Below are 102,528 nucleotides of genomic sequence, written 5' to 3'. Positions count from 1 at the left end.
CTTTGCTCCTACAGAGGATCTTCATTGGTCGAAAATCCCGATCACACCGGGATCCACTGTGGGAGCTGGCTTGCCAGCGATGGCGGCCTGTCAACCAACGGGAACCATTCGGGTGTACAAAAAACTGTTCTCTGGAGATCCCCTAAATGACAGGCCACCTCACAAAATGGCTTTGATCTCCCGGCCAAACCGCTCCCGATACACCGACGGTGGCACCCCGACCACGCTGCGAAACGCCACCCGAAAGCTTTCCACCGAACGATAACCACAGCGCAGTGCAATCTGCTCGGTGTTGTGGTCGGTACTCTCCAGCAACTCCCGCGCACGGCCCAGACGTTCATGTTGCAGCCAGGTTTTCGGTGACTGACCGCTGGCCTCGGTGAAGCGCCGCAGGAATGTGCGTTCACTCATGGCTGCTTCGCTGGCCAGGTCGCGGACCTCCAGCGGTTCATGCAAACGCTCGCGTGCCCACTGCATGACGCGGGAAAGATCGCTGCGCGGGGTGGGGCTGACCGGTGTCGGAATGAACTGCGCCTGGCCACCGGTGCGTTGCGGAGACATCACCAAGCGTCGGGCCACCGCGTTGGCCACCTGCGTACCGAAATCCCGCGCCACCAGATGCAGGCAAGCATCGATGCCGGCCGCGCTGCCGGCAGAGGTGATCAACTGGCCCGAGTCGACGTACAACACGTCCGGGTCCACCAGGATATTTGGAAAACGTTCCGCCAGTTCGCGGGTGTAACGCCAGTGCGTGGTGGCGCTTCGGCCGTCGAGCAGGCCGGTGGCCGCCAGTACGAATACGCCTGAACAGATCGACAGCAAGCGAGCGCCCCGGGCGTGGGCCTGGCGCAGGGCGGTGAGCAGTGCATCGGGCACGGTTGCGTTGCGGTCACGCCAGCCCGGAATGATGATGGTCCGTGCCTGCTCCAGCAGTTCCAGGCCGCCATCGGCCAGTACTTGTATGCCCCCCATGGCGCGCATGGGGCCTTGATCGACGGCGGCGATCTGGTGGCTGTACCAAGGAAAATCGAATTCCGGGCGCGCGAGGCCGAATATCTCCACGGCGATACCAAACTCGAATGTGCAGAGGCCATCGTAGGCCAGGATCGCGACCAATCCAGGGGTGGGCTGCATTTGGCGGAAAGTTCCCGGTGAGTGTCTTGTGCGCCACTTTAGCCGCAAGTGGCCGGCAGATAAAGTCTGCTCACACCCACGACACTCAGGAGCAAACCCATGACCAGCCTGGTCCGCGCAATACCCGCCGCCCCTTCGGCCATTGCCTTCATGCATTTCAGTAACCGCCTGACCTTTGAAACCGATTGCTCTGACGTTCACGGCAGCCAAGCGGCTGGCGAGGTGGATTTTGTGTTGGTCGACGTGAGGGGGCCGCTGGCGTTCGAACGGGGCCACTTGCCTGGGGCGATCAATATTCCGGGGCGACTCCTCAACGCCGAGCACCTTGCGGCCTATCCGAAAACCAGCCTGTTCGTGGTCTATTGCGCAGGCCCGCACTGCAACGGCGCGAACAAGGCAGCAGTGAAGCTGGCGGCGCTGGGCTATCCGGTCAAGGAGATGATTGGCGGCGTGACCGGATGGCTGGATGAAGGGTTTGCGTTGAGTGTTGCGACGTCGCAACCAGTGAACCATGTGCTCGGTTGCGAGTGTTGATCCAGTCCAGGAGATCGCAAACCGCGCCAGCGCTTGCAACGCAAAGCTGGCGCGGTCTTTTTCTATATTTATTTGTCGCTTCAAAATAACTGAAGTGGCGGAAGCCGCCATAGACTGCCGGCCACTTCGGTATTTGTCAGTTACAAACTGCGACCGAACGCTGCCAATAAAAGCCTCCGCACACAGGAGTTATAAATGAAGAAGCTAGTGATGTTCGGTGCCCTGGCACTGTCGATGTTGTCCCTGACCGCCGTGGCTGCAGATGCCAAGCCGATCCGCATCGGTATCGAAGCCGGTTACCCGCCATTCTCGATGAAAACCCCTGACGGCAAGCTCACTGGCTTTGACGTGGACATCGGCGACGCGCTGTGCGAGCAGATGAAAGTGAAGTGCACCTGGGTCGAGCAAGAGTTCGACGGCCTGATCCCGGCGCTGAAGGTCAAGAAAATCGACGCAATCCTGTCGTCCATGACCATCACTGACGATCGCAAGAAGAACGTCGATTTCACCATCAAGTACTACCACACCCCGGCGCGCTTCGTGATGAAGGCAGGCACCGACATCAAGGACCCGCTGACCGAACTCAAAGGCAAGAAAGTTGGTGTACTGCGCGCCAGTACCCACGACCGCTTCGCCACCGAAGTGCTGGTGCCGGCCGGCATTGAACTGGTGCGTTACGGCTCCCAGCAGGAAGCCAACCTGGACATGGTTTCCGGTCGCGTTGATGCGCTGCTGGCCGACTCGGTCAACCTGGACGACGGTTTCCTGAAGACCGACGCCGGTAAAGGTTTTGCTTTCGTAGGCCCGACCTATGAAGACGCCAAGTACTTCGGCGGCGGCGCCGGTATCGCTGTGCGCAAGGGTGATAAGGAACTGGCCGACAAATTCAACACCGCCATCGCTGAAATTCGCGCCAATGGCAAGTACAAGCAAGTGCAGGACAAGTACTTCGATTTTGACGTTTATGGCCATTGATACGCTGTAGAAAAAAGTGGCCTCGTTGTCGCGCGGGCCACTTTTTTTATGCTTTCTTTCCATCGAAACGAGAAACCTGTGGGGGCGGGCTTGCTCCCACAGTGATCTGGTTGTTTCTGACAGCGGAGTTCTCCCATGCAACGCATCGACCACCCACTGCCCTGGAGCCATCTCGGTACCGAGCGCACCCTCAGTGTGTTTCGTTATGGCACGGGTACGCGCAAGGTCTACATCCAGGCCAGCCTGCACGCAGACGAATTGCCGGGCATGCGCACGGCCTGGGAGCTGAAAAAGCGCCTGGCCGATCTTGAAAGCCAGGGGCAACTGCAAGGCGTGATCGAACTGGTGCCGGTGGCCAACCCCATCGGTCTCGACCAGCACCTGCAAGGCAGTCACATGGGCCGCTTCGAACTGGGCAGCGGCAAGAATTTCAACCGTTCCTTCGTCGAACTCAGTGCCCCCGTGGCGCAGTTGATCGGCGACCGTCTGGGCAGTGATGCCCAAGCGAACATCACGCTGATCCGCCAGACCATGGGTCAGGTAATCGATGGCTTGCCGGCGCCGGCGTCACAGCTGCAAGCCATGCATCGTTTGTTGCTGCGCCATGCCTGCGACGCGGACATCACCCTCGATCTGCACTGCGATTTCGAGGCGGCGATTCATCTGTATGCGCTGCCGCAACACTGGCCGCAATGGCGATCCCTGGCCGCGCGTTTGAAGGCGGGCGTGGCGTTGCTGTGCGAAGACTCCGGCGGCAGTTCGTTCGACGAGTCCTGTTCTTCGCCGTGGTTACGCCTGGCCCGGGCATTCCCCGAGGCGGCGATTCCACCGGCCAATCTGGCGACCACCCTGGAGCTGGGCAGCATGGGCGACACCCGGGTTGAGCAGGCACAAGCCAATTGTGAAGCGATTCTGGGCTTTCTCGCCGAACAGGGTTTTATCAAGGGACAATGGCCGCAAGCGCCGAGCGAATGCTGCGAGGGCATGCCGTTCGAGGGCACACAGTACCTGTTCGCACCGCACCACGGCGTGGTGAGTTTCCTGCGCGAAGCCGGGGAGTGGGTCGAGAAGGGCGATGCGCTTTTTGAAGTGGTCGACCCGTTGAGCGACAAACTCACAACGGTGTGCGCCGGTACCAGCGGCGTGTTGTTTGCGATCGATCGTGGACGTTATACGCAGCCGGGCACGTGGCAGGCGAAGGTGGCGGGGCGAGAGGCCATTCGGGCGGGCAAGTTGATCAACGATTAAAGCGAATGTCATCGCCAGCCACACCCGGGATGCCTCGGTCTGCTTCACAGTGTTAGGCTCTTCCCCGAATCCTGCGCACTGTGAAGGAAGGCTTATGTTGAAGATTCTCGCTCTGCTCACGCTGCTGGCGTCCGCCACTGTCCACGCTCAAACCCCGTTGCAAACCGATCTGCCGCTCAAATACCTGGAACAGTCCACCGTCGATTCCCGCGATCAACCGCTGGTGATTTTTCTCCACGGTTACGGCAGTAACGAGCACGATCTGTTCGACATCAAGGATCAATTGCCCACGCAATACACCTACCTGTCGGTGCGGGCGCCGATGGTGATGCAGGAAGGCAGTTACCAGTGGTTTCGCAAGAAAGGCGAAGGTGCCTACAACGGCGAGACCGATGATCTGAAGTCCAGCGGCCAGTTGCTGCTGGATTTCGTCGCACAGGCGACGAAGAAATATCAAACAGATCCGGACAAGGTGTTCCTGTTGGGATTCAGCCAGGGCGCGATCATGTCCTATGAGGTTGCCCTGCGCCATCCCGACGCGGTGGGTGGGATTGCCGCGTTGAGTGGGCGAATTCTGCCGGTGTTGCGGTCGGAATTGATACCGGATGAAAAACGCCAGTCGCTGGCGATTTTCATCGGTCATGGCACGGCCGACAAGCGTCTGCCCTACAGCGACGGCACCGAAGCCAACAGCTTGTTGCAGAGCATTTCACTCGAACCGGAGTTTCACGCCTACCAAGGGGTTGGTCACACCATCAGCGCCGAAGAGATCGCGGATTTGAGCGCCTGGTTGCAGCGCCTCAACCCCTGAGGTTTATTTGCCGCTGACGATTTGCTTGATCAGCGTCTCGTGGGCGGCCATGTCGCCAGGGCGGGAAATGACCTGAACTACGGTCATGCGCCCGCCGGATGCAGCCATCAGTGTGGTGTTGAGGGTTTGGCCGCCGCCCTGGGTGGCGGTGCTGTCGACCTGACGAAGGCCCAGGCCGGTACTCTTAAGGGTCAGGCTTTTCTCACTGAGCTTGTTGTAATCCGGCAACGCCTTGCGCTGTGCCGAGTCGAAATCGGCGGCCGTGCCATCCAGAAATTCGCCGTCGTTGTCCTTGACCTTGACGCCTTCCGGCAGGTTGTTTTCTGCGGCGATCACTACCGTCTTGGTGGCTTCGTTGGCGTACATGGTGCCGCTCGCACCGGTAGGGCTGGCCGGTAGCGGATTGGCGACGAAACCCTTGGGCAAGGTGAACGTGAACTTGCCGCCGAGCATCGAGACCTTTTGCACCTGTGCCGCTTCCTTGGCAGGTGCCTTGGCAGCCTGTGCACTCAAAGCCCCCAGGCTGGCAGCTGCTGCCAGCAACAGGACAACGGCTTTTTTACTCAACAGTGACATTCGCAAATCTCCAGGGATGGTCGCGCGGTGGGGGGCGATCATCCCATGGAGGTTGCCAGGTATTCCAGTGCGGGGTAACAGACGGTCGCAGGCCAGGTACCTGGAACTTCTACTCGTTCGAAAGGGTTGACGGTGTCGCACTGGGCGGCGTTTTGCCCAGCAGGCGTCTGGTGACGCCGAGCATGGCCACCGATACGGCAACACCGACGACGAAGCCCATCAGGCCCATGGTGGGCAAGGTCAGCGTCACGACCAGGCAAAACGCCGAAAACGAATACATACCGGTGGCCGTCGCCTGCAGCAACACCGCAGTAAATGCCGGGCCGCGGGTTTGTTGGGAGAACACCGCCATGACACTGCCGAGTACGGGGAACACGGCGAGCAGTCCGCTCCAGCGATCACCGACCGTACTGGCCAGCCACGTAACGGCCAAGGTGAGCAAGGCACCGGCAACCATGCGCAACAGCAGTTTGTCGGACTTCGGTGCCGGGCCCGTCAGGATCGGCTGCACCGATGGAAACAGGTAAGGCGCAACCAAAAGAGCGGTCGCGGCGGCGAGCACCGATAACAACAGCGACGGCGGAATCAGCGAAAGCACCACGGCGATCACCGCCCACACCATCAATGAAACCGTCAATGCCAGCGGCCACCCCGTCCGTTGACAGACCTGCGCATAGGTCACGCAAAAGGCGATCATGGCGAACATGGCCGACAAGGCTGCCATGGCCGACTGAGCGGCAAACGCTTCGCCTTGTTCAAGGGCGAGGAAAAACAGGATCGGCCCAACCACCACCGGCAACCCGGACAACCAACCCGCCACGCTTGGCCCCCAGCGTTTACCGGCCAGGGATATCAGCAGCAGGAAACCAGGGATCACCAGCAGTTTGAGCATCAACACGCGCACATCTCCGACCTGTGTGAGACAGCAACGGTAACATCGCACTGGGCGGATTGCTCTATAGATGTTTGGTTTTTGTATACAAAGCACAGGCCAGCCAGAGCGTTTTGTCTACATGTCCACGGGTTATCGGCAAAAAAACGGGATAAAAAAACCCGGTGCGACGTGAATCGCACCGGGTGTGTTGCCAGGCTGCGACGGATCTTCGTGGGTCCCCGTGCAGTCTGATGAACGCTTTAAGCTCGCTCGAGCGCCAAGGCCACGCCCTGACCACCACCGATGCACAGGGTGGCGAGGCCTTTCTTGGCGTCACGCTTGAGCATTTCGTGCAACAGGGTCACCAACACCCGGCAACCCGAGGCACCGATAGGGTGGCCGAGGGCAATGGCGCCGCCGTTGACGTTGACCTTGTTCAAGTCCCATTCCAGGTCCTTGGCCACGGCCAGCGATTGCGCGGCGAAGGCTTCGTTGGCTTCGATCAGGTCCAGTTGCTCGATGGACCATCCGGCCTTGTCCAGGCAACGGCGAGTGGCCGACACCGGGCCGATGCCCATGATCGCCGGGTCGACACCTGCGTTGGCGTAAGCAGCGATTTTCGCCAGTACCGGCAGGCCCAATGCCTTGGCTTTGGCCGCGCTCATCAGGATCACGGCCGCAGCGCCATCGTTCAACGACGAAGCATTACCGGCGGTCACCGAACCGTCCTTCTTGAAGGCCGCCTTGAGTTTGCCCAGGGATTCGGCGGTGGTGCCGGCCCGTGGCTGCTCGTCGGTGGCGAAGGACAGTGGATCACCCTTGCGCTGCGGAATCAGGATCGGCGTGATTTCATCGACGAAGCGCCCGGCTTCGATGGCGGCCACGGCTTTCTGTTGCGAGGCGGCGGCGAACGCGTCCTGCTGCTCACGGCTCAGGCTGTACTTCTCGGCCAGGTTCTCGGCAGTGATGCCCATGTGGTAATCGTTGAACGCATCCCACAGGCCGTCGCTGATCATGGTGTCGACGATTTGTGCGTGACCCATGCGCAGGCCGGTGCGCGCACCGGGCATCACGTAGTTGGCCAGGCTCATGTTTTCCTGGCCGCCGGCGATGATCACCTCGGCGTCGCCGCAGCGAATCGCCTGGGCGCCCAGGTGCAGGGCTTTAAGGCCCGAGCCGCAGACCTTGTTCAGGGTCATGGCGGGTACGGCGAAGGGCAGGCCGGCCTTGATCGAGGCCTGGCGCGCAGGGTTCTGGCCGGCGCCGGCGGTCAATACCTGGCCCATGATCACTTCATCGACTTGCGCAGGGTCCAGGCCGGTTTGTGCCAGCAACTGACGGATCACCGCAGCGCCCAGGTCGACCGCGGACACATTGGCCAGCGAACCCTGGAAACTGCCGATCGCGGTACGCGTGGCGGCAACAATGACGACTTCTTGCATGGAATGATTCCTCACTGGGCAGCGAACTGCATTTCCGGTACGTGATCCGGGACGATCAGTTTACCAGCGGTTTTGGCGACGATTTCCTCGACGCTGACGCCAGGTGCGCGTTCCTTGAGGACAAATGCGCCATTTTCGATTTCCAGATAGGCGAGGTCGGTCAACACGCGCTTGATGCAACCGGCACCGGTCAGCGGCAGGCTGCATTTGGACAACAGCTTGGACTCACCGTCCTTGGACGCATGGGTCATGATGACGATGATGTTGTCTGCGCCAGCCACCAGGTCCATGGCGCCGCCCATGCCCTTGACCAGTTTGCCCGGGATCATCCACGAGGCAATGTTGCCTTCGACGTCTACTTCGAAGGCGCCGAGTACGGTCAGGTCGACATGACCACCGCGGATCATCGCGAACGATTCGGCCGAGGAAAAGATCGAAGCGCCGATACGCGCGGTCACGGTTTGCTTGCCGGCATTGATCATGTCGGCATCGATGGTTTCTTCAGTGGGGAAAGGCCCCATGCCCAGCAGCCCGTTTTCCGACTGCAGCATGACTTCCATGCCTTCGGGAATGTAGTTGGCGACCAGGGTCGGAATGCCGATGCCCAGGTTCACATAGAAGCCGTCCTGCATTTCGCGGGCGACGCGTTGAGCCATTTGTTCGCGGGAAAGTGCCATTGTCGTTATTCCTTCATTCGGTCCGGGGGCTGGGGATCACTTACGCACGGTGCGCTGTTCGATGCGCTTCTCGAACGTGCCGCAGATGATCCGGTCGACGTAGATGCCAGGGGTGTGGATCTGTGCCGGGTCCAGCTCGCCGGGTTCGACGATTTCTTCGACTTCGACCACGGTGATCTTGCCGGCGGTAGCGGCCAGCGGGTTGAAGTTCTGGGCGGTGTGACGATAGATCACGTTACCGAAATGGTCGGCTTTCCAGCCTTTGACGATGGCGAAGTCACCGGTGATGGACTCTTCCATCAGGTACTTGCGGCCATGGAATTCGCGCACTTCCTTGCCTTCGGCGACCGGGGTGCCGACGCCGGTGGCGGTGAAGAATGCCGGGATGCCAGCGCCGCCTGCACGCATTTTCTCGGCGAGGGTGCCTTGCGGAGTCAGGATGACTTCGATTTCGCCTTTGAGCAGTTGTTCTTCGAACAGCTTGTTTTCGCCGACGTAGGACGCCACCACCTTGCTGATCTGGCGGTCGGTCAACAGCACGCCAAGACCGAAACCATCGACGCCGCAATTGTTGGACACCACGGTGAGGTTGCGTGTGCCCTTGCGCTTGATCTCGGCGATCAGGTTTTCAGGGATCCCGCACAGGCCAAAGCCGCCGGCGATCACGGTCATGCCGTCTTCAAGACCTGCCAACGCTTCCTCGTAGGAACTCACACGCTTGTCGAAACCTGCCATATGCACCTCTTTTATTCTTTGTGGGCGGCTGGCTAGCCGAATGGGAAGAGTGTCTCGCTGAAGTATTCATTTGTTAAGTTGATTTTTGCGGTTGATTGATAGATAAAACTCACCAATCAATCCTGTAGGCGCAGGGCTTGCCGGTGATGGCGAACTCCAGGAGGCCATCGCGCGCAAGCCAAGCGCCTACAGAAAGCACTTGCGCTCATCACTGGAGCACTCAGCCTATGACAGTCAAGCAGATCCGCGCTTTCCTGGCGGTAGCCCAGAGCCTCAGTTTCGCCGTGGCCTGTGAACGCCTGCACCTGTCGCAGTCTGCACTGAGCCTCACCATCAAGGCCTTGGAGGAAGGCCTGGGTGGCCGCCTGTTTACGCGCAACACGCGTAATGTCGCGCTGACTGCCGAGGGCGAATCGCTGGTGCCGCTGGCACGCCGCCTGATTGCCGATTGGGACAATGCCGAAGATGAATTGCGCCAGCGATTCACCCTTCAGCGCGGTCGCGTGACCCTGGCAGCCATGCCGTCGTTTGCCGGCAATCTGTTGCCACCGATCCTCAAGACATTCCGCGCCCGTTATCCGAAAGTCAACGTCACGGTCAACGACGTGATCAACGAGCAAGTGCTGGAAATGGTCCGCGACCGCCAGGTGGAACTGGGGGTCGCATTCGAGCCGCCGCAGAATTCGTCGCTGCAATTCACCCCGTTATACATCGACCGCTTTGTCGCGGTGGTACCCCGTGATTCACCGTTGGTCGAGTTGGACGAAATCGATTGGCAAACGTTGCTCAAGGAACCGTTCATCACCTTGCAACGACCATCGACTGTGCGGGTGATGCTTGAAGAACACTTGCAGGCGCGGGGCATGAAGTTGCCGGTGGAATTTGAGAGCCATCAACTGGCAACGGTCGGGCGGATGGTTGCCAGCGGCTTGGGCGTCAGCGCGGTGCCGGCGTTGTGTGCAGGGCAGATGCGCGAGCTGGGTGCGCGTTGCATCACCTTGCGTGATCCGGTGGTGGAACGGGCGCTTGGCGTGCTGACGTTGCCCGGCGGCGAGTTGTCGGCGGCGGCGCAGGCGTTGTTTGATGTGCTCAAGGCACAGGATTATGTGTAGGAGCAAAGCTTGCTCGCGATAGCGTCGTCCCGGTCGATATCGAAGGCGCATGTGCAGGCGCTATCGCGAGCAAGCTTTGCTCCTACAGAGGGGCGGGGTGTTTCGGGGACAGACGTTGGGCCAGAAGGGGTAGAAGCTGTTCGCATGAAGCTTCTATTTTCAAGTCGAGGATGTCATCCGCCCGAGTCTTGCCCAGGTTGATCGCAATCAGCGGTTTGCCTTGATCCGCCACCGCCCGGCACAAGCGAAACGCCGAGTACGCCATCAACGACGAGCCGATCACCAGCAATCCCGCTGCCTTTTCCACCGCGGCCATGGCCTTGGCTGCCGTGGCCTGGGCGACATTCTCACCGAAAAACACCACGTCGGGTTTCATCCGTTCGCCTGCGCAAAAGGGGCAACGCGGCACCTGAAAGCGTGCTTCGAAGGCGGCGTCCAGCAGGGTATCGCCGTCCGGCGCCTGCACCGCGTCCACGCCCGCCAGGTAGGGGTTCTGCGTTTCCATCAGATTCTGGATCGAATCCCGTTCGCTGCGCATTCCACAGTCCAGGCACAACACCCGGTGCAGGCTGCCATGCAGTTCGATGACGTCGTGGCTGCCGGCCTGATCGTGCAAGGTATCGACATTCTGCGTGATCAAGCCGCTGATCCGCTGTGTGCTCTGCAAGCGGGCGAGTGTCTCGTGGGCCACATTCGGCTGCGCCTGACGCACCCGCGGCCAGCCGAGCATCGCCCGTGCCCAATAGCGCCGACGGGACTCGGGGGCGGAGAGAAACTCCTGATACATCATCGGCTGGCGGCCACGCCGCACACCCTGGTTGTCGCGATAGTCCGGAATGCCTGAGGGGGTGCTGATGCCGGCACCCGTCAGGACGGCGAACGGCTGATCGGCCATCAGTTGCTGGAGTCGGTCAAGTTGTTCGCGGGTCAGGCTGTCGAGCATGTCGGGAGAACCTGTAGGAGCGAGCATGCTCGCGAAGGTGTGTCAGCTGAGATCAATGTACCTGACGCACTCTCATGAGCAAGCTCACTCCTGCAAAGATTACTTGCGGGCCTCCAGAATCAGGTTGAACGGCGTTTGCGTAGCCCGACGGAAACTCGAGAACCCGGCCTCGGTGAAGACCTTGCGCAACCGTGCTTCACCCGCTTGCGCACCGAGCCCGAGCCCGACCTCCTGGGACAATGAGTTGGGAGTGCAGATAAAGGTCGAGGCTGCATAGAACAACCGGCCGACCGGGTTGATGTTGTCATCGAGCGCGTCATTGGCGAACGGCTCTACCAGCAGCACCGTGCCGTCCGGTTTCAATGACTGATAGGCGTGCTTCGCCGCGCCTACGGGGTCACCCATGTCATGCAGGCAGTCGAAGTAGCAGATCAGGTCGTAGTCGTCGCCGGGGTAGCTTTTCGCCGTGCCCTGGAAGAACCGCGTGCGGCCGGACACGCCGCCTTCTTCGGCGCGCTGGGTGGCCACGGTCACGGAGGGCGCGTGGTAGTCGAAGCCGACGAATCGCGAATTCGGAAACGCCTGAGCCATGATCACCGTCGACGCGCCATGGCCGCAACCGACGTCCGCGACTTTGGCGCCTTGCTCCAGTTTGGCCACAACGCCTTCAAGGGCCGGCAGCCATTCGGCGATCAGGTGAGCTTTATAGCCGGGACGGAAGAACCGTTCGGTGCCGCTGAACATGCACGGATGGTGATCGCCCCAGGGCAGGGCGCCGTCACCGCGCATCGCTTTGATCAATTTGTCCTTGTCATGAAAAAACGACGCGACCACGCCGATGCCGCCAGCGATGTACACCGGCGAGTCTTCAATGGCCAGGGCCAAAGCCTGTTCCTCAGGCAGGCGGAATTGGCCGTCGCTGTGTTCCATATAGCCGGAGGCGGCATGGGCGCTGAGCCATTCGCGCACCAGGCGGGGGTTGCAGCCGGTCTTGTCGGCGAGGGTTTCGGGGCTGATCGGCTGGCTGTCGGCCATGGCCCGGTACAGGCCCAGCTCTTCGCCGAGAATGACGTTGGCGAGCATCGCCGCGCCACCCATGTCATTCACCAGTTTGCCCATGAAATCGTTGAGTCTGGCCTCGTCCATCACGTGTGCTCCTTTGACAGGATCACAGTCCGGAAGCGTTGTTGGTCCGGGCGGTGGTCGTGGGAATGAACAGGACATCAAGCAGGTCCTGTGGTGCATTAAGTTTAGTTCGCAGGCCGTATACCGCGGGTTGGAGCGACGAAAGTGCTCTATGGCTTTGCACTGAGCCCTGTGGGAGCGGGCTTGCCCGCGATTGCGGTGTGTCAGCCGCCGAAAATGCAATAGGTGCCGGCCTCATCGCGGGCAAGCCCGCTCCCACAGGGTTTTGCGGCGATCTCATGTATCCCACTGTATCCAAACGGCCTCTCGATACAGTCCCGCGCAATTGCAGACCCCCACCGAACACAGACCAGATACAAACCTGCGCTGAACTGTTGAGCCACTTCCCTGGCCGCATTCACCGGCGGCCGTTCGCTCCTGACTCTGTTCCGCGCCTGATGCGGTCAAGGGGACCACAATGACAACACGTGTGCCTGAATCCAATCTCAACGCCACACCGGTCGATCGCCTGCGGGTCGATCACTACACCAACGGCATCATCGGCCCGAGCCAGCCGATGCTCGGGCCGCTGGCTGACGGTGGCACCCTGATCACCGGCACGCCGCCGGGCTGTTGGGGACCGATGATCACGCCGGCCTTCGAGGGTGGCCATGAAGTGACACAACCGGTCGCCATCGTCGGTGCACAGATCGGCGATGCCGTGGCGATCAAGATCAAAAGCATGCGCGTGACGTCGCTGGCTACATCCTCCGGCGTGATGAAGTTCGTTGAGGGGCGCTACAACGGCGATCCGTTCGTCGCCAAATTCTGCTCCAAATGCGGCACCGAACATCCGGCCAGCCATGTCGATGGCATTGGCGAAGACGCGATTCGTTGCAACAACTGCGGCGCTGAAGTCAGCGCGTTTCGCTTCAGCCACGGCTATGTGATCGTGTTCGATGCGCAGAACCAGGTCAGCCTCACGGTCAATCAGGACATCGCCAATCAACTGGCCGGCAACGCCAGCGAAATGTCGGCACTGCCGGAGTTCGCTGCGCAGCACTCGATCCTGTCCCTGGCCCGTGCCAATATTCCGGGCGTCGCGGCGCACATGCGGCCGTTCCTCGGCAACATCGGCACGATGCCGTCCCGTGACATTCCCGATTCGCACAACTGCGCGGATTTCGGCCAATACCTGATCAATGCACCGCACCGTTTCGGCATGACCCGCGAAGAACTGCACGCGGCCAAGACCGACGGCCACATGGACACCAATTCGATCCGCGAAGGCTGCGTGTTGATCTGCCCGGTGAAAGTGCCGGGTGCCGGGGTGTACATGGGGGACATGCACGCTCAGCAGGGCAATGGCGAGATCGCCGGGCATGCCACCGATTGCTCCGGGGAAACCGAAGTGGTGGTGCAGGTGGTGAAGAACCTGACCCTGGATGGGCCGATCCTTCTGCAAAACCTCGATGACCTGCCGCCGATGGCGCGCCCGATGAACGCCGAACAGCAGGCAAAAGTCCGGGCGTTAGGTGAACGTTGGGGCCAGCAGGAGATCGAGCAGAGCGGTCCGATCACCTTCATCGGTAGCGGCGAAAACCTCAACCTTGCGGTGGAGAACGGTTTGCAGCGCGCCGCTTCCGTCACCGGCCTGCCTTATGACGAAGTGCTCAACCGCGCCACCATTACCGGTTCCATCGATATCAGTCGCTTGCCGGGCACCGTGCGCGTGACGTTCCTGTGCCCGATGGACGTGCTGGATCGCATCGGCATCGGTCATCTGGTGCGCGAGAAGTACGACCTGGCGTAATGCCGGGCGGCGGGCCTGTACCACAGTGTGTACAGGCCTGCTGACGATACAAGTCCTGCCGTTTTCCGTCGGCACGCAACACAGTTCCGATACACCGCTTCGATTAACTGTGCTTACGTTCTGACAATCTTGAGATCGACACCATGCAGACCCCCCTCACTTCCGCCAAGGCCAGCGCCGGGCTCGGCTTGCGTCGCGGTTTAATGAAAGACCTTCAGGCTGCCCCAGCCGGTCATTTCGACTTTCTTGAAGTCGCTCCGGAAAACTGGATCGGTATCGGCGGCGCCCATGGCGCGGCGTTGCGAGGCCTGGCCGAGCGTTATCCGTTGTCCTGTCACGGCTTGTCGCTGTCGCTGGGTGGGCCGTCGCCGCTGGATGTCGGGTTTCTGCAAGAGGTGCGGGTTTTTCTCGATCACTACAACGTGCCGCTGTACAGCGAGCACCTGAGTTACTGCAGCGATGACGGTCATCTTTATGACCTGTTGCCGCTGCCGTTTACCGAAGAGGCGGTGCATCACGTCGCTGCGCGTATCCGCCAGGCCCAGGACATTCTCGGTCGACGCCTGGCTGTGGAAAACGTCTCGTACTACGCCGCGCCGCAGCAGGACATGGATGAAGTCACGTTCACCAACGCCGTGCTGCGCGAAGCCGATTGCGACCTGTTGCTGGACGTCAACAACGTCTACGTCAATTCGATCAACCACGGCTTCGATCCGCGTACCTTCCTGGCCGGCATCGATGCCAATCGCGTGGTGGCCATGCACATCGCCGGGCACTTCGATGAGTCCGACACCTTGAAAATCGACACCCATGGCGCCTCGGTCAAACCTGCGGTCTGGTCGCTGCTGGCCGAGGCCTATGCACGTTTCGGTGCGCAACCGACGCTGCTGGAACGGGACTTCAACTTCCCGGCGTTTTCCGAACTGGTTGCCGAACTGGACACCATCCGCCGTTTACAGGCCGAGGAGGTGAACCGTGGCTAAGCGTTCGCTGCACCAACAGCAAAACAGCATGGGCCTGTACCTGCGCGACCCCGACCACTGCGCGCCCCCCCCCGAGATGGACCCGGCACGGGCGCAGGTTTATCGCGATCTGGTGTTCGCCAACCTGTCGTCGCTGATCAGCGGTACTTTCCCGGTGCTGGTGAAGATCCTCGGTGACCAGTGGCGGGCGCTGGTGCGAATCTTCCTGCGCGACTACCGTGCCCACACGCCGAAATTCGGTGAGATCGCGCAAGAGTTCGTCGAGTTTCTCGCGTCAGAGCCTGAGGCATTGGCCAGTGGGGCGTGGCCGCCGTTCATGGTGGAACTTGCGCACTACGAGTGGGTTGAGATGGCGCTGCAGCAGTCAGAGGCTGAGCCACTGTCATCCGGCGATAGCGAGTCGTTGCTGGATCGTCCGTTGCAGGTTTCACCCTTGGCGTGGCCACTGGCGTATGCCTGGCCGGTGCAGAGGGTGGGACCGGATTTCCAGCCCGATGTGGCGCCGGATCAGCCGACGTTGCTGTTGGTTCGTCGAGACCCGGATTTCAGCGTGAAATTCTCCGGGTTGAGCCCGTTGGCGTTTCGACTGTTGCAGCGCATCGAGGAATTTCCCGGGCTGACCGGACGGGCGCAGTTGCTGGCATTGGCGGACGAGGCGGGAATGACCGGCTCATCAGAGTTCTTTGATAACGGCTTGGCGTTGTTGCAGCAGTTGCATGAACAATCTGTGGTGGGTGTGAACCTCTGACCGGCGGCAATCTCCAAACCACCACACATCCCCTGTAGGAGCGAGCCTGCTCGCGATGGCGGTCTTTCAATCAGAAATGATGTGACTGACTCACCGCTATCGCGAGCAGGCTCGCTCTTGCAGGGGGGGTGGTGCTGCGTGAAAATGGGTACTTTCGTGCCAGGTGTCTCACCGCTGAAACAGTACTGACTCTTGAAATTTATTTGCTGAACCCCCCGCAATAATCCTCAAGCCTGGCCGATACAACCAACAGGCGTACATGAATTCATTACAACAATGGCGCCTGTCTGAAGAAGCGTGCGCCCATGCCCGCCATTTCAGTGATCACGCAAGGATGCTCGCCGCCACACTTTCCCGAGAGTCGTCCTATGTCCTTGCGTCAGCTGAATATCGCGCCTCGCGCTTTCCTGGGTTTTGCCTTCATTGCCTTGCTGGTCATCGTGCTCGGTGTGTTCGCGGTGAACCGCATGACGGTTATCCGCCAGGCCTCCGTCGACATGGAGGCGACGCAACTGCCCAGCGTCGGTTTTCTCGGCAACATGACCGAAAACGTCCTGCGCATGCGCATTCTGTCGTTCCGGATTTTGGTCAACCGCGATCCAGCGGCGTTGCAGGAAGCCCAGACGCGCATCAACGTGCTGATCGACAAGTTGCGCAGTGCGCAAGCCAGTTACGCCGCGCTGCCGGCCGGTGCCGAAGAAGCGCAGCTGTACAAGACGTTCGAGGCCACGCTTAACAACTACATGCAAGCCCAGAACCAGATGATGGAGCTGTCGCGGCAGAACAAACTCGATGAAATGCGCGCGCTGATCAATACGCGGATCAAGGACGGTACCGATCAGATGGGCGAGCAGTTGAACAAATTGGTGGCGCTCAATAACGCCGATGCCAAGCAGGCGTCGACCGTTGCCGGGGACAATTACGACAGTGCCATTACCGGCATCGTCGCAGTAGCGGTAATCGCGTCGTTACTGACCGTGCTGTTGGCCTGGCTGTTGACCCGCAGCATCGTCACGCCGTTGAACCGCGCCGTACTGGCCGCACAGACCATTGCCGAAGGTAACCTGACGAAGACCATCGAGGTCGATGGCAAGGACGAACCGGCGCGGTTGCTCGGCGCCCTGGCCACGATGCAGGCCAGCCTGCGCAAAACCATCGAACAGATTGCCGGTTCCGCCACACAACTGGGCACGGCCGCCGAAGAACTCAGCGCGGTGACTCAAGACGCATCCCGTGGTTTGCAACAACAGAACAATGAAATCGAACAGGCCGCCACCGCCGTCAACGAAATGACCGCCGCCGTGGAAGAAGTGGCGCGTAACGCGGTGTCGACCTCCGAAGCATCGAATCAATCGACCCAGGCCGCCCGTGAAGGCCGTGACCGTGTGGTGGAAACCGTCGATGCCATCCAGACCATGACCCACGACGTGCACAACACCTCGCTGATGATTGAAGGTCTGGCGGCCCAGGGGCGTGATATCGGCAAGGTGCTGGATGTGATCCGTGCCATCGCCGAGCAAACCAATCTGTTGGCGCTCAACGCGGCCATCGAAGCGGCCCGTGCCGGCGAAGCAGGGCGGGGGTTTGCTGTCGTGGCGGACGAAGTTCGGGCGCTGGCCCATCGCACGGCGCAATCGACCCAGGAGATCGAGAAGATGGTCGCCGGCATCCAGAACGGCACCGGCGAAGCCGTGGCATCGATGCAGCAAAGCAATCATCGCACCCAAAGCACTCTGGAATTGGCTCGCGCCGCCGGTGTGGCGCTGGAGCAGATCACCCAGTCGATCCACCTGATCAATGAGCGCAATCTGGTCATCGCCAGTGCCTCGGAGGAGCAGGCGCAGGTGTCCCGCGAAGTCGATCGCAACCTGGTGAACATTCGCGATCTGGCTTCGCAGTCCGCCGCCGGTGCCAACCAGACCAGCACCGCGACCCATGAGCTGTCGCGATTGGCGGTGGATCTGAATGCGCTGGTGGCGCGGTTTGTCATCTGACCGACAAGCCGTGGTTGTCATCGGTTTACAGCACGGAAAAGAAGTACCGGGTCAGGTGAAAGAAGATCGGCGCGGCGAAGCAGATCGAGTCCATGCGATCGAGCATGCCGCCGTGCCCCTTGATCATGGTGCCCCAGTCCTTGGCGCTGAGGCTGCGTTTGATCGCTGACATGACCAGGCCGCCGAGAAAACCCATGACCACGATCACCAGCGACATCAACAGCGACTGCCAGAAGTTGAACGGCGTCATCCAGAACATGCAGCCGCCGATCAGCGTGGCGGACAGCCCGCCACCTACCAGCCCTTCCACGGTTTTCGAAGGGCTGACCAACGGCGCGACTTTGTGCTTGCCCAACAGCTTGCCGAAGACGTACTGCAGCACATCACTCAACTGCACGACGAACACCAGATAGAACAACAGCAGCGCGTTCTGGCCGGTGAACCCTTGCAGGTCCAGCAACAAAAGGGCCGGCGCGTGGCTGATGCAGTAAACGCAGATCATCACGCCCCACTGGATCTTGGCTGTTCTTTCCAGAAACGCCTCGGTGTCCTGGCTCAACACCGCGATCGCCGGCAACAACAGAAAGGCATACACCGGAATCAACAGCGTGAACATCGAGTACCAGTGGCTGCCGATCAGCAGGTATTGCAGGGGTATCAAGATAAAAAACGCCGAGAACAGCGCGTTGTGGTCGCCCAGTGTCGTCGGGGTCAGGGTGATGAACTCCCTGAGGGCGAATAGGGAAATGAAGCCGAACAGCACCACCGTCGCATTCGGCCCCAATAACCAGGAAACGAAGAAGATGATCACCATCCCCCACCAGGCGTTCACGCGCTGGTTGAGGTTTTCGATGGTGGAGATTGCGCCTTCGCTCGTGGCACGCCTGGCCAGCACTCGACCGATCACCGAAGCGAGCGCCAACAAGCAGGCGATCGCGAAAAAGAACCACAGGAATTTTTGCTCAAGACTCATTTCGACAGCCTCACGATGGCGTCACGCGCCCGCTCCAGAAACAGCTGTTTGTCTTCGCCAGCAATCCTTGGAAGCGGATTGCCGATACGGATGGTGCAGATGATCGGCAGGGGCACATGCTTGCCCTTGGGCATGGAGCGATGCAGGTTTTCCAGGTAAATGGGCACCAGGTCGACATCGGGGAAGGTTTCGCTGAGCCGGTAGATTCCTGATTTGAATGGCCCCGGCAAGGCCTGGCTGGAGCGGGTGCCTTCGGGAAAAATGATGATCGAGTGACCGGCCCGTACGACATCGAAAATCGGCTCCAGCACATTGGTGCCGGGCGCAGGGTTGCGCTCGATCAGGACCGCATTCAAGCCTTGTTGGGAGATGTAGGAAAGAAACCGGTTTTTGCCCCAGTAATCCGCCGCAGCGACCGGTTTCACATTGACCCGCGCTTCGGGGGGCAGGGCGGCCATGATTGCCAGGGTGTCCATGTGGCTGCTGTGGTTGGCGAAGTAGATGCGCTGGCGGGTGAGGTCCGGCGGGCCTTCCCAGCGGGCGGTGACGCCGATCAGCAGTCTGAGTACCGCGATCAGGGCATTACTGATCCACATGGCCGGCCTCCTTCAGTTGTCTGGAGATTGCCAGGGTGCGGGTGATGCAGGTGGCAGCGGAGCCGATGGCAATGATGATCAGTGTCAGCAGCAGCACGTAGTGGCTGGCGTAGAGGTGGAATTCGACAGCATTGAGCACAAGGCCGACCGTCATCACAGCCATTCGGTGCTGCTTGGCCAGCGGTCCCATGAAATTCTGCTGCAGGCCGATGGCACCACCGAATACCCGGACATACGCCGTCAACGCGGCGGCGAGGGCGGCGAACCAGCCGAGTTCCGGCTGCCAGATTGCGTAACCCAGCCCGACGATCAGCAGACTGTCGGCGATACGGTCGGGAAACTCGTTGTACAGGCTGCCAATCGGGGATTGCTTGCCGCCTTCGATGGCCACCATCCCGTCGAACAGATTGCACAGCAGGCGCAATTGAATGGCGATGGCGCAGCAGATTGATCCGGCTACACCGTTATCGATGTTCAGCGCAATGGCGCCGATGAGTGCAAAGACGATGCTGGTGACGGAGATCTGGTTCGGTGAGATGTCTCTTTTCACCAGCGCGTTGGTGATGTGCTTGGCCCAACCGGTGGAGCGCGCGCTGATCGGCCTTCTGTTGTCATCCATCACTCGGTATCCCTGTCGCTGAGGTTTTACTAAGCGTATATGCATTCAGCGGCTTTACAGGGTTTTCATCGGTGTTGGGCAATCAACCCCGCAACTTGAGCTCGGCACACAAGCCGCCACCCTCGCGATTGCTCAAGGTCAGCGATCCTCCGATCGCCAACGCCAATTGCTGGGCGATCGCCAGACCCAGCCCGGTACCGCCGGTGCTGCGGTTGCGTGAGTTTTCCACGCGGTAGAACGGTTCCATGACCTGGGCCAGTTCTGCTTCAGCGATGCCTGGGCCGCGGTCCATGACTTTCACCGAGACGCTGCCGTCGGCGTTTTTTTCGACCAGCAATTCGGCGGCGCCGGCGAACTTCAGGGCGTTGTCGGTGAGGTTCACCAGTACCCGGCGCAAGGCGTGGGGGCGGGTGTCGATGACCGTTGTGCTCTTGCCGTGCAACTGCACTTGCTTGCCCACGTCCTGATAGTCGAACACCAGGCTGTCGAGGAACGAGTCCAGGTCGGTGCGACGACTCTCTTCGGTGGCGCCATGAACGCTGCGGGCATAGGCCACGCCTTCGCGCACCAGATGCTCCATTTCGCTGAGGTCGTTCCACAGTTTGTCTTTTTCGACGCAGTCATCCATGAACTCGGCGCGCAGTTTCATCCGGGTGATCGGCGTTTGCAGGTCATGGGAAATCGCGGCCAACAGCTGCATGCGCTCCTTCAGGTAGGCGGCGATGCGCGCCTGCATGGCGTTGAAAGCCCTGGCGGCATGGGCCACTTCGGTCGGGCCTTTCTCGTCCAGCAGCACCGGATGGGTGTTGGGATCGAGGGTGTCCACGGCCTCGGCAAGGCGGGTAAGGGGGCGGATGGCGATGCGCACGGCCAGCCAGGTGCAGGCGAGCATCAATGCCAGTTGGCCGAGCAGCACGATGGGCAGCCAGGGCGACAGCGGCACCATTGAAGGCCGCACGTCGATGGTCAGCGGGCTGCCATCCGACAGTTTCAGGTGGACCTGAAAGCGTTTCTGCGGGCCGGGAATGTCGGTTACGGTCATGGGATACTCCATGCCGATGGCATCCTTGATCGAAGTCATCGCGATGGGCGCCTCGGGCATGTTCATGTCCATGGAGGTACCGGGCGAGCCTTCATCCAGCAGATAGCGGTAATTGCGTCGATCCAGTTGCTTGAGCCATCCGGCGCGCTCATGGGCGGGCAAACGGTCGAGGATGGCGACGGAAGTCGAGACGTCGGTTTCCAGGTTGCCGAGCATGGTGTTTTTTGCGCTTTCGTAGCGCTCGTAATACTGCGCACCAAAGGACAGCGCCTGGGCGAGGATCAGGCCGATCAGGAAGATCAGCGACAGCCGCGAAGCCAGGGTGCGAGGCCAGCCCATCGACAGCTTCATGCTGGCGCACCGACGATTTCCACCGGCAGCGAAAATACATAGCCCTCGCTGCGCACGGTCTTGATGTAGGCCGGTTCGCGGGCATCGTCCAGCAAGCGTTGGCGCAGGCGGCTCACCAGCAGGTCGATGGAACGATCGAACAGATCGGCGTCACGGCCCTGGGTCAGGTTGAGCAACTGGTCGCGGTTGAGTACCCGCTGCGGATGATCGAGGAACACCCGCAGCAGGCGGTATTCGGCGCCGCTCAAGGCGACCATGGTGCCGTCGCCGTCCAGCAGATGACGGGCCGAGGTGTCCAGCTGCCAGCGCCCGAAGGCCAGCAGGCGACTGCTTTCGGTGACCACCAGGTTGGGTGGCAGCATCCGTGTGCGGCGCAACACCGCGTTGATCCGCGCCAGCAATTCGCGGGCGGCGAACGGCTTGACCAGATAGTCGTCGGCGCCCATCTCAAGGCCGATGATGCGGTCGGTTTCATCGTTGCGGGCGGTGAGCATCAACACCGGCGTGGCCTTGTGTTTTCCCGAGCGCAGTTCGCGGCAGAGCATCAGGCCATCGTCGCCCGGCATCATGATGTCGAGCACGATCAGGTCCACCGGTGTGGACTCGAGAAAAGTCCGCATCTGCCGGCCATCGGCGACGACGGTGGTACGCAGGCCATTCTTCTTCAGGTAGTTGCCCACCAGTTCGCGGATCTCGCGGTCATCATCAACGATGAGAATGTGATCGACGTGCTCCATGGGGACTTGCCTCTGTAAGGGGTGAATGCCGCACAGTCTACCGAGCCTTTTGCTGCTCGCCCGCAGGGGTTTGTATTGCAGTGTATCTGGCTTGTCGGTGGATACACACAGACGTAAAAAAGCGATTTTCCGGGAGTTTGTATCGCTCTGTATCCCGCGCCGGTTCAGATACTTACCGATTTATCCGCGCCTGTTCCCGACACATACGGGATACCTCGCGAGCTTTTAATAGGTTCCATCGAGGCAAGCCTAACGGCCTCTAGCCAACAAACGATTGACCCTATCGAAACCTTGAGGAAAACCGCCATGAACACCAAAGCCGTCTACGCCGCTTGCCTGTTTGCCGCCCTGAACATCTGCACCTTGTCGGCCCGTGCCGAATCCGATGTCAGCGCTAAACCCTACACCTACGGTACACACCTGGACATTCAGAAAGTCGTATCGCTGAAACAGGACGCCACGCCTTCTTGCGGTGTGGTGGATGCGCAACTGACCTACCTCGATTCCCAGAGCAAAACCCACGTCGTGGACTACCGCAAGATTTCCGATAACTGCGGCTCGGATAACTGAGTCCTGCGATCAGCCATTGCCCAGCCCATTTGAAACGAGGAACAACACCATGAACAACGTCAGCCGATTCTTGACCGCCATTGCCTTCTCCGTCGCCGGCGCCGCTGCCCACGCCAATGCCGCTGTTGAACAAAGTGCCTGCGGCAGCAGCACCTGCTTTCAGCTGACGCCGGTGGCGCAGAAGGGCGGTGAGGGGTTCCTCGCCGAGGATGGATATAACCGCACGCCGCAAGCTCAGGTGGTTGCCGAAAACGGTTATAGCCACACGCCACAGGGCAAGCAACAGGAAAGCCAGAACAGCTGAAGCCCGAACACCACCGATCCACTGTGGGAGCTGGCAACCAGCTTCCACAGGGGATGTATGTCGCCCTCTGATTCGTAATAGGTGATCCCATGTTTCTCATCGCTTTCCTGGGCGGCATATTGACCGTCCTCAGCCCGTGCATTCTGCCAGTCGTGCCGTTCCTGTTCGCGGGCGCCGACCGCACCCGCTCCTCGATCCTGCTGACGCTCGGCGGCATGGCCGTGACATTTGCCCTGGTCGCCAGCTTGGCAGTGGTCAGTAGCGAGTGGGTCATTCAGGCCAGTAATGCCGGCCGCCATGTGGCCCTGATCGTGATGGTGCTGTTTGCCCTGTCGCTGATTTCCGCCCGGGTCGGCGACTGGCTGGCGCGTCCGTTCGTGATGCTGGGCAATCGCCTGGACCCCGACAGCCGAAAGGTTTCCGGTCCGCTGGGCTCGCTGATGATCGGGGTCGCCACCGGTCTGCTGTGGGCACCGTGCGCCGGGCCGATCCTCGGGGTCATCCTGACCGGTGCCATGTTGCAGGGTGCGAACGCCGGGACCAGCCTGTTGCTGGTGGCTTACGGTTTGGGCAGTGCGTTGTCGCTGGGCATCCTGATCTTCGCCGGTCGCGGCCTGGTCAATCGCCTGAAACCATCGATCCCGGTCACTGGCTGGTTGCGTCGTGGTGCCGGTGTCGCCGTGTTGGCCGGGGCGGCGGTGATCTCCACTGGCGCTGATAGCGTGCTGTTGGCCAATACCTCGTCGGAAGGTGTCAGCCGCGTCGAAAAAGGCGTGCTCGAAACCGTGCCCAAGGTCGTCGACTACTTCGTCAGCAAGGTCAAGGCCGATTCCTTGGATAATGCCCAGGGCCCCATGCCCTCGCTGAACGGCGCTGTGCAATGGCTCAATTCGCCAGCCCTGACCAACGAATCGCTCAAAGGCAAAGTGGTATTGGTGGACTTCTGGACCTTCGACTGCATCAACTGCAAGCACACCCTGCCGTACGTCAAAGACTGGGCGAAGAAGTACGAAAAGGACGGACTGGTGGTGATCGGCGTGCACACGCCTGAGTACGGCTTCGAACGGATCATCGACAACGTCAAGGACAAGGTGAAGGAGTACGGCATCACCTACCCGGTGGCAATCGACAACAACTACGCGATCTGGCGCAACTTCGACAACCAGTACTGGCCTGCCCACTACTTGATCGATGCCAAGGGCCAGGTGCGTTTCACCCACTTCGGTGAAGGTCGGTATGACACCCAGGAGCAGATGATCCAGCAGCTGCTGGAAGAGGCCAAGGCCGACGCCAAGGCTAGCGCTCCAGCCGTTTGATCCTGCCGTTCAATGGCTCACATGCATTGTGCCGTGGGTCACCGAGCGATTCTCCTGACTGCGCCGCCACGCCGCTGGCGGCGCTCCATACTCTCGACGAAATGCCCGACTGAACGCCGTGTCGGTCTGGTAACCCACTTCTTCGGCGATGCGCATCAAGGAACTGTTACTGCTGCGTAACAGGTTGGCAGCGAGCAACATGCGCCATTGCGTCAGGTACTGCATCGGCGACACCCCGACCAATTGTTGAAAGCGCTCCGCCAGCACGGATCGGGAGGTGCCGGCCGTTCGTGCCAGTTCCTCCAGGGTCCAGGTGTGGCAGGGCTTTTTGTGCAAGGCATTGAGTGCGGCGCCGACGATCCGGTCGCTGACCCCGGCCAGCCACCCGGTGCGGGCCTTGCCGTGCTCATGCATGTACAGGCGCAGGACTTCGATGAACAACACTTCGGCCAGTTTGGCCAATACGCCTTCACCGCCAGGCCGCGGCGAGCGGGCTTCGGCCAAGGCATAGCGCACCGAAGATTCCAGCCAGACCCCGGCATTCGAACCGCGCACATTGACCCGCACCACGGATGGCAATCCAGTGAGCAACATGCCCGCCAACCGCGTATCGCACGCCAGATAACCACAGACCAGACGCGTGACCGCGCCGCCGCCACCGTAGCTCAGTTGCCGTGGCCGTCGCGCCAGCACCTTGTCCAGCCGCGTCCCGCTGGCCGGCGTCAATCCTGGTTGCGAGCTCATGCGATGGGCATCGCCCTGGGGGAACACCACGACATCGCCAGCGCTCAGCTGCAGGGGCGGATCATCCCCCAGTTCGACATAACACTCGCCCTCGGTGATCAGATGGAAGATCACCACCCGTTCGGCGTTCGGCTCCAGAAACGGTGCCGCCGTATCGGCCCTCGGTGATTGATAGCACCACGGTGCAGTGAACCTGGCATTGATGAAAATGGCGCCGACCAGACGGACGACGCGCAGGGTCTGTGACAGGGCATCCATGATGACCTTCCCGTGCGGACCGATGTTCTCGATTGTGAGCCTGCCGCAGCGACTTGTGAAACCGCCGGACGATCGGCCAAGGTTGGCCGACGATCGGACAGGACGCCGGAGGCCGGCAGCGCGATAGTTGACGCACAGGGTCAGCCCGGCTCTGTCATCAATAACAAGAATGAGAGGTTGCCATGCCTAAGTTCGTCATAGAACGCGAGATTCCAGGTGCTGGAACACTGTCAGAAAGGGATTTGAAAGCCGCTTCGCAAAAGTCCTGCAGGGCCTTGCGCGATCTGCCGCAGGTGCAGTGGCTGCAGAGTTATGTCACCGGTGACAAGCTCTACTGCGTGTACATCGCGCCAAGCGAAGAACAGATCCAGGAGCATGCACGGCTGAGTGGTTTCCCGGCCAATCGCGTTTCCCAGGTCATGAACATCATCGATCCCACCACGGCGGAATAACGCGCCGGTAGTTGATCTGTGTTCCAACCCAGAGATCGTCTCCATGAGTACACCCATTGATCTAACTGCCTTGAAAAACCGCCAGATGGCCGCCTGGGCCAGTGGTGACTACGCCGTCATCGGCACGACTTTGCAGATCGTCGGCGAGCAATTGGCCGAAGCCTGTGACCTGCTGTGCGATGAGCAAGTGCTCGATGTCGCGGCCGGTAACGGCAACGCGACGCTGGCTGCCGCGCGGCGCGGTTGTCAGGTCACCTCCACTGACTATGTGGCCGCATTGCTCGAACGCGGCGAAGATCGCGCCCGGGCGGAACGCCTGAACGTCACCTTCCAGGTGGCCGATGCCGAAGCGCTGCCGTTTGACGATGGCAGTTTCGATGCCGTGCTTTCAACCTTCGGCGTGATGTTTACCCCGGATCAGGCCAAAGCCGCCTCGGAGCTGGCGCGGGTCTGTCGGCCCGGTGGCCGGATCGGTCTGGCCAACTGGACGCCGGAAGGTTTCGTCGGCCAGATGTTCAAGACCCTCGGCCGGCACATGCCTCCACCACCGGGCGCGCAACCGCCTTCGCAGTGGGGCACCGAAGCCTGGCTGCACACACACTTCGACGAGCGTAACTTCCTGGTTCAGGTGACGCGCAAGACCTTCAATTTCCGCTATCGCAGCGCGGCGCATTTCATCGACACCTTCCGTATGTGGTACGGCCCGGTGCACAAGGCATTCGCAGCATTGCCACCGGACGGTGCCAAGGGGCTGGAAAACGACCTGACGGAACTGATCAATCGTTCGAATCGGGCGGGGGACAGGTCTTTGGTGGTGCCGAGTGAATATCTGGAGGTGGTGATTACCCGGCGTTGAATTTGCTTTGGTCCCTGTGGGGGCTTGCTCTCACAGGGGCTGGAGTTGAGCGGGTGAAGGTGAGTGGTGATTGGTTGAAATATCTGTCGCTGCGGCAACGGCGGCTCATGGTTGCGCTTTTACAGCCATCCCTATACCAAACCTGTGGGAGCTGGCTTGCCAGCGATAGCGGCCTGACAGCCAATCAATCTCTAACAGATGTGCCCGATCCCTGTGGGAGCGAGCCTGCTCGCGAAAAACGATTGGGCGATACGGACATTCAGATAGCCCGCGTCATCGTTAACGACCATCGCGAGCAGGCTCACTCCTACAAAGGTTGGTCTCGTTTGCTGAAATCCCATAGACCACAAAACCTGTGGGAGCTTGGCTTGCCAGCGATAGCGGCCTGACAGCCAACCAATCCCTACGGCTTGTTTAAAAGCGTTCAAGATTGCTTCCTGAAAGCTACGTTGCCTTGCGTCGTTACCTACAACTACGCCAGAATCCGCCGGCTTGTGCGCCTTGGCCCTTGTCTCTATCGTTCTCGTGTCGCTACTTTTCCAGCGATCGGGTTTAGCAGCTCGGTAAATTTCAAGGCTCGCCAGTGTCACCCTTTGATCAGTCTGCACACTCGGAGTGCAGGCAAGTCTGCGTCATGGTGGCTGTGCGTGGGGCACTTCGGTGCGCCGGGTTCCTTGATCCCTGGTCTGCTAACCCGCGTACAGCCGCCACCTTTTCGTTTAGCAGCGATGTGTGGCGGCTCCATTGATCAAGGAGTTTTACCATGTTCAAACCCACCCCCAATCCCCCTGAAACCGACACCGTTTCGCCCTACGATTCCCCCAACTCCAAAAAACTCCATGAAGCGGCCGACCGGGCGTTGGACTACCACCTCAACCCACCGAAAGCCCCGTCCCCCACTCATCAACCCAGCACCATGTTCACCATCGTCCCGGATATCAACACCGAAACGCTGTTGGCCCACGCCTGTGAGTCCCTGGCCTCGGCCAGTGTCATGGCCAGTGACCTTGCCGGGTTCGTCGAAGGCCCGCAGCGCAATGCCCTGCTGGGTATCGCGCAGATCATCATGCTGGGAGAACTGGCGGTAAATCGGGCACTGGATAACCTTGATCCGCAGGTTTGACCTTATAAGTACGCCACCAAAAAAAACCGCGACTCTCCCCCGAGAGCCGCGGTTTTTTCACGCCGCGCGATTATTGCTGCAACACAGTTGCCTGGTTGGCCGAGCCAAACTGTTGCACGGTGGCCGTTTGCGTCATGCCGCTCTGATCGACACTGGCGATGTTGCCGGTGCCGCCCTGGGTGACGTAAGCCACGTTCAGGGTGTCGGCCTGTTTGATGGTGATCATGTTGTCGTCGCCGTACAGCTGGGCGGTGTATGCCTGGTTGCCGGTGCCTTCCTGGTTGAACTCGGTGCTGTTGCCGGTGCCGTTGGTGCTGCCCTGGGCCAGGTTAGTGGTGCCGCGCTGGTCGGAGATCAGGATGTTGTCGCTGCCGTTTTGATCGAAGTACAACTCGTTGTAGGAGTCGGCCTGGCTGACCGTGGTTTTGTTGCCGGTCCCGGTCTGGTTGGTGGTCATGACGTGGCCGACGCCGTCCTGGGTGAAGTTGGCGACGTTGCCGCTGCCGGCCTGGTTGACGGTGGCGCGCTGGTTGCTGCCGAACTGGCCGCCCGATTGCGGGCCTTTCCAGTTGCTGGCATAGACCTTGTTGTCGCTGCCCACCGACGTGGCATTGAGCACATGGCTGTCGCCGCTCTGGTAGGTGAAGTGCACGTTGCCGGTGCCCTGTTGATAGAGCGCGACCGTGGAACCGAGTGACTCGAACTGATCGGCGTAGATGGCGTTGAGGTCGCCGACCTGTAGCACGGTGGCGACGTTGTTTTCGCCAAAGCTCTGATCGACGATGGTTTCGTTGGCGCCGCCATATTGGTTGATGGTGGCCTGGGCGTTGACCTGAGTGTCTTGCCAGACTTCGGAGCCGTTGCCGTCGCCGTACTGGTTGATGGTCAGATTGCCACCTTCACCATAGCGCTGATCGCCATAGGCATAGTTGGAGCTGCCGGCCTGATTGATGTTGATCTGGCCGTTCATGTGGCCGATCTGTTCGGCAGTCGCGTAGTTGGTGGTGCCGTACTGGATGATGACCGCGTTGTTGGCCATGCCTAACTGGATCTGCTCGATGTTGGCTTCGTTGCCGTCGCCGTACTGGTAGGTTTGCCCGGAGGTGTTTTCCTGACTGTCCTGATAGACGAACGAGAAGTTGCCGGAGCCTTCCTGCTGTTGCAGTGCTTCGCCATTGCCGACCCCGATCGACTGGCTGGCATGGCTGATGTTGAAGCTGCCGGTCTGGGTTTGTGTGATGGTGCTGTTGTTCTCGAACAGTTGTTCTGCGTACCCGGCGTTGTAGTCGCCGACCTGGGTTTGGGTAATGGTGCTGGTGGCCGTGTCTTGCACGGCGGCCGCATCGTTGCCCTGGCCAACTTGCTGTTGGGTGACGGTACTGAACGGAGCATTGCTCTGTTTCACATCGGCGATGTTGGCGGTACCGGCCTGGTCTTGTATCGACAGGCTGTCATCGGCCATTGCCTGGGCACTGACAATGACCAGTATGGCGGCTGTGAGGGGCGTCAGTTTGAACATTTTGAAACCTCCAAGTGGTGCAGTGCTTTAGCGAAATTGAGTGACCGATACGCTCATGCCATTGCCTGCCTGGGTCACAGCGCTTTGCTGACCCGTGCCGGCCTGGACGATGTTGGCGTCGTTGTTGTTGCCGTTCTGGGAAATCTGCGCACGGTTGTGGCTGCCGGTCTGGGTAATCGATGCGGCGTTGCCGGAACCTTGCTGGTTGATCAATGCCATCAGGTCGCTGCCTTGTTGCAGGATGAACGCCTCCTGATTGCTGCCTGACTGCACGATCTGGCCGAGCAGCGACTGGCCGTGCTGTTGCAGCAATGCGACGTTGGCCTGGCCGTTCTGGTCGATCAACGCTTGCTGGCCCACCGGGGGCGGCAGCTCGCCGAGATCGGCAGCGGGTGCCAGGTCGTCGTTTTCGAGCAAATCGTCGGCGCGCACGCCCGCGCTGCTGCAGAGCAGAAGCAGGCAGAGCAGGGCGGCGGTCGGCGTTTTCATGATGCAGTCCTTTGGTTGAGGGCTTGCCCCACCCGCCGCAGCGGCCGGTGGGGCGAGCGCTTACTGCACAGTGACGTTGACGGTTCGCACGGTGCCTTGGGACGAGGTGATGGTGGCTGTCGGGCTCGCCGACGGAATCACCGTGGTCGAGTTGCTGACGGTCAGGCGCCAGCGTCCGGTCAGCGGCACCGTGGTGCTACCCAGGGTTACCAGCCCGGTCGGCGTGGTCACCTGGATGGTGATGGTGTTGCCAGTGGTCACCGACGAAGTCCCCGTGAAGTCCCAGTTGAAGCGATTGTTGGAACGGGCTGTCACCGTGGCTGCCGTGACCGCGAAAGTTTCCGCGGCAGGACGTGGCGAGACCTGCACCGTGACCGTTGCCGGTGACGTCGACTGGGCACCGAAGCTGTCCCGGGCGATGTAGCTGAAGGTCGTAGTGAACGCCGTGGTGACCGTCGCCGGTGGGTTATAGGTCAGGACGGTACCGTTGCTGGTCACCGAGCCGCGATCCGCCGGTGGTTGGGTGAAACTGGCGATTGCGAGCGGCACGTTGCCTTCCGGATCGGTGTCGTTGGCCAGCACGTTGATCGGAATCGACACACCCAGGGTCGCGATGCTGTCGGCGACGGCCACCGGAGGCTGGTTCGGCGCCACGGTGATGGTCACGGTCGCCGCAGCGGTCGAGGCCAGGCCCTTGGCATCTTGAGCCTTGTAGGTGAACGTTGTGGTCAACGGTGCATTGACCACGGCTGGCGGGGTGTAGACCACCGCGGTGGAACCGTTCAACACCACGCTGCCCTGGCCGGCAGCCGGTTGGGTCAACGCGGTGATGCTCAGCGGTGTGTTGCCATCCGGGTCGCTGTCGTTGGTCAGCAGGCTGAGGGTGATCGGCACGCCGAAACTGGTGCTGCCACTGTCGGCGACAGAAAGCGGTGCCTGGTTTTCACCGGTGTCCGGCGCGGTGCCGACCACGACGACCGGCTCGACATCGCTGCCACCTGAGGCCGATTTGATGGTCACGCTGGCCGGAGGCTGAGGCAGGTCGGCGACGGTCAGGCGTTGCAGGGTGCCTGACTTGGTTAACCGTCCGTAGCCCTGGGCAACCATGTCCGGTACCACCACTTCGTCCGACGAGATGGCTTCGATCAGCAGGCTGTGGTCGCTCCAGTTATAGCGAGCGGTTTGTACTTTCACCACGTCAGTGACTTTGCTCGAGACCGCTGTCGGCCGGGTGGTGCCGGTCGGGTCGGTCGCGGTGAGCACGACCACTGGCGGTACGGTGCTGCCGGTCAGGCGGTGGCCAAAGAACTGGCCGGTATTGTCGCCAAGCATGCTGGTGAGGCACGGCGATGGTGGTGGTCCGGGAACCAGGGCAACGGTTTCGCGGAAGCACAGGCTCGAATTGTTCGCCGATTTGCCGAACACCTCGACCCGGGTACTGCTGGTGCCCGGTCCTGTAGAAGTGCGGCGGTAAGTCGCGCGTCCGATTTCCGCAAGGGTCTGCGCACGGCTGTCGAGGACTTTGCCGGACACGGTAAAAAGCGTGGTCTGAATGGTCCCGGGCGGGCCCTGGACGCGCAGGAAGTTGGTGTTGTTGGGGCTGCCGGTGACCGCTTCGGTAAGGTTCGGGTCACCGACGAACGTCTCGATGGCGCCCGTGTCCGGGTTCACTTCGGTATAGGGACCGTTGACGCTGCGCAGGAACGGGCCGACCTCACCGTTCAGAGCACCACTGAAATTGCCTGGTGCGCCGATGCCGATGTCGCGGGTGATGTTGATGGCACGACGGCCGGGCGTGGTGACGTTGACCGTTTCCACGCCGTACGGGTGGGTGATGGTGTAGGTGCCTGCCACCGGTACGTTTATCCGCAGGCGAATGCGGGCGAAGCTTGCCTGGTCACCGTCGACAGGGTTTTCCGCGGCGAATGCCGCTTCGATCCCGGCCACGTAGGCGTCGACGCCATAGCCGCCGACATCGGGGATGGTGGTTTCGGCGAGGAACCAGAAGGTTTCCGGTGGCCAGTTGTCGGGGAATACCATCGGCAAGGTATCGTCATAAACCCCGGGTTCCGGATTCAGGATGCACATGTAGGAAGGTGCGCCAGGAACGCCCGGCGAGCGCGAGCTGGTGGCCCGCGACTGGCACAGTTCCAGCGACAGTGAATTGTTGTCCTGATACCACATGGGGAATTTCCCCGTGGCAAAGGTGTAGGGACCGGGATCGACCGCAGCGAGTTGCGCGAACGCACTGCCGGTCAGCGAAAGAGTCAGCCCGAGCGCGTTGAGCGCAAAGCGTGGCCACTTGTTCATGATGCCTCCTGATGCGGGTCTGGGCATGAGAGCGTTCATTGCACGATGACCACTTCTTCGGTGTCGCTGCCGCCATTGGATGACGCCACGTGAACCTTGGCCGGTGGAATCGGCGAGATGCCGGTCGACAGGGATTTCTCTGCGCCATCGCCACTGAGGGCGCCGATGGCGACCCCGGTACCGGTAGTGACGGTGAGGACCGGAGGCGAGGTTTCATCGCTGGTCGAGGCCACGACAGTGATCTGTCCGCTGTTCAGGCTGTACTCGGCCCGTGAGATCACCACCAGGTCGGTCAGCGGCATGGAGATGGAGGTTGGGGTGCTGGTGGGAATGGCCAGATGGTTGTCAGCCGTCACCACCAGGTTGCTCGGCAACGTCGGGTTGGCGGCGGACTGGGCGTACCAGTGGCCGGTGGTGTCAGCCTCGGTGAGGTTCAGTACCGGGCTGTTGCTGTCCAGCTTCACGGTGGCCGGTGGCGGCGGTGCCAACACGAAAACGTCTTGTTGCGCCACGGGTGCGCTTTCACCTGCCTTGCGAGAGTAGGTACTGCGCTCGGCGATCAGCGGAGTGGGGCGGGTCACCGTCGACAGTTTGCCGGAAATGGCCATCACCGTTGTCCGCAAGTCCAGGCCGTTCGGGCCCTCGATGCGAATGTAGTTGGTGTTGAACGGACTGCCGGTAAAGGCTTCTGCGAGGTTTGGATCGCCAACGAACTGCTCGGCAGCACCGGTGACCGGGTTGGTCTCGGTGTAGGGGCCATTGACGCTGCGCAGGAACGGGCCAATGTCACTTTTGAGCGCGCCGTCATAGGTTTTCGGTGTACCGATACCGATGTCCCGGGTCATGTTGATGGCGCGGGTCCCGCCCGCGGGAACGTCGAAGATGTCGACGCCGTAGGGGTGGGTGATGGTGTAGACGCCCGCGGTGGGCACGTCGACCCGAATACGGATACGACCGAAACTGACCTGATCACCTTCCTTCGGTTCTTCGGCGGCGAAGGCTGCTTCGACGGCGCTGACGTAGGTCAGGTCGATGCCGCGGGCAGCATCGACGATGGCGCCGTCGCCGGTGAACCAGAACGTTTCATCGGGAAAGTTGCTCGGGAAAACGATGGGTTGGGTGTCGTCGAAAACCCCGGGAGTTGGATTCAAAACACACATGTAGGACGGCGCACCGGGTGCGCTGGGAACCCTGGAACTGACAGCCTTTGACAGGCAAAGGTCGAGGGTTCGACCGTGACTGTCTTGGTACCAGGAGGCGAAACCTCCGGTGGCGGGTGTGTAGGGGCCAGGGTCTACAGCGAACAGTGCAGCCTGGGCGACGCCTTGGGCCATAGCACTGACGATCAGAGCGATCGCGGTTTTGGACAGTAAAGGGTGCATGTGTAATCCCTCTATCAGAGTACCTGCCCCTTGGATATGGGTCAGTTGGGAGGGCTTCGGCAACTCCCATGCCAATCGCGAAAAACGGCTATGAGAGGCCCGGTGCACAGGCGTTCGCCTGGCGACAAGCTGCATTTGCCTGCGGAGGGGAACGGGCCTCTTTCCCCAGGATTGGGGGTAGATGGGGGCAACGGAGCAGGGGGAGAACAGGTTGCAGCCGGGCAATCTGCCAGCAGTGGGCTATAAACCTATAGGGGCTTTTGCGGGAACAATATTGATGACCACGCTTGCCAAGACACTGACCACCGACCAGGCCGACATGCGCTTGAGCTCGCGCAAACAGCCGTTCAACCTGCTGCGTTGGTTTTCGCTCATCAGCATGGCGGTGATCGGCACAGTGGCGGTGGCGTTGGGCTCGGTGTCCACCAAGTTCGTGATTACCGAAAGCGTGCAGCGCGATGCGTTGCTGACATCTCAGTTCATTCAGGCGATCGCCGCCGCCGAAGTCCGCCACGTTTCAATCCCCAACGTGCGGACCATGGGCGAGTTGCTCGACCCGCGCAAAGATCGGGATTTCCCTGACGTCGATCCGATGGCCCGTGCCAATGCCCGGGGCGAGTTCCTCGACCACATCGAGCATTTGCCGGACGTGATCCTGGCGAACATCTATGCGCCTGACCGGATGATTATCTGGTCGACCAACCCGGCGCTGATGGGCACCACGATTCATGTCGATGAGGATCTGGATCAGGCCTTCGCCTCGAAGACACCGGTATCGGCCAGTTACCATGATGTCGACCATGGCCGCATGGAACAGAAGTTCGTCACACCGCCGGAATACATCTTCATCGAAAACTACATTCCGCTGTTTGACGCCGAAGGCAAAAACGTCACTGCGATGGTCGAGATCTACAAGGAGCCCAAGGATCTGATCAGCCGCATGGAACGTGGCCTGGTCTTGATCTGGCTGGCGACGGCGTTGGGCGGTGGGTTGATCTACCTGGGTCTTTACTGGATCGTGCGGCGGGCGGCGATTTTGCTGGCGACGCAACAAAAGCAACTGATCACCAACGAAACCTACGTGGCCTTGGGCGAAATGTCCTCGGCAGTGGCCCACAGTCTGCGCAACCCTTTGGCGACCATTCGTTCAAGCGCCGAGTTGGCGCTGGAGTTCGACAGCGGTCCGGCGCACAAGAACATCAACGACATCATCGGCCAGGTCGATCGCATGTCGAAGTGGGTCCGGGAGTTGCTGCAATCCTTGCGACCGCTCAACGACGAAGCCGAACCGGTCAACCTGGTCGCGGTGCTGCACGACAGCCTGAACGCGTTCGAGCAGCAGATCGCCAGGGGCCGGGTCACGGTGGTGTTTACCCCCAAAGAGACGCCGATGGTCTTGAGTCAACACGTGCAGCTGACCCAGATTCTCAACAGTTTGCTGGCCAATGCGCTGGAGGCCATGGACGAAGGCGGTACGCTGACGATCAGCCTGGAACCGAGTGCTTCCCAAGGTGTGTGCGTGACCATCGGCGACACCGGCAAAGGTATGAACGAAGAGCAACGGCGCTTGGCTTTCCGACCTTTTTTCACCACCAAGCAAGGTGGGCTGGGGGTCGGGCTGGTGTTGGTCAAGCGAATCATGGAGCGCTTTGGCGGTACGGTGGCGCTCGATAGCCGTGAAGGCGAAGGCACGCGCGTGCGTCTTTCGTTCAAGTTAATCTCCTGAAAACGGGGGGCAACTTTCCCCGTTAGCGGGTGCCATTCCCCAATTTTTCCCCCGAACATGGCAGATTGATGTTGATAAGCCATTGTTTTGTCGCTGGTTAATGCTTTTGTATAAATCAGTTACAAGATGGCGAGCTCCTTGCACATGCTCCATCACCCCCTTCACATATTTCGAGGTGGTTGGTGATGGACAAAAAAGAGCGCCTCCCCACCGGTGACGGCTTCGGTCTGAAAGTGACGGCCCAGCCATGAACCGGGAGGGTGTCGACGTGAGACGCCATACACCACGCTCGCGCGCCTTGGGCATGCACCTTGTGCTGCTGTTGTCGGCCTGTTTGCTGGCCAGCCAGTTGCTGGTCGCCAAACCGGTGCCACCGACACCCGCACCGGCAACAGAAACCGCAGTCGCCGATAGCGCCACTCCGTGGGGTGGCGACTATTTCCCCAACACCCTGCTGACCAATCAGGACGGTCGGCAGGTGCGGTTTTTCGATGACCTGATCAAGGGCAAAGTGGTGGTGATCAATTTCATCTTCACTTCGTGCAGCGACTCCTGCCCACTGGAAACCGCCAGGCTGCGTCAAGTGCAGAAGTTGCTCGGCGACCGGGTCGGCAAAGACGTTTTTTTCTACTCCATCAGCATTGATCCCTTGAGCGATACGCCCGCAGTGCTCAAGGCCTATGCGCAACGCTTCCAGGTCGGTCCGGGCTGGCAGTTTCTCACCGGTGAGTTCGCCGACGTCACCGAGCTGCGGCAGAAACTCGGGTTGTTCATCGAAGGCGTCGACAACGGGCGCAGCAAGGACCACAACCTGAGCCTGATTGTCGGCAACCAGTCCACGGGGCGCTGGATGAAGGCGTCGCCATTCGAAAACCCGTGGATTCTGGCCGATCAATTGGCCAATACCCTGCAGAACTGGAAGCAACCGAGCGTTGAGCAAAATTACGCCAACGCTCCCGAGATCCGCCCACCGAGCAGCGGCGAGGAATTGTTCCGCACCCGCTGCGCGTCTTGCCACAGCCTGGGGCCAATGGACGGTCAGGGCATCGGCTTGCGCAGCATCGGTCCGGATCTGATCGGCGTGACCCGTCAGCGTGATCCTGCCTGGCTCAGTCGCTGGATCCGCGAACCGGACCGCATGCTGGCGGAAAAGGACCCGATTGCCATGGAGCTGTTCGAGCGCTTCGACCAAATCCCGATGCCCAACCTGCGCATGGACGAACGTGCCGCGCAGTCGATCATCACGTTTTTGCAGGAAGAAACCGATCGCCAGCATCCGCCGTCCAGCGCGTTGGCTGCTGGTAACGAAGCACCCGAACATCAACATTCCATCGCGGTTCCAGACAAAGCGCAGGTGCAATAGTGGCGAAATAGATTCATTGCCCGGGCATTGCGATCAATGCCACCTACACTGATTCGAAACACGGCTGAAAAGGCTTGTAACCCGCGACCAGGACAGTCCCATGCAGACACTGGAAGAACAAAATGCAGCTGTCCCGACAGTACCGGCAGCGGCAGAGGGTAAGGATTGGCGTCCGCCCTTCAATCTGGTGCGCTGGTTTTCCCTGGCGAGCTTTCTCATTATTGCCGCCGTGGCATTGGGGCTCGGTTACGTCTCTACGCGCTTCGTGGTTGAGGAGAGTATCGAGCGCGATTCGATGCTGACTGCGCAGTTCATTCAGGCGATTGGCGATGCGGAAATTCGCCATGCTTCAATTTCTCCCAACCGGACCATGGGCGAGATGCTCGACCCACGGCAAGAAAACGCCTACCCCGATGTCGATCCTGTAACCCGTGCCGCTGCGCGCATTGAGTTTCTCGATCATGTGGAACACCTGCCGGGCATACTGCTGGCGACGGTGTATGCGCTGGATCGCACCGTGGTCTGGTCAACCAACCCGGAGCTGATCGGTGTGCGCATCGAAGATGACGAGGAACTGGACGAGTCCTTCGAAATGAAAGAAGCAGTGTCCACCAGCTACCACGAAATCGATGAGGAACGTCCCGAACAGCGTCTGTTGCGTGAACCCCAATACCTGTTCATCGAAAATTACATTCCGATGTTCAATGCCGACAAAAGCAAAGTGATCGCCATGGTGGAGATCTACAAGGAACCGGTGGATCTGGTTGAACGCATCCAGCGCGGGTTCAAGGCGATCTGGCTGGCGACATTGCTCGGCGGGGCGGTCATTTATCTGGGCCTGTTCTGGATCGTGCGCCGTGCAGCGATGTTGTTGCAGAGTCAGCAAAAGCAATTGGTGGCCAATGAAACCTTTGTCGCCCTCGGCGAAATGTCTTCGGCAGTGGCGCACAGTCTGCGCAATCCCTTGGCGAATATTCGTTCCAGTGCCGAACTGGCCCAGGAAATCGCCAGCCAGACTGCGCAGAAGAATATCGGCGACATTATCAACCAGGTCGACCGCATGTCGCGCTGGGTGCGCGAATTGCTGGTGTCGTTGCGACCGGTCAACGACGACTTTGAAAACGTGGACCTGTTGTTGGCCATCGATGACACCTTGAATGCGTTCGAACCGCAGATCAAACGCTCGAACGTCGAGGTGCGTTTCATTCCGACGACAGTCCCCCCGGTCCTCAGCCAACAGGTGCTGCTTACACAGATTCTCAATAGCCTGTTCGCCAACGCCCTGGAAGCCATGCCCAAGGGCGGCGTGTTGAGCATTGAGATTGAGCAACCGTCGGCCGATCAGGTGAGCATGATCCTCAATGACACCGGCAAGGGCATGAGCAAACAACAGCAGCAAATGGTCTTCAAGCCATTCTTCACCACCAAACAAGGGGGGCTGGGCGTGGGCCTGGCCCTGGTCAAAAGAATAATGGAGCGTTTCCAAGGCTCGGTCGAACTGACTAGCCAGGAGCAGGAAGGAACCCGCGTTTGTCTCAATTTCAAAGTGGCAACGGGAGGGGAATATGGAACACAGCATACTGCTGGTCGAGGATGATGAGCTGCTTGCCGAGAATATTCAGACCTACCTGGAGCGCAAGGACTTCGAGGTAACGGTCTGCCACTCGGCCGAAGACGCACTTGAGCAATTGAAGACGTTCGCACCGGACGTGGTGCTCACCGACAATTCGTTGCCAGGCATGAGCGGTCACGGCTTGATCCAGAAGCTGCGCATCAGCGCGCCGGATATGAAAGTGATCATGATGACGGGCTACGGCAATGTCGAAGACGCCGTGGTGGCGATGAAAGAGGGGGCTTTCCACTACGTCACCAAACCGGTGGCTTTGCCCGAACTCAAGCTGTTGCTGGACAAGGCCCTGGCCACCGACCGGATGGAACGCACGCTGTCGTTCTATCAGGAGCGCGAGGCGCAGAAATCCGGGGTTCAGGCGCTGATCGGTGAGTCCGCGCCCATGGTCTACCTCAAGGGCACCATCGCCCAGTTGCTCGACGCCGAGCGACGCATGGCCAACAGCGACCTGCCGCCGGTCCTGGTGGAAGGCGAAACCGGTACCGGCAAAGAGTTGGTCGCCCGGGCACTGCATTTCGACGGCCCACGCAACAAAGGCCCGTTCATTGAATTCAACTGCGCGTCGATCCCCTCCAACCTGGTGGAGTCCGAGCTGTTCGGGCACGAGAAAGGCGCCTTTACCGATGCCAAGGATCGTCGGCTGGGGCTGGTGGAAGCGGCCGATGGCGGGACATTGTTTCTCGATGAAATCGGCGAGATGGACCTGATCCTGCAGGCCAAGCTGTTGAAGCTGCTCGAAGACCGGACCATCCGCCGGGTCGGTTCGGTGAAGGAGCGCAAGGTCGATCTGCGGGTGATCAGCGCCACAAACTGCAACCTCGAACAAATGGTTCAACAGGGCAAATTCCGCCGCGACCTGTTTTTCCGCCTGCGCATCATTTCGATCAAGGTGCCGCGCCTGTACGCCCGTGGCGAAGATATCCTGTTGCTGGCCCGACACTTTCTGGCTGCCCATGGCAAGCGCTACGGCAAGCCGAACCTGCATTTCAGCGACCAGGCCGAAGAGCTGCTGCTCAATTACACCTGGCCGGGCAATGTGCGTGAGCTGCGCAACATGCTGGAACAAACCGTGTTGCTGGCGCAAAGCGACACCATCGCCGCGCATCAATTGAACGTCTGCATGAGCCTGGTGGACGAGCCGGCGATGTTTCAGCATGAACTGCCGCCCAGCGAACCACGCCCGACCTACAACGGCACCGAATCGATGAACCTGCCGGAGGTCGAGCGTGACATGGTGCGCAAGATGCTCGACAAGACCGACTGGAACGTCACCAAGTCCGCGCGACTGCTGGGCCTGAGCCGCGACATGTTGCGCTACCGGATCGAAAAGCTCGGCCTCGCGCGTCCGGACAAACGGCAGTGGTAGGCAGAAGCCGCCGGGTTACAAGGACGGACCCGGAGCGCTCAGGCAAGCCAGCATGCAGGTCGGGTCGATCACTTCATGATTGACGTAGACACCGCGAGCCGCATCGTAGGTGCGGATGAACACGCGCACGGTGGCGTCCGCTACCGTCGGCAACTGCGAGTCGGAAAACACGTGCTCGCTGGACACCGGAATGAAGGTCTGGGGGGAAGTCGGGATGTACGCGCCTGGCGGCACGGTGCTCAGTGAAGGTGGGGCGGGGTGGGCGAAAGGCTGGTCAGCCCCGTAATAGTGGAATTCAGTGTTCGATTGGTCAGTTTGCATCAGGCTGTCGTCCGCCAGCGCGACGCCGGTGGCAGTCAGGCAAAGGGCAAGCAACAGCGTGTGTCCGGTCTTGTTCATGGCAGCACCTGCGAAATCGGTTAATCCGCATTTCCCCCGAGGTCATTAACTATAGCGCTCCCGTGGGCGGGCGTCGGCGTTGCCTGTTTACAAGATCGCAACAAAGCCACGAAGAGGCTTTAAACCGAGATGATCTAGACTCGGGCCGTCAATCATTGACCCGATTCTGGAGTGTGCAATGGAAATGCCGACAAAAGAACAAGCCATCGCCAGCAACCGCGATGCCTGGAATGACTCCGCTCGCCATCACAAGGAATCTGCCGAATGGCAGCAACATTGGATCGCCGTGGCGCACGCGGACTTTACCTGCCTTGATGAGACCCTGACCGGTGTGCTGACGGAAGTCGGTATCGATGGCAAGGAAGTGGTGCAACTGGGCTGCAACAACGGCCGCGAAAGCCTTTCCCTGTTCGCCTTGGGGGCGAGGCATGTGACGGGGGTCGATCAGTCCGCAGCGTTTCTCGGCCAGGCGCGAGAACTGGCGTCACGCTCGCCCCACGAGCCTGAGTTCATCAAAGCCGACATTCATCATTTGCCGCTGCAACTGAAGGGGCGCTTCGACGTAGCCCTGATCACCATCGGCGTCTTGAACTGGATGCCGGACATAGCCGAATTCTTCCAACATGCGGCGCAAACCCTCAAGCCGGGCGGGGCCTTGATAATCTACGAAACCCATCCGTTTCTGGAAATGTTCGATCCCTACTCAGCCGATCCCTTTGCCTTGAGTTCCTCGTATTTTCGCCGGGAGCCTTTCGTGCAAAACGAGCCGATCGTCTATGAAGGCAAAGTCGAGCAACCGGCATCCCCGTCCTACTGGTTCGTTCACACCCTGGGCGACATCCTCAAGGGTGCCATTGCTGCCGGACTGCAGATCAACCACTTCAAGGAATACCCGCATTCCAACCGCGAAGAGCTTTATGACCTCTATCAGCAACAAGAAGCGCAGTTGCCGATGTGTTTTACGATGGTTGCGGTGAAACGCTGAAGGGCGGGGCACCTGGACTGACGCCATCGCCGGCAAGCCGCGCTCCTACGGATTTTGAGGTGGCCGCAGTTTTTGTGCTGGACGCAAAGCCCCTGTAGGAGCACAGCTTGCTGGCGATGGCGGAATGTCAGTCACCGATCATGTTGAAGGTGCCGCCGTCATCGCCGGCAAGCCGTGCTCCTACAGGTTTTGAGGTGGCCGCATGCTCGCGAATGAAGCGACGCCGTTGGCGCAAGGCTTCAGGTCAAGCCTGAGCCGCCGTGGTCACGGCGACATGCCCCGGTTGCGCGCAAAGCTCAATGCCCAGCGCATGAATGACTTTTAACACCGTATCGAAACGTGGTTTCGCCCCTGGCGCGAAAGCCTTGTACAGGCTTTCGCGCCCCATCCCGGCGTCTTTGGCTATTTGTGTCATGCCGCGGGCTTTTACCACGTAGCCAATTGCTCGAAGAAACTCCTCGTTGTCACCTTCAGCCAGCACTTGGGAGAGGTACTCACTGATGGCTTCATCGCTGTCGAGCAGTGTGGTCATATCGAAGTCAGTCAAAGTCTGGCTCATGGTTAAACCTCCTTTGCCAATTTTTTTGCGTGTCTTATATCAGCGGTTTGAGTTGATTTGTCACCCCCAGCCAACAGGATGATGACGACACCGTTTCTCATCGTGAAGTAAATGCGGTACCCGGCACCAACGTCCACGCGCATTTCGGAGATGCCATTACCCACTGCCTTGATATCGCCAAGGTTGCCCGCGGCGGCTCGATCAATGCGACGGGCTATTGCAACCTTTGCCCGCATATCGCGAACGGAGGTATGCCATGCGGCGAAAATGCCGGTTTGCTGGACAAGATAATTCATCGCTCGAATGTATCCAAATGGATACGGATGAGCAGTCAGACATTTCCGCGCTTGCCTGAGTTTTTTCGGTAATTCGTGTGGGCGGGCCTAACCGCCGATGGAGCCGTAGCGGCCCCATCGGGTCATTCGGTCAAGCCTGAGCCGCTGCCGTTACCACTGGCCGGCCCGGTTTGCGCAACGGGTCGAGGCGCGAGCCGCTGTAGCGGGTTTCGCGGAAGAAGCGCCAGCGGCCAAAGAGGCCGTAGACGTGGGTGACTCGCCCCTGTTCCTGATAGCCCATGCGGATGTGCAGTTTCAGCGCGGGGATGTTGTGGGTTTCGCACACATCCACCACCTTGTTGCAGCCTTGCGCCGCCATCGCTTCCCACAGCGCGATCTGGACGTCCACGGACAGGCTGCTGCCGAAATAGGCGCGGATCATTTCCCCGCCAAACTCGAAGAACTCACCGGGTTTGACCGGAAACCAGCAACCGTAATAGTGGCGGTCGTGGTAATCACGCGTGCTGCCCCAGATAAAGCCTATGGCATGACCGTCTTCGTCCACGTACATGTGCCCGGTGTGACCTTCGGCGGCGAGTTCGGCCATGGTTTGTACGCGGTCACCGAAATGCTTGGCAAACGCCGTGGCGTTTTCCGGGGTGATGATGACCTGGCGCACCCCGGAGTAAGGACGCAACTTGTGCGGCGGTACGGGGCTGACCAGGTCGCGCTCCATCCACAACAACTCCCAGTGGAAAAACACATAGCGTTTCCACAGAGTGCTGAACGTGCGGCTCAAGCCTTTTTGTTTGATTCGTTCGCGCAGTTGCTGGATCAGGCTCATGAAGCCCTCCTTGGCCAGGTTGGCCGTGTGTTGGATGAAGGTATTGACGGACAGTTGCAAGCTTCGCTGTAAGCCACCCTGGGTACCCCGGGCAGGCGTTGTTCGAGCAGGACGCTCAATGACTCCCCCTGATCCAGATAGGCATCGCCGAAATCGGCGCCGAGCTGATTGGGGTGGGCGACAATTTCCAGCAAGCCTTCGCTGGGTGGCGCAGCGTTGCGCAGATCCACCGGGGTGCAGACGTAGTCGGCGGTTGCACCGGCCAGGCTGTTCAAGCGGTGGTTGAGCAATTGTTTGAACAGGCGTTTGGGCAGGCTGAGGTTTTGCCCCAGGTTGCGCGCCAGCCGCACGGGCACGCCTTGCCGGGCCGCGAAACGCGCAACGATCTCGCCGATGGGCCAGATGTTGTGCACGTGTTGATGGGAGTCCAGGTGACTGGGGCGCACGTCGTTATCCAGGCAACGTTGCCATTGGGCCTCGAGCTCTTCCTCGACCGCCAGGCGATCCTGACGCCCTAGCCACAGGCGCGTGCGCGACAGGTTGAGGTCGAACACGCCGGCACTGTCACAGAAGGTCCTGCGCGAGAGAATGCGTCGGCTCAATGGGTGGCCGTAGGTCAGGTTGAAGTGCAGGCCGATGCGCCCTGCCAGCAACGGATGCTGGGCCAGGACACACGCCGCTTCGAAGGCCGGCATGTTGGCCATGGCGGTCGCGGAACTGATGACCCCGGCCTGGAATGCGCCCAGGATCACTGCGTTTTCGCAGGCGCTGAGGCCGAAGTCGTCAGCGTTGACTATGACTTGCTGTGGCATGTTCGCCCTCCATGAGTTTTTCGGTGCAAGCCGGCGCCTTGACCACCGGTGCGGTGACCGGGGCAGGGCTGCTGGCCGCGGTCCTTCGTTTCGCCCGCCACTGCTGCATCAGGGGTTTGACTTGCTGCCAGACACGCAACCCCAGGCCCAGCACCAACCCGCTCGGGCGCCAGGAGTAAAAGCTCCAGCGCCAGTGTTCCATGTGCCCGGTCATGCGTTCATGCAGTTGATGACTGGAATTTTCCAGGCTGACCCGCGACGCATCGATCCAGTACCAGTTATCGTCCAGGCCCCAGCGGATCCATTCTTCGAGCAGCACCCGACCGCTGCCCAGATCGGCATATTGCGGCAGGAACGCGAGGTTGTAGTCGTACAACCGACCCTGTTCCAGCAAACCGAGGCGATAGCTGATGCAACGCCCGTCCAGTTCCAGTGTCACCACGCGCACCAGACCTTGGGCGGCGAGGGCGGTGAAGGCTTTTTCCATCCATTGGCGGCGACGTTCATCGGCAAAAATGCCCACGCCTTCATCACCTTTCCAGCTCACCGCTTCCACCTCGGCGATGGCCTTGAGCAGCGGCCCCATGGTCGTTGCATCGGGGGTAATACGGCGGACCTGTGCGCCACAGGCGGCAATACGCTTGCGTGCCCGGCGCAGTTTGTAGCGCGGGTCGCCGGAAACTTCCTGGCGATCGGCATCGGTGATCAAATGCACTGGCACCCGACAACCGAGGCGGCGCTCGGCGGTCGAGCTGCGCGCGAACCATGACCTCAGTGCATGGTCTTCGCCGGCCAGTTCATTGAGTTGCAGCAGGGCATGGGGCAAGCACCGACGAATCTCGGTCAACGCCTTGCGCAGGCCTTCGGCATCCACGGTCGCCAACAGCGCAAGGCGATCGGCCAGGGGAAAGCCCAAGTGATGCAATACCCGAAACGGCAAGCCGCCGAACCGTTCGACGGATGCGACCAAGGGTAGACACAGCACCAGTTCATCGGCCTGCCAGCCGAGCAAAACATGCAGCCGTTCGCCCGCCGTCAGGGCCTGTTGCGACGCAGCCATCCAGGCCAGTGCGTTGAACGGTGTGTGGTCCATCACTCGCAGGCGCAGCGCTTCATAGGCCGCAGCGGGAAAGTCTGCGGCGCACAGCGAAGTACGCCATTCAAATCGCACGGTCATAGGCTCAGGCCACCGAAGCAGGGGAAGGTGAACGTTCCGGTTTGCGCAAGGCATCCAGGCGCGAGCCGGTGTAGCGGGTTTCACGGTAAAAACGCCAGCGACCAAACAGTTTATAAATGTTCATGATGCGCCCCTGTTCCTGGTAGCCGGTGCGAATGTGCAGCTTCAGGGCCGGGACGTTGCTCCACTCGCACACGTCCACCACCTTGTAGCAGCCTTGGGCATGCATGGCTTTCCACAGCTCGGTTTGCAGGTCCATCGACAGCGACGTACCCCAGTAGCCCCGGCTCAGTTCACCACCAAATTCGAAGAACTCGCCCTCTTTGACCGGAAACCAGCATCCGTAGTAGTGGCGGTCGTGGTAGTTGCGTACGGCACCCCAGATAAACGCCACGGCGTCACCCTTTTCATCCAGATGCATCTGCCCGGTGTGACCTTCGCGGGCCAGCTCGGCCATGGTTTCCACGCGGTCGCCGAAATAGCGGGTGAAAGCCACGGCGTTTTCCGGGGTAATGCTGACCACTTGCAGCGGCGGATAGGATTTGAGTTTGTAAGGTGGAATGGGGCTGACCAGGTCGCGTTCCATCCACAGCAGTTCCTGATGGGAAAACACAAACAGTCTCCACACTTTTTTAACAGTGGCACGCAGGCCTTTTTGTCTGATGTGTTGGCTGAGCTTCTGCAATGCACTCATGTTATTGGCTCCTGGCGGACAGTCCCGCAAGTGGAGTAAACCAGCGCACGGCAAAATGCCGGCGCGGCCAGGCAATCGAGCGACAGTCATGAAGCGTTCCAGCTCAAGGTGAAAAGGGTTTGCCCTGGCAGCTCGAAGCTCACGCGACCGTCGGTGCATTTGAACGGTGCGTCGCGGCTGCGGTTGTCCGCGCCGAAGTAGCGCAATGAGCCAGCGGCTAGTGGGCATGCCGCGCCATTGAGGCTGACATGCTGCAAGCGCGAGCCTTTGTTGACCCCCAGCAAGCTGCGTTTGAGGTCGTCGGCCATGGCCAGCACATCGACCTCGAACGCGTTGTTTTCCAGGCGCACCACACGCTGCAGCCAATGCTGGCCGATGAACTGCTGGGCGAGGGCGACCGGTTTGAGTTCGAAATGGTCGTCGCCCAGCATGCGCAACATGCCCTTGGGGTATTCAGGCTCGTCGGCGGCCTGGAACCAGTTGAGCATCTCCAGCAAACCGTCCTGGGACGCGTTGATCACCACTGAAGTCCACCACAACGAGGTGAAGTGGGTTTCCTGATCATAAGGGCTCAGGCTTGATCCGCTGGACAGGTTGGTCTGGTCCAGCAGCAAGGCCTTGCGGGGCCGGCCGTCGGCATCGAGCCCGACAAGGTCGGCGGCGCGACGCACGCTGTCGCGATAAACCCGGGTGGCCAGCAGATCGCGAATCATCCACTCGTGCCAGGCCAGGGCATCGATCTGATCGCCGGACTCCTTCAGCAGGCGTCTGGCCCAGTCGATACCACGCTTTTCGGCGGCGTTGTCGGCGAACGGGCCGTTGACCAGCCGCGAACTGGCCGGCATGGCAATGCGCACGCCAGCCTTGGCGTTGTCCGGATTGCTGCGCACCTGGCGGGCCATGCTGGTGAAAATGCTTTGATAGCTGGCGTAGTCCGGGTAGTTGAGGTTCGGCTCATCGGCAAAACCGATGTAATGGGTGCCTTTGCCGCCGAGTGCGCGGGTCGCGGCGAGCCAGGCGTCGAGGCCGGCGTTGCTGGTGGTGTCGGCGCGCAGATCGGCCTGGCGCTGACTGCCGGCGAGCAGGGTGATGTCCTGGGTAATGCCGAAGCGATCCTGATACAGCCGGCGGAAGGCGTCTTCGTAATGCGGCTGTTTGGCCGTGATGTCGACGAAACTGTAGTAAGCGCCGGCCTGGGGCTTGATGGCGTCGAGCACCGCATAACTGGATGGCGGCGGCATCACGTAGGGCAGGGCGATACCCAGGTTCGGTGTGTTGCCGAGCACGTCCTTGTGCACGGTCAGCCGGGTTTCACCGTCGTCCTCACGCACCGGTTTGAGCTGCTGCGAATTCTGCGCGAACAGGTTGGCCGTACCATCGAGCCAGAACGCTGCCTTACCGCTGCCTTGCAGGCGCAGTCGCCAGACCTGTTCGGTGTCGGCCACGGGCAAGGCGACCTGATCGAATTGCCAGTAGGCACGGTAGGGTTTGAGTGCCAGCGACAATTGTTTGCCGTCGCCGACACGTTGCGCTTGCAGAGCGCCGACGCCACCGTGGAACTTGCCTGCCAGCACGGCTTGCTCGCCAGCCGCCACCTTGAAAAACAGCTCGTCGCCATCGCGGGTTTCGGCGCTGAAATGCACTTTGGCCGGGGCGAACAATGCCACCGTGCGCTCGTCATGTTCGACTTTGTAGCGACGGAAGCTGTAGCCGGGGATCTCCAGTCGATAACTGCTGGCGCCGGGCAACAGCGGCCAGCTCTGGGTGCCGCGGGTTTCAGTGGCGGCAATCAGTCGCTCGCCCGCCAGACGACCTTTGCCATCGAGCAGGTAAAGGCGTTCTTCGTTGGCATCCGCCTGCCACGCCGGGACCCAGCGCACGGTCACGTTATCGGGACGATCTGCTTGCAGGTACAGGCTGCCGTCACGAATGTCGGCCCAGCGCATCGGCCCGGCATAAGCGTCGAGCGACAGACCCAGACTCACCGCCAGGGCAAAATATCTCATGCCGACTTCCGTTGCAGGATTTGCAGCATCGGGGCGACGTCGCTGGGCAGGATGATCAGAACTTGCCACAACGGCACATGGCTCAGGCGGCAATACATCACCAGCAAGGCGATGGTCACCGCCAGGTAGGCGATGGACGACGCCGCGGCCGCGCCAACGATGCCGTAGGCGGGGATCAGCACCAGGTTCAACGCCAGGTTGAGCAATGCCCCGAGGCCCATCAGCAGTGAAATCGAACCGGGACGATCCTTGCCCAGCAAATCCAGGCGCAGGATGCTCGCGTAGCACAAGCCCAGCAGCCCCGGCAGCAGCGCGAGCAAGGCGGGATAAGCCGGCTGATAGGCAACGCCGAACAGGGTGACGATCAGCCATTCGCCGATCACCGCCATGGTCAGGCATGCGCCGAGCATCACCGTGGCCGTCAGGCGCAGGGCCAAGGGCGTGACTTTCTCAATGCCTTCTTCCTGTTGCAGCAGGCGTTTCATCAACGGCGTGGTCACCGCTTCCGGGACGATCAGCAGCAACTCGGCGGCGGCGCTGGCCATGGCGTAATGACCGAGCGCGGTGCTGCCGAGCAAGGCGCCGATGAACAAATAGTCAGAGCGCAAAATCACTTGCTGGAACAGCAGGTCCGGATGGCTGCGGGCGCTGAAGCGCAGCAGTTCGTTCTGGCTGGCGCGGTCCCATTGCAGGGTCAGCGGTTGATTGCGCTTGAGCCACAGCCAGCCCACCAGCACCACCAGGCTGATGCCCGCCAGCCAACTGATCAGTGCCGCTTCCAGTGCGGCGCTTTTCCACATCCAGAACAACCCCAGAAACAGCAGCAGCGGTGCCAGCGACTCGATCAGGCGCAGGACGTTGAACGCCACCACGCCGCCCGAGGCGTTGTGCAACGTCAGCAGCCCGCTCTTGAGCACGGTCAGCGGCACCGCGAGCAGCAACAGCCAGGCCAGCAGGCCGAGTTGCGTGGTGATGTCCAGTTCGCTGCCGAACTCACGGGTCAGCGCCACCACCAGCAAGGTCAACAAACCGGCGAGCAGACAACCGAACACCAATACCTGGCTGAGCAACAAGCCCATCGGCCGTTGCTTGGCCGCCTGGTAACCCACCGCCGAATTCAGCCCACCACTGGTGGCGGCGCTGATCAGGTCCGGCAGGGTGCTGAGCAAGGCGAACAGGCCGCGTTCGCTCGGCCCGAGAATTCGCGCCAGCAACACGTTGCGCAGCAAGCGCAAACCGATCATCGCCAGTTTGGTGCCCATGCTCAGCGCCAGGTGCTTGAGATAATGGCTGCGACTCATGGGCGAGCCCCACGGTAAATGCGCCAGGACAACAAATCCGGGTTGCGCGCGGTGCGCTGACTGACGCCGAAACGCGGCAGGGCCAGCGGATCGCTGACGCCCCGGTAGATTCCGGTGCCGGTGCCCAGGGCAAACGGGAAGTCATGGTCGGCCACGTGTTGCCGCACCCGTTCGTCATTGTCGCCATTGGGATAGCAGTAGACCGGCAACGGCCGGTTGCAGCCGTTGAGCAATGCCTGGCGACTGCGGGTCAGTTCTTCGTCCAGGGTTTGGTCGTCGAGACCGGTGAGGATCGCGTGACTGGCGCCATGGGGACCGAAACGGATCAGGCCGCTGGCCTCCAGCGAACGCACCTGTTGCCAGTCGAGCGCTTGCGGCAACGACTCTTGCGGGCACTCGTCGGTCAGGCGATTGAGGTCGCGAGGAGACAGGGTTTTCAGGTTCTGCAGAAAGTGCAGCAATGCCAGGCTGCGCCGTTGCACGTCCGGGTCATCACACAGCCCCGGCAGTGGCCGACCCAGTTGCTGCAAACATTCGATCAGGTGCATGCGGGCTTTTTCACCGTGGCTGTTCCACAGGGTTTCGCCGATGCTTTCCCACCAGAAACGCTGGCGGCTGCCGATGAAGTCCGTGGACAGGAAGATACTCGCTGGCACTTGGTATTTGTGCAGCAGCGGGAACGCGTTCACCGCGTTGTCGCGCCAGCCGTCATCGAAGGTCAGCGCCACTCTCGGCCGCTCGGACCGCAGGCTGCCCGGTTGCAGGATTTCCATCAACGGCACGCAATCGAAGTGTTTTTTCAGCCAGGCCAGCAGGTGCTCGAAAGCCTGCGGCCCGACGCACAGTTCATTGCGGTGGGGCAGGTTGGCGGCGCTGTCGTTGGCCAGCACCCGATGCAGCATCAGGATCACGCCGGCACCCTGCAATTGCTGGCGCCCCACCGAGGAGTTGAGGTAGAGCCAGCCGCTGGTGCGTTTTAGTAATTGTTTGATCGCCATGGCACGTGCCTCTCATCGATTTTGCTCGGGGTTCCATTGCGCATAACGCTGACCGCGCAGGAACTGCCACAGACCGATGCTCATCCCGGCAAGGGTCACCAGGAGGAATGCGGCGAGGCGAAAGGGTTTGGGCAAGCGATGCTGCGAGTCGAGCAAGCCGATGATGGCCGCGGTGTATCCGAGCAATTGCGCAACCAGGGTCCAACGATAGAAAACGTGGTCGTCCCACAGCCAGAAATTGCTCAACAGCAGTGGCAACAACAGGATCGGCGCCAGGCGGCGGATCAATTTGTGGCTGATCAGGGCAATCGCATACAAGCCATGCTTCAGCGGGTTGAGCAGTTCGCGACGCTGGGCCAGGCTCTGCAATCCACCCACGGTGACCCGCTGGCGACGGCGGAATTGCTTGTCCGCCTCATCGACGCCGGTGTCGATCACCCGGGCTTCGGGCACGTAGATGATCCGCTTGAACGCCACCGGCGCGCAGGTGCTGATAAAGAAGTCGTCATTGACCTCCGCCGGCACGTTCTGGAACAACTCACGACGCAGCGCGAGCAGGGCGCCGTCAGCGGAGACCATGCAACCGGTACGGTTTTCCACGTAGCGCAGCCAGCCTTCGTAATGACGATACAGACTATCGCCGATGCTCAGGCCTTTGCCGGTCACGGGGATCAGCATGTGCCCGGCACACGCGCCTACCTGAGGGTCGGCCAGTGGTGCGAGCAAGTGGCCCAGCGTGTCGTGGGACCATTGATTGTCGGCATCGGTGAACACCAGAATCTCGCCACGGCTCAGCGCTGCGCCGGCATTGAGCGTCGCGGCCTTGCCCTGGCGGGGCAGGTCGAGCACGGTAATGCGCGGATCGGCGACCTTGCGCGCGCAGGCCACGGTGTCGTCGGTGGAACCATCGCTGGCCAGAATGATTTGCAGCGAACGCGCCTGATAATCCTGGGCCAGCACGGTGCGCAGTTTTTCTTCGATGTGCCGCGCCTCGTTGTGCGCGGCAATCACGATGCTCACGTCCATTGGCGCCGCCGGACCATGCCGGCGTGCGGCGAAGAGCGGCGCGAGCAGGGTCAGCAGCAATGGGTAACCGAGGTAGGCGTAGACCGGCAACAACAGGCACAACCAGAAAATGAATTCAGCCACGGGCGGGCCTCCTGGCATTCCAATGACAAAGACTGAGAATGAACGCGGCGCCGGCCAGGTGCAGGCGCACCCAGTGCAGGCCCCACAGTTGCACCGTCAGGCACGGATTACGGTGTTTCACGGTCTGACGCACACTCAGTACCAGCGCGGGTACTGTGGTCAGCAGCACCATGATCAATGCATGGTGAGGAAAGCCGTCGAGCAAGGCGGATATCGCCAAAAAGTCCAGTAGCCAGGCACCCAGCGACAGCAGTGGGAAGCGCAGCAGTCGCAGGCTCAGGCCATGGGTGCGCAGCAGTTGCAGATGGCTGCCCTGGCGCCACATTTCCTTGCCCATCCATTCGCGCCAGTTCATTTCGTAACCCCAGTGCAGCGCGACGTTTTCGTTGATCGATATCAGCCGCGCGCCCTTGGCGGCCTGACGCAAGGTGAAGTCCTTGTCCTCGCCCGTGCGCAGGGTCTCGTTGAAGCCGCCGACCTTGTCGAACCACTCGCGGCGCATCAGCAGGTTGGCGCTGGTCAGCCAGTCCACCGATTGCACGGTATGGCGCGAAGGACGCAGGGTGCGCCGTTGCCAGGCGGTGGCGTACCAGGGCGCTTGCGCCGGGGTGTGCAAGTCCAGGCTAAACACATCGGCGACACCGGCGTCCTCGAGTCTCAGCAAATGGGTGAGCCAGTCTTCAGGCATTTCGATATCGGCATCAAGGAAGGCCAGCCATTCCCCCGTGGCAACCTCGGTGCCGCGGTTGCGCAGGGCACCGATCAGCACACCGGGAACGACCAGCACGTGTGCGCCGAACTGCCGGGCGATCTCCGGACCCTGATCCTGTGAGCCGTTGTCGACCACGATCAACTCGCATTCCAGGTCTGCAACGTTGGCGGCACGTTGCGCTGCCAGCAGGGTCCGGGCGATGTGCCGTGCTTCGTTGTACATCGGGATGACGATACTGATGCGGCTCATGCCTTGGCCTCCAGGATTGGACTTTCTTCGGCTTTCAGACGCAGGACGCTGGTCAGGGCAAGCATGATCCAGACGTACTTTTGATTCGGGGCACTGAGGAACATCAAGAACAGCGTCAATGACAGGAAACTCATGCCCAGGTGGGTCATCAGGTCGGCCTGCTGCCAGTTGCGCCGCTGCATCCAGGCGCGACGGGCGCGCATCAAGTTGTAGAACCCGAGGGCGAGCATGCCGACGAACAACAGGCCGGCGGGAATCCCCAATTCGCTGAAGATCTCCAGATAGGTGTTGTGGGCACGGCGGTACAGATCGCCGACTTTGCGGTTGGCGGAGAACGCCTTGGCGTAACCGGTGGTGGCGTAGTGCAGCGGAAAGGTTCCGGGGCCGGTACCCAGCAACGGATTTTCGCGGATCATCTGGCTGCCGACGACGATGTACGAGGCGCGGCGCCCGAGAGATTCGTCCTGCGCCTTGGCCCCGGAACTGAGGATGCTCAGAGACTGGATGCGCGCGACATAACCGGCGGGCATCGCGTAGATGGCCAACGGAATCACAATGGCCAGCCCCAGCATGGCAAAACCCAGGTGACGCGGGCGAATACGTGGCAGCTGCGCACGATAGTGCCATGCACCGATCATCAGGCTGAGAAACAACACCACCAGGCCTGAACGGGACTCGGTCTTGGTCATGCCGCCCAGCAGCAGGATGAAGCAGCCCAGCCAGAACAGGCGTTGCAACATTTGCGGGCTGCGGATCATCAGCAACAAGGCCAGCGGCACGGCAAACGCGATCAACATCGCAAAGGCGTTCGGGTCTTCCAGCAGACCGGCGGCGCGGCCCTGATCCTGATACTTGCTGGAAAACATCGCCAGTGCGCAGGTGAGGGTGACACTGAGGGTCACCAGCCTGGCGAACAGATCCAGATTCAATTCACGGCCGATCAACAGCGTGATCACGAACAGAATGAGCCCGACGCTGATTTCCCGCAGGTGCCCCAGCGACATGCCCAGGTCATCGGTGGTCAGCATACTCAGCAGATACAGCGCCATGAAGCCGATCAGCAAGCGCCAGATGTTGCTGCGCAAGCGCTCGGATGGAATGTGGTGCAAGGCCAGTTGCAACATCAGGATCAGCGCCAGCGACGCGCCGATCAGCTTGGTGCCGGACAGCGCGCTGTCCTTGAAGAACCCTTCGAGCGGCACCAGCGCCGCAATGCCCAACAGGCCCCAGGCGGGCTTGCGGAACAGCACGGCAACGCCCACCAGGCCCAACACCGCTCCCGGCGCCAGAAATGGATAAGGGCTGGCCAGCAAAGCGAGGCAGACCAGACCGAAAAAACTGACGATCGAGAGTGGAAAAATCACGCGCGTGCCTCCCGTGCAGTACGGATATAAAGCTGCGACCAGCGTTCGGCCAAGGCCTTGAGGTCGTAGCGATCCAATTGTGTGCGTCGTGCGTTGTCGAGCAGCTTGCGGGCCAGTGCCGGGTCACGCAGCAGGGTACCGATCTGCCGGGCGAGGGCGGCACTGTCGGCGGGTGTTGCCAGCAGGCCGTTGTGCCGGTCTTCCAGCACATCGGGAATCCCGCCGACACCAAACGCAACCACCGGCACCCCGGCTTGCATGGCTTCGAGCAGAATCATCGGCGTGCCCTCGGTGCGCGAGCTGATGACCAGCGCATCGAGTTGTCGCCACCACGCACGCATGTCGTTCTGGTACCCCGGCAGCGTGATGCGCTCCTGCAAACCCGCCTCGTTGATGCGCGCCAACAGGCTGTCCCGTTCCGGGCCGTCGCCGAGCATCACGGCGTCCAGTTGCGGGTACTGCTGGCACAGCGGAATCAGCGCATCGAGGAACAGGTCCGGGCCTTTTTCACTGCTCAGCCGACCGACGTAACCGGCCAGCCAGCGTGGCCGTTGAGCGTTGTGCGGTTGCAGATCCTTGGCGGCGGGCAAGCCGTTGGGGATCACTTGCAGCTTCTCGGCACAGACACTGGCCTGACGGTGCAGTGCGGCAATGCTTTCGGCGACACAGACCACGCGATTGACCGACGCGGTCCGGCACAGTTGCAGGCTCAGCCAGGTGTAGAACTTCTGCTTGCGACTGCGCGGGGTGAAGCCGTGCTGAGTGATCACCAGCGGCAGGCGCAACAAGGTTGCGCCCACCCACCCGTACAACAGACCCTTGAAATTGTGCGTGTTGATCAGCGGCCGCTCGGCCCGTCGCTCACGCAAATGCGCAAGCAACGCCCCAAGACCGGTGCAACCGCGGCAGTCGACCCCCGCCTCGCGAAACCGGGCAAGCAACTCGTACGGTGCATCGAGAAACAGCACCTGGTGTTGCCCCGGCGTCGCCAGGCAATGATCGAGCAGCATGCGCTCGGCCCCATAGAAGCCGCCACTGCTGAGCAAATGAATGATCGGCAATGATGGCTTGCTGTGGTCAGAGGGCAGGGACATGTTCAATTGCGCACCCAATGGACGAAGCTCGGTACGCTCCAGTTTCTGTGCGGATTGCCTGGCTCCACGTTCTGATCGTTGATCACCAGCAGTACCGGCAGGCCCAGTTCGTGGGTGATCTGCGCTGGATGCTTGAAGCGATGATCGAAGAACTCACGTACGTAGACGAAGGCAATCGCCAGCAACAGCCCGGTGAACAAGCCGAACGGAATGATCAGCAGCGGCTTGGGGAATGCCGCCTCGGTCGGTTCGAACGGTGGGCTGAGCACTCGGGCGTTGGACAGGTCGTTGTCCAGCGAACGGGCAGTGCTGCTCTCGGCAAAGCGCTGGGCGTAGGTGGAGAAGGCCGCGTGCAGAGCGTCGATCTCGGTGTCCTTCTGCCGCAACTTGCTCTGGGTTTCCTGCAACTGGCGGATGCGGTTCTTGAACTCGGCAATGCGTGCGGTTTTCTGGTCGATCACTGAGCTGACAATCGCCAGGTCGTTGGTACGTTCCTGAATCCGGTTGCTCACCACTTTGAGGAACTGCTGGCGGGTGCGGGCGATTTGCTCGCGGGTCAGCAGCATCGGTTCACTGCCGGGCTGGAAGATCGCCAGGTCGTTCATGTAGCGGCTGACCTGGCTGGTCAGCGCCTCACCCATCTGCTTGATCTCGCGATCCTCGAACGCCACGTTGTCCACGGTGGTGGTGAAGGTGTAGGGGAAGGTGTAGTCGTTGAGCTTGGAGTCCTTGGCGGCGGCCAGGCTGGTTTTCAGGTAGTCGAGCCAGCGTTGGCTTTGCAGCAGGCGATCGCGGTACAGGTTGAGCGCTTGCTCTTCGGTGTTGATAGCGTTGAGGCGGAAGGTGATCTCTTCCTTGGGATCGGACGAGCCGACCGCGCCGAGCAAGGTCTGCCGCTCGTCTTCCAAACCGTTGAGGCGCACCTGGTATTGGGTCTTCTTGGTTTCGTAGAAGCTCTGTGGCAGGTCGATCGATTGCAAGGCCTGACGGCTCACCAGGTAGTTCTGCAGCAGCGTCGCGACAAACTTGGTGCCCTGGGTCGGGTCAGGAAAGCTGTAGATGATCGAGATCACGTTGGAGCCCGGCAGGGTTTCGATCTTCAGACTATCGATAGCCTCTTGGGTCAGGGAATCGAGCGCGGTGTCGCGCACCGGATCGGTTTCCATGCCCAGCGCCGACTTCAGCGGGTTGACCACGTTTTCACGCAGCGGCGTGCTGACATATTTCTTGAACGGTTGCGCCAACAGTTTATTGAGCATGCCCGGAGGCGGGGTGTATTCACCCTTGTCGCGCAACTCGCTGATGGTCTGACGGATCAGGGCCGGCGAGCGCAGGATATTGCTCTCGGTTTCCATGTCGGCCAGTGACGGTGGGATGAATTGCGCGTTTTCCTGGGTCAGCGACGTAGTGGCGTCACCCTGGGAAAGTTTTTTCGACTGCACGATCACCTGGGCGGTGATATCGAAGCTCTGTTTGAGCAACAGCGGCAGTACCAGTGCGATCACTGCAAAGACCAGGAATACGCGCTTCACCAGTTGTTTGTTGGCGAAGAAGATCCTGAAGAACTCGTGCAGGTAGTTTTCCTTTGGATTCATGTCGGGTCACCTGAGAGTAAGTTAGTCATCACTGTCTTTGTTGTCGACGCGGTAGCCGAAGCTGAAGCCCACACCCTGGAACAGCACCACGTCCGCCAGTTGCCGTGCGAGCTCACCGGCGCTCGCCAGTTTGGTCTTGGGCACATAGAGCATGTCGTCCGGTTGCAGGTAGGCGATCTGTGAGGCATCGCCGGACAGGGCTTTTTCCACGTCGTAACGGCGGGCCTGGACCTGATTGCCGTTGCGACGCATGATCACCACCGAATCGAGGCGCGCCTTGACGTTCGAACCACGGGCCAGGGTCAGGGCTTCAAGCACCGAGACCGGACGGCGGATCGGGTAGGAACCTGGCTGGCCGACTTCACCGAGCACATAGATTTCGTTACCTGCGGTGGACTTGAGCAGCACGTCGACCGTCATCCGGCCCGGCAGTTGTGCGTACCTCTTGTTGAGGAAGTCTTCCAGTTGGTTGACGGTCATGCCTTGCAGTGGCACCGCGCCGATTTCCGGGAAACTCGCATAACCGTCGGTACCCACGGTGATCTCGCGGCTCATGCCGGTGGCCGGGTGGTTCAGCGCGCTCTTGAGGTTCGACTCGTTGCTCAGCGGGCTGATGACCTGCACGGTCAGTTGGTTGCGGTTGGGCTGGAACAGTTGTTTGCGCTGGTAGGCACGCTGGATTTCCTGGCGTGCTTCTTCGGACGAAAGCCCGGCGATTTTCACCGAGGTGTTGGCGCCCGGCAGTTCGATGGTGCCATCGGGCAGCACCAGTTGATTGCCGTTGAGCTGACTGGCAGCGGTGAAGTTAAGACCGATCTGGTCACCGGACTGAATGCGGTAGGCATCCGAGCCGCTGGTGCTGATGTGGAAGATCACGTCCAGCACGTCCTGTGGGCGCAAGGTCTGTTCGATCTTGGGCATGTCGGTGGCCTGGGCGTTGGCCGGTGAGGCGGTAAGAATATTGACCGGCATGTTCTGGGTTTCGGAAGTGCTGGAGCAACCTGCAAGCGGCAGCAACAGCAGGACAAGCATCTTGGCGTTCATGGCGTCATCCTTTTTGCGAGGGCTTACAGGTTTTTGTACAGCCACTTGGGCATGTAGTACTTGCGTCGGTTGAACACACTGCCGACCAGTTTCGCCCCGGCCTGGGTCAGGCGTTGAACCGCCGCCTGCGCCACTTCCCAGCGTGTATCTTCCGAGCGCACGACCATGATCACGCCGTCCACCTGGGTACTGATGACCAGCGTGTCGGCGGCCGAATACACCGCGTCACCGTCGATCACCACGAAGCGGTACTGACTGCCGAGCTGATCGAGCAACGGGCTCAGGCGCTCCGGTGTCAGGTGTTCACTGCCCCGGGCGAAGCGCCCGAACGGCAGCACGTGGAAGGGCAGGCTCGACACGTTGACCACACAGTCCTGCAACAGCGGCGGACTTTGCTCGTTGAAGAGCAGGTCGCGAAAGCCGCGCTCCTTGCTCAGCCCCAGTTGTTGGGTGAGGTTGGTCGCGGACTGGCTGGCGTCGACCAGCAGCACTTGGCCGCTGCTCATTTGCGCCAGTTGGCTGGCCAGCGCCAGGGCACTGGTGGTGGTGCCCGCACCGGGGTTGGCCGCGGTCAGGAGCAGGATGCGCAGATCCTGATCCAGCACGGCCGACGTCAGGTTGGACTCGCTGGGGTTGGCGATGCTGAGGCTTTTAGCAGTTGAACCGTCCATTAGCTTGCTCCGTGGCCGCTGAATACTTTGAAGGGGGTTTTCAACAGAATCTTCAGATCAAGCAGCAGGCTCTGCTCGGCGATATAGCTGAGATCCAACTCAACGCGCTGGTCGAAGTCGATATTGCTGCGCCCGGAGATCTGCCACAGACCGGTCATGCCGGGGTAGATGCTCAGGCGCGCGAGATGATTGTCCTTGTAGCGATAGGCGTTGAACGAGGTTGGCCGTGGGCCTACCAGGCGCATGTCGCCGGTCACCACATTGATCAGGTTTGGCAGTTCGTCGAGGCTGGTACGGCGCAGGAAACCACCGATGCCGGTGATCCGCGGGTCCTTGTCGATCTTGAAGTCGATGGCGTCGGCACCGTGTTTGTTCAGGTGGCGCAGCGACTCTTTGAGCTCCTCGGCATTGGCGACCATGGTGCGAAATTTGTACATGCCAAACAGACGGCCGCGGTAACCGGTGCGTTTTTGCACGAACATCACCGGCCCGGGGCTGGTGAGCTTGATGGCGAGCGCCAACACCAACAGCATTGGCGAGATCAGCACCAGGATCACCAACGCGCCGAAACAGGCGAACACCCGGTTGGTACGCGACAACGTCCATGGCCGACCACCGTCACGCCCCGTCACCCAACCTCGACCCTGCATGTGAATAGCCGCGTCGAGGCGCATCCGGTGTTCGGGGTCAAGGCGCTTGTCACGGCGCATCTGTTGGAGCGGTACTCCTTGTTCATGTCCAGTCATTGAGCATTCCTCCGCTGGAATTCAGCCGCGAGCGGCGCAGGGGCAACAGGCAGTGGGTAGTAGTCGCGAAACCAGGCGATGAAACGCCCGAGTCCCTCATCCAGCTCGATACGGGGCTGGAAACCGGTGGCGCGGGCCAGGTCGCTGGCGTCGGCGCACGTGTTGAGGACATCGCCGGGCTGCAGTGGCAGCAACTCGACCAGGGCTTTTTGCCCCAGGTGTTTTTCCAGCAATGCCAGGTAGTCCTTGAGCTCCACCGGGTGCTGGCCGCCGATGTTGTAGATCCGCCATGGCGCCATGCTGCTGGCCGGGTCCGGTTGTTCGCGGTCCCATGCGGCATTGGCTTGTGGTGCGCGGTCGATCAGCCGGGCGATGCTTTCGATGATGTCGTCGATGTAGGTGAAATCGCGCTGATGCTCGCCGTAGTTGAACAGCTTCAAGGGTTGCCCTTGGGCAATCGCCTGGGCGAACTGAATCGGCGACATGTCCGGCCGACCCCAGGGACCGTACACGGTGAAGAAGCGCAGACCGGTGCAGGGAATGCAGAACAGATGGCTGTAACTGTGGGCCATCAGTTCGTTGGCTTTCTTGGTCGCGGCGTACAGCGACAGTGGGTGATTGACGCCGTCCTGCACCGAATACGGGGTGTGCTGGTTGGCGCCGTACACCGAGCTGGATGAGGCGTAGATCAAATGCTTGACCGGGTGCCGGCGGCAGCTTTCGAGAATATTGAGGAAACCATTCAGATTGCTGTCGAGGTAGGCCCGCGGATTTTCCAGCGAGTAGCGCACGCCGGCCTGTGCCGCGAGGTGAATCACCACCTCGGGTTGTTCCTCGGCGAACAGTGACTCGATGGCCGCGACATCGGCCAGGTCAACCGTAGAGAGCTGGAAAGGGCCGACCTGCTCCTGCACCCATTGCACGCGGTCGTGCTTGAGTTGCGGGTCGTAATAATCGTTGAAGTTATCGAGCCCGGATACCTGATGCCCGTCGCGCAATAGCCGCAACACACAATGGGCACCAATGAAGCCGGCGGCTCCGGTCACGAGAATCTTCATGGACGCGGCGCCTCGGGTACGACGTGACGCAGGCCGATACCGCTGTAGTGCAAGCCGGCCGCCGCGACGTGTTCGGGGTTATACAGATTGCGTCCGTCGATGATCACCCGCGAACGCAGCTTGCTAGCCAACAGGTCGAAGTCGACCACACGGAAGTTCTTCCACTCGGTGCAGATCACCAGCGCATCGGCATCTTCCAGAGTGTCGTCGCGGGTAGCACACAGGTGCAGGTCGTTGCGATAGCCATAAATGCGCCGGCATTCGGACATGGCTTCCGGATCATAGGCCTGCACGCTGGCGCCTTCGGCCCACAAGGCTTCCATCAGATAGCGGCTCGGTGCTTCGCGCATGTCATCGGTATTGGGTTTGAACGCCAGGCCCCAGATCGCGATGGACTTGCCGGCCAGCCCCTGCGGGAACTGCGCCTTGAGTTTGCCGAACAGAATGTGCCGCTGGCTGTCATTGACGTCGGTGACGCTGCGCAACAGTCGCAGCGGCATGCCATTGTGTTCGGCGGTATGCAGCAGGGCGCGCAAATCCTTGGGGAAGCACGAACCGCCGAAGCCGCAACCGGGATAAATGAAGTGGTAGCCGATGCGTGGGTCCGAACCGATACCCTTGCGCACCGCTTCGATGTCGGCGCCGAGCAATTCGGTGAGGTTGGCCAGTTCGTTCATGAAACTGATGCGGGTGGCGAGCATTGCGTTGGCCGCGTACTTGGTCAGTTCGGCACTGCGGTTGTCCATGAACATCAGCTTTTCACGGTTGCGGCAGAAGGGCGCGTACAGCTCGCTCATCTGATTGCGGGCCTCGTCATCGTCGGTGCCGACGATAATCCGGTCCGGACGCATGCAGTCGGCCAACGCACTGCCTTCCTTGAGAAACTCGGGGTTGGAAACCACCCGCACCGTCAGCGCGCCCTTGTCCCTGCGTTGCAGTTCAGTGCGGGCAGTGGCAGCGACCTGGTCAGCGGTGCCGACCGGCACCGTGGACTTGATGATCAGGGTGCGGTCAGCTTCCATGTGGTTGGCAATCTGCCGGGCCACGTTCAGCACATGGCTGAGGTCGGCGGAACCGTCTTCATCGGCGGGCGTGCCGACGGCGATGAAGATCAGCTCGGCGTGCTCGACCGCGTCGCTGGCCTGGGTGGAGAACAGCAACCGGCCGGCCTTGATGTTTTCTTCCAGCGTTCCGGAAAGTCCCGGTTCACTGATCGGCGGTACGGCTTGTTGAAGTTGCTTGATCTTATTGGGATCAATGTCGACACATAAGACGCGATGTCCGACATCGGCCAGTGCCGCTGCTTGTATCAGGCCAACATAGCCCGTACCAAATACGCTCACGTCCATATTGGCGTGCCTCGTAAGACGGTGGAAAGATCAGAAATGAGACTGTCAAAAGGGGTATAGCCCAGCCTTGGAAAAGCGTGTCAGCAAAATGACATGTTAAAAGAGTAAGACATCCCCAGTTTTGGGGGGCCAATTGCCATCAAAGGCTTGTGGCAGTTGGGTTTACCGCGAATTTGAGCGACGGAAACTAATTCAAGGAAAGCGATAAACGGTCGTAAGGCTTGAATTACAAGGCTTGTAGGCACTTGAGTGTGTCAGATTTGAGACGATTTTTTTTTGACGCTTTCATCTCTTTTACGTCATTTCTTGCGCTTTGATGGCCCGGTGCTAGTGTCAAAAAATGGCCGACTACTTATTGACCTTCGGCGTGAATGCAGACCGGAAAGACAATGATTCGATATCTCAAAGAACTACTCATAGCTGTCTATTTGATCACCCATTACGACTATTACTTTGGGCGTATCAGTGCGATCGGAATCAGTTATCCATTAGTTCTGTTCGCGGGAATGTTCGTTGTATTGACAGTTGCACTGTTCATGTCGGCTTATATTCGACAAACAATTATTCGATATTTGTTCGCTCTCGGCCTCTTTGCCTCGGCGCTATTCTTTGATGTGTATACGCAGGTCACTGCGGATTACCTGACATACAGCAGCTTTGTCTCGATGGTGTATTCCGGTGGTTTTATCCAGGAAGCGCTCATCCAGTACCGCGATGCGATCATCAGTGGTGTGCTGGGTGGTTTGCCGCTGCTGATCGGTATCGGTTTGAAGCCACGTCGGCGCTGGCCTGTTCCCGGGGCGGTGTTGGTGGCGGCACCGTTGATGGCGGTGCTGCTGCTCAGCGCGGTGCTGTTCGTGCGCGCGGGCGAGGGCGCACGGGGGCTGCCACAGATGTACACGCCTCTGGCTTACTTGAACCTGTTTGCCTATGAATCCCTGCACAACACCGTTGGCCCGCGCGAACCGGTGAGCCTGGCGCGCGTCGATCAAGCGGTGAACCACGACATTGTGCTGATCATCGACGAGAGCATTTCCGGCAATTACCTGGACATCAACGCGCCATTCGGCGTGCACAGCAATCTCAAGCAGCCGCGCCCCGGGGTCGACATCTTCAACTACGGGTACGCAGCCGCGATCGCCAACTGCAGCGCCGACACCAACATCACCTTGCGTTATGGCGGAACCCGCGCCGATTACATGCGCATCAACAGCACGCAGCCGTCTATTTGGCAGTATGCGAAAAACGCTGGTTTGCGTACGGTCTACATCGACGCCCAGCGCACCGGCGGCAATCTGCAGAATCTGATGAACGAAACCGAGAAAAAAGACATCAACGAATTCGTGCAATTCGACCAGACCAGTGTGCGCGAGCGCGACATGGCCGCAGCGGCGAAACTGATCGAACTGCTCAACGACGACAAGCCGCAGTTGGTGGTGATGAACAAGGTCGGCGCGCATTTTCCGGTGCACGATAAATACCCGGACGCGTACATGGCCTACCGCCCGACATTGCCTCGCGGACAGTTCACCGAAGTGGCCGACACCGGTGAACGCAATGGCTTTAACGGCCAGCCGGATGACTGGTTGCTGTATCGCAATGCTTACAAAAACACCTTGTTGTGGAACGTCGGCGAGTTTTTCTCACGGGTGTTTGCCCAGGCCAACTTGAACAACGCGCTGCTGATCTACACCTCCGATCACGGACAGGATTTGCATGAACGGGGCAATCCCGGCTTGAACACCCATTGCGGTGGCGACCCGGTGGAAGAGGAAGGGCTGGTTCCGCTGGTGGTGATCCAGGGCAGCGGTTTGAAAACCCTCGATTGGCAGGCGCAACTGGCCGCCAACAAGGATCGTTCGAGTCACTACAACATTTTCCCGACCTTGTTGCAGTTGATGGGCTACGACCTGGCGGGCGTCGAGGCGGTGTATGGCAAGCCGCTGAGCGTGGCGACCGGCGATGAGTTCACGTTCAACTATCGGTTCAATGCGCGGCTGGGGGCCAAGCCCGAGTGGAAGCATATCGACCTGAACAGCATTGTGACGCCGGAGCAGGCGGCTACCAGCTTGGCGGTGGGGCAGTAGGATTTGTAGTGTTTGGTCTGGCCTCATCGCGGGCTTGCCCATCGGGTTTAACTCAGGTGTTGTGTACACCCGATAACTCTGTGGGAGCGAGCCTGCTCGCGATGGGGCCAGTTCATTCAACCCAGAACTGACGGCTGCGCCCACTTGGCCCGATACACCCCCGGCGCACACCCGAACCAGCGCAGACAGGCACGGTTGAAACTCTGCACATCGCTGTAACCGAGTCGGTCGGAAATCTCCACCAGTTCCAGGTCCGCGCCCTGCAAATAGTCCTCGGCCCGGCAGCGGCGATACTCATCCAGCAATTCTGAAAAACTCCAACCCAACGCCTTCAAGCGTCGTGCCGCCGTGCGCTCAAGCAAATGCCGAGCACTGCAGAACTGTTGCCAGTTGGCATTGGCGAGGTCGGCGATCAGGTGATCGCTCACTTGCTCCAGCAAGGTCGGTTCGCTGTTGCGACGGGTTTGCTCCAGCAAATCGATCAGGGTGTTTTCCAGTTCATGATTGCCAGGTGTCAGCGCCGTGACGAACAGCTCGGAATCGAGACGGATCCCATGCTGTGGTGCCCCCCAGCCTACCGGTACGCGGAACGCCTGCTCATGCAGTTCAGGGCTGTTCGTGCAGGCACACGCCAGATCGACGCCAAGGATCGGGTCGCGTTCAAGGCCGCTGGCCAAAAATTTGCGCCGCAGCATGCTGCACAGGCTGATGAGGATGTAATCGGCGCTCGGCGCACTGATCCTGACGCTGCCACGTTCGAGCAATTGCAGCTGTACATCGTGTTCGCCGCGCACAATCCGTGCCTCGAAGTGCCCATTGAAAAACGGGAAGAAGCGCACGAAATACTGGCACGCGCTGTCCAGCGTCGCGGCCACGTCGAACAGATAGGTCAGACCATTGGTGGCGGTTGAAACAAAGCGCCGGCCTGCCGCCAGACCGATCAACGGGTCGCCGGTCTGTTCTTGCGCAAACGCCCAGAAACGCCGCGACAGGAAGAGTGGCACGCGCATGAACGGTGTGCGCAATTCGAACAGGCTGCGCCGGAACAGCGCCTCGATACGGTCGCGGGCAACCCCGCGGGCGAGCAACTCCTCGATGGCCGGCAGCAAGGTCGGGGCATAGAACGCATTGGGCAAAGGTTGCTTGCACGATGCCTGATCGCTTTTTGTCATGTAGGGCTCACGGCGTCTGGCGAAACACTGGTTAGGCTGCGCGACGTTAAGCGATTTGCCGGAGCAAGACCATGCTTGATTTACGCCAGCTCGACCTGAACCTGCTGCTCGCCTTCGATGCAATCTACCAGCAGCGCAGTGTCACCCGCGCCGCCGAAGTGATGTGCCTGTCGCAACCGGCCATGAGCAACGCATTGCGCCGCCTGCGCGAGTTATGCGGCGACCCGCTGTTCATCAAGAGTCGCCTGGGCGTGACCCCGACGCTGGTCGCCCATCGCCTGGCCGATTACGTGCGCGCTGCATTGGAATCCCTGCGCGACGGCTTGCGGATGATTCCCGCCGCACGGCAGAACAATCCGCTGTTGCGCATCAGTTGCCTGGATTGCCTGCAACCGGTTTTGCTCGATGCCTTGCTCGAATCGCCCCACGCCGACTGGCAGGTCCGCTACTTCCAGCCACGTCGACGCGATGCCTTGCAGGAACTGTCGAGCGGCAAACTGGACATCCTGATCGACCTCGACCAACCCCTGGCCGGGTTGGCCGGCTTGCATAAACAGGTATTGCCCGCCGATCGCTATGTGTTCGCTTACGGCGCCGCGTTGAAGGAGCCGCCGAGTACCTTGCAAGCCTATTTGCAGCAACCGCAGATCCAGATTTCCAGCCGCCGCGACGGGCTCAGCCCGGTGGATTTGCAACTCGGCCTGAAGGGGTTGCGCCGTACACTGGCGGTAAGCACCCAAAGCACGCTGGCGGCGAAGGTGATGGCCGACCGGCATCCGTTCGGCATGAGCCTGCCGAGCCGGGTTGCCGGTGCATTGGGGTTGCAACATGTGCCGTTGCCGTTTGAGGAGCCGGTGGAGTTGAAACTGGCGCTGTACATCGAAGCGCGCTATCGCTTCGAGCGCAGTCGTGAGGAAGCGATGCATTGCCTGCTGCGGGCTCTGGGTGAACCTCGTTCGGTGCAAGCATTGGCACGCCGGGCCTGATGCCGCGCCCCGAAATCCTGTAGGAGCGAGCCTGCTGGCCCCCACCGGGTTTACATCGAGGTCGCTGCCAGCAAACGCTCATCGACCCGCACTATCGCCTCCATCATTGCCAGCGCTGCGGGTGTCAGGGAATAGCCGACGCGACTGACGATGCCGTAATGCAGAAGCAGACCAGGGTCATCACTGGGCGCATCGACAAATTCCAGAAGCTGTATCAACCCTTGTTCGACCTGTTCGGCGAGCGCTTCCATGGTAGCGATGCCTACCGCATCGGAGCGTCTCACCACGCGGCAGATGGCATCGAATTGAGCGCATTCGACAGTGGGATTGAAGTCCGGCTCGCCCTGGGCATCGGCGAGGATTTTGCGGATCATCGGCGGAATGCGGGTGCCCACGACGGCGTAATCGAGCAGGGCGCGCAAGGACAGGTTTTTGCGCTTGGCCAGGGGATGACCGATACGACAGAAAAAACGCCCGCGCCGCGGTCGCAACAGTTGCACGTGGTATTGCGGATCACCGGTGAAATAGCGCGCATCGGCCACCAGGAATTCGATCTGTTGCTCACGCAACCACAACGCCAGTTGTTGCCAATCGCCCTGATGGAAGCTGATGCGGATCGCCGGATGGGCCTGGATAAATTCTGCCAGGGCTTCGGGTACCAATAATTGAGCCGGATAGGGGCCGCAACCGAAACGCAACTCGCCGCCGGTCAGGCCGTTGTACTGGGTGAGTTCGTTGTGCAGGGCCTGACTGCCGGCGAGCAAGCGGCGAGCATGTTGCAGCACCAGTTCGCCTTGACCGGTCAGACGGAATTCGCGACTGCTGCGTTCCACCAACAGGCAATCGAGGTCCCGTTCGAGGGTCTGGATGCTGCGACTGAAGGCCGGCTGGCTAAGGTTGATCGCCTCGGCTGCGCGACCAAAGTTGCGGTAGTCGGCCAGTGCAACCAGATGGCGAAGCTGGCGTAGATCCATCATGCGTCTCCTGCATTGCGTAGATACTTTTAATGCATTGGATCGATATCACAGAGGCTGGCATAAGTACACGCCTGTCTTTCGTTGTAGCGTGCCATGACCAGTCAACCGTTCATTTCCAGCGCCTTCACCCGCACCATCCTCAGTCACGCCCAGCAGTCAGGGCTGTGTCGTGATCAGTTGCTCAAGCGGGCCGGTATCTGCCTTTCGTTACTGGACGGGCAAGGTTCACAGGTGCCGGCGCACCTGGTCGAGGAGTTGTGGAGTGAATGCGAGCGGCTGGGTGCAAGCGCAACATTCGGCTGTGAACTGGTCAACGGCATGGCCACCACCACTCTGCAAGGCTTGAACATTCTGCTCGATTCCGCCGCGACCCTGCGCGTCAGTCTGCTGTGCTTCACCGAGTTTCTGCCCCGAGTGACCAATTATGTTCAGGCGCAACTTGAGCAAGTCGATGGGCAGGCCCACCTGCACTTGCGCAGCGTTTACCGGCTACCACATTTTTTTGGGCTGGATGCGGCGACGTTGAGCCTGGTGCGCAACATCGCCCGACGACTGGGGCGGGCACCGGGTGAGGTTTTTTGCGCAGTGACCCTGACGTCCGAGCAGGCGGCTGGCGAGTGGTTGCGCGGTGTCGGGGTTGACGTGAAGCGCGGACCCCATCCGTGCCTGAGCCTGCCGCTGGCCAGTCTCGATGAACCATTGCTGGGGGCTAATCCGTTTTTGCATCAGAGCATGTTGCGCCACTGGCAGACTGAAGCTTCACAGCACGTTCGCGGTGACAGTCTGGAGTTGGCGCGGCATTGGCTGACGGCGGGGGACCAGCCCATCGAGCGGATTGCCGAACGGCTTGGGTATCGGCAACCGAGTAATTTCATTCGGGCGTTTCGCAAGCGGTTCGGGATTACGCCGAAGCAGTTTCGGTTGGGCCTGTGAGGTTTTCCTGGCGCACGGTCGAAAAGATCCTTCCAGGTGATGGACTAATCAAACTCTCCACAACTTTACGCGGCACGTTATCGCTGCATTGTCGATGACGTGCCGCCACGCAAGCTCGCGCAGTGATCCTGCTCCGGTTGCGCGGCGGTGTACCACACATAATCCGCGCTTTCTGCTGTCACGGCCTTGCCTGCTTCGGCCAGCACCAGCACCGCGTTACCTTTGCCGGCACCGAGGTCTTTGAGGTGCAATGGCACACCGAGATCCTTGCGCACATGAAACGCGCCGGCCAGTAACAGTGCAGGCGTCGGTGCCGTTGACAGGCGTTCTGCCATGTGACGGTCACGCTGTTGCTGTACCGCCAGCATTGCCGGCATCTGTGATTCGGGCAGAAGTCCGCAATGGGATTCCCGGATGTCCTCCAGCAAGGTCGCTTGTACCTGTTGCGTGGTGGACGCTTCGCCGCTGAGCGTCGGTCGCTGTTGGTAAATCTGCATGATCTGCGCGCGGTCAAGGTTGGCCGACAGCAGCGGGTAGGGCTGGCTTAGGGCGTAAGTCACCACGGCACCGTAAACACTCCAATCCCAATTGGCTTGCCAGGAAAGCGCCTGATAGACATTGGCCGGTGGCTGACCGGCGCGGGTATCGGCCTGCGCGGCGTCGACTTTCGCCTGTTGATCGGGGTTGAGCATTTCCATCAGCAGACTGCCTTGCGGACGCCGCGCCGCCAGTTGGCGCAGCAGCCACAGTTGCAGGGCATGGTGATCAGGATTGTCGTGTTGTTCACCGACCAGCACCCGTGGCGCAGCCGCCAGGCGTTCGACCAGCGCTTGCGGGGTGAGGGTGCGGCCGGTGGCGAGTTCACGGATCACCCGGTGGTCAGCGTGATCGCGACCTTGCGGGGCGATCGGCGCGGGTGGGGCAGTGACGGAATGGGATTGGCAGGCAGCCAGCAGACTGACCAGGCATAACAGCAGAATGCGCATCGGTTTTCCTCATCAGACATGGCCTTTCGCACGCCGGGGAATCAGCGCGCGATAATCAAAGGGTGGCCGCGTTCCGGGTGTCGGTGAATCAGCACTTGCAGCCCGTACACCGCTTCCAGCGCTTGAGCGGTCAATACTTCATCCGGTGGGCCGCAGGCGTGTGGACGACCGTCTTGCAACAGCAGCAACTGATCGCAATAACGCGCCGCCAGGTTGAGATCGTGCAGGATCACCAGCACCGCCGCACCGCGTCCGGCAAAATCGCGCACCGCTTGCAGGATGGTGTGCTGGTGCAGCGGGTCGAGCATCGAGGTCGGCTCGTCGAGTAACAGAATCTGCCCCTCGGCGCCCGGCCACAGTTGCGCGAGCACCCGTGCCAGATGCACACGTTGGCGCTCGCCACCGGACAACGCCAGATAACTGCGCCCGGCCAGGTGCAAGGCGTCGGCGGCACTCAGGGCTTCGGCGACAATTTGCGCATCGCGCACACGTCCGCTGGCATGGGGCAGACGGCCCATGCCCACCACTTCATTGACCGAGAAAGCGAAGTTCAGGCTCGAACTCTGCGGCAACACGGCCAGGCGTCTGGCCCGCTCCTGGCCCGGCCAGTCAGCGAGTTTGCGCCCGTCAAGGCTGACCGTGCCTGCGCTGATCGGCAACTCATCGCAAAGGGCGCCGAGCAGGGTGCTTTTGCCCGCGCCGTTAGGCCCCAATACGCCAAGTACTTGACCCGGACGCAAGTCGATATCGATGTCGGCCAGCACGGTGCGGCTGCCGCGTCGGACCAGCAAATTGTTTGCCCGCAGCATCAGGCACGCCCTCGCACCAGCAGGTAAAGGAAGAAGGGCGCGCCGATGAGCGCCGTGACGATACCGATCGGCAATTCGGCTGGCGCCAGCAGCAGTCGGGCGACCAGATCGGCCAACAACAGCAGGCTGGCACCGGCCAGCAACGAGGCCGGTAACAAAACCCGATGATCCGGGCCGACCAGCAGGCGCATCAGGTGCGGCACCACCAGGCCGATAAAACCGATCAGGCCTGCCGCCGCCACGGCGGCACCCACACCCAGCGCCGTGCACAGCACCAGTTCGAGTTTGATTCGCTCGACATTGAAACCCAGGTGCCGGGCTTCCGATTCGCCGAGCAACATCGCATTGAGTGCTGCCGCGCGCCGTGGCAGCCACAACGCCACGCCCACTGCCACGATCAGCAACGGCCACAAGCGCGGATAGCTGGCGCCGTTGAGGCTGCCCAGGTTCCAGAAGGTCAGGGTGCGTAGCGTGACGTCGTCGGCCAGGTAAGTGAACAAGCCGACACCTGCACCGGCCATGGCGGTCATCGCCACCCCCGCCAACAACATGGTGGCGACGTTGGTCTGGCCATTGCTGCGGCCGAAGCGATACACCACCGCCGTGACGATCAAGCCACCGGCGAAAGCGCATATCGACAGCAGATACGGTTCGATGGCCGGTGACAAACCACCCAGCATGCTGCCACCAACGATGGCGAAAGCCGCGCCGAGCGCCGCACCGCCAGACACTCCCACCAGGCCCGGGTCCGCCAATGGGTTACGGAACAACCCCTGCATCGCCACGCCCGACAGTGCCAATACCGAACCGACCGCAATGCCGAGCAAGCTGCGTGGCAGGCGGATCTGCCCGAGGATCAGCTGCGCCTGTTGCGTGTCACCGCCATTCACTGGCAGGCCAAGCAGACGCAGGCCGGCAAGCAAGGTATCGCCCAACGGCAGGCTGACCGGCCCGAGAGCCAGCGACAACCAGAACACCAGCAGCAATAACAGACCCAGGGAAATCAGCATCGGCCTTGGCCGAACGATGGCCGTCATTGGGTGATTCCGGGCGGCTGGCACGGGCGCACATCGGCGCACGCCGGCATTGATTTGGAGTGCATCAGGACGCTTCCTCTGTCGATCTGACGGGGGATGATGCCATCAACGCTCCGTTTGCGTACACGCCGAAGCCCGGTCTCTGGGTCGATATCTTCAACTGTAGCGATAAACCTGCAGGAGCGAGCCTGCTCTCGATTGCCGTGTACCAGTCACCTTTAAAGTGACTGACACTCCGCAATCGCGAGCAGGCTCGTTCCTGCAGGGTCTGGGCTTTACCGGTCGAGTTCGGCCAATGCTCGGGAAACCCCGGCGCCATAAAACGGATCGGCCAGGGTGCAATGGGCGATATGCCGTTGCTGCACTTCCTGAGAGACGCCACTGAGCGAGCGCGCGGTGTTGTCGAACAGCGCTTGTTTCTCCGACTCGGACATCAGGCGGAACAGGTTGCCGGGCTGTTCGAAGTGATCTTCGTCCACGCGATGATCCCAATGCCCGGCAGCGCCGGAAATTTTCAGCGGCGGTTCGCGCCAGTCCGGTTGATCGGCCCATTGACCATCGCTGTTGGGTACGTACGCCAATTGACCGCCGTAGTTACCGTCCACGCGCATGGCGCCGTCGCGATGAAAGCTGTGTACCGGGCAACGGGCGGCGTTGACCGGGATCTGGTGGTGATTGACCCCCAGGCGATAACGCGCGGCATCGCCGTAGGCAAACAACCGCGCTTGCAGCATCCGGTCGGGTGAGAAGCCGATGCCGGGTACGACGTTCGACGGCGAGAACGCGGCTTGTTCGACTTCGGCGAAGACGTTTTCCGGGTTGCGGTTGAGCTCGAAGTAACCCACCTCGATCAACGGGTAGTCTTTGTGCGGCCAGACCTTGGTCAGGTCGAACGGGTTGACGCCGTGATCATGGGCCTGGTCCTCGGTCATGACCTGGATGTAGAACGTCCAGCGTGGAAAGTCGCCCGCTTCGATGCTGTCGAACAGATCCCGGTGGTGGCTTTCGCGGTCGCGGCCGATCAGGTCCTGAGCCTGTTCGTCACTCAGGTTGTCGATGCCTTGTTGGGATTTGAAGGTGAACTTGACCCAATGCCGTTCGTTGTTGGCGTTGATCAGGCTGAACGTATGGCTGCCGAAACCATGCATGTGCCGGTAGCTGCGCGGAATGCCACGCTGGCTCATGACGATGGTCACCTGATGCAAGGCTTCGGGCAATGACGTCCAGAAATCCCAGTTGCTTTGCGCATTGCGCATGCCGGTGCGCGGGTCGCGCTTGACCGCATGGTTGAGGTCCGGGAAGCGCAATGGGTCGCGAAAGAAAAACACCGGGGTGTTGTTGCCGACCAAATCCCAGTTGCCTTGGTCGGTGTAGAACTTCAGGGCAAAACCACGAATGTCGCGTTCGGCATCCGCCGCGCCGCGCTCACCGGCAACCGTCGAGAAGCGGGTAAAGATCGGCGTTTGTTTGCCCACCTGCGAAAACAGCCGGGCCTTGGTGTAGCGCGTGATGTCGTGGGTCACGGTGAAGGTGCCGTAGGCGCCGGAACCTTTGGCGTGCATACGTCGCTCGGGAATGACTTCGCGGTCGAAGTGGGCGAGTTTTTCCAACAGCCAGACGTCCTGCAGCAACGCTGGGCCGCGAGGGCCGGCGGTCTGGATATTGAAGTTGTCGACGACGGGAGCGCCGTTGATCGAGGTCAGTTTGTTTTTTGGCATGTCACGGTTCTTCACGTTGAGGTTTTAGTTGGGCAGGAAGAATCAAAGTTTTAACTAAACAGAAACTGATAATGAAAATGTTATTTGTTTCGGTGTTGCAGCGCAGCTTTGCAAACGGCAAAAAAGTGCCTGCTTGAGTCTGAGTTTGTTATACCAAGGTGTTAAGAATTATTGGCCAGGCGGTCAGCATCGAACCTGGCGCTTAAGCACCCTGTCGATACACGCCAGCAATGCATCGGTATTGAAAGGCTTGGCAAAATATCCTTCGGGTTTTCGCACGCTGGCGCTGAACTGCGGTGGCAGGCCAGGCTTTCCGGTAATGAAAAGCGTTGGGATATGGGTGTTTCTGGCCGCCAGCGTTTCGTACAGCTGTACCCCGCACATACCGGGCATCTGAATGTCGGAGATCAGGCAGTCGGTCTGCTCGGGGCCGCTGGATTCAAGAAACGCGTAGGCGCTGTTGTAGGTGTTTACCGTGTAACCGTAAGAACGCAATAAACTGTCCAGCGAGATAAGAATTAGTTCGTCATCATCAACAACTGAAATAATAGCTGAGTTGAACATGTGGAAACCTTGCGTCATTGCGAGTGGCGCTAAGTGGCGCCCGCCATACTTGCAAGATACGCGCTCAAAAAAAGCGGAATAGTATACTTGGGTATGTTTGTTGGTTGATTTTAGATAAATACAGCAGCGTTCTCAGTACGGCTGTTCCCGGGCCAGGTTGTCCTCGAGCAGCGACAGGAAACGCGCGTTGTGCCGTGCGCACTCTTCAAAGAATCGTTTGCTGGCGGTGTCCTTGTTTTCGATAGCGCTGTCGCAGCAGTCGCGCAGCAAGGCATCAAAGGCTCGCAGGCGGCGCGTACCCTGACAAATCCCGGTCAGGCAGTCGGCAAAACACTGTGATTCACGACTGTCATTCAGGCTGTAGAGCGCCGCGGTTTCAACGTATCCGCCGAGGTCGGTGATGCCGTCGGCAAGGAATTCGGCGTAATCGGCGTTGACGCGTACCAAGCGATGGAACAGCTGTTGCACCGGCAGGAAGCTGACGTTTCGTACTGTCTGCTGACCCCGTTTGAGCTGCGCAAGAATGCCCAGCGTGGTGTTGAGGGTTTGCGTCAACGCGTCGATGATCTCCACTCGCTCGCAAGTGGACAGCGACGTATGCGCACCATAGCGACTGATGCGCAGCGGATGACTGACGATGTACAGCTTTTGCAGTGCGTTCATGACAACCGTCCCCGGGTCAGCGCGTCGGCGCGATGAGTTGATTCATTCAAGGTGCCCAGCGTAAATCGATACACGCCTGACAACACTCCTACCTCAAGACAGTGGCGTAGCACATGGGGCTACAGTCGTCATACCTGGGTATGGGCGTCAGCATTGGAATTGCGATTGCAGCAATGCGCCCCAGTGCTCCTGATTGTCTGGTCGGCGGTAATACACCACCATGTGTCGCGCGACCTGCATCGCGACTTCGCGCCCCCCGTCAGCCTCCACGAGCGCCAAGGCCAGATCGATCCCGGCACTGATGCCAGCGGAGGTCCACACCGACTGTTGCTGCACGAAGATCGCTTCCTGATCCAGTTCGACCTGGGGGAACAGGCGCTCGAACCATTCGGCCATCACCCAATGGGTTGCGGCCCGTCGGCCATCGAGCAAACCGGCCTGGGCCAGCAAGAATGTGCCGCTGCAAACCGACGCCGTGCGCGTGGCCGTGGCTGAAGCCTGGCGCAGCCAGTCCACCAGCGCCGTACTTTCGGCAAGGATCTGGCGAATGCTCGGGGAGCCGGGGACGATCAGGGTATCGACCGGGTTATCGTCAAACTCGCTCAGCTTCCGGCTTTGCACCACCAGGCCTTCGGCCGACTGGATTTCGCCACCGGTGATGCTGGCGGTATGCAGCGCATAGCCGGGGAGCCCGCGTTCAGTCATGGCTTTGTTGGCCACCCAGAACACTGTCTGGGCACCGGTCAGGTCCAGCAGACCCATTTGCGGGTAGGCCACGAACACGATGGTGCGCGGTTGGGCATGATCAGGATGCGGGCTTGTTTCATTGATAGACACAGCGAGTTCTCCAAAGCGCCGCATGGCGGCATGTGTGGATGAAGGTTATTCATCGTGATTCGGGGACGTCAGCGGAATCGCAAACAGAAACTGCGTGCCCACTCCCACTTCGCTGGACACCCAGATGCGCCCACCATGAAATTCAATGATCGAGCGGCAAATCGAGAGGCCCATCCCCAGGCCGGTGGGTTTGGTGGTGAAGAACGGATCGAACAGCGATGGCAGAATGTCTTCGGCAATGCCGGTGCCGGAATCGGCGATTTCAAGCAGCGCTTCGTTATCCTGGACCGACGTTTGAATCCGCAGCGTTCGTGCCCGGTCATGCACATTGGCCATGGCCTGGCAGGCATTGATGATCAGATTGATGATCACTTGCTGCAGTTGTATCCGGTCACCGTGGATGTGCGCGCCGGGGGCACCCAGCTGTGCGAGTGGACGAACCTGATGATTGCAGATGTCATGTTGCATGAGCGTCAGTGAGTCACTGACGATTTCGTCGAACACTTCGGTCTGGCGCTGCACTTCACTCTGGCGCGACAGCGCCCGAATGCAGGTGATGACATCGGACACCCTGGCTGAATTCTGAATGATCCGGTCCAGTGAGCGGCGAGCTTCTTCGAGGTTCGGCTCGGGGCGGTTGATCCAGCGCTTGCAGGATTCACCGCTGGTGATCACCGCCGCCAACGGTTGGTTGATCTCATGGGCAATGGACGCGGCCAATTCACCCATGGAGGTCACCCGCGTCACGTGAGCGAGTTTGGCCTGGGTGTGCAACAGCGCTTCTTCGGAGTGTCTTGACCCGGTCACATCCATCAAGGCACCGACGTACTCAATGCGCCTGCCATGCTTGAACAGTGGGTTGGCGATCATCTGCACATGCTTGATCCGGCCATCGGGCATGACCAGCCGGTGCTCCACTTCAATCAGGCTTTTTTGGCGGGCAGCCTGTTCCAGGACACTGTCGAAAATCGCCAGGTCATCAGGATGTGTGCGCTCGCGGGCCATCGCCAGCGTTGGCGTTTCGCCCAGTGGGTACTCGAAAATGCGCGAGGCTTCATCCGACCACGACACGATCACCTCGTCATCGATGGCAAAACCGACACTGCCGGTGTGACTGAGTTTTTCTGCACCCAGAAAGAACGCTTCTTTGCGACGCAACGTCTCGGTCGCGCGCTTGCTGCGCAGCGCCAGCAAGGTGATGGTGGTCAGTGCGATCAGGCAACGCACGAACCCGGCGATCATCCTGTGATCGCGGTAGCCTTCTTCGACGACGAAGGTGGCGCTCAGGATGGCTACGCAACCGAAAGCGACGGCGAGGAAAACCGGAACAGGAAAGAAGTTCGCCGACATGAACACCAGCGTGATGTAGAACAGTGTCGGCGCAACATCCAGTTCAAGGTAAGAGTTGGTAATAAAGATCATGCTGCCGACCGCAATGGCAGCCAGCCAGGCCAAGGCATCTGAAAAAAAAAGTTTCTTGCAACGTTTAATGATAGACATTTGTTCTTCCGGGTTTTTGCTATCGAACGGCAACTCGCAGGGCATCGGTGATGCCGGGCAAACTCTTAGTGAGGGGCGTTGGTGTTGTTGTGCAAAAGCACTACTGAAATGGGCTGTTCAGTTGTCCTTTGGAGCAAATGTTCATCGGGAATTGCGGTAGAGCTGACGTGATAAAAAACGCCCGCCAGAAAAACCAGTGGCGGGCGCTTGGGAAATGTCCCGGTCCAGCAAGGAGTGGGCTGGCCGGGATACGGGCGTTTAACTTCACTTCACCCGGTGAAACCCTGCAGCGTTGTCAGCGGGTTTTGTCGCAGCCGATTGAAAGACAGCAAGCGCATGACATAACCCAGCTTGATGGCTGTCGGACCGAGTATCGTCAAGGCATGGGCCATCACCAGGCCTGGCAATGACAGATACGCGTCATAGCCGTAAGCCAGAACGGCGCCGATGAGCAGCGCGAACAACCCACCGATCAGCAGTACATGGGACAGCCTCAGTACCCGATACGGATCTTCGAAAAAAGCATACATATCGATCACCTGCGGCTTGGTGTCAGGCCACTGGAATCAATGGATCAGCCGCGGCCAGCGCGGTGGCACGATCTGCCGCCGGCGGGTAGATCCACACGGAGTTGATCTGGGTCTTGAGTTCCTTGGCTTCCTGTTTCACCAATTTCACCTGGCGATCCCAGCCCTCGGTGAACACCGCACCCCAGGTGCCCAGGTCCAGGCAAGTGACGTACTTGGGTTGGCTGTAGGCCATCGGTTCCACGCCCAGCAGTTCGGCGGCGACGTTGTTGCCGGCGTAGCGACCCAAAGCAATCGCGTGCTGGCAGGACATGGCGGCGAAATTGCCCTGATCATCGGTGGCGGCATAGGCCACGTCACCACTGGCGAAGACATCGGCGTGCCCGCGCACTTTCAGGTTCTGATCCACATGCAGACGACCCTGATGATCGCGGGTGCCTTGCACTTGCTCGGTCAGCGAGTGGGCGCGGAAACCCACGGTCCAGATCACTGTGTTGGACTCGATGCGACGGCCATCGGTGAGGGTCACACCGTTTGCATCGACCGAGGCCGTGGTGGCGCCGACCAGCCATTCGATGCCCAGATGTTCCGACGCCTCGACGATGGATGGGCGAATGCCGTCGCCAAGAGCGGCACCGATTTGCGGGGCGCGTTCGAGAACGACCACACGGATGTCGGCGTCATCACCCAGCGCGGCACGCAGGCGTGCCGGCATTTCAGTGGCGGTTTCGATACCGGTGAAACCACCGCCGATCACCACTACGGTATTGCGCGCAGCACTGGCCGGCTGGTCCTTCAGCGCCTTGATGTGCGCTTCCAGTTCGGTGGCGGATTCGATTTCATCGACATCGAACGCATGCTCCAGGCCTTCGAGCGGCGGACGCATCAGCTTGCTGCCGGCAGCCAGCACCAGGCGGTCGTAGCTCAACTTGCCCTGGACACCGGCGACGTTGGTGTAGCCAACCTGTTTGTTTTTCTCGTCGATCACCTCGGCCGAACCCTGAACGAATTTCACGCCCACGGCATCGAACAGATCGTTCAGCGGTGCTTTCATGGTGTGTACATCGGGCTCGTAGAAGCGCGGGCGGATCCGCAGTTCAGCTTGAGGAGCCAGCACGGTGATTTCGATGTCATTTCGATCGTGCTTGTCCAGCAGACGGGCAGCGCTCAATGCGCTCCATACACCACCGAAACCTGCACCGATAATCAAAATTTGCTGTTTCATTGTTTTGCTCCTGAAGAACAATCGAGGGAGAAAGTTGTTGCGATGTAAGCACTACCGCTGTGGCCAATCATTCGCGTAGTGGTAAAAAAAACGCGGCGCAGACGGTTCGGCTTGATCTGCAGCAGATGGTATTCGAGCGGTTTGAATCTGACACTGCTACATTGGGTCAGCGCGAGTATGAGTAAGTATGAGTGGGCTATACCAAGGTATTAACCGGCTGAAGTTAGTTGCGTCGGTTGAGGACTGTTTCGATACAGGCGAGCAACTTGTCGGTGGAAAAAGGCTTGGGGAAAAAGGCAATCGGTTTCTTCGCGCCGAGGCCGGGAGGCCGCTGTGCATAAGGGTTGCCCGTTATGAAAATCACCGGTATATGGATGCCTCGGGCCGCCAGTTGCTCATACATGCTGATGCCGTCCATTTCCGGCATTTGTATGTCGGAGATCAAACAGAACGTCACTAAAAGATCCTCGGAAAAAAGAAACTCCTTTGCTCCCCCGTACGTACGAACCCGATAACCACTGGATCGCAATAAACTGTCTAATGCCATTCGAACGGATTCATCGTTATCGACAACGGCAATCATTGCCTCATTACACATAGTGGTGTCCTGCCTGGTAACGCAGAACACTGAAAAGGCTCTGCGCCATCACTGCAAGATACGCTGTCCCGAAAGGACGCACAGCATACGTGGGTATAGTCACCTGATTGCGGGCTGGGCCGAGATCACCTCAGACATGCGCACCAGATCGGCAAAGGACCGCGCACCCATTTTGCGCATGGCCTGGCCGCGATGGATCTTCACGGTGATTTCGCTCAAGCCGATTTCCCCGGCAATCTGTTTGTTCATCAAGCCCGAGGCGGCCAGCGCCATAACCGTTTGTTCCCGGGCGGTGAGGGTTTGGTGGCGCGCCCGTAGTTCATCGGCATGGCGCTCGGACTCGCGACGTTGTTTATCCCGGCTGTGTGCGGCGCACACGGCGTCGATCAGATCCTGCTCGCGAAACGGCTTGGTCAGAAAATCCACCGCGCCGGCTTTCATCGCGCGCACCGTCATGGCGATATCGCCATGGCCGGTGATGAACACAATGGGTACGTTGATGCCGGCAGTGGCCAATTCGTTTTGAAAGTCCAGGCCACTGCTGCCTTGTAACCTTACGTCCAGCACCAGGCAACTGACCGTGTCCGGTCGCTGGTACTTCATGAACTCGGCAACCGAACCGAACAACGCGACCCGCAGGCCGATCGATCGCAACAGACTGCCGAGGGATTCGCGCAGCGGCGCATCGTCGTCAACGATGAAAACCATGGACTCGTCTGGGGTAATTTTGTTGAGTGGATGTTGTTCGTTCATTGCTGATTCCCAAGGGGTGGACGCGCAACCGCCGGGGCTGTGTTCCTGGCGAGGGACGCTACATTAATTGTCAGTCCGACAGACGGCACTCATACCTGTGTATTAAATGGCCGCAGCGAAACCCTGATCGTTGGCGACGCGTATCGGCAGGGCAAACAGGAACGAACTGCCCTGGCCGGTTGCGCTGGTGGCCCAGATTCGCCCTTCGTGGAAATCGATGATCGAACGGCAAATGGCAAGGCCCATGCCCAGGCCGTTTGCCTTGGTGGTGAAGAAGGGCGTGAACAACTGCGGCAAGATGTCGGCAGGTATGCCCGGGCCTTGATCGGCTACTTCCAGCAACACTTCGTTGTGCTTGACCCAGGTGCGGATGCAAAGCACCCGTTCGCAAGGACTGACTGCCTCCATGGCCTGGCAGGCATTGATGATCAGGTTGATGATGACTTGCTGCAGCTGCACGCGGTCGGCACTGACCTGGCCGCCGAATGCGTTCAGTTCGATTTTCGGATTGATCTTGTGATGCGCCAGTTCGCAGCGCACCAGGCTCAGGGTTTCGCTGACGATGTCGTTGAGCGATTCGTTCTGGCGCAACGGGTCGCACTTGCGCGACAGCGCCCTGACCCGACGGGTGATTTCACTCGCGCGGCTCGAACTGGCGATGATGCGTTCGAGTGACTGACGCGCTTCGAGTACATCGGGGTGCGGCCGGCTCAGCCAATTGCGGCAGGCCTCGGCACTGCTGGTGATCGCCGCCAACGGCTGATTGACTTCATGGGCAATGGACGCCGCCAATTCGCCCAGGGTGGTCACGCGGGTGACGTGCGCCAATTCGGTCTGGGCGCGGCACAGCGCCTCTTCGGCTTGTTTGCTGGCAGTCACGTCCATCAGCGCGCCCAGATACTCGAAGCAGCCTTTGCGGGTGAAGAGCGGGGTGGCGAACAAATGCAGATGCTTGATTCGACCATCGGGCATCAGCAGGCGGTGTTTGACCTCGATCAGGGTTTCATGGCGCGCAGCCTTGTCGAAACCGGCCAGTACCAGCGGCAGGTCATCGGGGTGGGTTCGCTCCAGGAACAACGCCACCGAGGGCGGTGTGCCCGTTGGGTATTCGAGGATCCGTGCCGCCTGTTCCGACCAGCCCATTCTGCCGAGGTCGGCGCGAAAGCCAAAGCAAGCGGTCTGGGTCAGGCGCTGGGCACCGACCATATAGACTTCCTTGTGGCGCAGGTTGTCGGAGACCCGTTTGCTGCGAAGCGCCAGATAGACAATGGCCGCCAGTACAGCCAGGCTGTGCAGCAAATCAGTGACGGTTTCCCAGTGTTGGAACCCGCCCTGATACAAGCACATCGTCGTCAGCACCAACATGCAAAACAACGCAACAACGATCACTGCGCTGATCGACAGCAGGTTGATCGCCATCAACAACAGCGCGATGTACAGCGTGGTGGTGGTCAGGTCGGTGCGGGTTTCGGTGTTGATCAATATGCAGGACGCCACGATCAACCCCATCAGCCACACCAGGGGTGCTTCCAGCGGCTTGAGACTGAGACCGAGCAAGAGACGAGAGGTCCTTTGGCCTGTGTTGAACAGCATCTTGCTGCAGGTTCCTTTTGCAAAGGGCGGCGTGCGCTCAGGGGCAGGCTTTTGTGTGGGCGTTTCGATCATGCGCGCCTCGGTTTCTTGTTCGGGCTGGGGCGGAGAATCGGTTCAGTATCCTAGAAGCACGGGCGTGCCACACGTTAGGACAAAAAACCCGTGAAACCTGCCACGGCGTCATGTGGCGCTTATATTGGGCATAGGCAAGTCATTCATTTAAATGCGCTTTTTACAGGGCGCTATACCGAAGTATCAGCACACTCACCTAATGCATGATCGTTTTGTCCCCATGTACGACAGACGTTCCGCCACCACACTCATAACCTGTACAGGCACCTTCCCGAACTCAATGGCCGTGTGCCGGGTAGCGAACCTCATGAACAGAAATGACCTGCGTCGTGCCGACATCAACCTGCTGGTGGTTTTCGAAACGATGATGCATGAGCGAAATGTCAGTCGCGTCGGCGAAAAGCTTTTCCTTGGGCAACCCACCATCAGCGGTGCCCTGGGCCGTTTGCGCGTGTTGTTCGATGACCCGCTGTTCATTCGTTGCGGGCGGGTGATGGAGCCGACTGCGCGGGCCGAGGAAATCTTTGCCAACCTGGCGCCGGCGCTGGACGGCATCGCCGCTGCGTTGAGCCGTTGCCAGTCGTTCGATCCACGCACCAGCGATACGACGTTTCACATCGGACTGTCCGACGATGTCGAATATGCGTTGCTGCCACGGCTGTTGCGCCAGCTGCGTATCGAGGCACCGAACATCAAATTGATCATGCTTCGGGTCGATCAACAGCAGATGTCGCAGAGGCTGGTGAACGGCGACATCTCCATGGGCATCAGCCATACCCTCGACCTGCCGGCCAGTGCGCGACGCAAGGGGCTGCGGCAGATTCGCCCGACGCTGCTGCGTTTTGACACTCGGCCTGGACCGTTGGCCCTGGACGAGTTCTGTCGGCGCCCGCATGTCGTGGTGTCGTCCATGGGCAATGCCACGGATGATACCGACCACGCCCTGAGCCTGCTGGGCCGACAGCGCAAGGTGGTGTTGACCGTTGCACAGTTCAGTGCGTTGCCGGGGTTGCTGGCGCAAAGCGACATGCTGGCCATCGTGCCGGATTACGTGGCCAAGGCGATGGCATCGGTGGCGGGCATGCGGGCTGAGCCGGCACCGCTGCACCTGCCGGTACATGAGTTGTCGATGGTCTGGCGCGCAGCAGCGCACGCAGATTCAGGCCAGCGCTGGTTACGTTCGCGCTGCAGTGCGTTTCTCTGTGAGCCGGTCGAGTTGCAGGTGGTGCCCAAGGCCCGACCGGCGTTGCGCAGCGATCAGGCCTTGCTGGCGGCCAGATAGGCACCGAGGCGTCGGCCCATTTCTTCACCCAGTGCCTGCAAGCCGCTGAGCGGACGAACCATCACTTCGAAATCGACGATTTTCCCCTGCTCGTTGAAGCGGATCATGTCGATGCCCTTGAGCTGTTTCTCGCCGACCCTGGCGCTGAACTCGAGGATGACATTCAAGCCGTCGGCGGTCGCCAGTTCACGGTGATAGGTAAAGTCTTCGAACACCTGGGACACCGTGTTGAGGATCATCGATACCACCGGCGCGCCCGGATACGGTGTGTGCGCCATCGGTGAACGGAACACCGCTTGCGGATCCAGCAACGTTGGCAAGGATTTCAAATCGCCAGTGCGGATCATCGCGTGCCACAGGCTCAAGGACTCCGCGGCTTTGGGGTGCAGTTGCAGTTCAGACATATTCAACTCCTGTTTTTTTGTTGTTGTTCAAAGCTTGCCTGATGCGGGTTTACCCAGTTGGCGGGCAATGACCTGCGCGGCGTCATCTGCCCAGAAGCTGTAGATGGCCGGCCCCGGATGGAAACCATCCCGCGCCATCGAACCGGCCACGGGGGCCAGGTCGGTTGTCAGCATCGTACAGTGATCTTCGCGGCTTGCCAGTTGCGCCAGGCGTGTATTGAAACGCGCCGCCCGATTGCCCAGATACCAGCGCAGCGGTTGCGGCAGCGCAGGAAACAGATGCATGGGCGGGACAGGGGACATCACGATCTGCCTGGCTGCGAATCGGCCGCGCAGCACAGCCAATAACTGTTGTTGCCGGGCGATCCACTGATCAACCGTCAGTGTACTGGTGACATCGTTGACCCCAATCGACAGCAGCACTACATCAAAGACCTGCGGTGGCTGCTGCTCAAGCATTTCAAGTAACGCCTGCGAGTCCAGACCCGAACGTGCCCAGAGGCTCCATCTCACCTGGTAATCCCTGGCCAAGCGACTGACCAGTTGCCCGCTCAAGGCCTCGGCCTGGGTCGACGCCCCGACACCCGCGGCGGCACTGTCGCCCAGTATCAACAGGCGCAGGACCTCACCACTGCCCGCCATACCCTGGCGCTCCCCCTCGGCTTCGGGCAGTTTCGGCGTAACCCGCCGCGTGTACGCACCCTGCATCAGCAACACAGGGCCGAGCATGATTTTGGCCAGCGCTTCGGTCTTGCTCATGGGAGAGATCCGCAGAAAGGAGGCATAGGTTCGCTTAAAAACCGCCCACGAAAAAGCCCCGAATCAATCGAGGCTTGGTGTTTTTTGCTGGTGTTCGGCGTTATTTGAACAGTTCGGAGTGACTGCCGAGGTCGACAAATGTGAGCAGGTCGGGGCGTGTGTGCTGATAGATCAGCAAGAAGTCACCACCCATATGGCATTCTCGAAAACCGCTCCAATCTCCCGACAACGCGTGATCAAGGTAGTTTGCTGGTAACGGCTCTCCCAAGAAAAGCATGACCATTACCTGACGAACCTCATTCATATTGCGTTGGCCTGCACGCTTGTAGCGTTCCCACGACTTCTTGAACTCCGAGGTCTGTGCACACTGCTTTGGCAGTTCAGCGCGTTTTTGTTTTTTCTCCGGTTTCGCCATCAACATCCCTCAGCATTTCGTCTATCGAGTCGAACCGCTGACGAATTTCGCGTGCTTGCATCATGGCGCGAGCCGTTTTCTCGGAAGGGACGCGAACTTCAAACGGTAGTCCCTGAGTCGCGACAACCTGACGAAGAAAAAGACGCATGGCGTCACTGATGCTCAAGCCGCACGCACTCAAAACTTCGGTAGCTCGTGCTTTCAAATCCTCATCAATACGGCAACGCACGTCAGTCGTTTTCAGTAATGCACCCATGGCAGTAACCTCATTATTAATTTGTAGCTACATCAGCGCTACCTCCGGCATTCTGGTTGAGCAGGGGGTTCAGGGTCAACTGCAGCATGATGGGTGGTTGAAAGCGTGTCTCCCGGCTGAGTTCCCAAACCGATATTTCAACGGTTACCGCTCGTTTTGAATATCAGCCTGATCCTTGTTTTGTATGGGATGGGGCTCGATCTCGTGCAGGAAATTGCCATGGGCGAAAGTCCCTTTTTCAACGTGCACGAAAAAGCCCGGCTGATCAGGCCGGGCTTTTTTGGCTGTTGCGGTGTAGCTATTTATTTAGGCGACGGTGTTGCCATTCAGGCGGTCGGAACCATCGGCAGCGACGGTGTTGCCTTGCAGGCGGTCGGAGCCATCGGCAGCGACGGTGTTGCCTTGCAGGCGATCCGAACCATCGGCGGCGACGCGGTTTTCGATCAGGCGATCGGAACCGCCTTCTGCGACACGATTCTGGATCAGACGATCCGAACCCCCTTCAGCCACACGATTTTCAATCAGTCGATCCGAGCCGCCTTCCGCGACTACAGGTTGAACAGAGGTCGCGGCAAATGCGTTGATTGCGAAAACCGAGAAAGCGATGCTGAGGATGGTTTGGCGTTTCATGATCGTGTGCTCCGGGGTGTTGTTGGTTGGTATGGAGCCAATGTTACGCCGTGCAGTTTTTAAGAGAACTTCATTGAATCAATGGTGACTATCGACGCAGTCAATGGATGCAGTCATTGATCCGTCACGCATAACTCACCGGTTGCGCGAATCAATGCCTGGCCATGCAGGGCATCCTTGATCAGGCTGGCGCGTTGTTCGGCCAGCCAGTTAGGGCATTCCGGGTCGACGCGATAGGGCATGAAATCGGCGTATTGCTGCAACAGGCGGACTTGCAGCATATCCAGTTTTGGCCGGATTTGACTCAGGTCGGGCCGTGGCACGTCGGGTGCCTTGCGGGCGGCTTGCCAGACAGCGAGCAGCCCATACTGCACCAGTTTGTTGGCTTCGATCTGCGCCGCAACCAATTCGGCCGCTTCGTCCGGGTCAAGTTTTTGCTGAACCGCCTGCTTGCGGGCGTTGGCAATGACTTGCGCTTCGCGGGCTGTATCCTGGATTGGCTTGCCACTGTCCCACTTGGTCAGCGCCACCTGATCGGCAATATTCAGGCGCTCATTGATGGTTGCCAGTAACGGTTGCAGGGCATCGGGGGCAGGGGAAGGGGCAGCGTGAGCAGCTGCGGCGACCAAGCCGAGCAGGGCGCCGCTCAGCAGTTGCGGCAAGCGTGGGCAGTGGAACATAAGCAAACCTCTTGGGCATGGGATGCGCATCAGGTCTTATGTATCACAGCACAGACGTTGGTACGAAGCTCAATGGTGTAATCAATCTGTTACAGCCGCAGCCAATAACTGCTCAATCTGCGCCAGTTCCCAGGTGCTGAGCAAGCTCACCGGATCGGTGCCGAAACGTTGCCCTCCATCGAAAATCCGCCCGTCCGCACTCTGGCAGCCGAGGCAGTGGCGCAGGCGACCAGCGTCGATATCAAGGCTCAAACGCCAGCCATCGATATCGACCTGCACCATGCCAGGCTCAGATTGTTCATCAAGACGCTGGAGCGAGCGCAGGCCCAGGGCGGCGTCGCGCAATTGCTGGTAAACCTCGCGGGCAGTGAAGGGGGGCACAGGTGTCTCCGGGCAGTGGATGGAGCGACAGGATAAAGTGCACCCCCGCGACTGTCATTCTACGGCCTGTGCCTGTCGAGCCCGCGGCGCCTCTTCGTCCTGCAGATGAAGGCTCATGTCGTCGCAACTTTGTGACCACTCCGTCAGCCACGAAGGCATTTGCATCGACTGTTCCGACAACCCCAGTTCGCGGGCAAATTCGCCGGGTGGCACCGTACCTTTCGCTGCACGGAACAGGCCGCGCATCACCACCCAGTTGCTGGAATCCACCCGCATGATCCTGGACAGCATCACCTACGCCGTGGGCTACGAAGTTGGAAACTCGTTCCGCAGGCTCTTGCGCCAGCGCGTGGGCTTGTTGCCGGCGGCGTACCGCAAGAAGTTCCCATCGGTCGCATGATGCCGCACACGAAAAAGCCCGGCTGATCAGGCCGGGCTTTTTGCTGGGTACCGCGATGTAGCGATTGATTATGCAACGGTGTTGCCTTGCAGGCGGTCGGAGCCATCAGCGGCTACTTCGTTACCTTTCAGGCGGTCGGAGCCATCGGCAGCGACGGTGTTGCCTTGCAGACGATCCGAGCCATCGGCGGCTACTTCGTTACCTTTCAGGCGGTCGGAACCATCGGCAGCGACGGTGTTGCCTTGCAGACGATCCGAGCCATCGGCGGCTACTTCGTTACCTTTCAAACGATCCGAACCATCGGCAGCGACGCGGTTTTCGATCAGGCGATCAGAGCCGCCTTCAGCGACACGATTCTGGATCAAACGATCCGAACCCCCTTCAGCCACACGGCTTTCGATCAGTCGATCCGAGCCGCCTTCAGCGACGACGGGTTGAACAGAAGTCGCGGCAAATGCGTTAACTGCGAAAACCGAGAAAGCGATGCTGAGGATGGTTTGGCGTTTCATGATCGTGTGCTCCGGGGTGTTGTTGGTTGGTATGGAGCTGATGTTACGCCGCGCAGTTTTTAAGAGAACTTCATTGATGTGATGGTGAACATCGACGGCATTGATAGAGCGAACGAGCTACCTCCCATGGGCGTGATGATGCGGCCTGACCTGTCGTCGGCTGCACTGCCTGGGCACAAGCGTGGGGGTATCCTGTTTCTTCGCGGGTTTCACGCTCTGATCGGGAGGGTAAACCGATGCATGACTACTACGATTTGGGCACCTACAGCCGCCCGGTGACAACGAGTTCGCCACAAGCCCAGCTCTGGTTCGACCGCGGCCTGATGTGGTGCTACGGCTACAACCACGACGAGGCCATCCGCTGCTTTCACAAAGCCCTCGAACATGACCGCGAATGTGCGATGGCTTACTGGGGGATCGCCTATGCCAGCGGCCCCAACTACAACAAGCGTTGGGATGCTTTCATCGAGCAGGAACTCAAGGAGGCCGTGGCCCAGGCCCGGTTGGCGACGCAAATTGCATTGGTGCACCTGGACGGCGCAACGGCGGTGGAACAGGCGCTGATTCGCGCACTGCAGCAACGCTATCAGTCCGAGCAGGCCACGACCGTCGACGAACTCCTCACCTGGAACGATGCTTACGCCGCCGCCATGCGTGAGGTCTACCAAGCCTTTCCCGACGATCCGGATGTCACGGCACTGTTCGCTGAAGCGTTGATCGACCGCACGCCCTGGCAACTCTGGGATCTGAAAACCGGCACTCCGGCCCCCGGCGCCGACACGCTGGAAACTGTGGCCGTGCTGGAGCAGGCGCTGCAGCGCATGACTCCGAAGGGTGAGACACCGCACCCCGGCGTGCTGCATATGTATGTGCATACCATGGAAATGTCGCCGTACCCGGAACGGGCACTGCGCGCCGGCGACATGCTGCGGGACCTGGTGCCGGACGCCGGTCATTTGCGCCACATGCCGTCGCACATCGACGTGCTGTGCGGCGATTACCGTGGCGCGATGATCACCAACAGCCGCGCGATCGAGGTCGACAGCCAATACCTGGCGCAAGAAGGCCCGCTCAATTTCTACACCCTGTACCGATGCCACAACTACCACTTCAAACTCTATGCAGCGATGTTTCTCGGCCAGTATCAACCGGCGCTGGACGCTGCCGAACAGATGAGCGCGACGATCAAGGAAGAACTGCTGCGCGTTGAGCAACCGCCCATGGCCGACTGGCTGGAAGGCTTCGTTTCGATGAAGCTGCACGTGCAGATCCGCTTCGGCAAATGGCAGGACATTCTCGCAACGCCGTTACCCCACGATCCGGCGTTGTACTGCGTGACCACCGCCATGCTGCATTACGCCAAAGGCGTGGCGCACGCGGCGTGCGGGCAGGTCGCTGCCGCTGAAGCCGAACAGCAGCACTTCCTCGAAGCCTGGGCACGGGTGCCGGACACTCGCTACCTGTTCAACAACACCTGCAACGACATCCTGGCCGTGGCCGGGGGCATGTTGCGCGGGGAAATCGAGTACCGCAAAGGTCATGTGGACGAGGCCTTCGCCCACCTGCGCGAGGCACAAGCGCTGGACGATCACTTGCCGTATGACGAGCCTTGGGGCTGGATGCAACCGGTACGCCACGCGCTTGGCGCCCTGTTGCTTGAGCAGGGCAGGGTAGAAGAAGCCTTGCAGGCCTATCGCGCCGATCTGGGACTGGATAACACACTCAGCCGGGCATCCTGGCATCTGGACAACGTCTGGAGCCTGCATGGTTATGTCGAATGCCTGACGCGCCTGGGGCGCGAGGCAGAAGCGGCGGCTGCAAAGATCCGCCTCGATCTGGCCATGGCCCGTGCCGATGTGGAGATATCGGCATCGTGTTTCTGCCGGGTCGGCCAGCGTTGTTGCCATTGAGCTGCCCGATCGGCAGGCAAGAAACGCCGCCTCAAGCCTCGCTGATCTGGCTGACGCTGGTGATCTGGCCGTTCCAGACCATCTCGTAATGGGCGCTCTGGATGATCGACGACACAGGTTTGGGCGTCATCAATGCCCAGCACAAGCTGCCCGGCAGACGCACCGAGTGATAGCGCAGCCCGGGGCAGCGAGCCTTCCTGATTTCCCGGCCCAGCACTCGTGACTGGCTGTAGTCGTCCGGCGCATAGATCGGGTCATGGGTCGGCAGGGTGGCCGCGTCCTTCATTCCCGCATCACCAAAAGTGCAGGTCAGCCCGCGAAACACAAAGCGTTCATAGTTCAGGCTTGGCACTTTCGACCAGTACAGGCTCTGGTGATACCGCACCTCGGCCAGCGCGGTTTCCATCGAGTCGGCAAGGTACAACACCCCAAAGCTGCCATCACTGAACCGCGAACCGGCCGGATTGACGTGCGTAAACGGCGCCGTCGCATAGGAACACCCGGGGATGCCGAACGGAATTTCACTTCGTGGAATCAGCTCCAGTTGACCCACTTCATTCTTCAGTCGGGGATTGACCAGCGCCTGAATCTCGAACAGCACGTCGAACTCGTCCGCGTCAGCCACGTCTTCGAACAAGGCAATCGGCGGAAACTTCGAGTTGACCAGCCGATACGCCTGCAACGGCTTGCCGGCAAACACCGGCAGCTCAGCCACCTTCACCACTGCGCGCCCCGCAGCACATCAATGCGCCGGAAGGTTTCGTACAACGAAATCATGTCGCCCTGGGCCATGATCTCCAGCGGGCTGCGGCCATTGAAAAACTCGTTGTCATTGGCCATCGACGGGAAACCGTAGACGTTCTCGGGGTTATCGAACACCAGGCGCAGGGTGGCGTGAATGTTCAGCACAAAACTGATGCGCTGCATCTGGTCTGCATCCAGCGCCACTGACCAGTCAGGGTCACGCTGCCGTGCGCGGGTGTAGGTGCTGCGGGAAATGCGCAGAATGTGACACGCCTGCTCGCTGCTGGCCTGCCATTTTTCCAAAATGCTCACGGCGGCACGCAGCCCGGTGACGCACTGGTTTTTGCTGAACGATTGCGCTTGCGCGGCGACGGCCATGTTCGTTACCTGACTGAGTCCATAGACACAAAATTAGGCATTATGAATCTATAGATCAAGTGGCATGCGACCAGCGGCCTAAGGGCTGTCTGTCACTCCGGCATGCCCGCCAACCGCAGTCCGTCGGCGAACAGCGCGAGATCCACAGGCCGCTGGATCGGCAGCCAGTCCTGGAGGTTGCACAGGCGCAACGTTGGGTCCTGCTCACGCAGGCGTTGCATCGCCAGTGTCGCCTTATCCATTCGGTCGCCGAAGGCATGGCTGGCCGCCAGCAGCGCCGCGGCGGGAAGCAGGCTGGGCAGGTTGCCCAGTGCCTTTTCCGCCCAGTGGGCGGCGGCATCGAATTGACCGGCGAAGAAATTCGCGAGCGCCATCCCGACTTGCATTCTGAACATTTCCGGATCCAGCGGACTCAAGCGCACGGCATGGCTCAAATCCTTGATGGCCATGTCTGTTTCACCGTGCAATGCGCGCAGGATGCCGCCCAGGTACCAGGCGGGTGCCAGATTGGGATTGAGCAGCCTGGCCCTGTCGAGCAGGGCGATGCCGCTGTCCACTTCACCCGCGAGATGGGCCAGTGCATGGCCGCCACGGGTCAATGCAACCGCATCATCGCGGCCCAAAGCCACCGCCAGGCGCGCCAGGCGAATGCCCTCGGCGATCTCGCCAGGTCGATCGGCCATCCAGCCATTGAGCTTGCGCCAGAAGTGGCACCAGGCGGACATGCCATAGGCCGAGGAAAATTCCGGGTCGAGCTCGATCGCTGTGTAGAACATCGGCAACGCCTGCTCGATGGCTTCGCGGCTGCCGCTGTGCAGATTGGCCATGGCGCGCAAATAGTAATCGTAGGCGCCCAGGCTTTCCGTCGGCTTGCGTTTGGCGCGCTCGATTTCTGCCTGTTCCAGTTGCGGCGCGATGGCGCCGACCACGCTTTCGGTGATGCGATCCTGCAACTCGAAGATGTCGTCGAGCAAACCTTCGAAGCGCTCCGCCCAGATATGCGTCCCGCTTGTCGCGTCGATCAGCTGTCCGGTGATGCGCACCTTGTTTGCGCATTTGCGCACGCTGCCTTCAAGCACATAACGCACTCCCAATTCCTGGCCTACACCCTGAGCGTCCACTGACCGGCCCTTGTAGGTGAAGCTGGAGTTGCGCGCGATGACGAACAGCCAGCGGATACGCGACAGCGCGGCGATGATGTCTTCCACGACGCCGTCAGCGAAGTATTCCTGCTCCGGATCGCCGCTCAGGTTATGGAAAGGCAGGACCGTAATCGAGGGTTTGTCCGGCAGGGCGAGAACAGCAGGGGATGCTTGCCTGGGGGGCACGGGCTGTCGATCAAGGTCGGCTGGTGGCGCTTGTCCGCTGTCGTCGACCCTGACCTGTCCGACGAAACGGTAACCCTTGCGGGCCACCGTGCGCACCAGACGCTGTTCTTCGCCGGTATCGCCGATAGCCTTGCGCACTGCGTTGATGTGGCTGGTGATCGTTGACTCCGAGACGATCCGACCGCTCCACACCCCTTCAAGCAATTCGTCCTTGCTGACCACGCGATCGGGGTTGCTGACGAACAGCAGCAACAGATCGAAGACCTGCGGGCCGACAGCGACGGCCTGCCCGCGCAAAGTCAGTTCCCGGCGATCCTGATTGAGCACGAAATCATCAAATGCGAACTGCAACGTGAGCTTCCCCTGGCGCAGCGCCTTCGACTCCGTGTCCCAGGCGATTGTCGATTGAACGTTAATGATACGGCAGCTCAAAAGCCGCTGCACCGTCTGCGATCCGGGCGGTTGGACAGCCGCTTTGGACATAAATCCAAGGATTCGCCAAGACAAAGCCAAGGCCGGCGCAAGGACTCGGTCCGGATGCCCAGGCATTCTTGTTCCACACCGACGCAACGGGTGCAGTCGACAAATGGAGAAAGCCCATGAAGATCGTCGTCATCGGAGGCTCCGGCCTCATCGGATCGAAACTTGTGAACATCCTTCAGGAACGCGGGCATGACGTGCTCGCCGCCAGCCCGAGCACAGGCGTGAACAGCATCACCCGCGAAGGCCTGGCCGAAGCGATGGATGGTGCTGATGTCGTGGTGGACGTGGCGAACGCGCCGTCGTGGGAAGACCAGGCCGTTCTCGATTTCTTCGAAACCTCGAGCCGCAACCTGCTGGCCGCCGAAGCGGCTGCCGGGGTTCGCCATCATGTCGCGTTGTCGATTGTCGGCACTGATCGGTTGCCCGATAACGGTTACTTCCGGGCCAAGGTCGCGCAAGAAAAACTGATCAAGGCGTCCGGCATTCCTTACACGCTGCTGCGGGCCACGCAGTTCTTCGAGTTCGTCGGCGGCATTGCCCAATCGTTCGCCGTCGGTGACGCGATTTACGCATCGCCGGCGCTGATTCAGCCAATGGCGTCTGATGACGTCGTGGCGGCGCTGGCCGACGTGGTGCTGGCGGCACCGGTCAATGGCACGGTCGAAGTCGCAGGTCCCGAAGCCTTGCCGATCGACGAACTGGTCAGGCGCTTCCTGCGGGCCACCCAGGACAACCGCAAGGTCGTTGCGGACGTGAACGCACGTTACTTCGGCTCCGTGCTCGACGACCAATCGCTGACCGCCGGCAAGAACGCACGCCTGGGCGCCATCCGCTTCGAAGACTGGCTCGCTCAGTCCTCGACCCGATAACCCTGCGCATCATCACTTTCGCTTCCACGAAGGAGCAATCACCATGGTTACTCGTCTGCTGTTAGCCGCTGTCTTTGCAACGCTGTCGATCGGTGCAGCGTCGGTTTCGGCCGCTGAGCCACCCCCCGGCAAGGTGACCGTCGTGTTCGACCGTCCCATTCCCAACATCCCCGGCAAGAGCATGAAAGGTGTGATGGTCGAGTATGGGCCAGGCGCCGCATCGCCAGCACACACCCATCCGAAAACCGCATTCATCTATGCCACGGTCCTCGAGGGCTCGTTCCGCATCAAGATCAAAGGCGAGCCTGAAAAGATCTACCGTGTCGGCGAAAATTTCGTAGAAGAGCCGGGTTCCGTGCACGAAGTCAGCGCCAACGCCAGCGACACCGAACCTGCGCGCCTGTTGGCGGTGTTCGTCGTCGACAGTGGGGATATGCCTCTGGTGACGCCGATCAAAAAGTGATCCGGACTCATCGATACGCGACGGCCGGGTGGCAGGTCACTGCCGCCCTGTGGCCGCTGATGACGTGGTCATGAATTCAATCCGTTTTGCACAAGTGGGTACGGGCAAAAACTCTTCGAGACGGCATTCGAATGGCATCAATGCGGGTTTTCAGTGACGCTGGAGGAGGGCGGCTTCGATGCAGTTGAGCAACCTGTCGGCGTCGCAGGGTTTGGGCAGGCAGGCAATCAGCTCTGGGGAATGGGAGCCCAGGGGCGGAGCCGCTCCTGGGTAGGCAGTGATTAAAATTGTAGGGATGTGGTAACCCGTCGCGATGAGACGCTCAAGCATCTCCACGCCGCTCATCCCCGGCATCTGGATGTCGGAAACCAGGCAATCTGTTTCAGTGGTGGCGTTGGCGTCGAGGAACTCCACGGCGCTGCAATAGGTTCGGGTTTTGTAGCCACTGGATCGCACCAGGCTTTCCAGGGCACCGCGGACGGAATCGTCATCATCGACGATGGCAATGGTGGTTGCAGTGCGCATCGGGGTGTTTTGCGTCATGTGGTCTGGCTCGTGAATGCGCCTGTCGTTACTACACGATACGCGGTACTGAAAGGGGGAAAAGTATATCTATGTATAGGTCGCTAAGATCTAAGTGTTGATGTACCACCGACCATTCAATGACATCGTGGGCGGTGTTCAATTGCTCATATGGCGAGCATGCGTACTTGGCGCGTGCCAATAAACAGCTAATCTGAAGCGGCGCGACGCTTCCGGATGGCTGATCCGACGGCAAATGCCAGGCAAAACACGACTTTTGTTCCCTCTGCGATGGATAACAACATGCAAATTCTTTGGGACGATGGTGAGCGTATCTTCTGTCGGGAATTACGCTCCAGTGCCGGCGGTGAAAGCCACGTTCTGGTGGTGCGTCCCGCTGCCGAACAGCCGCTGCCGGCCTGTCTTGGCCGTCTCGCCCATGAATTTGCATTAAAGGATGAGCTGGAAGGCAGTTGGGCGGTACGGCCGCTTGAAATGCTGCGTGAAGCCGGGCAGATGCAACTGGTGCTCGAAGACCCCGGTGGCGAGCCGCTGGTTCGGTTGCTGGAGGCGCCCATGGACATCACCAGCTTTTTGCATCACGCCATTGGCATTGCAGTGGTCCTGGGCAAGCTTCATCAGCGTGGACTTGTGCATAAAGACATCAAGCCCAGTCATATCCTGGTGAACTGTGCCGACGGGCAGGCCCGGCTCACCGGATTCGGTCTTGCGTCACGGCTGCCCCGCGAGCGGCACGCGCCGGAGACCATCGCCGGTACGCTCGCCTACATGGCGCCTGAGCAGACCGGCCGGATGAATCGCTCGATCGATTCGCGCAGCGATCTCTATTCCTTCGGCGTCACCCTGTACCAGATGCTGACCGGCTCGCTGCCGTTCACCGCCACCGACCCTATCGAGTGGGTGCATTGCCACATCGCGAAGAAACCGCTGCCACCGAGCTCGCGCGTTGAAAGCGTTCCCGAAGCACTGTCCGACCTCGTCATGAAACTGCTCGCCAAAACCGCCGAGGATCGCTATCAGACGGCGGCGGGCGTTGAGCATGACCTGCGCAGATGCCTGGCCGACTGGCAGCAACAGCGCCAGATCAATGCATTTACCCTGAGCGAACACGGCACCTGCGACCGCTTGCTGATTCCCGAGAAACTGTACGGGCGCGAGCGGGAGGTTGACAAGCTGGTTGCCGCGTTCGGCCGAATCGTTGAAAACGGTGCACCGGAGCTGGTGCTGGTCACCGGCTATTCCGGCATCGGCAAGTCGTCGGTGGTCAACGAATTGCACAAAGTGCTGGTACCGCCGCGCGGGATCTTCGCCTCCGGCAAGTTCGATCAGTACCGGCGCGACGTCCCCTATTCGACGCTGGTGCAGGCGTTTCAAAGCCTGGTGCGCTCGCTGCTGGGCAAGAACGATACGGAGTTGGCGAACTGGCGTGAGGCCTTGCAACAGGCGCTGGATGCCAATGCGCGGCTCATGACCGACCTCATCCCGGAACTCAAGCTGATCCTCGGCGAGCCGCCACTGGTCCCGGCCCTGGACCCGCAACAGGCGCAGCGGCGTTTCCTTCTGGTGTTCCGGCGCTTTATCGGCGTTTTTGCCCGGGCCGAACACCCGCTCGCCCTGTTTCTCGACGATTTGCAGTGGCTCGATGCGGCGACACTCGATCTGCTGGAAGACCTGCTGACCAGTCCGGATGTGCGCCACCTGATGCTGGTAGGCGCCTATCGCAGCAACGAAGTGGATGGCACGCACCCGCTGTCGAGCAAACTCAGGGCCATTCGCAATGCGGGCGGTCGGGTCGATGAAATCACCCTGGCGCCCTTGGCCAAGTCGCACATCGAACAGTTGATCGCCGAGGCGCTGCATGCCGAGGTGGCGCGTATCGAGCCTCTGGCGCAGTTGGTATTGGACAAAACCGCCGGCAATCCCTTCTTCGTGATCCAGTTTTTGCAAGCGCTCGCCGAGGAGCAACTGCTGACGTTCGATCATGAGGCGCGGCGCTGGTGCTGGGATCCGGATCGTATCCATGCCAAGGGTTATACCGAGAACATCGTCGACCTTATGGTCGATAAACTGTCCCGCTTGAAGGCCGAGACACAGCAGGCGTTGCAGCAACTTGCCTGTCTGGGGCACGTTGCCGGCATCACCGCGCTTTCGACTGCCATGGGCGTACCCAAGGCGCAGGTTCGTACCGTGTTGTGGGAGGCGATTCGCCAGGAGCTGGTCGAACGGCTGGACGATGCCTATGGTTTTGTCCATGACCGCATCCATGAAGCCGCTTATTCACTGATCCCCAAGGACTCACGCGCCCAGGCCCACCTGAGAATCGGCCGGCTGCTGGCGTCGCAGACGCCTGCAGAGGATCTGGAAGCGTCAATCTTTGAAATCGTCGGCCAGCTTAATCTCGGCGCGTCGCTGCTCACTGAGCGGGGCGAGCGGGAGCAATTGGCCGAGTTCAACCTGATTGCAGGCCAGCGTGCCAAGGCTTCGACTGCATACGCTTCCGCGCTTAATTATCTGAGCATGGGTGTGCAATTATCGGGTGAAGACTGCTGGGGGCGCCGGCATGGGCTGATCTTTGCACTGGAGTTGAACAGGGCCGAATGCGAACTCCTGACCGGTCAACTCGCTATCGCGAACGAACGTCTGACGGCGCTTTCGGCGCGCGCCATAACGGTGACAGAGCGAGCCAGCGTTGCTTGTCTGCAAATGGACGTCTACCTGCTTCTGGACCGCAGCGATGCTGCGGTCGCTGTCTGTCTCGCTTACCTGCAGCATGTGGGTATCAAGTGGTCGGCACATCCGAGTGACGATGAAGTGCGGCGCGAGTATGACCACATCGGATCGTTGCTGGGGGATCGGGCAATCGAGGAACTTATCGATCTGCCGTTGATGACTGATCCGACGTCCCTTGTGACAGTCAATGCATTGGGCAAACTCTTCGCGCCTGCCTTACAGACCGATGCGAACCTGACGGACCTGCTGATTTGCAAGGCGGTCAGCCTGAGCCTCGAGTGGGGTAACTGCGATGCGTCGTGCGTGCTCTACGCCAACGTGTTCAGGGTCGCCGGTCGGCGGTTCGGCGACTACCAGATAGGCTTTCGATTCGGTCAGTTGGGTTGCGACCTGGTTGAACAGCGCGGCCTGACTCGATTCGAGGCCAGTACCTATCTGTGCTTCTCGTGTTTCGCTGTGCGCTGGATGAAACCCGTAAAGCAATGCCGCGACCTGCTGCGCCGTTCGTTTGTGGCGGCGAACCGTATCGGTGATCTGCCCTATGGCGCCTATGCCGGCAACAATCTCACTGCCGACTTGCTCTTCGCCGGCGAGCCGTTGTCCGAGGTGCAAGGTGAGTCTGAACAGGGGCTGGCTTACGCCAGGAAGGTGCGCTTCGGTTTGGTGGTTGATTTTATCGTCACACAATTGAAGCTGATCCGGATGTTGAGAGGCCTGACGCCTACCTTCGGTCGTCTTGATGAAGGCGAGTTGAATGAGCAAGGCACCGAAGCCCACTTGTCCAGTAGCCCGGATCTGGTATTGGCTGAGTGCTTGTACTGGGTCCGCAAACTGCAGGCTCGCTACCTCGCCGATGAACCTGAAGCGGCCATGAAAGCCGCCGCCAAGGCGCAGCGGTTACTCTGGGTTTGTCAGGCGTTCTTCGAGGAAGCCGAGTTTTATTTCTATGATGCACTGGCCCGTGCAGCCTGCTGCGATGGCACCCCGGTGAGCGAGCAAGCGGAACATCTGCTCGCCATGGCGGCTGACTGTCGGCAACTGCAGACCTGGGCGGAACAGTGCCCGGAAAACTTTGCCAGCAGGGCAACTTTGGTCGGTGCTGAAATTGCCCGAATCGAGGGGCGTGTGGTTGATGCCGAATTGTTGTACGAGCAAGCGATTCACCAGGCACAGGAGACCGGCTTTGTCCATATAGAGGCGCTTGCCAGCGAACTTGCATCACGCTTCTACGCCAAGCGCGGTCTGGTCAGGATTGCCCATGCCTATCTGCAGGACGCCCGCTACGGCTATTTACGTTGGGGCGCCGATGGCAAGGTGCGGCAGCTGGACGCAAAGTATCCTTCGCTGAGATCCGAAGAACACAGGCTCGGCCCGACCACCACCATGGCCGCGGCGGTCGAACACCTGGACCTTGCCACGGTACTCAAGGTGTCCCAGGCCCTGTCGGGTGAAATCATGCTGGAAAAACTCATCGATACGGTCATGTTCACCGCCATCGAACAGGCCGGTGCCGAACGGGGGTTGTTGATCCTGACGGAAGGGGCAGAGCTGCGCATAGCAGCACAAGTCACCAGCGACAATACAACGCAATTGAGCGATTCACCGGTCAGCGCGCAGTTGTTGCCGGAGTCTGTTCTCTATCATGTGTTGCGCACCCGCGAGAGTCTTGTGCTCGACGATGCCGCGGCCGAGGCGATGTTTGCTACCGACCCCTACATTCGTCAGCAGTGTGCACGGTCGATTCTCTGCCTGCCCCTGATGATCCAGGCCAAGTTGGTGGGGGCGCTCTACCTCGAAAACAATCTGACCGCCAGGGTGTTCAGCCCCGACCGGATCGCCGTGCTCAAACTGGTGGCGTCGCAGGCGGCGATCTCGCTGGAAAATGCTCGTTTGTACCGCGAGGTCGCAGAGCGCGAGGCAAAAATCCGGCGTCTGGTGGACGCCAACATCATTGGCATTGTCGTATGGAACGCCGAAGGTGACATCGTCGAGGCCAATGATGCGTTCCTGCGCATGCTGGGCTTCACTCGCGAGGATCTTGTCTCGGGCCGCATGAGCTGGCGTGAGATGACGGTGCCGGAGTATCGCGAAGCCAGCGAGCGCTCCATGCTGGAGGCGGTACAAACCGGCCACGCCCAACCCTTCGAAAAGGAATACTTCAAAAAGGATGGCAGTCGACTGCCAGTCATTGTGGGGCTGGCCATGTTTGAAGCGGACAGCAAGGAAGGCGTGGCTTTCGTGCTGGACCTGAGCGAACGCAAGCAGGCGGAAGAAAAAATCCGCGAAAGCGAACGACGCTATCGTGAGGTGCAGACCGAGTTGTCCCACGCCAACCGCGTCGCGACCATGGGCCAGCTCGTGGCGTCGATCGCTCACGAAGTCAACCAGCCGATTGCTGCCGCCATCCTCAACGCCAATGCCGCGCAGCGCTGGTTGAATATCCAGCCACCTGAACTCGACGAAGTCCGTCATGTGCTCAGCCGCCTGATCGAGGATGCCAACCGGGCAGCGGATGTACTGGGGCGGATCCGCGGGCACATCCGCAAGGCGCCGCCGCAGAAAGGGCCGGTGGACATCAACGCGGCCATTGGCGAAATGATCGGCTTTACCCGTAGCCAGATCATGAAAAGTGGCACTGTATTGCAGACCCAGCTCACCGATGGACTGCCACTGGTTGAAGGCGATCGTGTCGAGCTGCAACAAGTGCTGCTGAACCTGATCATGAACGCCCTGGAAGCCATGAGCAGTACCAAGGAAGGCGAGCGGCAATTGCAGATCAGCGTGGTGCCGGGCGATGCCGGCTATTTGCGGGTCAGCGTCAGTGATTCAGGCCCGGGATTTCCCGTGGACAACACCGACCAGGTATTCACCTCGTTCTACACCACCAAGCCGACTGGCCTGGGGTTGGGTTTGTCGATCTGTCGCTCGATCATCGAAGCCCATGGCGGGCGTTTATGGGCAGGTGCCAACCAGCCTTGCGGGGCCACTGTCCAGTTCACGCTGCCGGTGCTGCAGGGCTGACTTAATACTTAAGTTTAAGTGGGGCATATTAATGGTTCGAACGAACTAATCGCAGGTACAAATGAAGCTCCGCAACCCCGGCGATATATTGAGCCTCAAGGGTTGCGGAGAACTTTATCGTGAAAAGCTCAATAGCCAATGTCATCGAAAAGTGTTCATTTCTGCGTGCAAAAGCATTGCAAGCAGTGGCGCTGATAACCGCCGTTTTCAACCGGGTGTCAGATGCTCGCCTGTTACAGAACTACCTGTGCGCCGAACCGCTGATAAACATCGAACGGTCACTGAGCCAAGTGCCAGTGGGCTCGCATCTGATCAGTCCGCGCCGGTTTTACGTCCATCATGGGATCTACCTTGGAGGCGGCTGTGTCGCCCATTACGCCGGGTACAGCAGTTCAATCAAACCGGGGCCGATCGAGGTGACTGATCTGGACAGTTTCGCCAGCGGCAAACCCGTCTGGGTACTGCGGGAACATTGCGAATATTCCAGCGATGAAATCGTCAGTCGCGCGCGCTCGAGAGTCGGTGAACGCCATTACCGGATTTTCTCCAATAACTGCGAACACTTTTGCAGTTGGTGCACTCGCGGGAAAAGTTACAGTACCCAGGTCGACGCGCTACTGCGTTCGCCACGGGGTTTTTTCTCGTTGATTTCAGCGTTGCAGCCGCGTTTTATTGCATAGCTTCAAGTGCCTGGCTGTGCTGCTGGCACTTGGCAGGAAAGGCATCCCAGACACCCAATCAGGCTGTGCTACACTTTTTTTTCCTCAATTTTCCGAAGAGTTCCATGCATGAGCGCACCCTCCAGTGAGCCGCAAAGCAATGGTTCTATTGTGTACGTGGTCGATGACGACGCCTCCATTCGCGATGCATTGAGCAATCTATTGCGCTCTGCCGGCATCCGTGTCGAAACCTTCGCTTCAACCACGGAGTTTCTCCTTCAGCCAAAGACCGCGAGCGCCAGTTGCCTGGTCCTCGATGTGCGCCTGCAAGGCAATAGTGGCCTGGATTTCCAGCGTCAACTGGTTGAGTCAAACACCGCGATCCCGATTATTTTCATCACGGGCCATGGCGATATCGAGATGTCGGTCAAGGCGATGAAAGCAGGGGCCGTGGATTTTCTGGCAAAACCGTTTCGTGAACAGGACCTGCTCGACGCGGTGTCGTCTGCGCTGCAAACCGATATCAAGCGCCGGGAACTCGAACGGCAATCTTCGAACCTGCATGCCGACTACCAGTCACTGACGGTCCGGGAAAAAGAAGTCATGGCCCTTGCCGTAAGAGGCCTGATGAACAAGCAGATCGCTGGTGAGATGAATCTGAGCGAAATCACCATCAAGATCCACCGCTCCCATGCCATGAAAAAGATGCACGCGCGGTCCTTTGCCGACCTGGTTCGCATGGCGGAAGCGTTGGGGGTAGGGCATAGTTGTTGAGTTGCGTCGCACGGTTGTTCTGTTCAACAAATCGCGAATAACTGGCTGCCCGTCTCACGGTCGTCATTCAAACCAATAAAGTTGTTGAAAAAAAACACTGTAAGCTTTAAATGGGAAGATAACTGGCACTTTGCTAGCAGTTGGTCAGTATCGCCAGTTTTTGGCTCAGGGAGCGCTGATGAGTTTTGCCGGATTGACCGACTCCCCACGGCAATCGTTCGATTGCGAAACAGCTTCACCTCAATCAAACGACAATCCGGATCGGGTCGGTATGGCCGGCATTGGCCGTGACGACTCGCTTGAGCAGTTGCTCGGCCCGGCGTGTAACTGGAGCCACACCACCGCATGGGTGTTTTACCGCGCCGGTGAACAGCTGCATTGGGTCGGCCAAGGCAACCCGCAGCAGCAGTGGCCCTCAAACATCGAGCATCAAGCGTTTGAAGCCTTTTGCCAGGCCCGGCAGTTGCATTGCTGGCCGACCGGTAGAGGCGAAAGTGTGTTGGGCTGGCTACTTGCGCCGCAAACCGAGGCCGCGGATCCGGCACTCGCCGAGTTTGCCCTGCGTCTGGGCGTTCAGCTACAGACCAACACCCTTGCCCGTGCGCAGATTACTCAGCGTGTGTTGTATGAAATCACCTACCTGGCCAGTTCAACCCGCGACCGTTCCGTGTTTCTGGTGGGGGTGCACAAACTGCTGGCCAGTCTGATCGACGCCGAGAACTTCTATCTCGCGTTGTATGACCCGCACAGTGGCAAGATCGATTATCCGTATTACGTCGACATCATCGATGTTGATGCCGTGGAGTCTTCGCACTACGAATACCTTGATCCCGCGCGCCTGTCGTTGACCGGCCAAGTGTTGACCTCTGGCCAGCCATTGCTGATCGACGCCGCCGGGATCCTCGCGGCTCAGTCCGAAAAGCGTTTCTACTGTGTGGGTGATCGTCCCGAGTTCTGGATGGGCGCACCGTTGAAAAACGCCTCGGATGACGTGTTCGGCATGCTGGCGATGCAGGTCTACGATGTCTCCCGCATCTACAGCGCTGAAGATCGCGCGCTGTTTCTGGTGGTGGCGCGACACGTGGCGATGGCACTGGACCGGATTCTGCACCGCGAGGACCTGGAGCAGACGGTGATGCGCCGTACCCTGGAGCTTTCGGCGCTCAACGACGCCTTGCGCCAGGAAGTGGCGGAACGCGAGCGCGCCGAGCATCTACAGAGCGCATTGTTCCAGATCGCCGAACTGTCGAGCCAGCCAGGCGACATGGCTGAGTTGTTCCAAACCCTGCATGGCATCGTCGGTGACCTGCTGTTCGCGCAGAATTTCTATATTGCGCTGTTCGACGACGCCACCAGCGAAGTGACCTTTCCCTATTATGTGGATGAGCGGCAGACCATTTGCCCGGCGGCACGGCGAGGTCGCCGGGGCCTCACCGAGTATGTGATTCGCCAACGTCGGCCTTGCCTGATTGACGTTGGCGAGGCTGAACGACTGGCCGAAAACGGTGAAATCGAATTGGCCCGGGAGTCCGTCCGGTCCTATTCCTGGCTGGGCATTCCATTGTTCGATGGCGACGTCGTGCGCGGCGTGCTGGCGGTGCAAAGCTATACCTCGCAAGTGTGCTACACGCTGCGCGACCAGGAACTGCTGACGTTCGTGTCCCGCCACATCGACACGGCGTTGTCGCGCCGCACCGCCGCCGAAGCGATTCATGCCGCCAACCTCAAACTCGAAGCCCGGGTGCAGAACCGCACCCGCGAGCTCGATCATGCCAATGCCAAACTGCAACACGAAAACTCCCACGATGCGCTGACCGGGCTTCCGAATCGCACCTACCTGCAACAGCGCCTCAATCTGGCCTGGTCGCGGTTCGGCAGCGAAGGCGGACACCTGGCGGTGATGTTCATCGATCTCGACCGCTTCAAGATGGTCAACGACAGTCTCGGTCATCATTTTGGCGACTTGCTGTTGATGCAAGCCGCTCACCGTCTGCGCGGCTGCCTGCGCGAAACTGACATGCTGGCGCGTCTGGGCGGCGATGAGTTTTCGGTGCTCGCGCCCGAGGCGTCGCTGGACGCGGTGATTGAAATCGCCGAGCGGATTCTGCTGGCGTTTGACTTGCCGTTTTTCATCAATGGCCATGAAGTTTTTTCGTCCTGCAGTATCGGAATTGTCAGCGCCGACAAGCAGTACCACAACGAGCCAGCCGACTTGCTGCGCGATGCCGATGCGGCGATGTACCGGGTCAAGAGTGCCGGGCGTGACAGCTACGCGGTGTTCAACCAGGAAGTGCGCCGCGAAGTGTCGGACCAGATGGAGCGGGAAGGGGCCTTGCGCAACGCCCTCAAGCGTACCGACGAATTGCTCCCGTATTTCCAGCCGATTGTCAGCGTCGAAAGCGGCGAACTGCTGGCCCTTGAGGCGCTGATCCGCTGGCATCAGCCTGGCGGCCGGGTGATCGCACCGGGCGAGTTCTTGCCGGATGTAGAAGGGTTGCGCCTGATCGGCCGACTGGACCTGTACATGCTGGCCAGCATCGCCGCGATCCTTGCCCGGCCCGAGCATGCCAACTGGCCTGCGGTGCACGTCAATTGTTCCAGCTACAGCATGACGCGCCCGGATTTCGCCAATGATGTACTTGCCCTGTTGGCGCTGCACGGGGTCTCACCTTCACGGATCTGCCTGGAGTTGACCGAGGGGGCGTTGGTGGCTGAGCCGGCGATTGCCCAACAGACCATGCAGCAATTGGCCGACAACGGCATGTCGGTGGTGCTCGATGACTTCGGTGCAGGTTTTTCATCCCTGAGCTACGTGCATCAGTACCAATTCAGCGGCTTGAAAATCGACAAGTCGTTCATCCTTGAGCTGACCACCAGCCCCCGCAGTCGTGCAATCGTTCGGGCCATCGTGCGCATGGCCGAATCGCTGGGCCTGAGCGTGGTGGCCGAAGGCGTCGAGGATCAAGCCACGTTGGATCTGCTGCGCGAAATAGGCGCGGGGCAGGCCCAGGGGTATTACTTCGCCAAGCCGATGGGGCTGGAGACGTTGTTGTCGAGTGCTTTGATCGGTCGTTGATGACTACGCTGCCGTGTCAATCCTTGTGGAAGCACGCACGAAAAAGCCCGGCTGATCAGGCCGGGCTTTTCGAGGTGTTGCGGGGAAGCGATTCAACTTTCAGGCAACGGTGTTGCCTTGCAGGCGGTCGGAACCATCGGCAGCGACTTCATTGCCTTTCAGGCGGTCGGAACCATCGGCAGCGACTTCGTTGCCTTTCAGGCGGTCGGAGCCATCGGCAGCGACTTCATTGCCTTTCAGGCGGTCGGAGCCATCGGCAGCGACTT

General features: G+C 60.1%; 95 protein-coding genes and 4 pseudogenes. 32 read left to right on the top strand and 67 right to left on the bottom strand.

Going from position 1 to position 102,528, the window contains the following annotated elements; translation table 11 throughout:
* Positions 1 to 159: 159 nt before the first annotated feature.
* A complete protein-coding gene (gene ftrA / locus D8U73_RS16405) occupies positions 160 to 1,134 on the bottom strand; it encodes a transcriptional regulator FtrA (protein WP_056854530.1) in 975 nt (324 codons plus the stop codon).
* A gap of 99 nt (positions 1,135 to 1,233) precedes the next feature.
* Here ftrA and D8U73_RS16400 point away from each other — a divergent pair, with 99 nt between their 5' ends.
* From D8U73_RS16400 to D8U73_RS16385, 4 genes are all read left to right on the top strand, one after another.
* Positions 1,234 to 1,668, top strand: coding sequence for a rhodanese-like domain-containing protein (locus D8U73_RS16400; RefSeq protein WP_056854529.1), 435 nt, complete (start codon positions 1,234 to 1,236; stop codon positions 1,666 to 1,668).
* A 195-nt stretch (positions 1,669 to 1,863) separates the two neighbouring features.
* The gene (locus D8U73_RS16395; RefSeq protein ID WP_056854528.1) at positions 1,864 to 2,643 is read left to right on the top strand and encodes an ABC transporter substrate-binding protein; all 780 of its coding nucleotides are present in this window, start codon (positions 1,864 to 1,866) and stop codon (positions 2,641 to 2,643) included.
* Between the two features lie 135 nt (positions 2,644 to 2,778).
* Entirely contained in the window at positions 2,779 to 3,891 is a 1,113-nt protein-coding gene (locus tag D8U73_RS16390; RefSeq protein WP_130905124.1) for a succinylglutamate desuccinylase/aspartoacylase family protein, read from the top strand.
* A 94-nt stretch (positions 3,892 to 3,985) separates the two neighbouring features.
* Complete coding sequence (locus tag D8U73_RS16385; RefSeq protein ID WP_130905123.1) at positions 3,986 to 4,702, top strand: dienelactone hydrolase family protein; 717 nt, start codon at positions 3,986 to 3,988, stop codon at positions 4,700 to 4,702.
* Between the two features lie 3 nt (positions 4,703 to 4,705).
* On the opposite strand, the gene D8U73_RS16380 is transcribed toward D8U73_RS16385, so the two are convergent.
* The 5 genes from D8U73_RS16380 to D8U73_RS16360 form a co-directional block, all read right to left on the bottom strand.
* Positions 4,706 to 5,278: a hypothetical protein gene (locus D8U73_RS16380; protein ID WP_056854525.1), complete on the bottom strand. Its 573-nt coding sequence runs from the start codon at positions 5,276 to 5,278 to the stop codon at positions 4,706 to 4,708.
* A gap of 109 nt (positions 5,279 to 5,387) precedes the next feature.
* Positions 5,388 to 6,176: a hypothetical protein gene (locus D8U73_RS16375; protein WP_130905122.1), complete on the bottom strand. Its 789-nt coding sequence runs from the start codon at positions 6,174 to 6,176 to the stop codon at positions 5,388 to 5,390.
* Between the two features lie 236 nt (positions 6,177 to 6,412).
* Positions 6,413 to 7,594, bottom strand: a complete 1,182-nt coding sequence (locus D8U73_RS16370) for an acetyl-CoA C-acetyltransferase (protein WP_130905121.1) — start codon at positions 7,592 to 7,594, stop codon at positions 6,413 to 6,415.
* 11 nt (positions 7,595 to 7,605) lie between these two features.
* Positions 7,606 to 8,271: a CoA transferase subunit B gene (locus tag D8U73_RS16365; protein ID WP_008153883.1), complete on the bottom strand. Its 666-nt coding sequence runs from the start codon at positions 8,269 to 8,271 to the stop codon at positions 7,606 to 7,608.
* Between the two features lie 36 nt (positions 8,272 to 8,307).
* Positions 8,308 to 9,006 carry a CoA transferase subunit A gene (locus tag D8U73_RS16360; protein WP_056854522.1) on the bottom strand — a complete coding sequence of 233 codons (699 nt, stop codon included), beginning with the start codon at positions 9,004 to 9,006 and terminating at the stop codon, positions 8,308 to 8,310.
* 227 nt (positions 9,007 to 9,233) lie between these two features.
* Here D8U73_RS16360 and D8U73_RS16355 point away from each other — a divergent pair, with 227 nt between their 5' ends.
* A complete protein-coding gene (locus D8U73_RS16355; protein WP_130905120.1) occupies positions 9,234 to 10,118 on the top strand; it encodes a LysR family transcriptional regulator in 885 nt (294 codons plus the stop codon).
* Between the two features lie 82 nt (positions 10,119 to 10,200).
* On the opposite strand, the gene D8U73_RS16350 is transcribed toward D8U73_RS16355, so the two are convergent.
* Positions 10,201 to 11,061: an NAD-dependent protein deacetylase gene (locus D8U73_RS16350; protein ID WP_130905119.1), complete on the bottom strand. Its 861-nt coding sequence runs from the start codon at positions 11,059 to 11,061 to the stop codon at positions 10,201 to 10,203.
* Between the two features lie 99 nt (positions 11,062 to 11,160).
* Positions 11,161 to 12,207, bottom strand: coding sequence for a class I SAM-dependent methyltransferase (locus tag D8U73_RS16345; protein ID WP_130905118.1), 1,047 nt, complete (start codon positions 12,205 to 12,207; stop codon positions 11,161 to 11,163).
* Positions 12,208 to 12,664: 457 nt separating this feature from the next.
* On the opposite strand from D8U73_RS16345, the gene D8U73_RS16340 reads away from it, so the two are divergent.
* The 4 genes from D8U73_RS16340 to D8U73_RS16325 all read left to right on the top strand — a co-directional run bounded on the left by D8U73_RS16340 (position 12,665) and on the right by D8U73_RS16325 (position 17,724).
* A complete protein-coding gene (locus tag D8U73_RS16340; protein ID WP_130905117.1) occupies positions 12,665 to 13,999 on the top strand; it encodes an acetamidase/formamidase family protein in 1,335 nt (444 codons plus the stop codon).
* A 143-nt stretch (positions 14,000 to 14,142) separates the two neighbouring features.
* Complete coding sequence (locus D8U73_RS16335; protein ID WP_130905116.1) at positions 14,143 to 14,982, top strand: DUF692 domain-containing protein; 840 nt, start codon at positions 14,143 to 14,145, stop codon at positions 14,980 to 14,982.
* Positions 14,975 to 15,730, top strand: a complete 756-nt coding sequence (locus D8U73_RS16330) for a putative DNA-binding domain-containing protein (protein WP_130905115.1) — start codon at positions 14,975 to 14,977, stop codon at positions 15,728 to 15,730. The genes D8U73_RS16335 and D8U73_RS16330 overlap by 8 nt, the downstream gene beginning before the upstream one ends.
* A 368-nt stretch (positions 15,731 to 16,098) precedes the next feature.
* The gene (locus D8U73_RS16325; RefSeq protein ID WP_056856881.1) at positions 16,099 to 17,724 is read left to right on the top strand and encodes a methyl-accepting chemotaxis protein; all 1,626 of its coding nucleotides are present in this window, start codon (positions 16,099 to 16,101) and stop codon (positions 17,722 to 17,724) included.
* A gap of 25 nt (positions 17,725 to 17,749) precedes the next feature.
* Here the strand turns inward: D8U73_RS16325 and D8U73_RS16320 are convergent, their stop codons facing one another.
* From D8U73_RS16320 to D8U73_RS16300, 5 genes are all read right to left on the bottom strand, one after another.
* A complete protein-coding gene (locus D8U73_RS16320; protein WP_056856880.1) occupies positions 17,750 to 18,697 on the bottom strand; it encodes a phosphatidate cytidylyltransferase in 948 nt (315 codons plus the stop codon).
* The gene (locus D8U73_RS16315; protein ID WP_056856879.1) at positions 18,694 to 19,293 is read right to left on the bottom strand and encodes a lysophospholipid acyltransferase family protein; all 600 of its coding nucleotides are present in this window, start codon (positions 19,291 to 19,293) and stop codon (positions 18,694 to 18,696) included. Before D8U73_RS16315 ends, D8U73_RS16320 begins: the two co-directional genes overlap by 4 nt.
* Complete coding sequence (locus tag D8U73_RS16310; RefSeq protein ID WP_130905114.1) at positions 19,280 to 19,912, bottom strand: CDP-alcohol phosphatidyltransferase family protein; 633 nt, start codon at positions 19,910 to 19,912, stop codon at positions 19,280 to 19,282. The genes D8U73_RS16315 and D8U73_RS16310 overlap by 14 nt, the downstream gene beginning before the upstream one ends.
* An 82-nt stretch (positions 19,913 to 19,994) precedes the next feature.
* A complete protein-coding gene (locus tag D8U73_RS16305; protein WP_056856877.1) occupies positions 19,995 to 21,305 on the bottom strand; it encodes a HAMP domain-containing sensor histidine kinase in 1,311 nt (436 codons plus the stop codon).
* A complete protein-coding gene (locus tag D8U73_RS16300; protein WP_056856876.1) occupies positions 21,302 to 22,042 on the bottom strand; it encodes a response regulator in 741 nt (246 codons plus the stop codon). Before D8U73_RS16300 ends, D8U73_RS16305 begins: the two co-directional genes overlap by 4 nt.
* A gap of 306 nt (positions 22,043 to 22,348) precedes the next feature.
* Here D8U73_RS16300 and D8U73_RS16295 point away from each other — a divergent pair, with 306 nt between their 5' ends.
* The 3 genes from D8U73_RS16295 to D8U73_RS16285 all read left to right on the top strand — a co-directional run bounded on the left by D8U73_RS16295 (position 22,349) and on the right by D8U73_RS16285 (position 24,232).
* Positions 22,349 to 22,612 carry a DUF2790 domain-containing protein gene (locus D8U73_RS16295; protein ID WP_056856875.1) on the top strand — a complete coding sequence of 88 codons (264 nt, stop codon included), beginning with the start codon at positions 22,349 to 22,351 and terminating at the stop codon, positions 22,610 to 22,612.
* 49 nt (positions 22,613 to 22,661) lie between these two features.
* The gene (locus D8U73_RS16290) at positions 22,662 to 22,916 is read left to right on the top strand and encodes a hypothetical protein (RefSeq protein WP_056856874.1); all 255 of its coding nucleotides are present in this window, start codon (positions 22,662 to 22,664) and stop codon (positions 22,914 to 22,916) included.
* Between the two features lie 89 nt (positions 22,917 to 23,005).
* Complete coding sequence (locus tag D8U73_RS16285) at positions 23,006 to 24,232, top strand: cytochrome c biogenesis protein DipZ (protein ID WP_130905113.1); 1,227 nt, start codon at positions 23,006 to 23,008, stop codon at positions 24,230 to 24,232.
* Positions 24,233 to 24,241: 9 nt separating this feature from the next.
* On the opposite strand, the gene D8U73_RS16280 is transcribed toward D8U73_RS16285, so the two are convergent.
* Positions 24,242 to 25,234 (bottom strand): AraC family transcriptional regulator, encoded by a 993-nt coding sequence (locus D8U73_RS16280; protein ID WP_056856872.1) that lies wholly within the window; start codon positions 25,232 to 25,234, stop codon positions 24,242 to 24,244.
* A gap of 182 nt (positions 25,235 to 25,416) precedes the next feature.
* Between D8U73_RS16280 and D8U73_RS16275 the strand changes: the two genes are divergently transcribed.
* Together D8U73_RS16275 and D8U73_RS16270 are read left to right on the top strand one after the other, a co-directional pair.
* Positions 25,417 to 25,686 (top strand): DUF4242 domain-containing protein, encoded by a 270-nt coding sequence (locus D8U73_RS16275; protein WP_130905112.1) that lies wholly within the window; start codon positions 25,417 to 25,419, stop codon positions 25,684 to 25,686.
* A 43-nt stretch (positions 25,687 to 25,729) separates the two neighbouring features.
* Entirely contained in the window at positions 25,730 to 26,542 is an 813-nt protein-coding gene (locus D8U73_RS16270; RefSeq protein WP_130905111.1) for a class I SAM-dependent methyltransferase, read from the top strand.
* Between the two features lie 212 nt (positions 26,543 to 26,754).
* On the opposite strand, the pseudogene D8U73_RS29535 reads toward D8U73_RS16270, so the two are convergent.
* Positions 26,755 to 26,883 (bottom strand): annotated as a pseudogene (locus tag D8U73_RS29535) (outer membrane lipoprotein carrier protein LolA); the annotation flags it as partial.
* 422 nt (positions 26,884 to 27,305) lie between these two features.
* Between D8U73_RS29535 and D8U73_RS16260 the strand changes: the two are divergent.
* Positions 27,306 to 27,665: a DUF6124 family protein gene (locus D8U73_RS16260; RefSeq protein WP_130905109.1), complete on the top strand. Its 360-nt coding sequence runs from the start codon at positions 27,306 to 27,308 to the stop codon at positions 27,663 to 27,665.
* A gap of 70 nt (positions 27,666 to 27,735) precedes the next feature.
* Here D8U73_RS16260 and D8U73_RS16255 read toward each other — a convergent pair whose 3' ends face one another.
* From D8U73_RS16255 to D8U73_RS16240, 4 genes are read right to left on the bottom strand one after another with little or no spacing between them, the layout of a single operon-like run.
* Positions 27,736 to 29,184 (bottom strand): curlin, encoded by a 1,449-nt coding sequence (locus D8U73_RS16255; protein ID WP_056856865.1) that lies wholly within the window; start codon positions 29,182 to 29,184, stop codon positions 27,736 to 27,738.
* Positions 29,185 to 29,211: 27 nt separating this feature from the next.
* Positions 29,212 to 29,673: a curlin gene (locus D8U73_RS16250; RefSeq protein ID WP_056856864.1), complete on the bottom strand. Its 462-nt coding sequence runs from the start codon at positions 29,671 to 29,673 to the stop codon at positions 29,212 to 29,214.
* Between the two features lie 60 nt (positions 29,674 to 29,733).
* Complete coding sequence (locus tag D8U73_RS16245; RefSeq protein ID WP_130905108.1) at positions 29,734 to 31,983, bottom strand: Ig-like domain-containing protein; 2,250 nt, start codon at positions 31,981 to 31,983, stop codon at positions 29,734 to 29,736.
* 35 nt (positions 31,984 to 32,018) lie between these two features.
* Positions 32,019 to 33,365: a hypothetical protein gene (locus D8U73_RS16240; protein ID WP_056856862.1), complete on the bottom strand. Its 1,347-nt coding sequence runs from the start codon at positions 33,363 to 33,365 to the stop codon at positions 32,019 to 32,021.
* 277 nt (positions 33,366 to 33,642) lie between these two features.
* Between D8U73_RS16240 and D8U73_RS16235 the strand changes: the two genes are divergently transcribed.
* From D8U73_RS16235 to D8U73_RS16220, 4 genes are all read left to right on the top strand, one after another.
* Positions 33,643 to 35,091: an ATP-binding protein gene (locus D8U73_RS16235; RefSeq protein ID WP_130905107.1), complete on the top strand. Its 1,449-nt coding sequence runs from the start codon at positions 33,643 to 33,645 to the stop codon at positions 35,089 to 35,091.
* Positions 35,092 to 35,338: 247 nt separating this feature from the next.
* A complete protein-coding gene (locus D8U73_RS16230; RefSeq protein WP_130905106.1) occupies positions 35,339 to 36,454 on the top strand; it encodes an SCO family protein in 1,116 nt (371 codons plus the stop codon).
* Positions 36,455 to 36,554: 100 nt separating this feature from the next.
* Positions 36,555 to 38,051, top strand: a complete 1,497-nt coding sequence (locus D8U73_RS16225; RefSeq protein WP_130905105.1) for an ATP-binding protein — start codon at positions 36,555 to 36,557, stop codon at positions 38,049 to 38,051.
* Positions 38,020 to 39,450, top strand: a complete 1,431-nt coding sequence (locus tag D8U73_RS16220) for a sigma-54 dependent transcriptional regulator (protein WP_056856858.1) — start codon at positions 38,020 to 38,022, stop codon at positions 39,448 to 39,450. The genes D8U73_RS16225 and D8U73_RS16220 overlap by 32 nt, the downstream gene beginning before the upstream one ends.
* A gap of 15 nt (positions 39,451 to 39,465) precedes the next feature.
* Here the strand turns inward: D8U73_RS16220 and D8U73_RS16215 are convergent, their stop codons facing one another.
* A complete protein-coding gene (locus tag D8U73_RS16215) occupies positions 39,466 to 39,849 on the bottom strand; it encodes a hypothetical protein (protein ID WP_056856857.1) in 384 nt (127 codons plus the stop codon).
* 178 nt (positions 39,850 to 40,027) lie between these two features.
* Here D8U73_RS16215 and D8U73_RS16210 point away from each other — a divergent pair, with 178 nt between their 5' ends.
* Positions 40,028 to 40,834, top strand: coding sequence for a class I SAM-dependent methyltransferase (locus D8U73_RS16210; RefSeq protein ID WP_130905104.1), 807 nt, complete (start codon positions 40,028 to 40,030; stop codon positions 40,832 to 40,834).
* 244 nt (positions 40,835 to 41,078) lie between these two features.
* On the opposite strand, the gene D8U73_RS16205 is transcribed toward D8U73_RS16210, so the two are convergent.
* The 19 genes from D8U73_RS16205 to D8U73_RS16115 all read right to left on the bottom strand — a co-directional run bounded on the left by D8U73_RS16205 (position 41,079) and on the right by D8U73_RS16115 (position 60,531).
* Positions 41,079 to 41,393 carry an addiction module antidote protein gene (locus D8U73_RS16205; protein ID WP_056856855.1) on the bottom strand — a complete coding sequence of 105 codons (315 nt, stop codon included), beginning with the start codon at positions 41,391 to 41,393 and terminating at the stop codon, positions 41,079 to 41,081.
* A 2-nt stretch (positions 41,394 to 41,395) separates the two neighbouring features.
* Positions 41,396 to 41,689, bottom strand: coding sequence for a type II toxin-antitoxin system RelE/ParE family toxin (locus D8U73_RS16200; protein WP_056856854.1), 294 nt, complete (start codon positions 41,687 to 41,689; stop codon positions 41,396 to 41,398).
* Positions 41,690 to 41,819: 130 nt separating this feature from the next.
* A complete protein-coding gene (locus tag D8U73_RS16195; RefSeq protein ID WP_056856853.1) occupies positions 41,820 to 42,512 on the bottom strand; it encodes an N-acetyltransferase in 693 nt (230 codons plus the stop codon).
* The gene (locus D8U73_RS16190) at positions 42,509 to 43,324 is read right to left on the bottom strand and encodes a ChbG/HpnK family deacetylase (RefSeq protein ID WP_130905103.1); all 816 of its coding nucleotides are present in this window, start codon (positions 43,322 to 43,324) and stop codon (positions 42,509 to 42,511) included. Before D8U73_RS16190 ends, D8U73_RS16195 begins: the two co-directional genes overlap by 4 nt.
* Complete coding sequence (locus tag D8U73_RS16185; protein WP_056856852.1) at positions 43,296 to 44,501, bottom strand: GNAT family N-acetyltransferase; 1,206 nt, start codon at positions 44,499 to 44,501, stop codon at positions 43,296 to 43,298. The genes D8U73_RS16190 and D8U73_RS16185 overlap by 29 nt, the downstream gene beginning before the upstream one ends.
* Before the next feature lie 4 nt (positions 44,502 to 44,505).
* Positions 44,506 to 45,195, bottom strand: a complete 690-nt coding sequence (locus D8U73_RS16180; protein WP_130905102.1) for an N-acetyltransferase — start codon at positions 45,193 to 45,195, stop codon at positions 44,506 to 44,508.
* A gap of 86 nt (positions 45,196 to 45,281) precedes the next feature.
* Positions 45,282 to 47,201: a hypothetical protein gene (locus D8U73_RS16175; protein ID WP_130905101.1), complete on the bottom strand. Its 1,920-nt coding sequence runs from the start codon at positions 47,199 to 47,201 to the stop codon at positions 45,282 to 45,284.
* Positions 47,198 to 48,502 carry an oligosaccharide flippase family protein gene (locus tag D8U73_RS16170; RefSeq protein WP_130905100.1) on the bottom strand — a complete coding sequence of 435 codons (1,305 nt, stop codon included), beginning with the start codon at positions 48,500 to 48,502 and terminating at the stop codon, positions 47,198 to 47,200. The genes D8U73_RS16175 and D8U73_RS16170 overlap by 4 nt, the downstream gene beginning before the upstream one ends.
* The gene (locus D8U73_RS16165; RefSeq protein WP_130905099.1) at positions 48,499 to 49,500 is read right to left on the bottom strand and encodes a polysaccharide deacetylase family protein; all 1,002 of its coding nucleotides are present in this window, start codon (positions 49,498 to 49,500) and stop codon (positions 48,499 to 48,501) included. The genes D8U73_RS16170 and D8U73_RS16165 overlap by 4 nt, the downstream gene beginning before the upstream one ends.
* A gap of 12 nt (positions 49,501 to 49,512) precedes the next feature.
* Entirely contained in the window at positions 49,513 to 50,649 is a 1,137-nt protein-coding gene (locus tag D8U73_RS16160; RefSeq protein WP_056856847.1) for a glycosyltransferase, read from the bottom strand.
* Positions 50,642 to 51,610, bottom strand: a complete 969-nt coding sequence (locus D8U73_RS16155; protein WP_130905098.1) for a glycosyltransferase — start codon at positions 51,608 to 51,610, stop codon at positions 50,642 to 50,644. Before D8U73_RS16155 ends, D8U73_RS16160 begins: the two co-directional genes overlap by 8 nt.
* Positions 51,607 to 52,974: an O-antigen ligase family protein gene (locus D8U73_RS16150; RefSeq protein ID WP_056856845.1), complete on the bottom strand. Its 1,368-nt coding sequence runs from the start codon at positions 52,972 to 52,974 to the stop codon at positions 51,607 to 51,609. Before D8U73_RS16150 ends, D8U73_RS16155 begins: the two co-directional genes overlap by 4 nt.
* Positions 52,971 to 54,068, bottom strand: coding sequence for a glycosyltransferase family 4 protein (locus tag D8U73_RS16145; RefSeq protein WP_130905097.1), 1,098 nt, complete (start codon positions 54,066 to 54,068; stop codon positions 52,971 to 52,973). The genes D8U73_RS16150 and D8U73_RS16145 overlap by 4 nt, the downstream gene beginning before the upstream one ends.
* 2 nt (positions 54,069 to 54,070) lie before the next feature.
* Positions 54,071 to 55,663, bottom strand: coding sequence for a Wzz/FepE/Etk N-terminal domain-containing protein (locus D8U73_RS16140; protein ID WP_056856844.1), 1,593 nt, complete (start codon positions 55,661 to 55,663; stop codon positions 54,071 to 54,073).
* Between the two features lie 21 nt (positions 55,664 to 55,684).
* A complete protein-coding gene (locus tag D8U73_RS16135) occupies positions 55,685 to 56,707 on the bottom strand; it encodes a polysaccharide biosynthesis/export family protein (RefSeq protein WP_130905096.1) in 1,023 nt (340 codons plus the stop codon).
* Positions 56,708 to 56,730: 23 nt separating this feature from the next.
* Positions 56,731 to 57,378, bottom strand: coding sequence for a CpsD/CapB family tyrosine-protein kinase (locus D8U73_RS16130; RefSeq protein WP_056856842.1), 648 nt, complete (start codon positions 57,376 to 57,378; stop codon positions 56,731 to 56,733).
* A complete protein-coding gene (locus tag D8U73_RS16125; RefSeq protein WP_130905095.1) occupies positions 57,378 to 58,124 on the bottom strand; it encodes a sugar transferase in 747 nt (248 codons plus the stop codon). The genes D8U73_RS16130 and D8U73_RS16125 overlap by 1 nt, the downstream gene beginning before the upstream one ends.
* Positions 58,121 to 59,182, bottom strand: coding sequence for an NAD-dependent epimerase (locus D8U73_RS16120; RefSeq protein ID WP_130905094.1), 1,062 nt, complete (start codon positions 59,180 to 59,182; stop codon positions 58,121 to 58,123). The genes D8U73_RS16125 and D8U73_RS16120 overlap by 4 nt, the downstream gene beginning before the upstream one ends.
* Positions 59,179 to 60,531 (bottom strand): UDP-glucose/GDP-mannose dehydrogenase family protein, encoded by a 1,353-nt coding sequence (locus tag D8U73_RS16115; protein WP_056856839.1) that lies wholly within the window; start codon positions 60,529 to 60,531, stop codon positions 59,179 to 59,181. Before D8U73_RS16115 ends, D8U73_RS16120 begins: the two co-directional genes overlap by 4 nt.
* 389 nt (positions 60,532 to 60,920) lie before the next feature.
* Here D8U73_RS16115 and D8U73_RS16110 point away from each other — a divergent pair, with 389 nt between their 5' ends.
* Positions 60,921 to 62,618, top strand: a complete 1,698-nt coding sequence (locus D8U73_RS16110; protein WP_130905093.1) for a sulfatase-like hydrolase/transferase — start codon at positions 60,921 to 60,923, stop codon at positions 62,616 to 62,618.
* 116 nt (positions 62,619 to 62,734) lie between these two features.
* Here the strand turns inward: D8U73_RS16110 and D8U73_RS16105 are convergent, their stop codons facing one another.
* Entirely contained in the window at positions 62,735 to 63,790 is a 1,056-nt protein-coding gene (locus D8U73_RS16105) for an AraC family transcriptional regulator (protein WP_130905092.1), read from the bottom strand.
* 71 nt (positions 63,791 to 63,861) lie between these two features.
* On the opposite strand from D8U73_RS16105, the gene D8U73_RS16100 reads away from it, so the two are divergent.
* Positions 63,862 to 64,776, top strand: coding sequence for a LysR family transcriptional regulator (locus D8U73_RS16100; protein ID WP_130905091.1), 915 nt, complete (start codon positions 63,862 to 63,864; stop codon positions 64,774 to 64,776).
* Between the two features lie 50 nt (positions 64,777 to 64,826).
* Here the strand turns inward: D8U73_RS16100 and D8U73_RS16095 are convergent, their stop codons facing one another.
* A complete protein-coding gene (locus tag D8U73_RS16095; protein ID WP_056856835.1) occupies positions 64,827 to 65,750 on the bottom strand; it encodes a LysR family transcriptional regulator in 924 nt (307 codons plus the stop codon).
* A gap of 96 nt (positions 65,751 to 65,846) precedes the next feature.
* Between D8U73_RS16095 and D8U73_RS16090 the strand changes: the two genes are divergently transcribed.
* Positions 65,847 to 66,686 (top strand): AraC family transcriptional regulator, encoded by an 840-nt coding sequence (locus tag D8U73_RS16090; protein ID WP_130905090.1) that lies wholly within the window; start codon positions 65,847 to 65,849, stop codon positions 66,684 to 66,686.
* Positions 66,687 to 66,763: 77 nt separating this feature from the next.
* On the opposite strand, the gene D8U73_RS16085 is transcribed toward D8U73_RS16090, so the two are convergent.
* From D8U73_RS16085 to D8U73_RS16025, 13 genes and pseudogenes are all read right to left on the bottom strand, one after another.
* Positions 66,764 to 67,672, bottom strand: coding sequence for a ChaN family lipoprotein (locus D8U73_RS16085; protein ID WP_130905089.1), 909 nt, complete (start codon positions 67,670 to 67,672; stop codon positions 66,764 to 66,766).
* Between the two features lie 41 nt (positions 67,673 to 67,713).
* Entirely contained in the window at positions 67,714 to 68,481 is a 768-nt protein-coding gene (locus D8U73_RS16080) for a heme ABC transporter ATP-binding protein (RefSeq protein ID WP_056856832.1), read from the bottom strand.
* Positions 68,481 to 69,464, bottom strand: coding sequence for an iron ABC transporter permease (locus D8U73_RS16075; protein WP_177435532.1), 984 nt, complete (start codon positions 69,462 to 69,464; stop codon positions 68,481 to 68,483). The genes D8U73_RS16080 and D8U73_RS16075 overlap by 1 nt, the downstream gene beginning before the upstream one ends.
* 329 nt (positions 69,465 to 69,793) lie before the next feature.
* Complete coding sequence (locus tag D8U73_RS16070; RefSeq protein WP_056856830.1) at positions 69,794 to 71,236, bottom strand: catalase; 1,443 nt, start codon at positions 71,234 to 71,236, stop codon at positions 69,794 to 69,796.
* A gap of 183 nt (positions 71,237 to 71,419) precedes the next feature.
* Positions 71,420 to 71,800, bottom strand: a complete 381-nt coding sequence (locus D8U73_RS16065) for a response regulator (protein ID WP_056856920.1) — start codon at positions 71,798 to 71,800, stop codon at positions 71,420 to 71,422.
* Positions 71,801 to 71,932: 132 nt separating this feature from the next.
* Positions 71,933 to 72,463 (bottom strand): hypothetical protein, encoded by a 531-nt coding sequence (locus D8U73_RS16060; RefSeq protein WP_056856829.1) that lies wholly within the window; start codon positions 72,461 to 72,463, stop codon positions 71,933 to 71,935.
* Between the two features lie 159 nt (positions 72,464 to 72,622).
* Positions 72,623 to 73,324 (bottom strand): annotated as a pseudogene (locus tag D8U73_RS16055) (AraC family transcriptional regulator); the annotation flags it as partial.
* A gap of 21 nt (positions 73,325 to 73,345) precedes the next feature.
* Positions 73,346 to 74,800 carry an ATP-binding protein gene (locus tag D8U73_RS16050; protein WP_056856918.1) on the bottom strand — a complete coding sequence of 485 codons (1,455 nt, stop codon included), beginning with the start codon at positions 74,798 to 74,800 and terminating at the stop codon, positions 73,346 to 73,348.
* Positions 74,801 to 75,069: 269 nt separating this feature from the next.
* The gene (locus D8U73_RS16045; protein WP_056856828.1) at positions 75,070 to 75,330 is read right to left on the bottom strand and encodes a hypothetical protein; all 261 of its coding nucleotides are present in this window, start codon (positions 75,328 to 75,330) and stop codon (positions 75,070 to 75,072) included.
* 22 nt (positions 75,331 to 75,352) lie between these two features.
* Complete coding sequence (locus D8U73_RS16040; RefSeq protein WP_056856827.1) at positions 75,353 to 76,552, bottom strand: NAD(P)/FAD-dependent oxidoreductase; 1,200 nt, start codon at positions 76,550 to 76,552, stop codon at positions 75,353 to 75,355.
* Between the two features lie 223 nt (positions 76,553 to 76,775).
* Positions 76,776 to 77,150: a response regulator gene (locus D8U73_RS16035; RefSeq protein ID WP_056856826.1), complete on the bottom strand. Its 375-nt coding sequence runs from the start codon at positions 77,148 to 77,150 to the stop codon at positions 76,776 to 76,778.
* Between the two features lie 99 nt (positions 77,151 to 77,249).
* Entirely contained in the window at positions 77,250 to 77,903 is a 654-nt protein-coding gene (locus tag D8U73_RS16030) for a response regulator (RefSeq protein ID WP_130905087.1), read from the bottom strand.
* A gap of 102 nt (positions 77,904 to 78,005) precedes the next feature.
* Positions 78,006 to 79,460: an ATP-binding protein gene (locus tag D8U73_RS16025; protein WP_347237904.1), complete on the bottom strand. Its 1,455-nt coding sequence runs from the start codon at positions 79,458 to 79,460 to the stop codon at positions 78,006 to 78,008.
* Positions 79,461 to 79,875: 415 nt separating this feature from the next.
* Between D8U73_RS16025 and D8U73_RS16020 the strand changes: the two genes are divergently transcribed.
* Positions 79,876 to 80,850: a LysR family transcriptional regulator gene (locus tag D8U73_RS16020; protein WP_130905085.1), complete on the top strand. Its 975-nt coding sequence runs from the start codon at positions 79,876 to 79,878 to the stop codon at positions 80,848 to 80,850.
* On the opposite strand, the gene D8U73_RS16015 is transcribed toward D8U73_RS16020, so the two are convergent.
* The 8 genes and pseudogenes from D8U73_RS16015 to D8U73_RS15980 form a co-directional block, all read right to left on the bottom strand.
* Complete coding sequence (locus D8U73_RS16015; RefSeq protein ID WP_056856822.1) at positions 80,826 to 81,254, bottom strand: nuclear transport factor 2 family protein; 429 nt, start codon at positions 81,252 to 81,254, stop codon at positions 80,826 to 80,828. The genes D8U73_RS16020 and D8U73_RS16015 overlap by 25 nt on opposite strands.
* Before the next feature lie 27 nt (positions 81,255 to 81,281).
* On the bottom strand, positions 81,282 to 82,013 hold the full coding sequence (locus D8U73_RS16010) for an SGNH/GDSL hydrolase family protein (RefSeq protein ID WP_056856821.1): 732 nt from the start codon (positions 82,011 to 82,013) through the stop codon (positions 81,282 to 81,284).
* Between the two features lie 100 nt (positions 82,014 to 82,113).
* Entirely contained in the window at positions 82,114 to 82,428 is a 315-nt protein-coding gene (locus tag D8U73_RS16005; protein WP_130905084.1) for a type II toxin-antitoxin system YafQ family toxin, read from the bottom strand.
* The gene (locus D8U73_RS16000) at positions 82,394 to 82,684 is read right to left on the bottom strand and encodes a type II toxin-antitoxin system RelB/DinJ family antitoxin (RefSeq protein WP_130905083.1); all 291 of its coding nucleotides are present in this window, start codon (positions 82,682 to 82,684) and stop codon (positions 82,394 to 82,396) included. Before D8U73_RS16000 ends, D8U73_RS16005 begins: the two co-directional genes overlap by 35 nt.
* Positions 82,685 to 82,990: 306 nt before the next feature.
* Positions 82,991 to 83,314, bottom strand: coding sequence for a hypothetical protein (locus D8U73_RS29680; protein ID WP_130905082.1), 324 nt, complete (start codon positions 83,312 to 83,314; stop codon positions 82,991 to 82,993).
* A 113-nt stretch (positions 83,315 to 83,427) separates the two neighbouring features.
* On the bottom strand, positions 83,428 to 83,994 hold the full coding sequence (locus D8U73_RS15990) for a chorismate mutase (RefSeq protein WP_056856817.1): 567 nt from the start codon (positions 83,992 to 83,994) through the stop codon (positions 83,428 to 83,430).
* 81 nt (positions 83,995 to 84,075) lie between these two features.
* Complete coding sequence (locus D8U73_RS15985) at positions 84,076 to 84,375, bottom strand: hypothetical protein (protein ID WP_130905081.1); 300 nt, start codon at positions 84,373 to 84,375, stop codon at positions 84,076 to 84,078.
* Between the two features lie 54 nt (positions 84,376 to 84,429).
* Positions 84,430 to 84,627, bottom strand: a pseudogene (locus tag D8U73_RS15980) (thioesterase); the annotation flags it as partial.
* Position 84,628: 1 nt separating this feature from the next.
* Here D8U73_RS15980 and D8U73_RS15975 point away from each other — a divergent pair.
* Positions 84,629 to 84,775 (top strand): annotated as a pseudogene (locus D8U73_RS15975) (GlxA family transcriptional regulator); the annotation flags it as partial.
* 68 nt (positions 84,776 to 84,843) lie between these two features.
* On the opposite strand, the gene D8U73_RS15970 reads toward D8U73_RS15975, so the two are convergent.
* Positions 84,844 to 85,284, bottom strand: coding sequence for a hypothetical protein (locus D8U73_RS15970; protein WP_130905080.1), 441 nt, complete (start codon positions 85,282 to 85,284; stop codon positions 84,844 to 84,846).
* A 236-nt stretch (positions 85,285 to 85,520) separates the two neighbouring features.
* Between D8U73_RS15970 and D8U73_RS15965 the strand changes: the two genes are divergently transcribed.
* A complete protein-coding gene (locus D8U73_RS15965) occupies positions 85,521 to 87,194 on the top strand; it encodes a tetratricopeptide repeat protein (protein ID WP_130905079.1) in 1,674 nt (557 codons plus the stop codon).
* A 31-nt stretch (positions 87,195 to 87,225) separates the two neighbouring features.
* On the opposite strand, the gene D8U73_RS15960 is transcribed toward D8U73_RS15965, so the two are convergent.
* The 3 genes from D8U73_RS15960 to D8U73_RS15950 all read right to left on the bottom strand — a co-directional run bounded on the left by D8U73_RS15960 (position 87,226) and on the right by D8U73_RS15950 (position 89,995).
* On the bottom strand, positions 87,226 to 87,918 hold the full coding sequence (locus tag D8U73_RS15960) for an RES family NAD+ phosphorylase (protein ID WP_056856813.1): 693 nt from the start codon (positions 87,916 to 87,918) through the stop codon (positions 87,226 to 87,228).
* On the bottom strand, positions 87,912 to 88,316 hold the full coding sequence (locus tag D8U73_RS15955; protein WP_130905078.1) for an antitoxin Xre-like helix-turn-helix domain-containing protein: 405 nt from the start codon (positions 88,314 to 88,316) through the stop codon (positions 87,912 to 87,914). Before D8U73_RS15955 ends, D8U73_RS15960 begins: the two co-directional genes overlap by 7 nt.
* A gap of 92 nt (positions 88,317 to 88,408) precedes the next feature.
* Positions 88,409 to 89,995, bottom strand: coding sequence for a winged helix-turn-helix domain-containing tetratricopeptide repeat protein (locus D8U73_RS15950; protein ID WP_130905077.1), 1,587 nt, complete (start codon positions 89,993 to 89,995; stop codon positions 88,409 to 88,411).
* Positions 89,996 to 90,243: 248 nt separating this feature from the next.
* Here D8U73_RS15950 and D8U73_RS15945 point away from each other — a divergent pair, with 248 nt between their 5' ends.
* A complete protein-coding gene (locus D8U73_RS15945; RefSeq protein ID WP_056856811.1) occupies positions 90,244 to 90,996 on the top strand; it encodes an SDR family oxidoreductase in 753 nt (250 codons plus the stop codon).
* 43 nt (positions 90,997 to 91,039) lie between these two features.
* Positions 91,040 to 91,459: a cupin domain-containing protein gene (locus D8U73_RS15940; RefSeq protein WP_056856810.1), complete on the top strand. Its 420-nt coding sequence runs from the start codon at positions 91,040 to 91,042 to the stop codon at positions 91,457 to 91,459.
* A 150-nt stretch (positions 91,460 to 91,609) separates the two neighbouring features.
* Here D8U73_RS15940 and D8U73_RS15935 read toward each other — a convergent pair whose 3' ends face one another.
* Positions 91,610 to 92,002 (bottom strand): response regulator, encoded by a 393-nt coding sequence (locus tag D8U73_RS15935; protein ID WP_130905076.1) that lies wholly within the window; start codon positions 92,000 to 92,002, stop codon positions 91,610 to 91,612.
* 282 nt (positions 92,003 to 92,284) lie between these two features.
* Here D8U73_RS15935 and D8U73_RS15930 point away from each other — a divergent pair, with 282 nt between their 5' ends.
* From D8U73_RS15930 to D8U73_RS15915, 4 genes are all read left to right on the top strand, one after another.
* Complete coding sequence (locus D8U73_RS15930) at positions 92,285 to 97,753, top strand: trifunctional serine/threonine-protein kinase/ATP-binding protein/sensor histidine kinase (RefSeq protein WP_130905075.1); 5,469 nt, start codon at positions 92,285 to 92,287, stop codon at positions 97,751 to 97,753.
* Between the two features lie 119 nt (positions 97,754 to 97,872).
* On the top strand, positions 97,873 to 98,433 hold the full coding sequence (locus D8U73_RS15925) for a lecithin retinol acyltransferase family protein (protein ID WP_130905074.1): 561 nt from the start codon (positions 97,873 to 97,875) through the stop codon (positions 98,431 to 98,433).
* Between the two features lie 108 nt (positions 98,434 to 98,541).
* Entirely contained in the window at positions 98,542 to 99,186 is a 645-nt protein-coding gene (locus D8U73_RS15920; protein WP_130905073.1) for a response regulator transcription factor, read from the top strand.
* 178 nt (positions 99,187 to 99,364) lie between these two features.
* Positions 99,365 to 102,262 carry an EAL domain-containing protein gene (locus D8U73_RS15915; RefSeq protein ID WP_130905072.1) on the top strand — a complete coding sequence of 966 codons (2,898 nt, stop codon included), beginning with the start codon at positions 99,365 to 99,367 and terminating at the stop codon, positions 102,260 to 102,262.
* Positions 102,263 to 102,528 lie beyond the last annotated feature (266 nt).

Source organism: Pseudomonas sp. Sample_22 (genome assembly GCF_004307635.1).
Classification (GTDB): Bacteria; Pseudomonadota; Gammaproteobacteria; order Pseudomonadales; family Pseudomonadaceae; genus Aquipseudomonas.
This window is presented reverse-complemented; position numbering and strand designations above follow the sequence as displayed.

What these genes read in the sequence shown, in the direction of transcription:
- D8U73_RS16035 (WP_056856826.1), bottom strand. Translation starts at nt 77,150, where the DNA reads ATGTGTAATGAGGCAATGATTGCCGTTGTCGATAACGATGAATCCGTT.
- D8U73_RS16285 (WP_130905113.1), top strand. Translation starts at nt 23,006, where the DNA reads ATGTTTCTCATCGCTTTCCTGGGCGGCATATTGACCGTCCTCAGCCCG.
- D8U73_RS16105 (WP_130905092.1), bottom strand. Translation starts at nt 63,790, where the DNA reads ATGACAAAAAGCGATCAGGCATCGTGCAAGCAACCTTTGCCCAATGCG.
- D8U73_RS16050 (WP_056856918.1), bottom strand. Translation starts at nt 74,800, where the DNA reads ATGTCTATCATTAAACGTTGCAAGAAACTTTTTTTTTCAGATGCCTTG.
- D8U73_RS16395 (WP_056854528.1), top strand. Translation starts at nt 1,864, where the DNA reads ATGAAGAAGCTAGTGATGTTCGGTGCCCTGGCACTGTCGATGTTGTCC.
- D8U73_RS16260 (WP_130905109.1), top strand. Translation starts at nt 27,306, where the DNA reads ATGTTCAAACCCACCCCCAATCCCCCTGAAACCGACACCGTTTCGCCC.
- D8U73_RS16155 (WP_130905098.1), bottom strand. Translation starts at nt 51,610, where the DNA reads ATGAGCCGCATCAGTATCGTCATCCCGATGTACAACGAAGCACGGCAC.
- D8U73_RS15965 (WP_130905079.1), top strand. Translation starts at nt 85,521, where the DNA reads ATGCATGACTACTACGATTTGGGCACCTACAGCCGCCCGGTGACAACG.
- D8U73_RS16085 (WP_130905089.1), bottom strand. Translation starts at nt 67,672, where the DNA reads ATGCGCATTCTGCTGTTATGCCTGGTCAGTCTGCTGGCTGCCTGCCAA.
- D8U73_RS16345 (WP_130905118.1), bottom strand. Translation starts at nt 12,207, where the DNA reads ATGGACGAGGCCAGACTCAACGATTTCATGGGCAAACTGGTGAATGAC.
- D8U73_RS16020 (WP_130905085.1), top strand. Translation starts at nt 79,876, where the DNA reads ATGAACAGAAATGACCTGCGTCGTGCCGACATCAACCTGCTGGTGGTT.
- ftrA (WP_056854530.1), bottom strand. Translation starts at nt 1,134, where the DNA reads ATGCAGCCCACCCCTGGATTGGTCGCGATCCTGGCCTACGATGGCCTC.
- D8U73_RS16090 (WP_130905090.1), top strand. Translation starts at nt 65,847, where the DNA reads ATGACCAGTCAACCGTTCATTTCCAGCGCCTTCACCCGCACCATCCTC.
- D8U73_RS16355 (WP_130905120.1), top strand. Translation starts at nt 9,234, where the DNA reads ATGACAGTCAAGCAGATCCGCGCTTTCCTGGCGGTAGCCCAGAGCCTC.
- D8U73_RS16125 (WP_130905095.1), bottom strand. Translation starts at nt 58,124, where the DNA reads ATGACTGGACATGAACAAGGAGTACCGCTCCAACAGATGCGCCGTGAC.
- D8U73_RS15930 (WP_130905075.1), top strand. Translation starts at nt 92,285, where the DNA reads ATGCAAATTCTTTGGGACGATGGTGAGCGTATCTTCTGTCGGGAATTA.
- D8U73_RS16100 (WP_130905091.1), top strand. Translation starts at nt 63,862, where the DNA reads ATGCTTGATTTACGCCAGCTCGACCTGAACCTGCTGCTCGCCTTCGAT.
- D8U73_RS16295 (WP_056856875.1), top strand. Translation starts at nt 22,349, where the DNA reads ATGAACACCAAAGCCGTCTACGCCGCTTGCCTGTTTGCCGCCCTGAAC.
- D8U73_RS29680 (WP_130905082.1), bottom strand. Translation starts at nt 83,314, where the DNA reads ATGAAACGCCAAACCATCCTCAGCATCGCTTTCTCGGTTTTCGCAATC.
- D8U73_RS15935 (WP_130905076.1), bottom strand. Translation starts at nt 92,002, where the DNA reads ATGACGCAAAACACCCCGATGCGCACTGCAACCACCATTGCCATCGTC.
- D8U73_RS16010 (WP_056856821.1), bottom strand. Translation starts at nt 82,013, where the DNA reads ATGAGCAAGACCGAAGCGCTGGCCAAAATCATGCTCGGCCCTGTGTTG.
- D8U73_RS16335 (WP_130905116.1), top strand. Translation starts at nt 14,143, where the DNA reads ATGCAGACCCCCCTCACTTCCGCCAAGGCCAGCGCCGGGCTCGGCTTG.
- D8U73_RS16040 (WP_056856827.1), bottom strand. Translation starts at nt 76,552, where the DNA reads ATGAAACAGCAAATTTTGATTATCGGTGCAGGTTTCGGTGGTGTATGG.
- D8U73_RS16340 (WP_130905117.1), top strand. Translation starts at nt 12,665, where the DNA reads ATGACAACACGTGTGCCTGAATCCAATCTCAACGCCACACCGGTCGAT.
- D8U73_RS16165 (WP_130905099.1), bottom strand. Translation starts at nt 49,500, where the DNA reads ATGGCGATCAAACAATTACTAAAACGCACCAGCGGCTGGCTCTACCTC.
- D8U73_RS16370 (WP_130905121.1), bottom strand. Translation starts at nt 7,594, where the DNA reads ATGCAAGAAGTCGTCATTGTTGCCGCCACGCGTACCGCGATCGGCAGT.
- D8U73_RS16000 (WP_130905083.1), bottom strand. Translation starts at nt 82,684, where the DNA reads ATGGGTGCATTACTGAAAACGACTGACGTGCGTTGCCGTATTGATGAG.
- D8U73_RS16255 (WP_056856865.1), bottom strand. Translation starts at nt 29,184, where the DNA reads ATGTTCAAACTGACGCCCCTCACAGCCGCCATACTGGTCATTGTCAGT.
- D8U73_RS16250 (WP_056856864.1), bottom strand. Translation starts at nt 29,673, where the DNA reads ATGAAAACGCCGACCGCCGCCCTGCTCTGCCTGCTTCTGCTCTGCAGC.
- D8U73_RS16135 (WP_130905096.1), bottom strand. Translation starts at nt 56,707, where the DNA reads ATGAACGCCAAGATGCTTGTCCTGCTGTTGCTGCCGCTTGCAGGTTGC.
- D8U73_RS16185 (WP_056856852.1), bottom strand. Translation starts at nt 44,501, where the DNA reads ATGACCGTGCGATTTGAATGGCGTACTTCGCTGTGCGCCGCAGACTTT.
- D8U73_RS16120 (WP_130905094.1), bottom strand. Translation starts at nt 59,182, where the DNA reads ATGAAGATTCTCGTGACCGGAGCCGCCGGCTTCATTGGTGCCCATTGT.
- D8U73_RS16390 (WP_130905124.1), top strand. Translation starts at nt 2,779, where the DNA reads ATGCAACGCATCGACCACCCACTGCCCTGGAGCCATCTCGGTACCGAG.
- D8U73_RS15940 (WP_056856810.1), top strand. Translation starts at nt 91,040, where the DNA reads ATGGTTACTCGTCTGCTGTTAGCCGCTGTCTTTGCAACGCTGTCGATC.
- D8U73_RS16045 (WP_056856828.1), bottom strand. Translation starts at nt 75,330, where the DNA reads ATGTATGCTTTTTTCGAAGATCCGTATCGGGTACTGAGGCTGTCCCAT.
- D8U73_RS15990 (WP_056856817.1), bottom strand. Translation starts at nt 83,994, where the DNA reads ATGTTCCACTGCCCACGCTTGCCGCAACTGCTGAGCGGCGCCCTGCTC.
- D8U73_RS16245 (WP_130905108.1), bottom strand. Translation starts at nt 31,983, where the DNA reads ATGAACAAGTGGCCACGCTTTGCGCTCAACGCGCTCGGGCTGACTCTT.
- D8U73_RS16235 (WP_130905107.1), top strand. Translation starts at nt 33,643, where the DNA reads ATGACCACGCTTGCCAAGACACTGACCACCGACCAGGCCGACATGCGC.
- D8U73_RS16190 (WP_130905103.1), bottom strand. Translation starts at nt 43,324, where the DNA reads ATGCCACAGCAAGTCATAGTCAACGCTGACGACTTCGGCCTCAGCGCC.
- D8U73_RS16095 (WP_056856835.1), bottom strand. Translation starts at nt 65,750, where the DNA reads ATGGATCTACGCCAGCTTCGCCATCTGGTTGCACTGGCCGACTACCGC.
- D8U73_RS16115 (WP_056856839.1), bottom strand. Translation starts at nt 60,531, where the DNA reads ATGGACGTGAGCGTATTTGGTACGGGCTATGTTGGCCTGATACAAGCA.
- D8U73_RS16275 (WP_130905112.1), top strand. Translation starts at nt 25,417, where the DNA reads ATGCCTAAGTTCGTCATAGAACGCGAGATTCCAGGTGCTGGAACACTG.
- D8U73_RS15955 (WP_130905078.1), bottom strand. Translation starts at nt 88,316, where the DNA reads ATGGCCGTCGCCGCGCAAGCGCAATCGTTCAGCAAAAACCAGTGCGTC.
- D8U73_RS16130 (WP_056856842.1), bottom strand. Translation starts at nt 57,378, where the DNA reads ATGGACGGTTCAACTGCTAAAAGCCTCAGCATCGCCAACCCCAGCGAG.
- D8U73_RS16070 (WP_056856830.1), bottom strand. Translation starts at nt 71,236, where the DNA reads ATGCCAAAAAACAAACTGACCTCGATCAACGGCGCTCCCGTCGTCGAC.
- D8U73_RS16080 (WP_056856832.1), bottom strand. Translation starts at nt 68,481, where the DNA reads ATGCTGCGGGCAAACAATTTGCTGGTCCGACGCGGCAGCCGCACCGTG.
- D8U73_RS15970 (WP_130905080.1), bottom strand. Translation starts at nt 85,284, where the DNA reads ATGAAACGCCAAACCATCCTCAGCATCGCTTTCTCGGTTTTCGCAGTT.
- D8U73_RS16210 (WP_130905104.1), top strand. Translation starts at nt 40,028, where the DNA reads ATGGAAATGCCGACAAAAGAACAAGCCATCGCCAGCAACCGCGATGCC.
- D8U73_RS16385 (WP_130905123.1), top strand. Translation starts at nt 3,986, where the DNA reads ATGTTGAAGATTCTCGCTCTGCTCACGCTGCTGGCGTCCGCCACTGTC.
- D8U73_RS16320 (WP_056856880.1), bottom strand. Translation starts at nt 18,697, where the DNA reads ATGAGTCTTGAGCAAAAATTCCTGTGGTTCTTTTTCGCGATCGCCTGC.
- D8U73_RS16350 (WP_130905119.1), bottom strand. Translation starts at nt 11,061, where the DNA reads ATGCTCGACAGCCTGACCCGCGAACAACTTGACCGACTCCAGCAACTG.
- D8U73_RS16305 (WP_056856877.1), bottom strand. Translation starts at nt 21,305, where the DNA reads ATGAAGCTGTCGATGGGCTGGCCTCGCACCCTGGCTTCGCGGCTGTCG.
- D8U73_RS15915 (WP_130905072.1), top strand. Translation starts at nt 99,365, where the DNA reads ATGAGTTTTGCCGGATTGACCGACTCCCCACGGCAATCGTTCGATTGC.
- D8U73_RS15945 (WP_056856811.1), top strand. Translation starts at nt 90,244, where the DNA reads ATGAAGATCGTCGTCATCGGAGGCTCCGGCCTCATCGGATCGAAACTT.
- D8U73_RS16110 (WP_130905093.1), top strand. Translation starts at nt 60,921, where the DNA reads ATGATTCGATATCTCAAAGAACTACTCATAGCTGTCTATTTGATCACC.
- D8U73_RS16230 (WP_130905106.1), top strand. Translation starts at nt 35,339, where the DNA reads ATGAACCGGGAGGGTGTCGACGTGAGACGCCATACACCACGCTCGCGC.
- D8U73_RS16225 (WP_130905105.1), top strand. Translation starts at nt 36,555, where the DNA reads ATGCAGACACTGGAAGAACAAAATGCAGCTGTCCCGACAGTACCGGCA.
- D8U73_RS16315 (WP_056856879.1), bottom strand. Translation starts at nt 19,293, where the DNA reads ATGTGGATCAGTAATGCCCTGATCGCGGTACTCAGACTGCTGATCGGC.
- D8U73_RS16380 (WP_056854525.1), bottom strand. Translation starts at nt 5,278, where the DNA reads ATGTCACTGTTGAGTAAAAAAGCCGTTGTCCTGTTGCTGGCAGCAGCT.
- D8U73_RS15920 (WP_130905073.1), top strand. Translation starts at nt 98,542, where the DNA reads ATGAGCGCACCCTCCAGTGAGCCGCAAAGCAATGGTTCTATTGTGTAC.
- D8U73_RS16220 (WP_056856858.1), top strand. Translation starts at nt 38,020, where the DNA reads ATGGAACACAGCATACTGCTGGTCGAGGATGATGAGCTGCTTGCCGAG.
- D8U73_RS16140 (WP_056856844.1), bottom strand. Translation starts at nt 55,663, where the DNA reads ATGAATCCAAAGGAAAACTACCTGCACGAGTTCTTCAGGATCTTCTTC.
- D8U73_RS16240 (WP_056856862.1), bottom strand. Translation starts at nt 33,365, where the DNA reads ATGCACCCTTTACTGTCCAAAACCGCGATCGCTCTGATCGTCAGTGCT.
- D8U73_RS16200 (WP_056856854.1), bottom strand. Translation starts at nt 41,689, where the DNA reads ATGAATTATCTTGTCCAGCAAACCGGCATTTTCGCCGCATGGCATACC.
- D8U73_RS16400 (WP_056854529.1), top strand. Translation starts at nt 1,234, where the DNA reads ATGACCAGCCTGGTCCGCGCAATACCCGCCGCCCCTTCGGCCATTGCC.
- D8U73_RS16015 (WP_056856822.1), bottom strand. Translation starts at nt 81,254, where the DNA reads ATGTCTGAACTGCAACTGCACCCCAAAGCCGCGGAGTCCTTGAGCCTG.
- D8U73_RS16180 (WP_130905102.1), bottom strand. Translation starts at nt 45,195, where the DNA reads ATGAGTGCATTGCAGAAGCTCAGCCAACACATCAGACAAAAAGGCCTG.
- D8U73_RS16060 (WP_056856829.1), bottom strand. Translation starts at nt 72,463, where the DNA reads ATGAACGCACTGCAAAAGCTGTACATCGTCAGTCATCCGCTGCGCATC.
- D8U73_RS16270 (WP_130905111.1), top strand. Translation starts at nt 25,730, where the DNA reads ATGAGTACACCCATTGATCTAACTGCCTTGAAAAACCGCCAGATGGCC.
- D8U73_RS16170 (WP_130905100.1), bottom strand. Translation starts at nt 48,502, where the DNA reads ATGAGTCGCAGCCATTATCTCAAGCACCTGGCGCTGAGCATGGGCACC.
- D8U73_RS16030 (WP_130905087.1), bottom strand. Translation starts at nt 77,903, where the DNA reads ATGAACGAACAACATCCACTCAACAAAATTACCCCAGACGAGTCCATG.
- D8U73_RS16195 (WP_056856853.1), bottom strand. Translation starts at nt 42,512, where the DNA reads ATGAGCCTGATCCAGCAACTGCGCGAACGAATCAAACAAAAAGGCTTG.
- D8U73_RS16360 (WP_056854522.1), bottom strand. Translation starts at nt 9,006, where the DNA reads ATGGCAGGTTTCGACAAGCGTGTGAGTTCCTACGAGGAAGCGTTGGCA.
- D8U73_RS16300 (WP_056856876.1), bottom strand. Translation starts at nt 22,042, where the DNA reads ATGGAGCACGTCGATCACATTCTCATCGTTGATGATGACCGCGAGATC.
- D8U73_RS16175 (WP_130905101.1), bottom strand. Translation starts at nt 47,201, where the DNA reads ATGAGATATTTTGCCCTGGCGGTGAGTCTGGGTCTGTCGCTCGACGCT.
- D8U73_RS16365 (WP_008153883.1), bottom strand. Translation starts at nt 8,271, where the DNA reads ATGGCACTTTCCCGCGAACAAATGGCTCAACGCGTCGCCCGCGAAATG.
- D8U73_RS16215 (WP_056856857.1), bottom strand. Translation starts at nt 39,849, where the DNA reads ATGAACAAGACCGGACACACGCTGTTGCTTGCCCTTTGCCTGACTGCC.
- D8U73_RS16065 (WP_056856920.1), bottom strand. Translation starts at nt 71,800, where the DNA reads ATGTTCAACTCAGCTATTATTTCAGTTGTTGATGATGACGAACTAATT.
- D8U73_RS16290 (WP_056856874.1), top strand. Translation starts at nt 22,662, where the DNA reads ATGAACAACGTCAGCCGATTCTTGACCGCCATTGCCTTCTCCGTCGCC.
- D8U73_RS16325 (WP_056856881.1), top strand. Translation starts at nt 16,099, where the DNA reads ATGTCCTTGCGTCAGCTGAATATCGCGCCTCGCGCTTTCCTGGGTTTT.
- D8U73_RS16310 (WP_130905114.1), bottom strand. Translation starts at nt 19,912, where the DNA reads ATGGATGACAACAGAAGGCCGATCAGCGCGCGCTCCACCGGTTGGGCC.
- D8U73_RS16145 (WP_130905097.1), bottom strand. Translation starts at nt 54,068, where the DNA reads ATGTCCCTGCCCTCTGACCACAGCAAGCCATCATTGCCGATCATTCAT.
- D8U73_RS16205 (WP_056856855.1), bottom strand. Translation starts at nt 41,393, where the DNA reads ATGAGCCAGACTTTGACTGACTTCGATATGACCACACTGCTCGACAGC.
- D8U73_RS16005 (WP_130905084.1), bottom strand. Translation starts at nt 82,428, where the DNA reads ATGGCGAAACCGGAGAAAAAACAAAAACGCGCTGAACTGCCAAAGCAG.
- D8U73_RS16280 (WP_056856872.1), bottom strand. Translation starts at nt 25,234, where the DNA reads ATGGATGCCCTGTCACAGACCCTGCGCGTCGTCCGTCTGGTCGGCGCC.